Here is a 115,343-nt window from a genome sequence, read left to right as displayed (position 1 = left end):
AGGGGCGCGACAAGGTAGCGGTTACGTCGGAGTGGCATTTTACACAAGTGATATTATTGTGGGCCGAAACGGTAAGTTCATTTACATCGACATGTAATGATACCTGCTGGTTATTAACCGTCATCTGAATGTCGGGGCGTTCATGGCATTTCAGGCAGGTCCGGTCCGAAATGTTCTCTACCAGGTTCTGCATTTCCACTTTATGCGGAGGGTGGCAATCGGTACAGGCAGGAATTGCTCCCGGCTTTTTTTCCCACAATTCCCGGTTAATGATTTTTGTATGAACATCCTCGATCCGGGCATGGCATTTCATACAGGTTGACGCAATATTCTTCTGCGAAATACTTGACCGGCTATTGGTGTGAGGAAGTATCAAATGATTTCCATGGCAGTCGTTACAGGTGGCTGTAACAATCAATCCGGCATTGAATAGTCCCCGCCCGTGAATACCCTGACTGTAGTTTTCGAGGATATTGCGTTCTGAGATGTTGTAAGCCCTGGCAACCGGGGCTCCTTCGCGGTGACATTTACCGCAAAGCACGGGAATATTCATTTTATAGGTTGGCGACTTGGGATTGCTGGCGGGAATAATCTGATGGGTGCCGTGGCATTCCGAACAATTGGGGGCATTTCTGTCGTTTCGGAGGAAAGCCTGCCCGTGTATGCCATCCAGAAAATTGGACATGGCATCGTCGTGACATTCGCCGCAATTCACCGGCTGCAGGGTGTCGGGGTGAGGAAAATCTTCGACAGCTGCATCGGTGTGACACGAGATACATTCGAGATAACTGTGGACCGAGTTGGCCAGTATGTCTCCCGGAATATATCTTGAAACTTCTCTTCCTTTGCGAATAGCAGTTAAGGAAGGATCGTCGTGACACATGGCACAATCTTCATTCGACTGCGCAAAAACAGCCGCCGAAAAGAGTAGTACCGTTGATAGGGCACTTAATTTCCTCTTCAGTTTTAGAAAACGATGCGGAGAGCTGGTCAATGTTATTGAAGCCAACTTCTCCGATAAATCAAAACAAATACTTCTCCTCCGCATAATAATTAGTTTCTGGTTTAACCTAAGTTCTGGTTCTCAGCGGAAAACAGTATGTAATCGCTATGTCTTAATCGTCTCTGCTTCTGAAGTATTTATATAATTGTAATCCTGACTTTTAGCTAATATTTTGTATCAACTATTTTTTCGTAATGTGATGCCATCCGTTAATGATGCTTCTGAAGTTATCCACCGGCGATTTTCCAATCGATGCAATGTATAGGTGAATAAGCAGGAAGATCGAAATAAAGAAGCCCATGGCAGAGTGGGTTACTGCTGTAATAAGTACACCACTTATGTTGTATATTTTATTGAATATCAGCTCCGGAAACATCAATCCAATCCCCGAAACGATAACCATCGGAACAACAAGGTACATTACTGCGATGTACGTGTATTTCTGCAAGGGGTTGAATTTTCTTTTTTCAGAAAGCGGGTAGGGGGCCTGCATTCCGTGAAACATTCCCCAGGCGTAGTAATAAGCTTGCTTCATAGGGCGCTTCAGGAAGTTTTTGGGCTTAACGATATAGAACTTTTTGTTGCTGGTAAAGAGGTTCCCAAATAAGTACACCAGGTAGTTCAACGTAACAATCACTCCGGCATAATTGTGCACCGTAATAATGAGTTTAAAACTGATAAATGACTTTTCGAAACCCGAATTCATACTGATTCCGGTAATGATGAGGAGGATAATTCCCAGCGCATTTATTCCATGCCAAATACGTAACCAAAGTGGGTAGAAATATATTTTGTTTTCTGAGCTCATTGTTATTTCTTTTTGATGATAATTCTAAACGTCAGGTGGATGATAATTCCTGCTAATGCTGCAAAAAAGATGATTAAGCTTAATATTTTTAATGCCGGAATCTGGTGTGACCCGATTACATAATTTTCGTTCGAAAGCATTCCGAGGACGGATCCGTCTTCAGCTCTTTCCTGCAAGTTTTGATATTTGTACAAGGACGCTTTCAACATGGAGTTCGCCGAGTGGCATTCGGCACAACGACGAAGTGCATTTTCTTTTGAAAGAATATTGTGAGATACCATCAAGCTGTCTACTACTACGGTATGACATTCGATACAGCGTACGTGTTGGAAATGTAATTCCTGGTTAGGCAGCCAGTCGTGAATAGCAACGACCGTTGGTTTTGTTTCACCCGAAACCAGGCTGAATCTTTTCATATCGTTATGGCACGACAGGCACATCTTGTTACTGTATTCAACAATCTCAACAACACTGCTGCTGTTACGTGCTGCAGGAGCATAATAATGTTGGTTATGACATTTTGCGCAAGTGAAATTATCTCCGTAAACCTTATAGTGAATACTCTTTTGAAATTCTTCCTGCACTTTTTCGAACTCATATTTTGCATAGGATTCATCGCCGCCATGACAGTCGAGACATGTTGAAAGCGGTTCGAGTTTTAAGGTTGCCGTGTGCGGATAAGTGGTATATTCATACGAATGGCAATCTGTACAATCGAAATTATGGTGAACGCCGTTGCGTAACTGAATGGTGTCGATAATTAAATATGGATTCATGAGACGTTTCTGCTCAGTGTCCATCATGTCGTTATGAAATGAATAGGTTTGCTGGGAATGGCATTTCAAACAATCGTGATTCTTCGGATCGTCATAATACTGAGCCATCGTTCTCGTAGCAAACGTGAAACAGCTGAGAAACAAGAGAATTGACAGGAAGACTTTCATGGGTCTGTATATTTTAAATCGTTGTGTTTATCTTTTTGTGCTAAAAAAACGGTTCGTTTTTATTAAAAAATGGTAATACCGTTTTGTGCGATATTACCATCTTTAACAACCAATTGCATGGTTAGTGCTATGTTAGAACATCCACAATCTGGTGATTGTAAAGCCAATGGCAAAAGTTTTACCTTTTATTGGATTACCATTGTTCATCATCAGTTCCATCGGAAGAATACCGTCAGCCGATCCTACAAACATTTGGAAAGCGTGAGTAAATGTAAAAAACTCAACACCAAAGGCAAGGTTCGGTTCTGCCATATGATCCCAGGTATACTGTTCTGATATGTCTTTAACTTTCAGCGGATGATCGTAGGTAACAATGATTGATCCCTGTGGAGAGAATTTCAGACGAGCGTTGGCATGTAATCCAATTACATCGTGATCATCAGTCCAGTCAACCGTGTTGTAATGCGTGAAGCTGGTACCCACTTGCACTGAAAGTGCGTTGGTAACTTTACGACCAATGATTAACTGTGAGTAATACGACAAACGGTCAGTAAATCCAAAAGATTGCAATGGAGTATCGTTTGCTTTTGAATCAACAGTGTATCCAAGACCGCCTAGTTGGTCAAATGAACGGCCGTCAATTCCGATTGATCCGTAAAGTGCTACTGAAACAGGAACTGTGCTTCTTTCGGTTTGCTTTAAGATGGTCCATTTCGCATTCAGGTCGGTCATCATTTTCCGTTTGGTAATACCGGCGCCGATCTGAAAATTTTTAACGGGAACGTAGTTCAATCCTACTCTAATGTTGGAAGAACCGTAAATCCCCCACAGATCAGACGATCCGTTTTCTATCGAACCAAATTTATGCTGGATAATAAATTCCAGGGTCTTTGCATCAGGGATGACCGTAGTTTGTGCATCGATCAGTATTCCGCTTTCAAACGGATTGCTGACCGGTGTATCCGGCTCTTTCTCTTCCTGGGCAAAAAGGCTGGGAATTATTAATCCTGAAATAAGGAGAGTCAATATGTATTTTTTCATCATTCTCAGATTAAATTTTTAATTATTCTTTGCTCCCTGGTTGATCCACAGCAATACTTTTGCCGCCTCGGCACTTGTGAAAGTTGCAGAATGATTACCCGTTGCTTTGGTATAAATCAAGCTCGATGCTGGCGTACTTTTATTAACATACCGGGAACTATTGAGTGAAGAAAAAGCATTGTCGGATGTCAGATCCGGAAGTTGTTTCCCAGTGGTGTGACAACCCGTACATTTGGATGCGAAAATCGGTACAATTTCAGCCGAAAAAGAAACCTCAGCAGCATTCGGGTCATCCGGATTTACTGTTGGCTCAGGAACGATGAAATTATATGCGCAACCACCAAAAACCAATGCCAATGCTATTGTTGATATTATAATTTTTAGTGTTTTCATAATTATTATGTTTCGTGAAAAAAAAGACTTCTGTACAGAAGTCTTTTTCTGCTCGTATTATTATTAGTTCGAATTTGCGGCTGCGTATTCTTGAACGGCTTGGATGGTATTTAGCAACAGAGCTTTTACATACTTAGGATTGTGTGCACCAAGACTGCGATCTTCTTCCAAACCAATCCAGTTAAAATAAGACTGTGCAAGTACCATTGGATGAGTTCCTACTACTGGTTCGTAGGCTCCGGCTGCATCATCCCAGAATACAACATTAAGAGCAATTAATTCATCTCTCAATTCTTCAAGCAGTCCTTCTACTTCGGTACGAACACCACCGTAGTTGTAATCGTCCAGGTCGGCATCGTGACATTCGTTACAAGCAGCAACGCTGGGAATGAATGAGTGACCGCCTTGTTTGTTTCCAAATTCAGCCATATGACATCCGGTGCACGATGCTTGTTCCAGGTGTTTATTGCTTCCAACTGCTGGATATGGAACATCTCCTGCGATTTCAGCAAATCCAACACCTGCAACTACGTTGCCTTGAGGTCCGTGGTGAGGACCATAGTGTGTATTTGAAATGCGGAAAGTTTCACCCGGGCTGGCAGTATTCGGTTCTGCAGTACGAGTTTGGTGGCAAGTGGCGCAAAGGTTGCTGTGACCCCCAAGATCCATTGTAATGCTGCTAACAGCTTTTGAAACAACCGGAGCGGTTGTGCGCAGTGCATAATCTTTTCCTTCAAACGACTTGTGGATTCCGTGGCAAGTGCTACATTCCCATGCACTTGGATTTGTAATGTCTCCGGCAACACTTCCCAATGTCATCGTTTGTACAAATTGTTCGTGCGAATGGCAAGGTGCACATCGTGCCTGCCCACCGGCATAGTCAACAGCAATGGCACCTACACTGTGCGCTGACATAGCGAATTCTGCCTGTTTTTGATCCATGTTGGTTCCCGAGTGGCACACCAAACAAGTAACGTTACCGTCAACTCCATTAGTACCATCAGAGCCATCAGCTCCGTCAGCACCGGCTGGTCCCATAGGCCCTTCTTTTGTACAAGATGTTGCTAATACTGTACAACAAAAACCCAGGAAAAATAATTTTAAAAGTGATCTGTATTTCATAACGTAATAGATTAGGTAATTGATAAATTTACTCATAACTAATTTGGGATAAAAGTAACAAGCAGGCGTTTACAAAAGGATGGGGGTGATATGATATAAAAGAATAGGCTAGTTGATTATTGCCAATAAAAATGTTGATATATATCAATTATCCGTTCTTGCTGATAGCGACCAGTGAACTTTCGTTTAGAATTTCGATGGTATTGCCATCAACCGCGATTAAATTCGAGTCTTTAAACTGGTGTAAAATCCTAACAAAGCTTTCTTTGGTCATATTCGACATTTCGGCCAGTTCTTGTCGGGTTAAAGGAACCTGGTAGGTTTTCTCAGCAAAGATTTCATTTTTTAGGTAAAGCAGGGTGTCAGCTACCCTGCCCGGCATGTATTTTTGGGTGTGATTAACCAGTTTATTTAACAGGTAATTATTTTGTTTGGTATGGTAGCGAAGTAAACCTACTGCGAATGAATTATTTTCGGAAAACAGGGTGGTAAGTTTGGCAGAGTCGATCAGACAGCACCGAACCGAAGTTAGTGCCGTAATGCTAAAATGCTGTACACTGCCATTAAATAAACCTCCCCCGGTAATGAAGTCTCCTTTTTTGGCAAGACGCACAATAACATTCTTTCCGTTATCACTTTCAACGTATAGTTTTGCTAACCCCTCGCGCACACAAACCACATAGGTAGATGATGTGTTTTGCTTCACAATTGTCTCTCCGGTTTTGTAAATAATTTGCTTTTTATCGTCGATCAGGAATTCAATTTCCTTGTTGGTAAGAGGAGCGAATATATTGTTTTTATGGTCTTCGATACACGTTTTACAGCAACCATTTTCAAGCTTTGTACAATTGGTACATGAGTTTTCAATAGTTTTTGCCATGATAGTATGTTGTATATAAGGTTATTATAGTTCCTGCCGTTTAGTTATATGCTAAATAACAATTACTGGTTTCAGGAGTTTAACTTACTAATTTCTGACGGATATTCAAAAATGGTTTGCAGAATAAAATTGTATTAAACAAATGATCTGAATAAGTGGCAGCGGAAGGTGAATTATCTGAAATATAGTGTTTTGTGACTTATGTCACATACAGGGGAGCGCCTCCTATGTATGCAGTATTTTACCTTTATACCTTTTGTTTTCAAAGAAAGCAAAAGGTGCAATTTATCGCGGTGGTTTTGCACATTTGGGGAGACGGATAAAATCTTTTCCTGCGGAAAAATATCAAACGATCCGCGTTCCTCTGCCGGTAATAATATTTTCCGGATTTGTGATCAGAATTTCCTGCACTCCTTTCATTTTTGCCCTGAAGCTATTCTCAAGTTTTGGAATCATTCCTGCACTGATAATTCCTTCGGCTTTGTATTCGTTAAACTTTTCGAGGTTCAGGTCGTAAATTACACTGTTGTCATCTTCCGGATTTAGCAGAACACCTCTTTTTTCGAAACAGAAAAACAGGTATACTTTGAAGTAATTCGAGAGTTCGGTGGCTAATTCCGAAGCAATGGTGTCGGCGTTGGTATTTAGCAGTTGTCCCTTGGCATCGTGGGTTAACGGTGCTACTACCGGAACTACATTTTCGTTGATCAGCAAACGCAGTTCAGAGACGTTTACATCGTCTACATCGCCCACAAAACCATAGTCGATGTCTTTCACGGGGCGCTTATGGGCTTTTATCAGGTTGAAATCGGCGCCGGTCAGGCCAACCGCATTCATTCCACGGGATTGCAACCCGGCAACAATACGTTTGTTTACCAGGCCACCATAAACCATGGTAACAACTTCCAGTGTTTGGGCATCGGTGATTCTTCTTCCTTCCACCATTTGGGTTTCGATGCCGAGTTTTTCCGCAATCACAGTAGCGGTTCGTCCTCCTCCGTGAACCAGTAATTTGTTTCCTGATATCCGTTGAAACTGATCGAGCAGCGCATTTAACGATTCGGGTTCTTCAACGACTTTTCCGCCGACTTTTATAATTGTTAACCTGTCCATACTTCAATTTACGACTAAATTTTCAAAAAATTCTCTAAAATCTTTGCTCCGATGGTACCGCTTTTTTCAGGGTGAAACTGGGTTGCATAGAAATTATCTTTCTGTAACGCGGCACTAAACGGTTGGATATAATTGCAGGTGGCAATGGTATGTTCACTTTTTTCGGCATAATAGGAGTGCACAAAGTAAACATATTCATTCTCATTCACATCTGTAAAAATATCGCTTTTCAGCTCGCCGATTGCATTCCAGCCCATGTGTGGCACCTTGGTAATGTATTCTCCTCCGGGTTTCGGAATAAAGCGCTTCACTTTTTCTTCGAATATCCCCAGACAATCGGTATTGTTTTCTTCGGAATGTGAACACATTAGCTGGAGTCCCAGACAAATGCCCAGCACGGGCTGTTTCAGTGAAACAATAAGTTCGTCGAGTTTGTGCTCGCGAAGATAAGCCATGGTTGTACTTGCTTCGCCAACTCCGGGAAAGATAACTTTATCCGCTTTTCTAATTTTTTCGGGATCGGCCGTAATTTCAGCACTGACCCCGAGTCGGTTCAATGCATTATTGACCGATTCGATATTCCCGGCATTGTATTTTATAATGACAATGTTCATTTTCAAATGGTTAATTCCAGTTTTCATTCCTGCGTAAGCAGGAATCTTCCTGCGCCTTGTCGTCGTTATTTTACTTTCGCGTTTACTGTTTTAGAAGATAGTCGATCACATCCACCATCTCCCGGAATTCATCTTCTTTGTACAGGCGTGTCATGTAAACGATTTTACCTGTTTTGTCGATGATAACATTCCGGGTAACACCGGCACCTTCTGCCGCAAAAGTGTAGAATATTTTTCCTCCGGGATCAAGCGCCAGCGGATACGTTACTTTTATGTCTTCCTTAAATTTTTTGACCTTATCAATTGGCTCATTCATATCAACGCCAACCAGTACAAAGTCTTTATTATCCTTGTGTTTTTGCCAGATCTGACTTTCGATGTGTGGCATTTCCTTGCGGCAAACGCTGCACCAACTTGCCGTGAACTGAAGCATGACGACCTTTCCCTTTAAATCGGAAGTTGTAATTTTTTTTCCATCGGTAAGTTCCATAGTTACATCGGGCACTTGTTGGCCCAGTTTAACGATGTAGCCGTAATCTTCCGGAATTTCCTTGTTGGGAAGTTTTGAAATCTGCGCATTGGCAAACGTTCCCCCAAGCACCAACAATGTAATAGCAAGTAGTTTCTTCATCACGTTATTTTTAATTAAACACTACGGTACGATTTTTAAAAACGAGAATCTTCCGCTGTAAGTGTTTATAAACCGCCTGCGAAAGTACAATTTTTTCCAAATCTCGTCCTTTTCGAATCAGCTTTTCAACGGTATCCACATGGCTGCAGCGTGTAACGTCCTGTTCAATGATCGGTCCGGCATCTAGTTCCGAAGTTACATAATGGCTGGTTGCCCCGATAATTTTTACGCCGCGCTGGTGTGCTGCATGATAGGGTTTTGCACCCGCAAACGCCGGTAAAAACGAATGGTGAATGTTGATGATTTTATTGGGGAATTGCCTGACAAAATCTTCAGAAAGCACCTGCATGTAACGAGCCAGCACCACAAAATCGATTTTGTGTTTTCGTAGTAGTTCCACCTCTGCAGCTTCCTGTTCCGCTTTGTTTTCTTTGTTGATGGGGAAGTAGTAAAACGGTATCCCAAAACGTTCAGCCACGGGTTTTAAGGTTTCGTGGTTGCTAATGATCATCGGAATATCTACGTCCCACTCACCGGCAGTGTAACGCCCCAGTATATCGAATAAGCAATGCGGCATTTTCGACACAAAAAGCGCCATTCTCGGAACGGTATCGGAGAAGTAAATCCGCCAGTGCATTTGCAGCGGAGCGCCAATCAGCGTATCAAAATATTCACCGATTTTATCCTGTGGGATCGCAAAATTTTCGAGTTCCCATTCCACCCGCATGTAAAAGATTTTTTCCTGTCTGTCAACGTGCTGGTCAAGGTAAATAATGTTCCCTTTGTTCTTATTCAGAAATTCAGTTACAGTTGCCAAAATGCCTTGTTTGTCAGGGCAGTGTATTAAAAGTATCGCTGTGTTTTTTTTCTCGCGTAGCGGCTTTATAGTCTTCATTATATAGCCCCCTTACTCCCCCAAAGGGGGACATTTCCGAGGAGGTACGGTATTTATATTATAAATCTATTTCCATTCTTCGATATTCCTCCCCAATGGGGAGGCTAGGAGGGGCTTAAAGCTTTCCTTTGGTCGATGGCAGTTCAAAGTTGAAAACATCGCGGCGGATAGCCATTTTTATGGCTTTGGCAACAACTTTAAAAATTGCTTCAATCTTGTGATGTTCGTTGTCGCCTTCGGCTTTTATATTCAGATTGCAGGCAGCTGCATCGGAAAACGATTTGAAAAAATGCATAAACATCTCGGTGGGCATGTCGCCTACTTTTTCGCGTTTGAAGTCAGCTTCCCAAATCAACCAAGGCCGACCTCCAAAATCGATGGCAGCCATTGCCAGGCAATCGTCCATCGGCAGGCAGAAGCCGTAGCGTTCCATTCCGAGTTTATTGCCTACCGCTTTTTTGAATGCTTCCCCAAGTGCCAATCCTGTATCTTCGATGGTGTGGTGCTCGTCCACTTCCAAATCTCCTTTTACCTGAATTTTCAGATCAACACCCGAGTGACGTCCGATTTGGTGCAGCATGTGGTCGAAAAAACCCAATCCTGTAGAAATGTCGCAAACGCCTGAGCCATCCATGTTTAACTCCACAAGAATCGCTGTTTCCCTGGTGTTTCGAATGACGGTTGCCGTTCTTTGTGGTGAAGCCACACAGGCATAAATATCATCCCAATCGTCAGAAACCAGGGCACAAGTGTCGGCCAGTCCTTTTGCTTCCAGCTCTTCGGATAAATCGCCGTTATTGATAAAGATGGCTTTGGCGCCCAGGTTTTTGGCCAGTTGTACATCGGTTAAACGGTCGCCGATTACAAAGCTGTTGCCCAGATCGTAATCACCGTTCATGTACTTGGTGAGCATTGCCGTTCCCGGTTTGCGGGTTGGCAGTTTATCTTCCGGGAAACTACGGTCGATGCAGATATCGTCGAAGGTGACACCTTCGTTTTCAAAAGCCTTCAAAATGAAATTCTGAACCGGCCAAAACGTATCTTCCGGAAAAGAATCAGTTCCCAACCCATCCTGATTGGTGACCATTACCAGTTCATAGTCCAGGTTTTTACGAATATTATACATATTTCTGAAAACCCTGGGCAGAAACTCCAGCTTTTCAAATGCATCGATTTGTTCGTCCGCGGTTTCAAAATTCAGCGTTCCGTCGCGGTCAATGAATAATACTTTCTTCATTTTACGATATCAGATTTTTTAATGCTTTTCTTACTATTTTATTTTCCTCTTTCGAACCGATGGTAATCCGGAGACTGTCGTCGCACAAAAACACTTTTGAGCGGTCGCGGACAATAATACCTTCTTCAACCAGGTATTGGTAGATTCCGCGTGCATCGTTCATTTTCACCAGCAAAAAATTGGCGTCGGAAGGAAACACTCTTACAACAAAAGACAAGGCTTTTAGTTTTTCCGCCATTTTCTCGCGTTCGTCGATCAGTAATTTTACCCACTCTTCCACCTGCTCGTTTTGTTCCAGCAATTCCATCGCTTTTTGCTGTGTCAGGATATTCAGGTTGTAGGGATATTTGATCTTATTTAAAACTGAAATGATTTCCACCGATGCAAAGGCCATCCCCAGTCTGATTCCTGCCATTCCCCAGGCTTTTGAAAAGGTTTGAAGAATAACGAGATTTGGATAACCAGCCAGTTCGTTAAGCAGTGTTTTCCCCGGTGCAAAATCGATGTAAGCTTCATCCAGAACAACCAGGCCGTTAAACGATTTCAGCACTTTTACAATGCTCTCCTTGTCCAAAGAGTTGCCTGTTGGGTTATTGGGCGAGCACAGAAAAATCAACTTTGTATTTGAATCGCATGCAGCCAGAAGCGCCTCGACATTCAGTTCATATTCTGCTGTCAACGGAACTTTTTTAAGCGCCACATTCGAAATTTCTGCAGCTACCTGGTACATACCGTAAGTCGGATCGATCGAAACAACGTTGTCAACTTCGGGCTCACAAAAAGCGCGGATGAGCAAATCAATTGGTTCATCGCTGCCATTTCCCAGGAAAATATGCGAAGAGTCGATGTTTTTCAGCTTCGAAATCTTTTCTTTCACTGCACGTTGGAGCGGATCCGGATAGCGGTTGTAAGGCTCGTTAAACGGATTTTCGTTGGCATCGAGAAAAACCATTGCCTCGCCGGTGTATTCGTCACGCGCCGAAGAATAGGGTTTCAGGGTTAAAATATTTTTGCGTAGAAGTTTATTTAGTTCCATGTTGTTTTATTTCCTTCAATCTTATTCTATCTTTCTCAATCTAAGAGTTACTGCGTTTTTGTGGGCTTCAAGTTGCTCTGCTTCTGCCATCAGTTCAATTGCCAGACCGATCTTTTTAAGTCCTTCCTTTGTAATTTCCTGGAAGGTAATTTTTTTCAGAAAACTGTCCAGGTTAACTCCACTGTACGACCGTGCCCAGCCATTGGTCGGTAGCGTGTGATTGGTGCCAGATGCATAATCGCCCGCACTTTCGGGAGTGAGTTCACCCAGAAAAACAGAACCGGCATTGATCACTTGTTCCGAAATTTCGATGTAGTTTTTGGTGCTGATGATCAGGTGCTCCGGTGCATATTCATTGATCAGGGCAATGCGTTGTTGCGGATTGTCAATGGCAATCAGAACGCTGTGCGAAAGCGCTTTTTCGGCCAGCTCTTTTCTCGGCAGAACGGCAACTTGTGCTTCCACTTCCGCTTTTATTTTTTCGATGGTTGAAGGCTGATCGGCCACCAAAATTACCTGGCTATCGGCACCATGTTCTGCCTGCGATAGCAAATCGGATGCTACAAATGCCGGATTGGAACTTTCGTCGGCTACCACCAATACTTCCGACGGACCGGCCGGCATATCGATCGAAACGTCGTTCATGCTTACCAATTGTTTGGCCGCCATTACAAACTGGTTTCCCGGTCCAAATATTTTATCCACTTTGGGTACGGTTTGAGTACCGTAAGCCATGGCGCCGATCGCCTGAACACCGCCAAGTTTGTAAATCTGCGTTACTCCAGCCACTTTTGCAGCATATAAAATAGCCGGGTGAATTTTTCCTTCCTTGTTGGGAGGCGAACAAAGTACAATCTCTTTGCAACCTGCAATCTGCGCAGGAATGGCCAGCATCAGCACTGTGCTGAAGAGTGGTGCGGTTCCCCCCGGAATGTACAAACCTACTTTTTCGATCGCCACTGCTTTTTGCCAGCAGGTTACTCCGGGAACGGTTTCAATTTTTCTGATTTCCGGTTTTTGGGCAGCGTGAAATATTTTGATATTATTCGCTGCAATATCGATCGCTGCTTTTAAGTTGTCACTAATAAGGTCGTCGGCTGCGTATGTTTCTTCCGCTGAAACTTCGAACCGATCAATTTCAGCGCCGTCGAATTTGGCTGTAAATTCTCGAAGCGCCTGATCTCCCTTCTGTCGTATTTCAGTCAAAATCGCCTGTACTTTTCCGTATAAGTCGGAAACGTCGAACAGCGGTCTTTTTAGTATCTCCTGCCAGGTATTTTCAGGCGGATTGATGTACGTTTTCATCTTATTGAAATTGTCTTTTATAAAAAAGTATCAAATGGAACGAGCATTTTGATCAACCGACGGATTGTATTTGCCGGTTGTTTTTCCATTTGCATAGAACCGCTCGTTTCATTACGCTTTTTAAAATATCATTTTCTCGATCGGAACAACCAGAATACCTTCAGCACCTGCTTTTTTCAACTTCCCAATCACTTCCCAGAAATCGTTTTCGTCAATTACAGAATGCATCGAACTCCATCCTTCTTTTGCCAGCGGAACCAAGGTTGGCGCTTTCATACCAGGCAATAAACCGGTGATTTCGGGTATTTTTTCGTTCGGAACATTCAGCAGGATATATTTTTTGCCCTGTGCACGTTGTACCGATTCAATTCTGAAAATCAGCTCATCCAGTATTTCTTTTTTCTCTGCGCTAAGATTTGGATTGGCGATCAGCACTGCTTCCGATTTCATCACCACTTCCACTTCTTTCAGTCGGTTGCTCACCAGTGTAGATCCCGAACTTACAATGTCAAAAATGGCATCGGCCAGTCCAATTCCCGGGGCAATTTCCACAGAGCCGGTGATGACATGAATATCGGCATTGATGTTATTTTCTTTTAAAAACTTCTTTAAGATTCCGGGATAGGAAGTGGCGATTTTTTTACCGTTAAAGAATTCCAGACCCGGGTAATCCAGCGACTTTGGAATGGCCAGTGAAAGACGGCATTTACTAAATCCGAGACGTTTGGCAATAACCACGTTCTCATCTTTTTCGGCTACTTCGTTTTCACCTACAATGCCGATGTCGGAAACCCCGTCAGCAACGGTTTGCGGAATATCGTCGTCGCGCAGGTAAAGCGCATCCATCGGAAAATTTTTAGCTTCCGAAACCAGCGTTCTGCGTCCGATACTTAAACCAATTCCTGCTTCGTTAATCAGGCTCATCGAATCTTCGTTCAGCCTTCCTTTTGTCTGAATGGCAATTTTGATCTTGTTTTCCATCTTAAACTTTTTTGTCATTTCTGCAGCTGTCGTTTTTAGCGGTAGGAGAGTAGTTCTGATGTTTTGTTCTCCCTTGTTTTGAAATGACGGATTTTATATTTACAAATTTCTAATTTTTTAAAACAAAAAAGAGGCTTACCAACCGGCAAGCCTCTTTTCCCTATTATCGTTATGAACAGACAAAACATTTACAGCCTACCAGTTGGTTGGATACTTCCATGATGGCCGTGATGTCCTAATCTGAAATTCATTTTAATTAATTTGTTGCAATTATAGTTATAAAAATTAACACAACAAGTCAAAAGACTGTTAATTTAAAATTAATGTAACCTCGCGGCATGTGGCGGGTTACAGGTTGGTCAGATGGAAATCGTAATCACCTGATTCAACAGATATAACCAGCTGTCCGGAATTTGCTTCAATTTTTGTTATTCCCTTAACTTCGCTTTCAGTCTTGTTGTTTTTCCACACAATTTGTTGATTTTCTGACAATGTAGCATTCTGGTCAACCTTATCCGGAAAGACGATAGTAGCGGTTGTATTGCCCGGTATCGATACTTTGTAGTGAAAACCATCGTCCTTTTTCTCCCAGTTTGAAATAATTTTTCCGCTCATGGTTTCCAACGATGCATTAACAAAGTCGAGTCCATCGGGAGTGTAAGGTTGCAGTTGAATGTGATTGTACCCTTTTGTGGTAAGACCCTCAACCGGCGACTGAATGCCAGCCAGGTATTTGTAAAAATACTCGACTACCGAACCAAACATTTCGTGGTTATGCGAGTCGTTGCCTGACCAGTGCTCAAGCAGTGTTGTTGAATTGTTTTCGAGCCAGAATCCATAGCCCGGATAGGTTTTTTGTGTGGCCACTTTGTAGGCAAGGTCGCTGTAACCTTCCTGTACCAAAATTGGCCACAGGTATTTAGTTCCTATAATTCCCGTATTTAAATGATTTCCCCGCTTTTTAATGTCGTCAACTACTGTTTTTACCACTCCTTCGCGGTATCCGTCCGGAATGATATCTCCCGCCAGCGCCAGTAACTGGTAAGTTTGGAACGTTGAATCGGTTCCGTACAAATAGGTTTCGGTATTGAAAAATTTGTCGTTAAACGCTTGTTTGATCGTATCGCAACGTGACGAAAATTTTTCAGCATCGGCAGTTTTTCCGAGTAATTTGGCGATTTCTGCCATGGTTTTGGTATTGTAATAATAGTAGAACGTATTTACTACCGGGTGATTGGGGCAATCGTTTTGTCCGGGAGCACACCATTCGCCCAAAGAATACCAGTAGCTCAGAAAGTCGTTGATAATATAAGGTTCGTCCGGATTATTATCGGTCTTTGCCAGAGTGCTAAGGTAGTCAGTATATCTTTTCATGGCAGGGTAGTGGTCTTCCAGTATCCGGTTGTCGTTGTAGTAGTGATTCATCCACCAGGGAATTAAAATGTAGGCGCTTCCCCAGGCCACTCCGCCGCCCATTCCGCCGACAAGAACAGGTGATGTATTTGGAATTCGGCCGTTCTCTTCCTGCGAGTCGCGCATGTCGTTCACCCATTTGGTGTAGAGTGAGGCCATCTCAAAATTATGAATTGAAGTTTCCGCAATCACTTGTCCATCGCCGTTATAAGCGCCTTTTTCGCGGTGCGGACAGTCGGTGGGGTAGAAAACCAGGTTGCCTTTTTGCGACCATAATCCTGCCGTGTGGATTTGGTTAAGCAACAAGTCGGACGATTCAAAAGTGCCATTCAATTCCATGGAAGAGCGGACAACGCGTCCGGCAACTTTTATTTCATCCAATGCTTTTTTATCTGATGTGGCCACTTCGATATAACGAAATCCGGAATAGAAAAAGCGCGGTTCATAGGTTTCCAATTCCTCTCCTTTTAGTGTATAGTCGGTCCAAACGTGCGAGTGGAACCTGAATTTGTCGCTGTATTTATCGCCTTCTTCCAGGTTTTTAGGAAAAAGTTCATTGTTGAGCGTTTCAGATCCCCGAATGCGAATCACTTGTCCGGCTTTTCCTTTAACTTCTATTTTCCACCAGCCGGCAATGTTTTGTCCAAGATCGAATAAGTACACGCCTTCTGAAGGTTGGGTTTGCTTTACCGGTTCAAGTGTTTCAGTGACTTTTACCGGAGGATTTAATTGTGAAACCAGCTGTCCGCCCGGTTTTGTGGCGAGTATTGCATTTTTCCAGTTGTTTGCCTGGAAATCTTTGGTGTTCCATCCCGGAATTTCTAGTTGAGCGTTGTAGTCTTCTCCTCCGAACAGATTATTAAAGGTAATCGGTCCGTTGGCGTATTTCCAGGTCGGGTCAGAAACAATAACTTCCTGCGAACCGTCTTCGTAGGTGATGTTTAGTTGTGCAATAAAACTTGGATTACCAAATACATTTCCGCCGCCCCAACTGTATCTGTCGGCAACTTTTCGCATATTGTACGCACCATTGGCCAATATCAACCCGGCAACATTTGTTCCCGGTTTCAGGTTTTCAGTAACGTCGTAAGTTGAATACAGAATCCTTTTCCGGTAATCGGTGATGGAAGGATCCAAAACATGATCGCCTACCTTTTCTCCGTTTAACGAGAATTCATAAAAACCGCCCGCAGTAACATAAGCAAACGCCTGTTTTACTTTTTTAGCGATTTCGAAATCTTTCCGGAAGAAAGGACTTTGATGGATAATTTCCTCGGAAGTTGTGATCCAATCAGCTTTCCAATCCGAAGCCGAAAAAAATGCGGTGTGAAAACGAGCAGGTTTGCTCCATATTTCTTCTCCGTTTTTGGTTTGAATACAAACACGCCAAAAATAATCCCGGTTGCTTTTCAAGGTCGATCCTTCATACGTAATATTTATGGTGTTGGATGATTCCACACGACCGGAATCCCATGAATCTCCCGACTTTCCGAGGACTTCATTTTTTTCTTCGCTGACAATAATTCTAAACGAAGCCTGTAAAATACTTCGTTCGGTAGACGCAATTTTCCACGAAAAACGTGGACTTTGGACATCGATGCCTTTTGGTTGAGTGTTGTATTCACAGGTCATGTCTTCAATTTTGATTTTTTCAGAAGTACACGAAGTGAACAGGAAAATAAAAAGTGTAATAAAAAGACTAAAATGGAAATGTTTTTTTCGGGCAAGCTTGTTGTTCATAATAGTTGTTTTAGGTATGATTAAATCGAACTGGTAGTTGGCTTTTCAGCGTTCCAATATAACATATTTCTTTCAATCGGAGCGAAGCTTGTTTTGGTGCAATGCGAAAACTTGAGAACATTATGTTTTTGAGATTACCCGGAATCTTATAGCTGAAGTTTCATACTTCAATTTTATTTTCAAGAGCAAGTTGTGCTATCGGGTTGAAATAGAATGTTTTTTGTCAAATCGTAATCAAAACACTAAAAATTAAATCAAATAAAATATAAAAAGGTCTTTTGTGCGACAATCTTTTGTCGTAACTTTTCATCAGCAAAAAGTGAAACGTAATGGAAAAAGGATTTAAAAGGATTTGGATTTTACTGATCATAATTTCCATGTGGGGGTTGCAGTCGTGCCAAAAAGATGAAATGATATCTTCTGCTGGTGATGACTTTATGGAGCTGAAAAATGCTTCAATGAACACTTTTTACAGTTCAACAGAACCTGTTGGAAATGGCGTGGTCAGAGCCTTTGTCACACAGAATAAAGCTGGCGATCCGTTGGAAGTCGGGATTAATGTGTCGGCAAAAGCACTGGAAAAATTGCCCAGTGAGATGATGCAATATGTGCTGGAGTTGCCTAAGGGTAAGGGAAATCATTTTTATACACATGTTTTATTTGATTGGAATCCGATGGGGCATGAGCCACCTGGGGTTTACGATTTGCCTCACTTTGATATTCATTTTTATATCATTCCAAATGAAGATAGAATGAATATCCCACCAATGGCACCACCGTATTTGGATCCCGCTCCCGATAGCGCGTATATTCCTCCCATGCATATGGAGCTGGAGGGCTTGGTTCCGGGAATGGGAGCACACTGGGTTGATTTAACTTCTCCCGAATTGAGTGGGGCTACATTTACGCGTACATTTATTTGGGGCTCGTATGGAGGCGAGTTTATATTCTGGGAACCAATGATTACTTTGGATTATTTGAAGACAATGCCCGACGAGATCATTCCAATTCCACAGCCTCAGGCTTATCAGAATGCTGGGTGGTATCCGACAGATTATAAAATTTCTTATTCGTCGGTTAAAAAGCAATACACTATTTCGTTGGTTAACTTAATGTACCACGAAGCAGAATAATAAAGAATTTTTTTCATAGAAACTTTAGTTATTATTAAACAGCTTGGAGCTACGCAGAGGCGTGGCTCCTTTTTTTGATGTGTATAATACAAAGGTAAGGTCGTTCAAAAGCGAGAGTCGTAATATGTTTTACAGATATTAAATTCATGATTGAGCGTGGAGGATTTATGATAATTTTAAGCAACGTTTGATGGAAGTACTTCTTCAGAAATCTGGAAATAAATTCGATTTAATATAAGGTAAAATGAAACATAAAATGATTCACCTGCTGAATGTTGTTGTGCTGTTGTTGTTTTCCGGACTTTTAACAGGACAGAATCGCCCGAACATTGTGTTGATAATGGCCGATGATTTGGGTGGAAGAGATTTACCGGTTTACGGCAACCGGTTTAACGAAGCTCCCGCCATTTCAAAGCTTGCCGACGAAGGAATGGTTTTTACCAACGCTTATGCTGCACCTGTTTGTTCACCCACAAGAGCCAGCATTCAGTCGGGGCAGTATCCGGCAAGGGTAGGTATATTTGATTTTATTCCCGGACATTGGCGTCCCTATGAAAAAGTAATTGTTCCGCAAAATAAGGCAAAACATTTGCCCGATGAAGTTTTTACCCTCGGGCAGGCCATGCAAAAAGCCGGATACAAAACCGGGTATTTTGGAAAATGGCATCTGGGCGAAGATCAGCAGCATTTGCCCGGTTCACGTGGATACGACAAAGCTTACACCTATGTTGGAGGTGGCTTTTATCATCCAAAATTCTTGCCGGAGTATAAGGAGCAAAAGGGAAAGCGGTTAAGTGAGATACTGACCGATATGGGAATTGAATTTATAGAAGAGAATCAGGATGATCCGTTCTTTTTGTTTATTTCCCATTACGATGTTCATGTACAACTCGATGCAGACAGGGAGTTGATCGAAAAGTTCCAAAGGAAAAAGAAAGATCCCGATTATCCGTGTAACGCCGTTTATGCATCAATGATCGAACATGTGGATAACAGCGTCGCAGATGTTCTGAATACAATTGAGCAACTGAACATGGCAGACAATACTATTTTTATTTTCCTTTCAGATAACGGTGGCGTTGACAATCGTTTTGATAACATTCCGCTTTTGGGAGGCGAAAGCAAAGATGCTTACCCCGAAGGCCACCCGTTGTGTTATATTGCCACTTCAAATGCGCCTTTCCGGGCGGGGAAGGGCACTGTGTATGAAGGGGGAGTGAGAGTGCCGCTGATTGTTCGCTGGCCGGGTAAAATCAAGGCCGGATCGACAACAGAAGCAGTGGTGTCAAGTGTCGATTTTTATCCTACCTTTTTAGAATTATCTAATGGTGAGAAGCCAAACGGTCAGGTGCTTGACGGATTTTCGATGGTTCCGGTATGGACAGAAAACCGTTTTGATCCGAAGCGTGAAATATTTACGCATTATCCGGTTTTTCACCACGAACAACCAATGTCGGCACTCAGAAAAGGTGATTGGAAAATTGTACAGAATCTTGTGTCGGGAGAATTTGACCTGTTTAATCTGAAGTACGATGTCAACGAAATGACCGATCTGAAGTTTAGTTATCCCAAAAAACTGGAGGAGATGAGAGATATTCTCCGAAAATGGCAAGAGGACACACAGGCGAAAATGCCAGTTCCCAATCCGGAATTTGATGCAAACCATCGATACGAGTGGGGTAAAATTCCGGAGTAACACGAAAGATGATTATTTACATAACGCTAATGGGGGAAGATTTCTCCATAGTTGCTGATGCTGCAATGTAGTATCGAGTGTAAAATGATAGAGTATAATGTGTGCTTTTGTCTGAAAGGTGATCAAATCGAAATATTGGTATTTCGAAACTGGTTGCACTGCTTTTTTATTTGTTTATTTTTGTTTTGTATTGAATCCGGATAATGGGTGAAGTATACAAATTAATAAATCAATAAAATGCAAGTGAAAAGTATTGTGATGAAAACGGCAATAGCCTTTGCTCTGGTTCAGTTGTTATTGGGGTGTCAGTTTTCAAATAAACCTACAAATGTTGCAGGAGAAACAAAAGCCAGTACTCCTGAATTGAGTGATTATTTCAGGTATAAGGAAGGCGGAGATATTATTGTGAGTGGTCACCGTGGAGGACGCTTGCCCGGTTTACCTGAGAATAGTCTGGAAATCTATCAATATGTAGCCGGGAATATGCCGGTCATCTTCGAAATCGATCCGCGATTGACAAAAGACAGTGTTATCGTTGTACATCACGATGCTACGCTCGATCGCACAACTACCGGTACGGGGAAGCTCAATGGCTATACCTGTCAGGAGCTTCTGGATAGCGTGAAACTAAAGGATCACGAAGGAAATTCTACTTCGTTTAATGTGCCAATGCTGAAAGACGTTATGGTATGGGCAAAAGGAAAAACAGTACTGAATTTGGATAAAAAAGATGTTCCGCCGGCTATGGTTGTTTCTTTGATCAAAGAAATGGGTGCCGAAGATTACATGATGGTTACGGTGCACAATGGTGAGCAGGCTAAGTATTATTACGAACAGCTTCCCGGTGTGATGCAATCGGTTTTTATTCGTAACAATGAAGAGTATGAGAGCTTTGTTGGTTCCGGAGTGCCCTGGCATAACATTATCGCCTATGTGGGAAAAACCATTGATGAAAATAATGCTGAGTTGGTGAAAAAACTGCACGAGCATGGAGTTCGTTGCATGGTTTCGTTTGCCCCAACGCACGATAAACTTCAGGATGAAGACGCCCGCAAGCAAGAGTATCAAAAAGAACTGTTGACAAATCCTGATATCATCGAGTCGGACCTGCCGCTGGAGGTGTGGGCTGTATTGCAATCAAAGTAGCATCTGATTGTGCTGATTGCCACGGAGGTGAAGTGGATTCCATGGTTTCAGGTTTTCGAGCAAGCTTTTGTTTTGCATGGGGTGGTAAATCCTGTCTCTTAGTTGAAGTGTTCATTTGTGGCTTTTGAGAGCGGAATAAGTTGGCAGTGATCCTGGTGGTATTTACCCGAGTCGATAATCGTTAATTATTTTTGTGTTTGACGGTGTTGTTCGACTTGGAATAGGCGGCTATGTGCTTTCTCTTTTTTTGTTTTCATAGAGCTTTTGATGGAAAAATATTAACAAATGCGAAATAAAAGAGTACTAAACGATAGTTTTATTGTTTCGATATTTATATTTGTTATGCAAAACGAAACATCTTTAACTATTTTTATAAGAAAAGGATGATGAGGAGTGGTATAACCGGAATAATGAATGCAAAAATGAAACGAAACAAATTATTGGAGGAACTGAGTAGTCAGAAAGATTATGATATTGTAATTATTGGTGGTGGTGCAACGGGATTAGGCGTCGCGGTGGATGCGGCTTCAAGAGGATATCGTACGATCTTGATTGAACAGCACGATTTTTCAAAAGGAACATCGAGTCGAAGTACAAAACTGGTTCACGGCGGAGTGCGCTATCTTGCACAGGGAGATGTCAGATTGGTTGTGGAGGCTTTGCGCGAAAGAGGAAGGATGCGCAGGAATGCACCGCATCTGGTAAAAGATATGAGATTTATTATCGGTAACTATAAGTGGTGGGAGCGTTCATTTTACACCATAGGTTTGACCTGTTATGATGTTTTGGCCGGAAAAATGGGGCTTGGCAGATCGCTTCCGATGACATCGAAAAGTGTGATCAAAGAAATACCCGGGTTAAAAAAGGAAAAGCTAAAAGGTGGAGTGGTTTATCACGACGGGCAATTTGATGATTCCCGACTGGCCATTTCTTTGGTTCAGACGGCGTTCGATAACGGAGGAACTTGTATTAACTACATGAAGGCAACTGGTCTGATCAAGAATGCAAAAGGTAAGGTTGCGGGAGTTGATGCAGTTGATGCATTAACCGGAACCGAATACCGTATTAATGCAAAGAGCGTGATTAATGCAACCGGTGTTTTTGTTGATGAACTAATGGGGCTTGACGCACCTGAAGGAGAAAAGAAAGTTCGGCCGAGTCAAGGGGTGCATTTGGTCGTTAATAAAGAGTTTTTGGGAGGAAAGTCTGCTATTATGATTCCTAAAACCGATGATGGAAGGGTGTTGTTCGGAGTGCCATGGCACGATAAAGTGGTGTTGGGAACAACCGATACTCCCTTGAATCACGCAGAACTGGAGCCACGTGCACTTGAAGAAGAAGTGGATTTTATTTTGGATCAGGCAGGTAAATATCTGGCAAAGCAACCAAAACGTTCCGATGTGCTGTCGGTTTTTGCAGGACTTCGTCCGCTGGCAGCTCCAACCAAAAACGACGGGCAGAAAACAAAGGAAATCTCGCGCAGTCACAAGCTGTACAAATCCAAGTCGGGATTGATTACCATAACCGGAGGTAAATGGACTACTTATCGCGAAATGGCAGAGGAAGTTGTAAATGAAGCGATTAAAACAAACGGACTTCCTGCTAAAGAATGTGTTACTGCTGATATGAGAATTCACGGATATGCGAAGGACGTGGATGAATCGAAATGGGATTACGTTTACGGTAGTGACATCGAAAAAATAAATAAGCTGATTAAAAAAGAAGGAAAATATGATGCATTGCTGCATCCTGATTATACCTTTAAGGAAGCACATGTAGTATGGGCCGTACGCGAAGAGATGGCGCAAACTGTTGAAGATGTGTTGGCGCGTCGTGTTCGGGCCTTGTTCATCGATGCTCGTGCAGCCATAGAAATGGCGCCGCGTGTGGCTGCTATTTTGGCTGAGGAATTAAATAAGACAGAAGAATGGAAAGAACAACAAATACAGGAATTCAATGAAATAGCAAAAGGATATTTTGTCTCGTAAATAAATCTAAACCAATAAAACATGAATCAAACCAAACCTGTTTTTTTTGAGAGAATTGGGCTTCCCAAGCATCTTTCGTGGGGCTATCTCGGCGTGTTAATTTTTATGATGGGCGATGGCATTGAGCAAGGCTGGCTTAGTCCTTACCTGGTTGGTCGCGGGTTAAGCCTCGAAGCTTCAGCTACATTGTTTACGGTTTACGGAATTACGATTGCGGTATCAGCGTGGTTTTCGGGGGTGTTTGCCGAAACTTTTGGACCTCGCAGAACAATGTTTTCAGGCCTGATTCTTTATTTAATGGGTACTGCAGGATTTGTTGGATTGGGTATTCCCAATATAAATTACCCGGTAATGTTGGGGATGTACGCTTTGAGGGGATTTGGATATCCGCTGTTTGCATACTCGTTCCTCGTATGGATTACCTACAGTACGCCTGCAAAACAACTGGGTAGAGCTGTTGGTTGGTTTTGGTTTGTTTTCACCGGAGGATTGAACGTTTTGGGTGCTTACTATTCAAGTTGGGCCATTATAAAGTTTGGTCACATTAATACGCTTTGGACCTCGGTGCTTTGGGCATTAATTGGCGCATTTTTGGCATTGTGGATCAATAAATTCTATAAAATCGAACGGAAGGGAGCTGAATCGAAGGTAAAAGACTTGCTAAAGGGAATCACAATTATGCGCGACGAACCCAAGGTTTTAATGGGGGGAATTGTTCGCGTGATTAACACCACAGCTCAGTTTGCTTTTCCTGTGTTTTTGCCGATGTACATGGCACAACATGGATTTGACACTCAGCAATGGCTTCAGATATGGGGAACTATTTTTACCGGAAACATCATCTTTAATCTCATTTTCGGTTTTGTAGGCGACCATATCGGATGGAGAAATACGGTAATGTGGTTTGGCGGCGTAGGTTGTGGGATCAGCACACTGCTATTCTTCTATTCTCCGGTGTTTGTAGGGGGGAATTTCTGGCTGGTACTTGTTGCCGGAACTTTGTGGGGAGCGCTGTTGGCCGGATATGTTCCATTGACAGCTCTTGTTCCTTCGCTGGTAAAAGAGGATAAGGGTGCAGCCATGTCTGTACTGAATCTTGGAGCAGGTTTACCCGTTTTTGTTGGGCCGCTTTTGGTGGCATTGTTCCACCGTTTTATCGGCGACGAAGGCGTAATCTGGCTATTGGCCGGACTGTATTTCCTAAGTGCTTTTCTGACTAAATTTATCACCTTACCCAACAATGCAAAAAAGGTTTAGGTACAGTTAAATACAAAACGGCGGAATGCAAATGCTGGCGAACAAAGCAAGTGGATTTCCGTCATAAATGATAGATAAGTAAAAACGAAAGACAAAAATGAAACCGAGTATAGAAAGAGCACTCGCTTCGGCAAGTGATACACGCGCACTCGAAATCGGACAAGATATACTGGATCGTGTGCCGCAGTTGTTTTCCTCTCAGTTTGAAGGGAAAAAAGCCGTTGTGGTATGTGATTTAACCACCTATGAAGTTGCGGGTAAAAAAGTTCAGGAATATCTTGAAAATGCAGGCCTGGCTTATGGTGAGCCGTTTGTATATAACGAAGCACGTCCATATGCCGAGTTTGGCAATGTTGAGCTTTTGGAAAACGCATTGAAAAAACACGATGCGATTCCTGTTGCCGTAGGTTCAGGAACGCTCAACGATATGACAAAGCTGGCTGCTTCAAGAACAAACCGGCAGTATATGTGTGTGGCTACCGCCGCATCGGTGGATGGTTATACAGCGTTTGGTGCATCCATTACATTCGAAGGCGCAAAACAAACGTTTTCTTGTCCGGCGCCACAGGTAGTATTGGCAGATATCGAAGTGATTCGAAAAGCGCCTGCAGAGATGACTGCAGCCGGTTATGCCGATCTTTTTGCAAAAGTTACCGCTGGTGCCGATTGGATTATTTCCGATGCATTGGGAGTGGAAGCCATCGATCCCACTGCCTGGTCAATTGTTCAGGATGAACTAAAAGAAGCATTATCAGATCCCAAAGGAGCGCGTGAGGGAAATGTAGAGGCGATTACTCGTTTGACAGAAGGTCTTATGTTGTGCGGATTTGCCATGCAATGGTCGAAAACAAGCCGGCCAGCCTCAGGTGCAGAACATCAGTTTAGCCATCTTTGGAATATGGAACACCACGTTCACAATGGAGAAACGCCGAGTCATGGATTTCAGGTAGGGATTGCAACTTTGGCAGTAACCCGGCTTTACGAGTATCTGTTAGAGTTTCCAGTTGACCAAATTGACGTAACTGCATGTGTAAATGACTGGCCCGAATGGCCCGAGATGCAGAAACGTGCCGAAGAAAAGTTTAGTGGTACTGATTATTTGGATACGGCTGTAAATCAAACAAAGGCCAAGCATCTTTCAAAAGAAGAGATGAAAGCTCATATTGAGAAACTAAAGGCAGTTTGGCCAAAATTAAAACAAGACCTGCAAAAGCAACTGATTTCATCCAAAGAACTGGAACAGTGTTTAATTGCAGTTGGGGCCCCGGTTGATTCCATGCAAATTGGTATCACTCCGGAGCATTTGAGGGAATCGTATGTGCGTGCACAATTTCTCCGTTCGAGGTTTACTGCGCTGGATTTAGCCTTGCGCATCGGACAACTTTCTCCATTTTTAAATAAAATGTTCAGCTAAATAATGACTACAGAAAAAATACATCTTTCTACGTTCGATACAAAACAGGCGGTATTGGAACGCCTCGGAAAAATAAAGCATGTTGCCCTCGATATGGATGGAACGATCTACAAGGGCAGTACTCTTTTTCCCTTTACTTCAAACTTCCTGAAAAAACTGAAGAACATGGGGATTGGCTACTCCTTTTTAACCAATAATCCATCGAAATGCACAGAAGATTACCTGAAGCATCTCCGCAACATGGGAATTGAAGCCACCCGGGAAGAGTTATATACTACCGCACAGGCTACCATTTCTTACCTGAAATCAAATCACCCCGATAAAAAGCGTCTGTTTATTCTCGGGACAAAAAGCATGATCACCGAATTTGAACGGGCGGGCTTTGAATCCCTTCCCGACGATCCTGCTATTGAACCCGATGCTGTGGTGGTGGCTTTCGACTTGTCGCTTACTTATGCACGTTTGGCAAGGGCTGCGTGGTGGATCAACCAGGGGAAAACCTATGTTGCTACTAATCCCGACTATGTTTGCCCTACCGATGAGCCCATTACGCTGGTAGATTGTGGTTCCATTTGTGCGGCATTGGAAAAAGCAACAGGAAGAACGCCGGTAGTATTGGGAAAACCGCAGCCTGAGATGCTTGACGGGATTCTGACCGCGCACCAACTTGAAGCTTCTGAAGTCGCGATGGTGGGTGACCGGATCTATACCGATATTTTAATGGCACACAATGCAAATGCTTTAGGGGTGCTGGTACTCTCAGGTGAGGCCACCCTTGATGATGCTCGAAATGCAGATCCTCGACCTCATTTAGTAGTGGATAATATTGCTGTATTGGGCGAATTGCTGCAAGAGGCTTTCTCCTGCGCGGAATAACATGGAGAGTAACCGGTTTGCCGGTTCGCATTGCAGCAAAGGCATAGGTTGTAGCTATTGGTTCTGCAATGTTTGTTACTATTGAGCCAAGAGTTTATGCTTGGCTGCAGAAAGCCCGGAATGCAATGGGGCAGGGGCATTTGAGGGGTTATTATCCCAACCAGGAAGTTCGTCTGCGTTATTAGAAGCAATACGAGGCTTGCCTGAAATTAGGGAGTTATGAGAAAGAAGAGGGATTTTTTAGGATGGATAAAAATTTAAGCAATTGCATGACAAGATGTAAGACAAAAGAATATTTTAACGGTACTTGATAGAGAATTGAATACTAAACCGAAAAAACTAAATCTATGACGAAAACGAAACAAAACTATCTGCTAATAATCAGCAGCCTGATACTGGCTGTTGGTAATTTCAGTTGTGTTCAGAAAGAAAAATCAGAGGATCTGCAATCCTTTTTTCAAAAAGCAGAACCGGTTTGGGTCGATAGCCGAAATGTGAAAAATGAAGAAGGAGAGTTCGTGCTGACCGATACAGAAGTAAAGGAATCGAAGCAGAGCGAAGAGAACCTGACCGTAAGTTTCAGAGCAAATTTCAAGCTTAAAAATACGGAAGATGTGGTTTTGAAACTTGCTGCTTCATCACGTTACAGGGTGTTTGTAAACGGCGAATTTCTGGGGCACGGCCCTTGTGTGGCGGGTCACGGTTCTTATCGCGTCGATGAATACAAGCTGGATGACAAGCTCGTTAAAGGAGATAATCTGGTAGCCATCGAGGTCGCGGGCTACAATGTTTACTCTTACTATCAGATTAATCAACCGGCCTTTTTGCAGGCTGAAATTACCCGGGATAACAAGGTGGTCGCCTGCACCGAAATCGGAGACGAAATTGGAGGATTTGAGGGAACTATTTTGGAACAACGCAGGCAGGATATGCCAAAATATAGTTTTCAGCGTGCCAATGCCGAAGCGTACCAATTATCGCCAGACTATCACCAATGGACAAGCGATGCAACGGTTGGTTATTTTAAACCACTGGCATTGGAAAAAACGGAGGATAAAAAATTAATCCGGCGGCGTGTAAAATACCCCGACTATACCATTAGAAAATATCAGGAACAGGTAAACGACAGCATTTACAAATTTCAGTGTAATTCAACCGGTTTTATCGGGGCGCATGTAGTGGTTGAAACACCCGCGAAATTGGTTTTTTATTGGGATGAAATTTTAAACGACACAGGGGAACTTAACCCTTACCGCATGGGCTGTAAAAATGAAATTACCTATGAACTGGAGCCGGGGAGTTACGATTTGGAGTCGTTCGAGCCTTATACTTTGCAGTTCCTTAAAGTACGGATTGAAGCGGGCGATGCAGTAGTAAGCCAACCCTATATTCGTCAGTATGTTAACGGAGACGTGGCCGAAGCAAGTTTTGCCTGCAGTAACGAAGCCATGAATCGCATTTATGCCGCAGCAGTAGAAACGTTTAAGCAGAATGCCGTCGATATTTTTATGGATTGCCCGCACCGCGAACGTGCCGGTTGGTTGTGCGACAGTTATTTCACCTCACGTGTGGCGCATAATCTTTCGGGAAATACCTTGATTGAAACCAACTTCCTGGAAAATTTTCTGCTGCCCGATACCTTTGCCTTTTTGCCCAACGGTATGTTGCCGATGTGTTACCCGGCCGATCATGCCAATGGTAACTACATTCCCAATTGGGCGATGTGGTATGTGCTCGAACTCGAAGAATATGCAAAACGAAGTGGTAACAACGAGTTGGTGACTGCTTCGAAGCAACGGGTTGCCGATTTGCTGGAGTTTTTTAAAGCTTACGAAAACGAAGATGGCCTTCTGGAAAAGCTGGATAAGTGGGTATTTGTGGAGTGGTCGAAGGCGAATCAGTTTGTTCAGGATGTCAACTATCCAACCAATATGTTGTATGCTTCAATGTTGGAATCGGCAGCGCATTTGTATGAATGGCCGGAACTGCTGGAAAAGGCAGAAAGCATTCGGAAGGTAATTCGCGGGCAAGCGTACGACGGTCAGTTTTTTATCGATAATGCAGTTCGCGAAAACGGCAAACTGGTTCTTCAGAAAAATAACCGGACGGAAACCTGTCAGTATTATGCTTTTTTCATGAACGTGGCAACGCCTGAAACCTATCCTGAATTGTGGCAGATTCTGGTTGATGATTTTGGCCCCGAGCGGACAGCGAAGAAACTGTTTGAAGGAATCTACCCGGCCAATGCTTTTATTGGGAATTACCTGCGTTTGGAATTACTTTCCCGTCACGGAGAGATTGCGCAAATGGTGGAAGAAACCGTGAAATATTTTGAGCCAATGGTAGCGCGTACCGGAACCTTATGGGAAAATATACATACACGTGCGAGCCTCAATCATGGTTTTGCATCGCATGTGGCGCATGCCTATTACCGTGATGTATTGGGCGCAAAAGAGATTGATTTGGTGGATAAGAAGATTAACATTGAGTTCAACGAAAATGATCTCGACTGGTGCCAAGGTACCATGCCGCTGGGCGATGGTTTGCTTAAAATGAGCTGGGAAAAGAAAGGAGACAAGCTGATTTACAATTACGATGCACCCGTTCACTACAAGGTTTTTGTGAAGAACAATACCGGTTTGAAATTGGAAGAATCATAATAGAAGAAGCTGTTGCGTAGGATTAGTACCCTGATCGGCTTGTTAAAAGGTTGGTGTTGGTTAAGTTGTGCTGCAGAGTTTGAGATGTTTTAGTTTAAATTGAACACAATAAAAAGGCTAGTCTAAATGAAAACGTTATTCAGGTTTTTACGATTTTCCATCGGGCGGCGGACAACAAGCTATTCGTTGGGGAGATTGGAAAGCAATGCGGAAAAATATTTTCAAAGGAAAGCTTGATGTGTATCTTTTTAATTTGAAGGAAGATATTCAGGAGACAACAGATATCGCATCGGAGCAACCCGAACTGGTAAAAAAGATGGAATCCATTTTTGAGCAGGAACATCGGGTTTCCGAAAACAACCGCTTTAAAATGGAGGCTTTTGGCGATTAAAAGGTCATATCAGAAAACTGAAAGGGCAGAGGTATTTTGTGTTTATGTAAATCCAATTTTTTGGAGTATGTGTTTCTTCATTTTGGTTGAAGGAAAATTTGTTTTTTGAAAATTAAGGAACCAAATAAAACTGTAATCAATATTTCAATCATGAACAAAACTTATTTTTTACGTCTGTTTGTCGTTATTTTTCTGCTGTCTCTTGGAGGACAGAGCTTTTCTCAAGACAACAAATATTCTGTGTATTATTACCGAAGAGCCAGCCTTTTTGAAAAACTGAGAGTGAACAGCAACGACATCGTTTTTCTCGGAAACAGTATCACGGATGGCGCCGAGTGGAACGAACTTTTTGATCATCCGAATATCAAAAACCGCGGGATCAGTGGCGATATCACACAAGGCATATTGGATCGGCTCAATCCGATTGTAAGTGGAAAACCGGCCAAACTTTTCCTGATGATCGGAATAAACGATATGTCGCGGAGCATCGGTCAGGATACGATTGTAGATAATATTGCAAAAATTATTGACGAGTTTCAGACTAAAAGTCCGGATACAAAGATTTACCTGCAAAGTATTCTGCCGGTGAACGATAATTTCACCAATTATAAGAAACACGCTGCCTGCCAGAAGCAGGTTCCCGAAATAAATAAGGAACTGAAAAAGTTAGCGGCTAAAAGAAAAATTACCTACATCGATTTGTTCCCGCATTTTACCAACGAAACGGGTATTCAACTGAATGAGAAGTATACCAACGATGGTTTGCACTTAATGGGTGACGGTTACCTGGTGTGGGTGGATTTGATAAAGGATTACGTGAATGAATAACAGCAACAGGGAATTTTCGCTGTAAGAAAGACCGGCGAATAAAAACATTACGAATTTATGTCATCATTTTTAGTGCCCGATCGAAGGCGTTGGTTTATCGTCGCCATTATTTTTATCATCACGGTTTTTAGTTATGTCGACCGGCAGGTGGTTTCCATATTGAAACCCATTCTGAAAGATGAGTTTTCTCTTGATGATAATGGTTATGCATTAATTATCAATGTTTTTACCGTTTGTTATGCATTGATGTATCCGGTTTCAGGGTGGTTGGTCGATAAATTTGGCGCGCGAAAAATTATGTTCTGGGGGGTGGTAACCTGGTCGTTTAGCTCCATTGGCAGTGGATTGGCCAGAAGTTTGTTTCCTTTCGCTTTTTTCAGAAGTGTTTTAGGATTGGCCGAGCCGACGACTTATCCGGCGCAAATAAAAGTCGTTACGAAATGGTTTTCGGGAAAGTTGCGCGCAACTGCCAACAGTATTTCGGTTGCCGGAGGAACGGTGGGATCGGTTATTGCACCTCCGCTGATTGCCTCAATTGTGCTTGCTTTTTCGTGGCATGCAGCCTTTATTATTCCAGGTGTAGTTGGTATTGTTGTGGCCGTGGTATGGTTGTTACTTTACCGTGAGCCTCCCAAAGGGTATGTAACCGATACGGTGGCATCTGACACGGATACTGAGGCCGGCCCTTCTTTTTCATGGGGACAACTATGGGGAAGAAAAAGTTTGTGGGGAATTGTGCTGATTCGTTTTATTACCGATCCGGTATGGTACTTTATCCTGTTCTGGCTTCCCGGCTTTTTAATGGAGGAATCGGGCTTGTCGCTTTCACAATTGGGCATGGTGGGCTGGATTCCGTTTTTAGTGGCCAGTCTGGGCGCGATAGCTTCTTCGGCCTGGTCCGATTGGATGGTAAGAAAAGGAAAGCCGGCTCTACAGTCACGCAAACTCATGCTGAGTTATATTGCCTTTATGGCTCCTGTAATTCTTATTCCCGATAGTCTGGGAGTGGCGGTCACCATTATCAAATTTAGTGTATTGGCAGCGGTTGCTTTAAGTTGGATCTTTACGGAAAGTGTATTGATTGCCGAAACGTTTCCGCTAAATAATGTCGCCAGTGTACTGGGCATTGCCGGTGGTTTTGGTGCGGCCGGAGCCGTAATCTTTAATTATCTGATTGGTCAGTTTATGGAAAGTGTCGGAACCGGGTGGATTTTTATGGTCATGGCAATACTCCATCCGCTCACCGTTTTGCTCCTTTGGAAATTGATTCGTCCTGAAATACCGGGAAAAGAGATAATAAATTAATCGTATAAAACGTGAAAAAATGAGAAAACTAAGAACGAAGCTTAAAATAGTGACACTATTGCTCGGACTGTTATGGAACGTAAATGTTTTCGGGCAGGCCGATACGCTGTCGGTGTTGCACATTACAGATTTGCATCTGCTTTTAAAAGATAACGAATACATGCCTGAAATTAAGCAGAATCGCGAGAATAAAGGCTACCTAAAAGCGGTGGGGAATTTAAATGAATTTTTGAAAACAGTTCCGAAACAAACTGAGAGCGATTTAGTGGTAGCCACAGGCGATCTGATTGATTTTTATAATGCTGAAGGGACCGATGGTAACATGCAGCCCGATCATGTTAAATTGTTTTCCCGTTTCATAAAAAGCTATAAAAAACCTTTGTTGCTGACCTTGGGAAATCATGATATGTTTTCTTACCGATGGCAAAACGATAAGATGAAGGTAGATCAGTTGGATGCCGGAGAAGCCCGTGCAGCATGGATAAAGGATACACCTTGTTTCAAAGACGGAACCTATTATAGTAAAATTTACGAAGTGGATGGTACGAGCTATCGCTTCATTTTTCTGGATAATTCGTTTTACTGGTATGAGCCTAAACCTAAAAACGAAATCCCCTATATGAGCAAAGCTCAGCTGTATTGGCTGAAAAATGAGTTGGAAGAATCGGACGATGACGTGGAAATTGTTTTTATGCACATTCCACTTACTGAAGAAGCTGCAGAAGAGGGAGCCGAAAACGGTATTTATGAAGTCTTAGCCCGGCACCCTTCATGCAAGCTGATCCTTTCCGGGCACAAGCATCAAAATACTTATCGCGAATATCCCGCAGCAGGCGATAATAAGCTTATTCAGGTGGAGACAGGTGCGCTGGTGCGAAACGTGGAAAACTGGCGGCTTATCCGTTTTACGAAGGACAATATTCTTGTTTCATCTCCAGGAGTGACCAGAACCGAATTGGTGGTGCCTTTAAAGTAAACATGAGTCCATAAGAAACTTTGTATATGATTCTAAAAATAAAAGAATTTCACGGAATTTCAGCTAGACTGTTGAGAAAATTGAATAGAAATAATATCTCAAAAAAGTAAATAAAATGCAGGAAATAGTGGAACAGGGAAGATCACTCCCTGTACGATCTGAAGTTGATGTGCTGGTCGTCGGAGGAGGACCTTCCGGTATTATCGCAGCGCTGGCGGCTGCAGAAGATGGTTTACGGGTAACGCTGATTGAAAGCCGGAGTTTCTTGGGGGGAAATATGACGATCGGGTTACCGATTCTTGGTTTTCTGGGGCAAAAAGGAAATCAAATCATAGAAGGTCTTCCGCAAAAGTTTATTGACAGGTTGAAAGAACTAAACGCTGCAAGCGAGCATCGGCCTTGTCCGTTGCACATGGGTATCACGTTGGTTGAACCCGAGGCAGTGAAGGCGGTGGCGTTTGAAATGCTTGCAGAAAGTGGAGTGGATGTGATGCTTTACACCAGCTTTGCAGACGTGGTTATGGCGGCGAACAAGATACAGGGAGTCATCATCGAAAGCAAAAAGGGAAGAGAAGCCATTTTGGCAAAAGTGGTGATCGATTGTTCGGGCGATGCCGATGTGGCTTATCGGGCAGGCGTTCCCTGTGAAAAAGGGAACGAGCAGGGTGGCATGCAACCGCCAACGCTGATGTTTAGCCTGGGAAATGTGGATACCGATAAACTGCGTTTTTGTATTGCAGAAGAGCCACGGACCTATTTAACCGATTTTATTCCAAACGAATATTTTGGTCAAAACCACCAGTACATTGTTGTAGGATTGCGCAGCTTGGTGCAGAAAGCAAAAGCCGATGGACTCAATCTTCCCACCGACCGGACAATTGTAATTACCGGTTTGGAAAAGGGAGAAGTCTGGATTAATATGACGCGTGTTAACGGAGTGGATGGAACCGATCCCGTTAGTCTGACGAAAGGTGAGTTGGAAGCAAGGCGGCAGATCAGGGATATTTTCAAATATCTGAAAGGTTATGTCCCCGGTTTTGAAAATGCATTCTTGTCAAGAACTGCTCCTTTTCTTGGTATACGTGAGACACGACGTATCATTGGAAAATACATCATGAATCGCGAGGATATTTTAAGTTGTGCCCGATTTGAGGATGCCGTGGCGGTGGCCAGTTATCCACTGGATATTCATCATCCGGTGGGGGGTGATTGTACCCTCGAGTGGAGTGGCGATTGTTACGATATTCCTTATCGTTCGCTGGTGCCTGAAAAGGTGGAAAATCTGCTGGTAGCCGGACGAACCATTTCAACAACACACGAAGCTATGTCGGCTATACGTGTAATGGCGCCATGTATGGCTATGGGTGAAGCTGCCGGTCGTGCGGCAAAAATGGCCGTTCGTAACGGAATGGCACCTTCAGCAATTGATGTACAAGAACTACGAAAAGAGCTTGTTGAGAAAGGAGCGTATTTGAGGCCCTGAATGAAATAAACAACAATGAATAATTAAGACCAAGATCATTGAACAGATAGTCCGTTGCATCGGCAAATGAGCTGTTTCGTTGGCCTAGCAGATTTTTCAATCGAAACGGTAGCCCGGTTATTAACGGCTGCCGTTTTCTCCTACAATGATCAACTCAATTCCCATCTCTTCAATCGTATCTGCCATATGTTTCGGAATGCCCGAATCGGTAATGATCATATCAATCTGATCAAGGTTACAGATTTTTCCAAAGCCTCTTCTTCCAAATTTCGAAGAGTCGGATAAAATAATGGTTCTCAGGGCGGCTTTCATCATGCGTTTATTTAGAACCGACTCCTCAATATTGGAATTGGTAATTCCGTTTTCGATGTCAATACCGTCAACGCCTAAAAACAGTTTCGAACAAGTTAAATCCTCAAAAAGCCTTGAAGCGAAATCGCCGACTACAGAGAACGAATTTTTGCGAACAATTCCCCCCAATTGTATTAGTTCGATATTCGGATTGTTGTTCAGAAGCATCGAGGTTTTTAAAGAGGCACTTACCACCGTCAGGCTGTCTTGTGGGTTAAGTTCCTGGGCGAAAGTGTGTGCCGTAGAACCGGACGCAATAATGATGGAATCGTTGGGTTCGATAAGACTGCAAGCTGCTTTTGCGATAAGCTTTTTCTCCGAAATCGACATTTTCTCCTTCTCCTGTAAATCAATGTCAGCGGTGTGTGGATTTACCGGACTGGCACTGCCGTGGGTGCGGTACAGAAGCTTTTTTTCTTCCAGCGATTTCAGGTCTTTTCTGACGGTAACGGGTGTTACATCCAGTTCGTGGGCAATATCCGATACTTTGATAAAACCATTTTTGTGTAGCTTATCCAAAATGTACTTGTGTCTTTCAGCAATACTCAACATAATTAGTGCGGTTTTGATGTACAAATATAATCTTTTTATTGGCATTCTCACAGTTAGTAAGGCCTCAGAGCCTTTCTTTTAGTAAGTTATTTTGCCCTGATTCTGCTTTTTATGCTAAATAAGGAAAGGAAAAAGATAGTGGAGATTTCATATCGGAAAATAAGCAGAATCACCTGCTAAATCCGGTTTCGTTTATTGTCTTTTCTGTGAGGCTTCCTGTCATACCATGTTCCCGGTAAACGGGCTATCGATAGTAGCCCAATAACGCACTGCTTATTGATGTTTGGCGGGGTGAAATATTCAGTTGTTTAAATCTCGGAATTGATTGAACTGAAAATATCAAACAGAAGCTGTTATCACTAACATAAAAGCAGAATAATGCAGAAACTTACCTGTCTTTTATAAAAATCATTTTACATAAAATTTTTAAACCATAAAAGTAAGCCTTAATTTTAGATCAAAATGTATTTCAACGCATTTGAATTCAATCCAAAAGGTTCATGCCTAAAAACTTAAAGGATGCCATGAATAGAAAAAGTATAATTTATGCCGGTGTTTGTCTCTTGCTTTTGACAATTTCATTTTCGTTTACTCTTCAGAGAACCGTGAAATTTTTTGTTTCACCAGACGGAGACGATGCAAACCCGGGGACCGAAGCCGCGCCTTTTCAAAGTCTCGAAAAAGCTAAGGACTCAATTCGCTTGTTGTTGACAAAAACACCAGGGAGAGCTGTTGTGGTCAATATAAAAGGAGGAATGTATCATCTCGAAGAACCGATCGTGTTTACTTCCGAAGATTCCGGATATGAAGATGCTCCCGTGGTATATAAAGCTGCGGACGGGGAAGTTCCTGTTTTTACGGGAAGCCGTGAAGTAAAGGAGTGGCAGTTGCTGGAGGATGAGGAAAAACTAAAATCGCTGCCGGCTGAAGCGCACGGCAAAATCTATGTTGCCGATTTGCGGGCCGCGGGAATTGGCGATTTTGGTGATCCTACCGATACCGGAAAACGACCCGAGCTTTTCTGTAACGGACAGATGCAAACCCTGGCGCGATGGCCGAACAGCGGTTTTGTTTATGCCGGGCTCGCAAAAGGGAAGACGGACCTGCCACCCACCTACATCGGGAAACACGGAACGGTAGAAGGTGTTTTTGAATACCTCGGTAACCGGCAGGATCGTTGGGCTTCAGAAAAAGACATCCGGCTTGGTGGTTACTGGTATTGGGACTGGAGCGACGAGTTTCAGAAAGTGGAAACGATGGATACGCGTTCCAAAACATTTAAGCTCAGAGAACCTTATCACCACTACGGTTACCGGGACAGTCTCCGCTACTTTGGACTGAACCTGTTTTGTGAAATCGATCAGCCCGGCGAATGGTACCTCGACCGCACTGACGCGTTGTTGTACTGGTTTCCTTCCGAAGGGGCAGATCCCAATCTGGCGAGCGTTACTCTTTCTGTTTTTTCAGCGCCGTTTATGGTCGAAATGAAAAACTGCTCGAATGTAAGGTTCGAAGGACTGACTTTTCAGGAAGGGCGGGGCAGTGCAATTTATATCGGCGAAGGGAAAAACTGCCTGCTGTCGGATTGCCGGATTGAACGTTTCGGGAAAGACGGCATCCACATTGATGGGGGTGAAGCTCATGGTATTTCAGGCTGTATGTTGCAAAATTTCGGATGCCGCGGTATCGATATCAAAGGCGGCGACCGCAAAACCTTGGCTCCGGCCAGGCATTTTGTGGAACATACGGTGGTGGAACATTTCTCGTTGTATAAAAGAACCTACGAACCGGCAGTACACCTCGAAGGCTGCGGAATGAGAATTAATAACAATAGGTTCGCTTATTCCTCTTCCTCTGCCATGCGATTGGAGGGGAACGATTTTGTGATTGAGTATAACGAAATCAGCCATGTGGTAAATGAGTCGGACGACCAGGGCGGAATTGATATGTTTTACAATCCGTCGTACCGCGGAGTGGTGATTCGTTACAACCGCTGGTCGGATATAAAAGGTGGAACGCGCCATGGGGCAGCCGGTGTGCGCCTCGACGATATGATTTCAGGGGTTACGATTACGGGGAATATTTTTGAACGTTGCGGCGCCCTTCATTTTGGCGGTGTGCAAATTCACGGAGGGAAAGACAACCTCGTTGAAAACAACCTGTTTTACAATTGTGATGCAGCAGTCAGTTTTACAAAATGGAGTGAGGAACGTTGGTTGCAGGAACTGGAAAAACCGGCTATGAAAAAGAAACTTTACGAAGATGTGAACATCAATTCTGCCTTGTATCAGATCAGGTATCCTGAACTAAAGAACATGCGCACGGGCATCAATGTAAACACCGTAAAAAATAACCTGTTGGTTGACGGCAATACGTTTTTTATTCGAGGGGAAGAAAACCAGGTAAGGGAAAACAGCAGAATGGTCAGCTCAAACGGGAAAGCGGTTGAAGAATTTTGTTCCGCAGAAATCATGAAAGAATTCGGAATGCAGCCCATTCCTGTTCGCGAAATTGGGCCGAAAAACAATAAATGGATAAAGGAATCCAGGTAAATCAGGAGTACAAATTGAAACAGTAATATTAAATTCAAGCCAATAAACCTAGACTATGAAAGCCAGTAACTTAATCGTATTGCTTGTGTTTTTTCTTTCAAGCTGTTCAACGAACGAGCCCGAAACCGCTTTAGTTGATTATATAAATCCGCTGATTGGAACAGCTCCTGCATCCACGGTTAGCGCTTTGAAACACGGGCACGGCACTGAAAATAATGCCCAGGTGGTGCCTTATGTTACGGTTCCGTTTGGAATGACGAACTGGACCCCGCAAACCAAAACAAAAGAGACCAAATGTATTGCTCCCTATTACTATACCGATTCGATTATAAACGGTTTTCGAGGTAGTCACTGGTTAAGTGGATCCTGTGTTCAGGATTATGGAAGCATGACGGTTATGCCGGTTTCGGGTGAATTAATATGTTTACCCGAAAAGAGAGGTTCACACTTTTCTCATGATTCGGAAATAGCAACTCCCTACCGTTATAAGGTTCATCTAACGGATTACGGCATTCAAACCGAAATGACTGCCAGTAAACGTTGTGGAGTTTTTCGTTTTACCTATGAAAAAGGAGGAGCGGCTCATATTGTTTTGGACCCGAACAGCGACGAGGGGCAGGGATTTGCAATGGTTAATAAGGATCAGAACGAAATTGCTGGATATAATCCGGTACATCGTATCTACCAGGAATGGGGAGAACCGGCCGGATTTAGCGGATATTTTGTGGCACGTTTTAGCCGCGATTTCGACAGTTTTGGGGTGTATCACGACGATAATATTCTAGAGGGGGACACCGTCATACAGGATATGGCTAACCTTGGCGCTTATGCCAGTTTTAAGGTAGAAGCAGGCGAAAGCATCGAAGTAATGATCGGTACCTCGTTTACCAGTATGGAGGAAGCACGAAAGAACCTGGAAGCAGAAGTTGCAAAACGAAGTTTTGAGCAAGTTGAGACAGACTTAAAGGCTACCTGGGAGAAAGTGCTCAACAAGATAAAAGTAGAGGGAGGTAATGACTCAGATAAAGTAAAGTTCTACACCGCTCTTTATCATAGTTTTCTGGCGCCGCGAACCTTTAACGATGCGGACGGTTCCTACCCAAGTTTTGCCGGAGGGGAAAAAGTGCTTCATTCAGGAAATAGGGATTATTATGTGGATTTCTCGATGTGGGATACTTACCGGGCTTCTCATCCGCTATTCAATCTTATTATGCCGGATGAGAATGCCAATATGATGATGAGTCTATTGGACAAAGCAAAGAATGGGGGCTGGTTACCCATATTTCCCTGCTGGAACAGTTACACTTCTGCAATGATTGGAGATCATGTGATTGCGACACTCGCCGATGCCTATCTGAAAAATACGATTGATCTGACCGACGATGAATATGCATATCTTCTTCAAAATGCTTTTGAAACACCCGAAAACTACGAGGATTACAAGAACGGTAAAGGCCGGCGGGCCTTGTCGTCGTATCTTAAATATGGATATGTTCCCCTCGAAGACGAAGTAAAAGAGTCGTTTCATAAAAAAGAACAAGTATCGCGAACACTTGAATATGCCTTCGATGATTTTGCACTAAGCCAGGTGGCACTGAAAAGAAAGGATACGGTGAATGCGCAGCAATTATTACAACGTGCATTGAACTATCAAAATGTCTTTAGTAAGGATGATGCCTGTGTCCGGGGGCGTTTTGCTGACGGAAGTTTTACCTCCGATTTTGACAAAGAACAGCGCATGTCGTACATTACAGAAGGAACTCCATGGCAATACTCCTGGTATGTTCCGCACGATTTTAACGGACTGATGAACCTGATGGGAGGTCATCAAAATTTCTCGGAGAACCTGGATCAGTTTCATGCAAGCGGACAATACTGGCACGGCAATGAACCCGGTCATCAAATTCCTTTTATATACAACTATTGCGGTCAGCCCTGGAAAACCCAGCAACTGGTTTCCCAAATCATGAAGGATGAATATGATGCCGGAGTAGGAGGACTAAGTGGAAACGATGATGCCGGACAAATGTCGGCCTGGTATGTTTTTGCAGCAATGGGATTCTACCCGGTTTGTCCTAGCGTCCCTGAATATGTAATCTCCGGTCCGCATTTCGATCAGATTACGATTGATTTAGGCAACAACGAGCTGGTTATAAAAGCTCCGGGAGCAACTGAAGGAAACATTTACATTCAAGACGTGAAATTTAATGGCGAAACATATTCGAAAAATTACCTCAATCATTTTGACCTGCTGAAAGGAGGTACGCTGGAATTTGAGATGGGAAGTTCTCCAAACAAAGAATGGGGAGCCAACGAAGATTGTCGACCGTTCTCGTTAAGCCGGTAATTGCTTTTGGCGACTAAATTACGACATTGATTCTTAATTGTCGGGATGACAGGATTTTAATACCATTCCGGAGTTTTTTTGTATCAATGATTTACATTGTTGTTGTTGTTGTTTCAGCGGTTCACCGTTTTGTTCAAAGGAGAAAGAACTTTACTATCATGTTTTAAAAATAGAAAATTTTGAGATTAAGATAAAAGTGTCCTCTAAATCATCTCTTAAAATTTAAGTACAATTATTTTGAACTGTATCACAGTCTTGAGCAGAAAAAGAATCTTAATGAAAAAAAGGACAAATAGGTTTTGTTTGAATATGATGATGTGCCCAGAACGGGACGTTTTAATACTTTTTTCGCTTAAAATGAGATGATAGCAACCCGGTTTCCGTGCATAATCAGCGATACGCCTCCCTGGTGCCCTTCCGGATAAATATCATCGAAAGCCATGACTTCAACTCCATGATTTTGAAAATAACCGGATGAAATAAGTTTGAATTCCTGGGCTTTGAGAATGTTGGACGTGAGAAATACGATAAAACCAAAAATGAAAGCACGTTTGTTCATAATTCAGCTTTTAGGTTGTTGGTTTAAAAAAAATGCAAGGAGTTTATGATCTCCTGAAAATCAAAATTATAAAAAGTTGTAGTTTTTACAATAAACTGTTTTTGGGTCTCCGGGATTTATTCTTAAAATTTCATCAGGTTAAAACGTTTTATACTGATTTTTCTTTAACGAATTTGCGCTGCTTTCCCTATGAAAACTGTTTTTTTAATCACATTCTGGTAAAAAAATGAAATAAATAATATCAGTCGCGGTGATTTAATTTTTATCCATTATTCGAAATTGAATATCCGAATTTAAATATCCAACATAAGCTTAGTCTGTAATTTTAACAATTAGTAAAACCTAACTAAAACAAGATGAAACGTAAAATCAATTCTTTTACATTCATTGTTGCAGTTTTTGGTCGCATTGTTTTGCAACCTTTAAGAATTACTTCCAAACAAGTAAGGAACAAAGGTAAATGTCTCTTAATAGTTAAGACAAGCGTTTCTTTTTTCAAATATTTCCCAAACTGCAAGCTTGATATATCTTCCTTAAAATTAAAATATTACGTTTTATTGATAGGGTTAAAATGGAATCTTGATAAAATGAATATAATTAATTCTGATTATAAATATTGTAAGCATAAGTTAAGAATATCCGGTTAGGTTAGACAATATATCCCTTTGTTAAAGATGTACTGGATGATTAATGGAAAAACAGCTAATGAATCAATAATCTCAAAATATAATAATTTATGTAAACTTCATTAAAAACGAGTTCTTAAATAGTTAAGAAGCAGTAAGCCAAAATATTACTGCCTGTGACTAAAAAAATTACTAAATCAAATTAAAACAAAAACTTATGAAAAAAATCAAGTTAGTAAAGGTTGCGCTCTTTATGCTGCCTGTAATGCTATTGTCACTTCTGAGTTTAGGACAGACGATCTCGGTTCAGGGTACAGTAAGTAATGAAAAAGGAGATCCAATTCCTGGTGTTACCATTGTTGTGAAAGGTACCACGCAAGGAACGATTTCAGATGCCGATGGAAGTTACTCTTTTTCAGATATTCCGGATGATGCTACACTTGTTTTTACCTTTATAGGAATGAGCACTCAGGAAATCCTGGTCGATGGAAAAAGCTCGATTAATGTTATCATGAAAGAAGAGGCAATTGGTATCGAAGAAGTTGTTGCAATTGGTTACGGGGTTCAAAAGAAAAAGTTAACCACAGGTGCCAATATTAATGTTGGTTCCGATGAGCTCATTCAACAAAGCACTAGTGAAGCGCTTGAAGCCATCCAAAGCCAGGCAACTGGGGTTAATATTATCCAGAATTCCGGTATGCCCGGAGAAGGATTTAAAGTAAATATTCGTGGTCTGGGTACAATTGGTAACTCTCAGCCATTATATGTAATTGATGGAGTTGCAGGTGGGGATATAAATAATCTGAGTCCTGCCGACATTGAGTCGATCGACATACTTAAAGATGCTGCTTCGGCTGCAATTTACGGTTCACGTGCTGCCAATGGTGTAATTTTGGTTACTACAAAACAGGGTCGCAGAGGCGATATACATGTAAGCTATGACGGTTATTATGGGGTTCAGCAAATAGAGAATATGGAAAAGCCGCTCAATGCGAAGCAATTTATGGAAATTTATAATGAAGAAAGAACTGTTTCCGGTAGAGATGCGATCGACTTTGCAAGTGCAATTCCCGATTTGTATCAAAAAATACAAAGTGGGCAGTGGAATGGTACCAACTGGTTAGACGAGGCATACAATAAAAATGCGCCAATACAGAACCATGCGGTAAATATAGGCGGTGGTTCTGCGCAATCTGTTTTTTCAATGGGGTTCTCCTATGCTTCTCAGGAAGGTGTTTTGGGTAAGCCGGTTGAACCTAACTACGAAAGGTACACTGTGCGGTTAAACAGTGACCATTCAATTTACAAGAAAAATGGTCTTGATATAGTAAAAGTAGGTCAAACCTTCAATTACAGTTACAGCAAAAGAGGTGGTATTGCCATTGGCGGAATGTATTGGAATGATGTGCGTAACTTGTTGGTAGGTAATCCGCTGGTTCCACTTTATAACAATGAGGGAGAATATTACGCTGCTGATGATTTGGCAGCTTCTGGTTTGGCTGGTTTATCATCAAGAATCTATAATCCCATTGCGCAGATGCATATGAACAGGGGGATGAATGAATCCCGGAATTATAACATCAACAGCAATGCATATTTGGAAATTCAGCCGATAAGAGACTTGATATTCAGAAGCAGCTATGGGTACCGGTATAACGGGAATAGTTATCGCAGTTATCAGCCGGCTTACAATCTTGCAGGAGATGTATCCTTAAGTCCCGGTCGCATCACGCAGTCTTCAGGAAACGGACACAGCTGGACTTTTGAAAATACCTTGAATTACAGTTTTAATTCGGGCGCTCACAACTTCGATGTTCTTGTGGGGCAGTCTTTGGAAAAATGGGGCCTGGGAACAGATATGAGTGCAACAAACGCCAATCCAACATTTCTTGGATTTAATCATGCATATCTGGACAATACCGATGGATTAACTACTGGTGTTACCAGTATTTCGGGGGGCCCGCTTGGCAGAGGCCAGCTTGCTTCTTTCTTTGGCAGGGTTAATTACGACTATGCCGAAAAGTATTTGTTAACCCTTGTAATGAGAGCTGATGGTTCTTCTAATTTTGCAAAAGGAAATCGTTGGGGGTACTTTCCATCCGTTTCAGCAGGCTGGGTAATGACAGAGGAAGAATTTCTGCAAAATAATGGTGTTGTAGATTTTCTGAAGTTGAGAGTTAGTTGGGGACAAAACGGTAATTCAGAAATCGACCCATTCCAGTACTTGGCACTCGTTGGATTCGATAAAGACAACAATTACCGCTTTGGCAGCAACAGAGACGTGATGCAGTTGGGGGGCTATCCATCGATATTACCTAATCCAGATGTTAGTTGGGAAACTTCAGAGCAGTTCAATATTGGTGCGGATGCAAATTTCTTGAATTCACGACTTCAACTGGTTGCTGACTATTACAAAAAAACAACAAAAGATTGGTTAGTTCGTCAACCGTTGCCTGCAATTTTGGGGGCACAGGCTCCTTATTATAATGGTGGAGATATTGTGAATAAAGGAGTCGAGTTTGCTTTGCGATGGAATGATCGTATCGGTGAATTTAGCTACGGGGCACATTTTAACATCGCCAAAAATAAAAATGAAGTTACCCGATTGGGTAATGCAAGCGGATTTATACAAAGTAACGGAAGCATAATTTCACAGGGAACGGATCCTGTGTGGCGTGTTGAAACCGGATTTCCTGTAGGTTATTTTTATGGTTACAAAACAGCCGGAATATTCCAAAACCAGGCAGAAATTGATAACTGGACACATGGTTTTCTGCAAGAAAACCCACAACCTGGTGATGTAATTTTCTTAGATACTAATGGTGATAACACTGTAACTCCCGATGATAAAACAATGATTGGTAATCCCCATCCTGATTTTAGAATAGGATTTGGTATCAACTTTGAATACAAAGGGTTTGATTTCGCTGTTACAGCCAAAGGGGCATTCGGTCATCAGATTTTAAAATCGTACCGCTCATTTGCCGACAACGAATTTCATAATTACACCGATCGTATTTTAACAAGGTGGCATGGTGAAGGTACTTCCAATCTTCTGCCACGGCTAACTGCCGGTAATACTACGAACAGAATCAATGTCTCGGAAATTTATATTGAAGACGGAGACTTTGTCAAAATCCAAAACGTAACTCTGGGATATGATTTCAAAAGATTGATGCCGAATGTGCCTTTTGGACAGGCACGTTTATATGTTACCGCGCGTAACCTGTTTACATTTACCAATTATTCAGGCATGGATCCTGAAGTAGGTTACGGCGATGATCAGCCATTTGTATCAGGTATTGATTTAGGTTTTTATCCTTCACCACGTTCATATATGATTGGTGTAAATCTTAAATTTTAAAAACTATTAAATGAGAAATGTTATGAAAAAAATAATATATTATTTGATTGCAGTTTTATTGCTATGGGGGTGTGAAAATTTTCTGGACAGCGATCCTCTTACCGATAAAACCTCAGCCAACTTTCCTCAAACAGCAGCTGATGCTGAACAAATGATGGCTGGAATTTACACTATAATGAACAATTTGCAGAGTCAGGTTGACCGAAGCCCATTCTTTATCTGGGAAGTTGCAAGCGATGAAAAGCTTGGTGGTGGTGGAATGAATGATATTCAGGCACAATCGTATGAAACGTTTCAGTTCTCCGACAATGAAATGTTGTCAAATTCTTGGAGTGTTTTGTATCAGGGCGTACACAGAGCCAACTTTGCCATAGAGAATATGCCGTTACTCGGAGATGAGGTTGTTAGCCCTGAAAAAAAGGCTCAGTTTACCGGAGAAGCAATGTTTTTGCGCGCCTGGTACTATTACCAGCTACATACGGTTTTTAATGAAGTTCCACTGAAAATTACCACAGAAAACGTGAATTTACCCGCTGCTTCAGCTGATGAAATTTACGGACAAATTGCTTCTGACCTGAAAAATGCCATTGAAATGCTTCCGAGCATATCCTACGACCAAACCCAGCAGGGAAGAATTACCAAATGGGCAGCAGAAGCCTTAATGGCCCGGATATTCCTTTTTTATACCGGTTTCTATAACAAAAATGAGATTGCATTACCAGGAGAAGGAAGCGTTTCAAAACAAAACGTTATTTCATGGCTGGAAGATTGCTATAAAAACAGCGGTCATTATTTAGTAGGCGATTTTCATGAACTTTGGGCTTATACCAATTCATTGTCTATAGGTGATTATGGATACATTCAGGATTACATGGCTGAAACAGGTAAGAGTCTCACTTATGCAAGTGACAATGGTGCCAGAAACCCGGAATCTGTTTTTGTTCTTCAGTTCTCGAATTTTGCAGGCTGGGGTATTGACAGAGGTTACTCTAATACCTATATGTTATTTTATGCCTTAAGAGGGCTGCAGAATCTAGAACGCACCTATCCGTTTGCCGGTGGCTGGGGACAAGGCAACTCTATTCCTGCATCTTTGGTTGACCAATGGAAACAAGACGAGCCCAACGATGTGAGACTTTGGGCCTCTGTAATGGATATTGAGAAAGAAGTTGTTCCATTAGGCTATCAAAGAGGACAATGGGACTTTGTTTTGGAAAGCAATTACTGGGGTAAAAAATATAACGGAGTTACTGCCAGAGCGAGTGATGGTAAATTGAAAAATGATTATGGTGTAATTATGTATGGAACATCTGACAACAATCAGTTGTCTCATACCGATGACTTGGTCTATATCCGTTTTGCCGATGTACTTCTTATGTTGTCTGAACTGAAAGAAGATGCAACATACATGAATGAAGTAAGAGAGCGTGCTGATTTGCCTCCTGTTCCCTATTCACTGGAGAATATTCAGAAAGAAAGACAGCACGAATTGGCATTTGAAGGCCTGAGATGGAATGATATGAGGCGCTGGGGCGACAGTTACGCCAAAGCTGCCCTGGAATCACAAGAGGGAGTAGCAGTTTATAACTTTGGAGCACCAGCTATACATTCAGCTTTACATCCTGACGGATATAGTTCGCGCTACGATGCAACAAAAGGTTTCTTCCCAATTCCTCAAAGTCAGATTGACCTTTCCGAAGGCATGCTGGAACAAAATGAGGGATACAGTCTGTCAGGAGAAGGACTGTACAGAGGTTGGCAAAATTAACCGGAGAAAACAATATGATTACTAAAAAAACTGATTATTTTGTTTGGAAAGACTTTTTTATAATTCGTTTGAAGTAGCAATATAGTTTAGTTTGTTAATTAGACAATAAAGCGCCGCCAATTCTTTTGTGTGGCGCTTTTGGTTTCTTTTTTTGTCAGAAAGTCCCTGGATATTTAATCCAGAATAAAGAAATAATACTCAAAATTATCCCGGTTGTGTCTTTTATACAAGCATTCCCTCAATGCATAACGGAAGAAGTAAAATCGGAAATTTGAGTACACCAAGTTTTCATTTTTGTTGGTGTTTTCCGCGAATAATAAATGTTGTATTCATTCAGGCCTCTTGTCTAATACTACAAAGATGAACAATTATAAATACTACAATTGCGGTAATATATCTTTATGGCAAGGTATTAATTCGTCTTTTTTGTTGATTCTTTAAACACTGTATCCAGATTTGAAAATCCAATATCTGAAAATAACAATGAAGTTTTTATTCATTTCCTAAATTCAACCCCGTGAATTATACAAATCAATTTAAACTTAAATGAATGAAACAATTTGTGTTCGTTTTATGCGTTTGCACTTGTATTTTGTCGCATTCAAATGCACAACAGAGCAACTTTCGGGTCGATAGTGAATTCGACCAAATTAGGACAAACATCCCACATGGAAAAATCGACACACTAAACTACTATTCCTCTACAGTCGGTACCGAACGAACCACACTTGTTTATACCCCTCCCGGTTATTCGACCGAAAGAAATTACCCGGTACTTTACCTTTTGCACGGCATTGGAGGCGACGAGTTTGAATGGTTAAACGGCGGGCACCCCGAAATAATTTTAGACAACCTGTATGCCGACGGAAAAGTGGAGCCGATGATTGTGGTTCTGCCTAACGGTCGTGCCATGAAAAACGACAGAGCTGAAGGTAATGTTATGGCTCCTGATAAAGTACAGGCATTTGCCACTTTCGAAAAGGATTTGTTAAACGACCTAATTCCGTTTATTGAAAAATCTTATCCTGTTCTTGACGACCAAAAACACCGGGCTATTGCCGGTTTATCGATGGGAGGCGGGCAATCGCTGAATTTTGGGCTTGGAAACCTCGACAAGTTTGCCTGGGTGGGCGGATTTTCATCGGCCCCAAATACAAAAGCCCCCGAGCAGTTAGTTCCCAATGTTGAAGAAGCAAAAAAACAACTGAAACTGCTCTGGATTTCGTGTGGAGACAAAGATGGCTTATTGAATTTTAGTAAACGCACTCACGATTATCTGACAGAAAAAGGTGTACCGCATGTTTACCATATTATTCCTGAAGGATATCATGATTTTAAAGTGTGGAAAGATAGCCTTTATATGTTTGCCCAGTTGCTTTTCAAATAAAATCCGGAAATGTAATGTTTTTAGGATAAATTCGGATTCCCGAATTTTCGGAAGCCGGTTAAGGTTTTAGTTTTCTCCGTCGCAAAAGAGTAAATCCATAGCCTGGCGTAACGAAGAGTTCAAAATTTAATTAAATAAAAAAATATTATAGAAATGAATTTACAACATCAGAAATTGACATCAATTATGAATTATCGGTTTTTATTACTTTCAATATTATTAACCGTATTGGCTTTTAACCTCTTAGCCGGGAACAATAAGGTAAAGGAAACTCCGGCAAAAAATGCACCCGTTTTTTCTGATTTTGTTTATCAGGGTAATGACAATGTTTACAAGAACTATCCTCTTGAAGCAGATGAGTTTTATAACCCGATCTTACAAGGGTGCTATCCCGATCCGGCAATCACGCGAAAGGGCGACGATTATTACCTGGTTTGTTCATCGTTTGCTATGTTTCCGGGGGTTCCGATTTTTCATTCAACAGATATGGTAAACTGGACTTCGCTTGGAGGCGTGCTCGATAATCCCGAAACATTCGATACCCACGACTGTGGCATTAGTGCAGGCGTTTATGCGCCGGGAATTACTTACAATCCGAATAATGATACTTTTTACATGATTACCACTGCATTTACCGGCGGTTTAAACAACATTATCGTTAAAACGAAAGACCCTAAAAAAGGTTGGGGCGATCCCATTAGGTTGGCTTTTGGAGGTATCGATCCTTCCATTTTTTTCGATGACGATGGTAAAGCATATATCGTTCATAACGATGCTCCTGATCATGGAAAAGAGCTGTACAATGGTCACCGTGTCATCAAAATCTGGGAATACGATACAGAGAAAGATCAGGTTATTGAAGGAACCGACAAAATAATTGTAGACGGAGGTGTTGATTTATCAAAAAAACCGATCTGGATTGAGGCACCACACCTTTACAAAAAAGATGGAAAATACTACTTGATGTGTGCCGAAGGTGGAACCGGAGGATGGCACAGCGAAGTTATTTTTAAAAGTGATAATCCGAAAGGACCATTTATTCCGGCGCCAAGCAATCCGATTTTAACACAGCGATATTTTGCGAAAGAAAGAGATAACAAAGTGGATTGGGCTGGCCATGCCGATATAATTGAGGGTCCGAACGGCAAGTGGTATGGCGTTTTTCTGGCAGTTCGGCCAAACGAAGAACAGCGGGTGAACACCGGGCGCGAGACTTTTATTTTGCCGGTAGACTGGTCAGGAGAATTTCCGGTATTTGAGAATGGTCTTATTCCATTGGAACCCAAACTGAAATTGCCCAAAGGAGTTGAAAACAAAACCGGACAAGATGGTTTTATGCCCAATGGCAATTTTACCTTCGCTGACGATTTTTCAGCAAAGAAACTGGATTACAGCTGGATTGGATTGCGTGGGCCACGTGAGGCTTTTATCGCTCAAACAAAAAATGGATTGCAAATTAATCCTTTCGAAACCAACATAAAAGAAGTGAAACCGACATCGACCCTGTTTTACCGGCAACAGCACAACAGTTTCTCGTACGCTGTTACAATGGATTATCAACCTCAGTCGGAAAAGGACCTTGCAGGAATTGTTGCTTTGCAAAGCGAAAACTCAAATTATGTTTTTGGAATAACCAAAAAAGGAAATGAATACTATTTATTGCTGCAACGAAACGAAAAAAAGAGATGGTCGAGAGAGATGGATTCCAAAATAGTTGGCAGTACAAAAATTGATGTTTCGAAACCCATTCGTTTACAGGTTGCCGCCAACGGAGATAAGTATGAGTTCTCTTATTCAGCTAATGAAACCGATTTCGTAACCGTGGGTGGAACCGTTTCAGGAGATATTTTATCAACCGATGTCGCCGGTGGTTTTACCGGTTGTTTACTGGGACTTTATGCAACGTCAGCAAACGATGCAGAACCAATTTTGGAATAATCAGTAAGCTAATTATTTGTCCATTTCGATTTTTTAGGAGGATGGAACAAGACATTATATAAGCTGAAGTATTCAAACGTTTTTATAACCCAACTATGAATATTTATCGATTAAGTGCCATATTTCTTTTTTTTCTGCTTAATGCGGGAAGCAGTTTCGCACAGCAGGCAACAAATCCTGTTATTTATGCCGATGTCCCTGATCTTTCAATGATTAGGGTGGGGGATACCTATTACATGAGTAGCACCACCATGCACATGAGTCCGGGAGTACCAATAATGAAATCGACCGACCTGGTAAACTGGGAGATGGTGAGTTATGCTTATGATACGCTGGCAGATATTGATCCGATGAACCTCGACAACGAAAAACGTGCCTATGGAAAAGGATCGTGGGCGAGCTGTATCCGTTACCACAACAATAGGTATTATGTGTCAACCTTTTCGAGCACAACCGGTAAAACATATGTTTTCTCAACAAAAGACATTGAAAAAGGCGAATGGGAAAGACATGAATTTTCTCCGAGCTTGCACGACAATACCTTGTTTTTCGACGACGACGGCAAAATTTATATGATTTGGGGAGCCGGAAAATTAATGATGGCCGAACTTGAACCTGATTTTTCGGGGGTTAAGGAAGGAACCGAAAAAGTATTGATTGAAAATGCAAGTGCCCCGGCAGGCGACAATATTATGCTGCCAGCAGAAGGCTCGCAATTGTTTAAAGTAAGAGGAAAATACTACCTTTTTAACATTACCTGGCCGCGTGGCAGCATGCGTTCGGTGGTTATTCACCGGGCCGATAATATTAATGGCCCGTGGGAAGGTCGCCTGGCCTTGCAGGATAAAGGTGTTGCACAGGGCGGACTGATAGACACTCCCGATGGAAGATGGTTTTCTTTTCTGTTTCGCGATTATGGTTCGGTAGGTCGCATTCCGTATCTGGTACCTGTAAAATGGGAAGATGGATGGCCTGTTTTGGGTGTTGATGGAAAAGTTCCCGATACGCTGGATTTACCGGCCAGCAAAGGTTTGATTCCGGGAATTGTGAATTCCGATGAATTTACCCGCAAAAAGAACGACGCTGATTTGCCACTGGTTTGGCAGTGGAACCACAACCCGGTAAATGAGCTTTGGTCGGTACGCGACCGCAAAGGATATTTACGCCTTACTACCGGCCGTGTTGACGAGAGTTTTGTGTATGCAAGAAACACCCTTACTCAGCGAACTTTTGGCCCGGTAAGTTCGGCCAATACCCGAATGGATGCTTCGAACATGAAAGATGGCGATTATGCCGGATTTTGTGCCTTGCAAAGAAAGTACGGTCAGGTAGGCGTAAAAATGACCGGCGGCGAGAAATTTATTTATATGATCAGTAACGAAACCGATACTCCCGTTGAAATGGAAAGTCTGCCGCTAACACAAAACGAAGTATATTTTAAAATCGACTGCGATTTCCGCGACCGAAAAGATATGGCCCGTTTTTATTACAGTCTCGACGGAAAATCCTGGACGGCAATTGGCAGTCCGCTAAAAATGGAATATACCCTGATGGAACATTTCATGGGCTACCGTTTTGGCTTTTTTAATTATGCCACCAAAAGTCCGGGTGGATTTGTCGATTTTGATTACTTCCGCGTTGGCGCTCAATTAACCGAAAAACAATAATTTAAGCTGTTCTTATAAATCCAAATCTAAACCAAATGAAACAAATATCTTATATAAGCACTTTGCTCTTGTTGCTTTCAATGACTTTTTGTTCGCCCAAAGATCCTACCTTGGTAGAAGTAGAAGGTGGAATGATTCAGGGAACAGTGGAAGACAGTTTGCTGGTTTTTAAAGGAATCCCTTTTGCAGCGCCACCTGTGGGCGACCTGCGTTGGAAAGCGCCTCAACCTGTTCAGAAGTGGGATAGCATAAAACAAACCACCGGGTTTGCTCCAGCTCCCATGCAGTGGGGAAATCCTCCTTCGGGGAAAAGTGAAGATTGCTTGTACCTGAACATCTGGACACCCGCAAAATCAAAAGATGAAAAACTACCGGTGCTGGTGTGGATTTATGGAGGAGGGTTTAGCTTTGGTGCTACTTCTGAACCGGGTTACGATGGTGCAAAACTGGCCACAAAAGGTGTTGTACTGGTAAGTGTTGCCTACCGCGTCGGACAGCTTGGATTTTTGGCTCATCCCGAATTAAGTGCCGAAAATCCGGATGGTGTTTCAGGGAATTATGGATTACTTGATCAGATCGCCGGACTTAAATGGATTCAAAACAATATTGCTGCGTTTGGCGGCGATCCAGAGAAAGTAACCATTTTTGGGGAATCGGCAGGTGGCATTTCGGTGAGTATGTTATGTGCTTCACCATTGGCAAAAGGTTTAATTCATGGGGCTATTTCGCAAAGCGGTGGTTCGTTTGGGCCAACACGCCGAATAACTTATCCGGGAGAAAATATGAAAACACTCGGGCATGCCGAAGCTGACGGAGTAGTTTATGCCGAACGGGCAGGTGCAAAATCGATTGACGAGTTACGGGCAATTCCGGCAGAGAAACTGCCTATGGGAATGGGGATGGAAGGCGGATGGCCAATTGTGGATGGTTATGTCATCCCTGACGATCAGTATAAAATGTACGAAGCCGGAAGTTTTAACGATACACCGATACTGGTAGGTTATAATTCAGATGAAGGAGCAAGTTTTACGCGCACCAAAGATCCGAAAGAGTTTGCCGATGCTGTTCGGGAGCGTTATGGCAAATTTGCCGATGCTTTGCTTCAGGCTTATCCTGTAACAGAAACCGCCGTTCCAAAATCGGCGCGCGATCTTTCACGCGATGCGGCTTTTGGTTGGCAAACCTGGAGCTGGGCACGTTTACAATCAAAAATGGGCAAGTCGAAAGCCTATTTATATTATTTCGATCAACATCCGGCTTATCCGGAAGACTCTCCCCTGTATGGCTATGGTTCTCCTCATGGACAGGATGTAGCTTATGTTTTCATGCACCTGAATCCGAACGATGAGCGGACAACAGAATCTGATTTAAAATTGTCGGATGCCATTGGAACTTACTGGACCAACTTTGCCAAATATGGTGATCCAAATGGTGAGGGAGTTCCGGAATGGAATCCATATAGCGAAGAGGATCCCAATGTTATGTACCTCACCGGTCCTGTACCTTTTTCTGGTCCGGTGCCGGGTATTGAATCTCTAAAAGTATTGGATGAATATTTCGTATGGAGAAGAACTTTTGAAGGTGCCGAATGGGCTAATCAAATAAATGATAATTAAATCTCCTATGAATTCTCCCGATTACCCGGTAATTCCCTAAAAATTAAAAATTTAAACCTATGAAACGACCATGACGAAGATTAGCCAAAAAAAAGGATAATTAAAATCATGGGAGTTCCATCGAATACGAACGAAATAGAAAATTTTAATGAGATGAAAATCAAAATAGCTTTTATTTCAACTTTAATCCTTTTAATGGTTGGGATGGATGGTTTTTCTCAGGATAAAAACTTCTACATCTTCCTTTGCCTGGGGCAATCGAATATGGAAGGAAATGCCCCCATTGAGGAACAGGATAAGGAAAATGTTGATCCCCGTTTTCAGGTGATGTCAACCATTGATTGCCCTGATTTGGGGCGCGAAAAAGGACAATGGTACACTGCTGTGCCTCCACTTTGTCGTTGTTATACTGGTTTAACTCCGGCTGATTATTTTGGCCGTACACTGGTTGCAAACTTACCTGAAAAAGTGAGGGTAGGTGTTATTAATGTTGCAGTGGGCGGCTGTAAAATAGAATTGTTCGACAAAGACAATTATCAATCATATGTTGAAACGTCTCCTGATTGGTTGAAGAATATGGTAAAAGAGTACGATGGCGATCCTTATCAGCGTTTGGTGGATATGGCAAAACTGGCTCAGAAAGACGGCGTGATCAAAGGAATTCTATTGCACCAGGGCGAATCAAATACGAACGATACACTTTGGACTCAAAAGGTAAAATTAGTGTACGATAATTTGATGACGGACCTGAACCTGAAACCCAAAAATGTTCCTTTGCTGGCTGGCGAAGTTGTAAGTGCCGATCAGGGTGGGGCATGTGCCAGCATGAATAAAATAATTGCAACCCTGCCCGAAGTAATTCCAAATTCATACGTAATTCCTTCCAATGGATGTCCGCAAAGAGGTGATAATTTGCATTTTACAGCCGAAGGTTACCGAATGCTGGGAAAACGTTATGCCGAAACCATGCTTCCGTTACTTGGTATAAAATAAAGGAATAGACAATAATGTTTTAAGGGTCAGATAGTTTTAAATATCAGCTTATGAAAAAAATAGTATTAATCGTTATTTACCTCATTGGATTTACCGGAATAATTGAGGCGCAAGATCAAAAAGTAACCAGCCCCGATGGTAATCTGGTGGTTGCGGTTACCGTGGATAACGGCTCGCCGGTTTATAGCGTGGTTTTAAACGGGAAGCAGTTTATTGCAAAGTCGCCAATCGGAATGAGAACCAACATCGGCGATTATTCACAGGAACTGACGATGGCAGAAAACATCAACAGAACAGAAATTGATGAAACATACGAACTTCCCAATATCAAAAAAAGTAAGGTTAATTATAAAGCCAGCGAAGCTTTTTTTTCGTTTCTGAAAGACAACAAGCCTGCTTTCGATGTGGTTTTCAGGGTAAGCAACAACGATGTAGCTTTTAAGTACAAGGTGTATCCGAAAAGAGACCGCCGTTCTTGTGTAATAAACGAAGAAACAACGGGTTTTTATTTTCCTGAAGGAACCACCACTTTTCTTTGTCCGCAAAGTAACCCGATGGGTGGTTTTGCCCGCACATCGCCCAGTTACGAAACGCCCTATTCTGTTGATGATCCTATCGGGAAAAATGGCTGGGGAAATGGCTACACTTTTCCATGTTTATTTAAAGTGAACGACAATGGCTGGGTACTCATTTCCGAAACCGGAGTTGATGCCGGTTATTGCGGAAGTCGCCTGATTGGTCATGAAAGCGGATTATACACCATTGGTTTTCCGCAGGAAGGAGAAAACAACGGTAACGGAACTACTTCTCCGGGAATTCCGCTTCCGGGTGAAACGCCCTGGCGAACCATTACTGTTGGCGAAACACTCGCCCCGGTTGTGGAAACTACGGTTCCTTTCGATGTGGTGAAACCCAAATACGAGGCATCTCAAAAATACCATTATACAAAGGGATCGTGGAGCTGGATTATAAAAATGGATGGCGGAACAGTTTACGATGTGCAGAAAGAATACATCGACTTTAGCGCAGCAATGGGTTGGGGAACCATTTTGGTAGATGCGCTTTGGGATACGCAAATTGGTCGCGATAAAATTGCTGAATTGGCAACCTATGGCCAAACAAAAGGCGTAGGCTTGTATCTCTGGTACAACTCAAACGGATATTGGAACGATGCGCCACAGAGTCCAAAGGGAATTATGGACAATCCGATTTCACGCCGCAAAGAAATGGCCTGGATGAAAAGTGTCGGGATAAAAGGAATAAAAGTTGATTTCTTTGGTGGCGACAAGCAGGAAACAATCAAACTGTATGAAGATATTCTATACGATGCCAACGATTACGGACTGATGGTAATTTTTCATGGTTGTACTTTGCCGCGTGGCTGGGAGCGTATGTTCCCCAATTATGCAGCCAGCGAAGCCGTTTTAGCCAGCGAGAATCTTCATTTCGGACAAGGAAGTTGCGATAACGAGGCTTTCAACGGCTGTTTGCATCCCTTTATCCGAAATGCTGTAGGGAGTATGGATTTTGGCGGAAGTGCACTGAATAAATTTTACAATGCCAACAATACACCCAATCGCGGTAGCCGGAGAATTACGTCTGATGTCTATGCACTTGCCACTGCCGTATTGTTTCAAAGCCCGGTTCAGCATTTTGCATTGGCGCCCAATAACCTGACAGACGCTCCGGCCTGGACAATCGATTTTATGAAACAAGTGCCCTCCACCTGGGACGATGTTAAGTTCATCGATGGTTATCCCGGAAGGTACGTGGTACTGGCCCGGCGCCATGGAGACAAATGGTACATCGCCGGAGTAAATGCACAGAAAGAAACTTTGAAACTGACGATTAAACTTCCGATGCTGCAACCCGGCGAAAAATTGCAGTTTTATACTGACGATGCAGGTTTGAAAGGAAATCTATCAACCATAAAACTGAATAAAGCGCGGGAAGTTGAGCTGAATATTCCTTCCAACGGAGGATCATTGCTTGTGAATTAAGCAATGCTAACCAATAAAAACAATCAAGTGAAGCATACTGTATTTTGTATTTTTTTTCTGATTTTTTCAATCGGTTTAAAAGCCGAAGACGGACATCGACTCTGGTTGCGGGCATCGGCTACTTCGCCGGTAATCGTTCAGTGTGCGAGACATTCTGCAACACTTGACATTGCTGTTAACGAACTCAAAAAAGGTTGGCAGGGAAGACCCGGCGAAACGGTTATTTTGAAACTGGTAAAAGACAAGCAATTAAAAAACGACGGGTTTCGTTTGTCAGCGACCGAAATACAGGCAAATTCAGAAACCGGTATTTTATATGGTGTTTATGAATTGTTGCGCCGTCAGCAAACAGGCGAACCTGTGCGTAACGAGTTGATAAACCCATCTTACAATTTGCGCCTGCTTAACCACTGGGATAATTTAAACGGAACCATTGAACGCGGTTATGCAGGTTATTCTATTTTCTGGCACGGTGAAGATTCGCTTGCAGTAAGCGATCGGGATAAAAAATTATGGGCTGAATATGCCCGTGCTAACGCATCGGTTGGAATTAACGGTTCTGTTCTGAACAATGTAAATGCTTCCCCAAAAATGTTGACCAGCGAAATTCTGCAACGCGCAAAAGCAATCGCCGATGTGCTTCGCCCGTATGGAATAAAAACATTCCTTGCAGTAAATTTTGCTTCACCGCAGGTAATCGGCGGACTGGAAACAGCCGATCCTCTCGATCCGGAAGTAAAAAAATGGTGGTACGACAAAGCAAAGGAAATATATAGTTTGATTCCCGATTTTGGTGGTTTTCTGGTAAAAGCCAACAGCGAAGGCCAGCCGGGGCCGCAAAACTTCGGGCGCACCCACGCCGACGGCGCCAATATGATGGCCGATGTACTCTTACCATACGGCGGCATAGTTATGTGGCGGGCTTTTGTTTACGATCCTTCGGATGAAGACCGTGCCAAACAGGCTTACAACGAGTTTATGCCGTTTGACGGACAGTTTCGGGAAAATGTAATCATTCAGGTAAAAAACGGACCCATCGATTTTCAGCCGCGCGAACCATTTAGCCCTTTGTTTGGTGCAATGAAACATACGGCGGTGATGCCCGAACTTCAGATTACCCAGGAATATCTGGGACAATCAACGCATTTGGTGTTTTTATCAACCATGTGGGAAGAATTTCTGCAAAGCGATACTTGGCAGGAAGGCGAGGGCAGCACAGTTGCGCGTTGTACCGACGGAAGCATTTTCGATCAGAAATACAGCGCCATTGCCGGTGTTGCCAACATTGGTTTGGATGCCAACTGGTGCGGACACCATTTTGCACAAGCCAACTGGTACGCTTTTGGCCGCCTTGCCTGGGATAATTCCCTGTCGAGTGCACAAATTGCTGATGAATGGCTGAAACTTACTTTTAAACCGGAGAAGCAGTTTTCTCCCATCGACTGGAACCTGATTTTTCTTCTTCCTGTAAAACAGATGATGCTCGAAAGTCATGAAGCAACTGTAAATTACATGATGCCACTCGGGTTACACCATATTTTTGCGGCCAATCATCATTACGGTCCGGGGCCTTGGTGGGCGCCAAAAGACTGGAGAAAAGACTGGACTCCGCCCTACTATCATCAGGCGGGGGACGATGGAATTGGTTTCGATCGTACAGCAAACGGAAGCAACGCCGTTTCGCAGTATCACGAGCCGCTGACAACACAACTTGGTAACCTGCAAACCTGTCCGGAAGCATATCTTTTGTGGTTTCATCATTTGCCCTGGGATTACAACATGAAGAGCGGACGTACTTTATGGGACGAGCTCTGCTATCATTACGATGAAGGAGTTCAGCAAGTGCGCCAATTTCAGAAAATATGGGATAAGGCAGAACGTTTTGTGGATGCAGAACGTTTCTCGGCAGTTCAGAAAAAATTACGCGAACAAAGCCTGAATGCCGGTGAATGGAAAGATGCTTGTTTACTCTATTTTCAGCAATTCAGTAAAATGCCTGTTCCTTATGAACTGGAACGCCCTGTAAATAATTTGGAAACTTTAATGGAAAAGGATCGGCGAATGCTTCACCGGGGACCTACTAACTAATCTTGGATATTAAAAATTGTTGAAATGAAACCGACTGTAAACTTGAGGAATAGACTTGTAATACTGGTATTGTTCTGCTTTTTCTTCGGAAAGGGTTTGATTGCTCAGGACAAGCTTTATCCGAATACTTTTTCGTTAACCGATGTGCGTTTGCTGGACGGACCATTCAAACATGCCCAGGATTTAAACGTTGAGACACTTTTGAAATATGATACTGATCGGTTTTTAGCGCCGTTCAGAAAGGTAGCCGGATTACCCGAGAAAGCTAAGAATTATGGCAACTGGGAAAGTGATGGTCTTGACGGTCATGTTGGCGGACATTATCTAACGGCAATGGCAATTCATTATGCCGCTACAGGTAATCGCGAATGTTACAAACGAATGAAATACATGGTTGCCGGGCTGAAAGCCTGTCAGGAAGCCAATGCTCAAAAATATCCTGACTGGGGAGTTGGTTACGTGGGCGCCGTTCCAAACAGTGATGTGCTTTGGCCGGAAATTAAGGCGGGAAACATCGGACTTATTTGGAAATACTGGGTGCCCTGGTACAACGTGCATAAAACATTTGCCGGATTACGCGATGCATGGCTGTATGCCGGCGACGAAGAAGCAAAGGATATATTTCTGAAATTTTGCGATTGGGCAGTTAACCTGACATCGGATCTGACGGACAACCAAATGGAAGATATGCTGGCTAACGAACACGGGGGAATGAACGAGGTATTAGCCGATGCGTACCAACTGACAAGTGACGAAAAGTACCTGGTGGCGGCCAAACGCTTTTCACACAAAGAAATTCTCAAGCCTATGTCGGAAGGGATAGATAGCCTGGATAACAAGCACGCCAATACTCAGGTTCCGAAAGCCGTTGGCTTTGAGCGCATAGCCGAAGTTAGCGGCGATGAAAGCTATGACCGGTCAGGTAGCTTTTTCTGGGAAACAGTTACTAAGAACCGCAGTTTAGCGCTGGGAGGAAATAGCCGGCGTGAATTTTTCCCAACTGCTTCGGCATGTAACGAATATGTTAGTGCCATTGAAGGCCCTGAGTCGTGCAATACGAACAATATGCTGAAATTAACAGAGGTATTGTTTCGAATGCATCCGCAGGAAAAATATACCGATTTTTACGAACGTGCCTTGTTCAATCACATCCTTTCCTCTCAGCATCCCGAACATGGCGGTTACGTTTATTTTACCCCCGCGCGTCCGCGTCATTACCGGGTTTATTCGGCGCCAAACGAAGCCATGTGGTGTTGCGTGGGAACCGGAATGGAAAACCATGGAAAATACGGTGAGTTTATTTACACGCATTCAGCTGATTCACTGTTTTTGAACTTGTTTATTGCTTCCGAATTAAACTGGAAAGCAAAAGGCGTGAAACTAAAACAGGAAACCAGATTTCCATACGAAGAAACGACAATGCTGACCATTACAGAAGGCAAATCCAACTTCAAACTGATGGTACGTTATCCGGCATGGGTAGAGCCCGGAAAGCTGGAAGTGAAGATAAACGGCAGCGTGCATAAAATTAGCGCCGAACCAGCCTCGTATTTTGCGATTGACCGCAAATGGAAAAAAGGAGATGTGGTGGAGGTTTCGTTGCCAATGCAAAACAGGATTGAAGAGTTGCCCAACGTGTCCTCGTACATTGCCTTGTTGCACGGGCCAATTTTACTGGGTGCAAAAACCAGAGCCGAAGATTTAAAGGGATTGATTGCAGGTAGTGGCAGATGGGAACACATTGCAGGAGGTAAAATGCTTCCGGTCGACAAGGCTCCGATTATTGTGGAAGACAACCGCGAAAAATTACTTACAAACCTTGACCCTGTTGAAGGGAAACCGCTGCATTTTAAGGCACCTTTGCTAAACATCGTAAATACCAGCATCCCAATTGAGTTTGAACCGTTTTATTCGATTCACGATTCAAGGTACATGATGTATTGGCTGTATTTGTCGAATGCGGAGTACCAGTTGGTGCTTGATTCTCTGGCAAAAGTTGAGGAGGCAAAATTAGCTTTGGAAGAACGTACTACCGATAAAGTTCAGCCTGGTCAGCAACAACCTGAAGCCGACCACTATCTGAAATCAGCCAACTCAACTTCGGGAAACTATCAGAATGAATTTTGGAGAGATGCCCGTAGTGGTGGTTTTTTCAGTTACCAGTTAAATACCGCTGGTGAAACAGATTTGTCGCTTATTGTAAGGTATTGGGGCAATGAAACATCCAACCGTACTTTTGACATTTTAATTGATGATGAAAAGCTGGCTACCGAAAATACCAGAGGCAAATGGAAAGTTCAGGATTTCAGAGAAGTTGAATACTCAATTCCTGCGTCCATGCTTGAAGGTAAGTCTGCCATAACCCTGAAATTTCAGCCACATGAGGGAAGTGTTGCCGGAGGAATCTTCTTTGTACGCCTGGTTAAGAATAGGTAGCATTTGGCTCAGTCTGTAATAAAAGTGAACAAAATTCTTGTAGATACAGGTGTAATGAGAACCCGAAAGCGGGTACCGAAATTGATGATTTTAATAAACCAAGATAACCCATGAAAAGGAAAAGAATCGTTGCTTTTTTGATGGCATCACTATTCGTTGCAGGGACAGCAACTGCGCAGAATCCCGTAATCCGCGATCAGTTTAGTGCCGATCCCACCGCGCGGGTATTTAACGGGAAAGTATATGTTTTCCCTTCGCACGATATTCCAACACCACCCGAAAAACCGGGACGGAAAGACTGGTTTTGTATGGAAGATTATCATGTGTTTTCATCAGAAAATTTAACCGAATGGACCGATCACGGAATGATTGTAAGTCAGAATAAAGTGCCTTGGGTTGATTCGACTTCGTACAGCATGTGGGCACCTGACTGCATTGGACGAAACGGAAAATTTTATTTCTATTTTCCGGCGAATACAAATGTTGCAGGGCCAAACGGACGAAAAGGATTTGGAATTGGGGTGGCAGTGGCCGATAGCCCAGAAGGTCCTTACATCCCGCAGCCAAAACAGATTGAAGGAATCCACGGTATCGATCCCAATGTTTTGATCGACAAAGATGGACAGGTATACATCTACTGGTCGATGGGAAACATTTATGTCGCCAAACTGAAAGATAACATGCTGGAGCTGGATTCGGAGCCGCTGGTTATCGACAATCTGCCGGCAAAAGGTTTAAAAGAAGGCCCGTTTACCTTTGAACGGAACGGAATCTATTACCTCACTTTTCCGCATGTCGAAAATAACACCGAACGTTTGGAATACGCCATCGGCAACAATCCAATGGGACCTTTCAAAATGACGGGTGTAATCATGGATGAATCGCCAACAGATTGCTGGACGAATCATCAATCTATTATCGAATACAACAATCAGTGGTACCTGTTTTATCATCACAACGATTATTCGCCAAACTTCGATAAAAACCGTTCGGTGAGGATCGACAGTTTGTTTTTTAATGCAGATGGTACCATTCAGAAAGTTATGCCAACCTTGCGGGGAGTTGGCCTTACAAAAGCAACTGAGCAAATACAAATCGATCGTTACAGTGCAAAAAGTGAGGGAACTGAGATTGCCTTTCTCGATTCGGCCAATACGTTTGCCGGGTGGAAAACAATTCTTCCTGAAAAAGGAGATTGGATACAATACAACGCTGTTGATTTTGGTTCTCAGAAGTATAAGTTGTTGAAAATTAGGGTTCAATCCATGGCTGAAACACAGCTTCTGGTCAGACTCGGGGAGCAGAACGGGGAAGTTATTGCCAAGATAGACGTCCCGGCAGGAGCGGATTGGACGAAAATCGATTCTCCACTTGTGTCTCAAATTTCAGGTATTAATAAGTTGTTTGTCTCCCTCAACGGTAACAATCCTGCTGAGATAGACTGGATTCAGTTTGAACCGTAAACGAAGGTTAATGGGGATTGCAGCACAATTTCAATCCAATAAGTGTATAATGCACACCTTATGATTAAACTTTTTGTTGAAACAGAGTCAAACCTATAATAGAAATTAAACCCAAAAACTACTTATGAACGCAATCTCGACATCAATCGTAGAATCGGCAAAACTGATTGTAAATTCAATGATGTTTTCTAAAAGACACTCTTTGGAAACCGAGAGTGCATTGTGCATTAAGTGTTTTTTCCTGGCATATTCAAATACATCAGTGTAATACTCTGTCAATAATTTTTCAATTCATATAATTATGAAACTAAAACAACCAAAACCGATTCTTCTGATTTTATTTGCTCTATTGACTTTGGCATTTATTCCGCAAAGCCAAATGGCTAAAAAGCCTATTTATCTGAATACTTCATATTCTTTTAAAGAGCGCGCCATTGATCTGGTTTCGCGAATGACTCCCGAAGAAAAACAAAGTCAGTTGGGAAATACCATGCCACCAATTCCGCGGCTGGGCGTAAACCATTACGATGTGTGGGGCGAGGCGCTGCACGGAATTATGGGCCGAAACAACAATAGCGGAATGACAGCCACTTCGTTTCCAAACAGTGTAGCAGTGGGCTCAACCTGGGACCCGGAGCTGATTAAACGCGAAACAAAAGTAATTTCCGATGAGGCGCGTGGATTTAACCACGACCTGATTTTTACGCTTACCTACTGGTCGCCGGTAATTGAACCGGCCCGTGACCCGCGCTGGGGGCGCACTGCCGAAACTTTTGGTGAAGATCCGTTCCTGGTTTCTGAAATCGGAAAAGGTTTTATTCAGGGTTTAATGGGTGACGACCCCAAATACCTGAAAACGGTACCCTGCGGCAAACATTATTTTGCCAACAATACCGAGTTTAACCGGCATTCGGGCAGTTCTGACATGGACGACCGCGACATGCGCGAGTTTTACCTGCTTCCTTACCGAACACTGATACGTGACTATGATTTGCCGGCAATTATGACGGCTTACGGCGCCGTTAACGGGGTTCCCATGTCGGCCAGTAAATACCTGGTGGATACAGTTGCCCGAAAAACTTATGGCATGGACGGTTATGTGACCGGCGACTGCGGTGCAATCGACGATATCGTTCGCGGCCATCATTTTACTGAAAGTTATGAAGAAGCAGCGGCGTTGGGTTTAAAAGCCGGAGTGGATACCGACTGTGGTGGCGTGTATCAAAACCATGCTTTGAATGCTTTGGAAAAGGGTATGCTTGCTCAAGCCGATATCGATAAAGCGCTGATTAATATTTTTACCATCCGAATGCGTTTGGGCGAGTTCGATCCGTCTGAAATTGTTCCTTATGCCGGAATTAAACCGGAGATTGTAAACGATCCTTCACACAACGATCTGGCGATTGAAGTGGCCACCAAAACACCGGTTTTGCTGAAAAACGAAGTAACGGTTCAACCTGCTGAAAAAGCATTGCCGTTGAATACCAAACACATCAAAAAAATTGCGGTACTGGGGCCAGAGGCCGATAAAGTGGAACTGGGCGACTACTCGGGGCCAATTGAGCCGCATTTAAGCATTTCGCCGCTTTTGGGAATTCAGAATTATATAAAAGAACATAAGCTCGACATTGAAGTGGTTTCTGCATCATCAGGAAATACGGATAGAAACACCGATTTTCTGACAATGAATAGTTTTTCCACCGTGCGTAACGGCGAAGTGGTAGCCGAATTCGATGCTACAAAATATGATGATTCGGCACCCGGATTAATTGTGGCAGCCCGTTTTGGACGAACCTCAATTCGCGGTGTAAAAGATGGCGACTGGACAGCTTACGACAATGTGGATATTACCGACGTCGATTCCATCCGCTTTAACGTGGCAGCCTCCGGCAACGGTGGTTTGCTCGAAGTGCGTGTTAGTTCGGCAACCGGAAATATTCTGGCAACGCAAAAAATTGAGGCCGTTCAGCAAAGCGGTGGATTCCGTGGATTTTCCCGTCCGCAAAATGTGGCGGTAAAAATCAATACGCTGGGAATTTCAGGGCCGCAAACGCTGGTACTGGTTTACCGCGAAGCCGAAAGTCCGGCAACCGATCAGGAAACACTTGAAATGGCTGCTACTGCCGATGTGGTACTGGTTTTTGTGGGAACCGATCAAACTACCGGCCGCGAAGAGTCCGACCGCTTTACCATTACATTACCCGGAAATCAGGATAAACTCATCGAGGCTGTGGCTGCCGAAAATCCAAACACCATTGTGGTAATGCAAACCATGGGGATGGTAGAAGTGGAGCAGTTTAATAACAACCCGAATATTCCCGCAATTGTCTGGACCGGTTACAACGGACAGACACAGGGAACCGCCATGGCGCGCATTTTATTTGGCGATGTAAATCCTGGTGGAAAATTGAATGTTACCTGGCATAAATCGTTAAACGACTTGCCCGGATTTAACGACTACACTTTACGGGGCGATGGCTCGAACGGAAGAACTTACTGGTATTTTGACAAACCGGTTTCGTATGAATTTGGTTATGGTTTGTCGTACACCACTTTTGAGTACAATCGGTTCAGTATCAGCAAAACAAGGCTGACACCGCACGATAAAGTTACCGTAAGTGTTGATGTGAAAAATACTGGTGCGGTTGACGGAGACGAGGTGGTGCAGGTGTATGTAAAAACACCCGACAGTCAGGCAGAATTGGAGCGCCCGATAAAACGACTGAAAGGATTTAAACGCGTAACCATTCCGGCCGGGCAGACAAAACGTGTTTCGATTGATATCGATTGCGACGACCTGTGGTTTTGGGATGCCGAAGCCGGTAAAATTACCTTCGATCAGGGACGTTATATTTTCGAAATCGGGGCATCGTCAAAAGATATAAAAGCCGAACTGGAGACGATTATGAGCGGCGAATACAAACCGGTGTTGACTACAGTTGTTGCCGAAAGCAACAAGGTTATCCTGCGCCCCGGAAATGCAGCACAAACCAGCGTAACCGCTGCTATGTCGGACGATAGTTTTTACGATATTTCGAAAGCTGAAATTGAATACAAAAGCAACAATCCGGCGGTGGTAAGCGTGGATGAAAACGGCAAAATAACCGCTACTGGAGTAGGTGTTGCATCGGTATTTGCTTATGTAACTGTTGACGGGGTAACGGTATCAAACAGCTATCCAGTAAAAGTTATGCCCGACCTCAATCCAAGATCAATTCTGGTAAATGGCAAAGCCATTGAAAGCTTCAATAAAGAAGTAAAAGCATACAGCTATCTGCTGAAAAATAAAACTAAAGTACCAGAACTGGAAGCAACGGCTGCCGGAAACGGAATTACGGTTGATATTCAGCAGGCAAAACAAATTCCCGGAACTGCAGTGGTGAAATTCATCGACAACATCACACTCGAAACCAACACGTACTATTTCAATTTTGATTTGGAAGCAGTTAGCGACGAGTTTAATGGCGCTGTCGGAAGTCAGTGGCAATGGATCAGGGAAAATACTGCAACACACAGTCTTTCGGCAAACGATGGCAGCCTGACCATTACCAGCGAAATTGGCGATGTTTCGGAAGGTACCAACAATGCCAAAAACATTCTGCTGCAAAGCGCCAATAACGACTGGACAGCGGAAACAAAACTGACGGCCTCACGGATGCCTTCTCAGCCTGAAAATGCAGGGATTCTGGCTTACCAGGACGATGATAATTTTGTGAAACTTATGTTCCGTGCGGTAATAAAAACCACACGGCAAAGGGAGCCGCAACCCGGAACCATCGATTTGATGATGGAAGAAAACGGCATTGCAAAATCACTGGCTTCTTTCAACCTGAAAAACGAAATCACCGGCGACCAGTCGTTGATACTTAAACTCGATAAAAAAGGAAGTATTTACACGGCTTACTATTCGCTCGATGGCGTGAATTTTGAAAGACTGGGAACTGCCGACATGCTTCTGAAAGATATCAAAACCGGTTTAATGGTTTGCGACGGAATAATAACCGGGTACATGAAAAGTACCTTCTGGTTCGATTCGGATACCACAAAACCGGAAACGCCTTTTGATGTTTCATTCGATTATTTCCGGATTACAAATAGCGGACTAAAACAATAAATCATAAACAAACAAGCAAACTATGAAGTATCAAATTCTACCTATTTTAATGGCAATTTTATTGACTGCCAGATTTTGTTTTACGGCTTGTACGCCAAAAACAAACAACAATCAGGAATTGCAGGTTAAAACCACACATGGTGATGTATCTGGTAGTATTAACAACAGTGTTTATGCTTTTAAAGGCATTCCCTACGCCAAGGCTGAAAGATTTATGCCTCCGCAGAATCCGGATGCATGGGACGGAATTCGCGAATGCACAGACTTTGGACCCGTAGCCAGGCAAGTAGCACCCTGGTACCCTGATTCCGTTCAAAACGAAAAAGAACTGTTTACTGCAAATGTTTGGACGAAGGGACTTAATGATGGTAAAAAGCGTCCGGTAATGCTCTGGTTACATGGCGGGGGATTTCACATTGGCGCCAGTAACGATCCGATGACCTATGGTGAAGCCCTGGCAAAAAAAGGCGACATTGTATTTGTATCGATTAATCATCGGTTGAACATTCTTGGGTTTCTTGATTTGTCGGCATGTGGTGAAAAGTATGCAAAATCGGCCAATGTGGGTATGCTCGACGTTGTGAAAGCGCTTGAGTGGATTCGGAACAATATTGAAAATTTTGGAGGCAATCCTTTGGATGTAACCATTGTAGGCGAGTCTGGCGGTGGTGGTAAAGTTGGTACGCTAATGTGTATGCCATCGGCAAAAGGATTGTTTCAGAAGGCAATTATTCAAAGTGGAACGTTGCTGAATACAATGACCAAAGAGAAATCACAAAATCTGGGTTTGGCCGTTCTTGAAAAATTGGGACTTACACCAAACGATGTTGAAAAACTGGATACTATCCCATACATGGATCTTGTAAAAGCAGGAAATGATGCTATTGCAGAAATTTCTGGTCCAAGAAAGCCCGGTTCGCCTACCATGTTTGGCTTTGCCCCTTCGGCTGATGGGGATGTATTGCTCCAGCAACCATTCAGCCCGGGTTTTGCCGATATTTCAAATGACATACCCCTTATGATGGGCTCTACCTTAAACGAGCTTATGCGAACATTTTATGGCGAAAAAGACCTGACCCTGGACCAGGCAAAAGAACGCTTGGCAAACCAATATGGCGATAAAACCGATCAATTCGTTGAGTTGTTTGCAAAGGCATATCCTGATTATACACCTCAGGACCTTCTTTCAATTGATAATGTTTTCAGACCCTTTACCATTCGAACCGCTGACGCAAGAGCTGAAGAATCAAGTGCCCCCTTGTATGTTTATTTATTGGCCTGGAAAAGTGCTGTCGATAACGCATCGAAAGGTTCTTTTCATGGTTTGGACATTCCTTTGGCATTCAATACGGTTGATTTGAGAGCAGACTGGACTGGCAATACAGAAGAAGCCTGGGAATTGGCTGCCCAAATGAGCTCTGCATGGATAAACTTTGTAAAAACAGGTAATCCCAATGTGAAAGGTATACTGCCGGAATGGGAACCGTATACTGCAAAAAATGGAGTTACAATGTATTTTGATAATGAATGCAGAATTGTTAACAACCACGACAGGGAGTTGATGAATTTCATTAATCCGATTAATTAGTCGATTAAAACATTAAACCAAATAACATGAAACGAACATGAACTTATTTAATCATAACTAAACAAATAAAGATGATTAAAAAAGTTTATGTGAGAGCGGAGCGGTTCCATCCGTTCTCAAATTTTAAAGTAAACTATTAACAACTTGAAAATTTTAAACGGATGAAAAAGAAAAATCGAATTATTCCATTGATACTATTGATGGTTGGTGGAATTATCTCTTCGCAATTGCAGGCTCAGGTTGTAGAGGATTTCCAACCCTCTTCCGTAAATCAGCCCGGAAAAGAATATCCGCAGGTGAATTCCGAAGGACGGGTACGCGTTCAAATTTCGGCGCCTGAAGCAGAAAGAGTGCAGCTTGATATCAGCGCAGTAAAATACGATTTGGTAAAAGATGAAAACGGAGTGTGGACCGGTGAGTCGGCACCACAAGACGAAGGTTTTCACTACTACCAGCTTTGGGTTGACGGAGCCGCTGTTCCCGATCCAAACAGCCTGTATTTTTACGGAGCCAGCCGCTGGGGCAGCGGTATTGAAATTCCGGCACACGATCAGGAGTTTTATGCCCTGAAAAACGTTCCGCACGGCGAGGTGCGCGAGCTTCAATATTTCTCTGAAAGCAACAATACCATGCGCAGGTGTTTTGTTTACACGCCTCCGGGTTACGACGAAAATCCTGAAAAACGCTATCCGGTGTTGTACCTGCAACATGGTGGTGGCGAAAACGAAACCGGCTGGTCGAGCCAGGGGCATGCAGGTTTGATAATGGACAACCTGATTGCCGAAGGAAAAGCCGTTCCGTTTATCATTGTAATGGACAACGGAACCTGGGCAATGCCCCGGCCACCGCGTAACCGCGAAGGTGGCGAGCGCCCGCGCACATGGCCACCCGAAGGTTGGGCCGATGGTTTTATGAATACTTTGCTGAAAGATATCATTCCGATGATTGACGGGAAATACCGCACGCTGGCAGATCAGGAGCACCGTGCCATGGCCGGCCTTTCGATGGGTGGAATGCAAACACGAGTGATAACACTGGCCAACCCTGATGTGTTTTCGCATGTGGGAATGTTTAGCGGTGGCAGCATCACCATGGAAGACATTGCGCAACATCCCGATTTTAAGGAAAAAGTAAAACTACTTTTCATCAGCTACGGAAGTCGTGAGATTGAGAATCCGCGTCCCGGGCCATGGGGCGACCCAAAGGAAAACACCGAAAAACTGAAGGCTGCCGGTATGAACACCCATTTTTATGTGTCGCCCGAAACTGCCCACGAATGGCAAAGCTGGCGCCGCAGCCTTTATCAGTTTGCACCTTTATTATTTAAAAACTAAAAAGAAACAAGTTCTGACTAACCCGGGGATTTATCCCCGGGAAAACAAGTTGTTAAATGAAATGGCCTTCGCCCAAATTGTCAGAAATTAAGGACTAAAGTCAGGGAATAGTGCAAATCAAAATCACCGGCATAAATGCCGGTGTAAGTCAACTCTTACAAACTTTTTTAGGATAGAGTAACCAGAAAAAATCAATTTGGATATTGACAATTACTTCAATAAAAACTTATTATAACCATTTATGAAATACAAGATATTCAGTTTAATAATTGTGCTGGTAATAACAGGCAGCTTTTGCTTCGCACAAACCAGCCAGGTAGAGATAAAAGAAGATTTTAAACCTTCAGTTTTAAACCAGCCAGGGAAAGAATATCCCATGGTAAACTCGCAGGGTTATGCCCGTTTCCGAATTGAAGCGCCCGAAGCACAAAGTGTGGTGGTGAGCCTTGGTTTGGGCGGAACAAGAGGCGGAACTCCGCTTACAAAAAACGATGATGGCGTTTGGATGGGAACCACTGCCGGACCAATGGACGAAGGTTTTCATTATTACCATGTAACCATCGACGGCGGTGTTTTTAACGATCCCGGTGCATTGAACTACTATGGTTCGGTACGTTGGGAGAGCGGTATTGAAATTCCGGCACACGACCAGGATTTTTATGCCCTGAAAAATGTTCCCCACGGACATGTTCAACAGGTGCTTTTTCCTTCGCCAAGTACAGAAACCTCGCGCAGGGCTTTTGTTTATACACCTCCGGGTTACGATAAAAACCAGTCGGAGAGATACCCTGTATTGTATTTGCAACACGGCTGGGGCGAAGACGAAACAGCCTGGACAAACCAGGGGCACGCCAACTTGATTATGGACAATCTGATTGCTGAAGGCAAAATCGATCCGTTTATTATTGTGAATACCTATGGCATGACCAACGAAATTAAGTTTGGCGGCCTGCGCAATTTCGACATCACTCCGTTTCAAACGGTTTTGGTAGATGAGCTGATTCCTTATGTTGACGAGCATTTTCGCACTATTCCCGATCAGGCTCACCGCGCTATGGCCGGCCTTTCGATGGGAGGTATGGAAACAAAAGATATCACCTTAAACAAACAGGAAGTGTTTTCGCATTATGCCTTGTTAAGTGGTGGTGTTTATGCACCTGAAGATCTTAAAGATCATTCGAACCTGAAACTGGTATTTATCAGCTGCGGAAGTAAAGAGCGTCCGGAGGCGGTAAAAAATGCCGTAGTAGCATTAAAAGATGCCGGTTACAATGCGGTTTCTTATGTTTCTGAAGGTACTGCCCACGAGTTTCAAACCTGGCGCAGAAGTTTGTATCAACTGGCTCCGCTGCTTTTTAAAAAATAAGGTATGAAGAATACATTCTTGTTAATTGCTGCTTTATTTATCAGCGGAATTTGTACTGCTCAAAATGTGGTTGAAGATTTTAAGCCATCATCGGTAAATCAGCCCGGCAAACAATATCCTCAGGTGAATTCCGAAGGGCGGGTTCGCGCCCAGATCTTGGCGCCTGAAGCCAACAATGTCAGGCTCGATATTGGCGGTGTAAAATATGAAATGGCGAAGGACGAAAACGGCGTGTGGACCGGTGAATCGGAACCGCAGGATGTTGGTTTTCACTACTACCAGTTAAATGTTGATGGCGCATCTGTGCCCGATCCGGGGACCAAATATTTTTATGGTGCCGGCCGTTGGGGAAGTGGTATTGAAATTCCTGCAGAAGACCAGGATATTTACGCGCTGAAAGACGTGCCGCACGGTTTGGTTAGCGAGCAAACCTATTTTTCAGAAATTACACAAGCATTTCGTCGTTGTTTTGTTTATACGCCTGCCGAATATGCTGATAATCCTGAAAAACGTTATCCGGTATTGTATCTTCAGCACGGAAGTTTTGAAGACGAAACCGGATGGCCCGGACAAGGTCATGCCAACCGTATTTTGGACAACCTGATTGCCGCGAATAAGGCGGTGCCCATGATTATTGTTATGGACAACGGTTATGCCTATAAACCACAAAGTTCAGGGGGCGGTCGTCCGGCAATGGTTTTCGAAGAAGTGATGATAAATGAGATCATTCCGATGATCGATAAGCGTTTCCGCACGATTGCCGATCGCGAACACCGGGCTATTGCAGGTTTGTCGATGGGCGCCAACCAAACCATGCGGATTTGTATGAATAACCTTGATAAGTTTGCGTATTACGGCGGTTTTAGCGGTACATCCAATTACCCCAGCTCCGACGAAATTAACGTGGAACCCTTTTTAAACGGAGCCTTCAAAAACGGGAAGTCTGTTAATGAACAGATGAAAGTTTTCTGGCTGGGCTTGGGAACCAAAGAACCCGAACCTTTTCCAGGTTCAGTTGGTGCTTTTCGCAACATGCTCGAAAAACAAGGCATTGATTATGTGTATTACGCATCGCCCGGAACTGCCCACGAGTGGCAAACCTGGCGGCGCAGTTTACACCGGTACGCGCAGTTGCTTTTCAAATAATACATATATTAACGGTTAATTTATTTGTACGATTCTGGTTTATACTGGTAAAGCTCTTTGTATTTTTCTGTTTGCCGGCAGTTTTGGCGGAAGTCATTTCATGATGTTGTACGGAGACAGTTTATTGAAGATTAATTGAAGTAAAATGTATATGGTAACGAAGAATTTAAGTAAACAGAAATTTCAGAAATTGATTTTTTTGTGTTTTCTCTTGTCGTCGTTTTGGACGGAGGCACAAACCGACGAAAATTTAAAACTTTGGTACAACGAACCTGCAGGACAATGGGTGGAAGCGCTTCCGGTGGGTAACGGACGATTGGGTGCCATGGTTTTTGGTAATCCACAAAATGAAGTCATTCAGTTAAACGAGAATACCATTTGGGCCGGGCAGCCTAACCGGAACGACAACCCCAATGCAAAGGCCTCGCTCGCCGAAGTTCGAAAACTGATATTCGACGGTAAGTACAAGGAGGCGGAGGATCTGGTCAACCGCGATTTTATTACTAAGAAATCGCATGGAATGCCTTACCAGACAGCTGGTAATTTAAGACTGAATTTTACCGGGAACGAGAATTTCTCCGATTATTACCGCGAACTGGATATTGAAAAGGCAGTGGTATCATCGCGTTACAAATCGGACGGGGTGAATTACAAAACAGAAATGTTTTCTTCTTTTCCTGATCAGGTGATGATAGCCCGTATTTCGGCGGATAAAGCTGGCGCCCTGAATTTTTCTGCAACCATGGACCGGCCCTCAGAAGTTACTGTAAAAACTACGAACAACAACGAATTGGAAATGTCGGGTGTAACCAGCGATCATGAAGGCGTAAAAGGCGCGGTTCAGTTTGTGGTGAAAGTAAAAATTCTGACTGAAGGCGGAACAGTATCTGCATCCTCTGTTTCTGAATTGAGCGTGAACAATGCTACAACTGCAACCATTTACATTTCAATTGCAACTAACTTCAATAATTACAACGATATTAGCGGAGATGCCGATGCCCGGGCAACAGCATATTTGCAAAAAGCGCTTAAAAAGAACTATAAGCAGATTTTGAACGACCATATTGCCGATTACCAAAAATTCTTTAACCGCGTTAGTCTTAACCTGGGCGTAACTGATGCATCAAAAAAACCAACCAATGTTCGAGTGGAAGAATTTGCCACCGGTAACGATCCGCAACTGGTGGAATTGTATTTTCAGTTTGGCCGTTATTTGCTGATTTCTTCATCGCGCCCCGGAGGACAGCCAGCCAATTTACAAGGCATTTGGGCCGATGGCTTAATGCCTCCGTGGGACAGCAAATATACCGTCAACATCAATACTGAAATGAACTACTGGCCGTCGGAGTTGACAAATCTTACCGAGATGAACGGCCCATTGGTACAAATGATAAAAGAACTTTCGGTAACCGGGCAAAAAACCGCACAGGATATGTATGGAGCGCGTGGATGGGTATTGCACCACAATACTGATATTTGGCGCATAAACGGCCCGATAGACGGCGCCCAATGGGGAATGTGGGCAATGGCAGGTGCCTGGTTCTCGCAGCATTTGTTTGATAAATATGCGTTTAATGGAGACAAGGATTATCTGGAGTCTGTTTACCCGGCATTGAAAGGTGCAGCTCAGTTTTTTCTCGATTTTCTGGTGGAAGAACCCGAACATCATTGGTTGGTGGTCAGTCCTTCGGTTTCGCCCGAAAATACTCCGGCCGGACATCCTTCAAATATTTCTGCCGGAACAACTATGGATAATCAGCTGGTGTTTGATTTATTTAGCACGACCATAAAGGCTGCTCAAATACTTAATACAGATAAAGATTTTGTTGAACAGGTTAAAAAGGCTCTTGAAAAACTGCCCCCGATGCAAATTGGCAAATGGGGGCAGTTACAGGAGTGGATGTACGATTGGGACAATTCCAATGACCGTCACCGGCACGTTTCGCATTTGTACGGGCTGTTTCCCTCCAGCCAGATTTCTCCTTACCGCAACCCCGAGCTGTTTTCGGCAGCGAGAACTTCGCTTGTTGCACGTGGCGACGAATCAACCGGTTGGTCTATGGGTTGGAAAGTAAACCTGTGGGCTCGCTTTTTGGATGGCGATCATGCCTATAAATTAATAACCGATCAGTTAAAACCGGTAGCCGGAAGAAGAATGAGTGGCGGAACTTATCCGAACTTGTTTGATGCCCATCCTCCTTTCCAGATTGATGGAAATTTTGGATGCACCGCCGGAATTGCTGAAATGTTGTTGCAAAGTCAGGATGGAGCCGTTCAATTACTTCCTGCGTTGCCATCGGTTTGGGAGAATGGTGAGGTAAAAGGATTGAAAGCGCGCGGAGGTTTTGAGGTAAATATCGAATGGGAAAATGGTGTACTATCCTCAGCATCTGTAAAATCAATTTTGGGGGGCAATTGCCGAATACGTTCGTATGTTCCTTTAAAAGGAAAGGGATTAAAAGAAGCAAAAGGAAGCAATCCAAACCCATTCTTTTCGGTTGCAGAAATTAAAAAGCCGATAATTCATGCCGGGGAATCCATTCAGGCGCTGGAGTTAGAGCCTGTTTTTGAATACGATGTGGTTATTCCGAAAGGAGAAACACTTCAGCTTAAAAAACTATAGAAAATGAATAGGAAAGTAAAAATGTCTGTCGCCAAAGTTTCGTTGGTAATACTTCAGCTATTCGTGATTTTATCGGTTAAAGCGCAGGAAGGGACAGGGGTCAAAGGCGCTTATTATACCGGTACCTATCCGAATGTACTTCTGGAAGCTGGTTATTCGCAGTCAGAGATTGATGCAAAGTTACAAAAGGCTTATATCGATTTGTTCGAGGGACCGAACCGGATTTATTTCGAAGTGGGTGATTCAATGGGGTATGTTTCTGATATCAAAAATCATGATGCCCGCACAGAAGGACTTTCGTATGGAATGATGGTCGCAGTTCAACTGGACAAAAAGGAGGTATTTGACCGCATTTGGCGTTGGTCGAAAAAATACTCGCAGCACCAGTCGGGGCCGCGTGAAGGATATTTTGGCTGGAGTATCAATCCCGAAACCATGAAAATGAACTCACCGGGTTCAGCTTCCGATGGAGAATTGTATTACGTTACCGGTTTATTGTTTGCTTCTAATCGCTGGGGAAACGATACCGGAATTGATTATTACGCCGAAGCCCGCCGGATTTTAGACGCGATGTGGAAAAAAGACGGGACAGCCGGAATTCACCACATTATAAACCTGGAGCATAAACAAATCAGTTTTGTGCCCGAAGGTGGTGGTTACGAGTGGACGGATCCTTCGTATCATGTGCCTGCATTTTTCGAAATATGGGCCGAATTTGCAAAGGATGGTCACGAACAGTTTTACCGCGATTGTGCCGATACGGCGCGAGTATTTCTGCATCGTGCCTGCCACCCGCTAACCGGATTAAATACCGATTATGCCAATTTTGATGGTAGTCTGCATTCAACCCCATGGATGCCGGCTGCTTTCAGATACGATTCGTGGCGCGTTCCGATGAATATTGCCATGGATTATTATTGGTTTGGGAAAGATAAAAACTGGCAGGAAGATTATGCCCGCCGTTTTCAGGGATTTTTGCGTTCGCAGGGAATGGATAATTTTGCAGATCAATATAATCCTGATGGTTCAGAACCTGAGTTTATACTTCAGGCCGGAGGTTTCCGAAAATTACGGCATTCACTGGGTTTAATTTCTACCGCTGCTTCGGCTTCCATTATGAAAAGCGGTGATCCTGATCTCGATTTTGTACATAAACTATGGAATGCCAAACTGGAACCCTATGAGGATGGGTATTTTGATCCGTATTACGACGGGCTTTTATATCTCTTCAGCATAATGCACCTGAGCGGGAATTACCGGATAATACTGCCCGAATAAGTCAAAAAAAAAGAGTGCTGAGATATTTAAACTTCAGCACTCTTTTTATAGAGGGAATTTACTTGTTGCAATATTGTACCAGTTGAACAAGATCCTTTTCTGATTTTGTATTCAGCTTTTCAGCTTTTGCGTATTTCTCAATATCGGCTTTGAATGGCTCTAATTGGCTGAATATATCTTTTTTATTCAGTTTAATTTCCCTTGGTTTTTCATTATCAACGGCAAGAAAATATTCAGCATCCTGGCTTACAAACCGGTCTGGTTGTGCATCCTGAAAGCCAATGGCTTTTGTTGCCGGTTCAAATTTAACCTGGTATCTTTTGTAAAGTTGAACATGACCTCTGACCAAAATCTCTAAAACGCCTCGTTTTGTATTATTTTCATAAATATACTCGGCAGTTTTAAATTGCTTTTGATTGATAAGAAAATAATAGTCCTGGTTTTGGTCGTTTATTTCGAGTACCTGGTCTTTCCTGTCTTTAAATTCGATTTTATCTGTAAAAATATTGTAGCGTAAAGGAACATCTTTAAAGCTTAAGGTGTCATTTACTGAGACAATTCCTTTTTGGAATTCATTGTTTAAAAACGGTGAGCCATCGATATGCTCATAATATTTCCCGTTCAGTGCGTTGTTGTCACCTTTTCTAACGTTTACATGGTCGGATAGTGTCGATAGGTCGCTAATAACAAATGATTGTGAAAATCCTGATAATATAAAAGCAAACGAAAAGGCAAGAAAGAATATAGTTTTCATAGTTTTTAATGATTATTGTTCAGTAAAATAACGCGATTGGATGCTAAAGGATTTTCAATTTTGAACACAAAGTTTTTTAAATTGAATACTTCCTCGTCTAGATGTTCTGTTTGGTTTCTTATGACCTCTTGACTGATACTTATTAATGTATGATGCTCTTATCCTTTTTACAACAGACAATAATATATCTGTTATTCTACATCACCAGAAGCCAACGTTATGTCTAAATATTTAAAACTAATAACTAAAAGTAGAAGTTAGCTTATATGCTTTCATTTATTATTGTGATCTGTTGTGGTTAACCATAGGTTGGCCTAACCATATAAAAACTAATTAATAACTAAATCAGGAAGGAATTCTGACGTGAAACTAAACTTGGCGTTCTTTATTCATGGTGTATTTTTTTTCACCCAATTGAATATAACCCGGTATACATACATGGTAACTGAAGGTAGAGAATGCCGATTTTTTTATTTCGCAAATAATAAGGCATAACAATGAAAATCTACCTTAAAAATTTACTACTGTTTTTTGTTCTTATTCATAGTACCAGCTTGATCCAGGCATGGGAAGGTATGCCAACCCCGAAATTACATGTTGAGGGGAGAGACCTGAAAGACCCGCATGGTAACACAGTTGTTTTGCACGGTTTTGCCCAAACGTACAGCCCGTGGTTTAACGAACGCGGACAATACTGGAACAATTATGATGTAACCGGTTGTTTGAATTATAACCAGGGCTTAATTGATAAGATATTAAATGCTGGCTGGAAAATGAATTTCCTGCGTTTACACATGGACCCATACTGGAGCAATGCACCGGGTTGCACCCCGGATGGTCATGAATTGCCAAATTGCTTCGACGAAGTGCGGTTTAAAAAATACCTTGATGAAGTATTCGTTCCGATGGCAGAATACGCTGTTTCGAAAGGTTTATATGTTGTTATGCGTCCGCCCGGAGTTTCTCCCGAAGTGATTGGTGTGGACGACGAGTACAATTATGCCGAATATTTGCTGAAGGTTTGGGATATTGTATCCAGCCATCCTAAAATTAAAAGCAACAATGCCATAATGTTTGAGCTGGCTAACGAGCCTGTACGAATAAAACTGGCTGATGGCTCGGAAGGTTCGAATACCCAGGCGCATTTTGATGTTCTGAAGGCGATTTTTCAGCCGATTGTGAATAAGATTCGCGAAAACGGGTTTCATAATGTACTCTGGATTCCGGGATCTGGATACCAGTCACAATACAAAGGGTATGCAATTAATCCCATTGAAGGAGAGAATATTGGGTACGCCATTCATGTTTATCCCGGATGGTTTGGCAGTGCCGATGGTTACGAAGTTTTTAAAAAAGAGTGGGACGAAAACATTACTCCTGTTGCAGATTTTGCACCGATAATGGTGACCGAAATGGACTGGGCTCCTGAAGAATACAATTCGTCATGGGGGAAAAGTACTACAGGTGTTGCCGGAGGCGACGGATTTGGGGCCAATTTCAAGAAGATTACCGACGACGCAGGTAACGTGAGCTGGTTACTTTTTACTTCTCCCGATTTACTGGCCCAATTTTCTGATACACCGCCGGCAGAAGGTGAGGAGTACACTTTTCTGAACGATCCGGAAGCTTGTCCGTGGCCCGTTTTTCATTGGTTCCAGGACTATGCCGAGTCACAATATCCGCGGCCTGATTTTGAATACCAGTCAACGAGCGACAATGGCGACGGAACGTATACCAACCCTGTGATTTTTGCTGATTTCCCCGATCCCGATGTTATTCGTGTAGATGATGTTTATTACATGGTTTCCACTACTATGCACATTTTTCCGGGAGCGACAATTCTTAAATCTTACGACCTCGTAAACTGGGAATATTGCAGCAATCCGCTTGAAAAAATTGAATCAACTGAATGTTATAACCTAGATGGTTGCGATCGCTACGGTCGCGGACAGTGGGCCAGCAGTTTAAAATACCACAACGGAACATTTTACCTGCTCTTTACTACGTTGGATGAGGGCAGTTATTTGTTAACAGCTGCACATCCTGAAGGGCCCTGGGAAAAACAAAAGTTAGCCGGTACTTTTTACGATCCCGGACTTTTCTTCGATGAAAATGACCGGATTTATGTCGTTTTCGGAATCAATACGCTGAAAATCGCTGAGTTGGATGAAAACTTTGCTGTACTTCCGGGCACCGAGAAGGAGGTTTATTCATATACGCTAAAAGAAGGTTTGGAAGGAAGTCATCTGTACAAAATAAACGGGTACTACTACATATATGCGACATATGGCGGGTGGCCGGCTTACCAGGTAGCCTTGCGTTCAGCAAATATCTATGGTCCGTACGAAGAAAGGTTGTTGCTGGATGATGAAAACATTCATCAGGGAGCGCTGGTTGAGACACAAACCGGGGAATGGTGGACTGTATTGTTTTATGATAAAGGCGCTTACGGGCGTTTGCCTAATCTGCAACCGGTTAACTGGGTTGATGGATGGCCTGAAATTGGGGTGGAAGGGAAAGGAGTAACCACGTATACGAAACCTGACGTTGGCAAAGAATACGAAAAACGGGTGTTACCTACCAACGATAACTTCATGGATTATAAACTGGGTATGCAATGGGGCTGGAACCATAATCCGGAAAATAGCAAATGGTCGCTGACCGAAAATCCCGGAAATTTGAGACTGTATACTGTATCGGTCGCTGATGGATTTAAAAGCGCACGTAACACACTAACCCAACGCATTTTTGCCTGTCCCGACGATCTTGATCATTCCTACGGAACCATCAAAATGAATATCAAAAATATGTTGGATGGCGATGTTGCCGGCCTGGCTGTATTTCAAGATCCTTATGCATACATTGGAGTAAAGGCAGAAAACAGCGAAAAGAAATTGGTTATGGTAAATAACGGAGTGGAGACAGAAGGGCAGGTAATCAGCGATTCAGTGGTTTATTTGCGAGCCGTTGCCAGCTTCAATGCAAGCAACGCAGGTTTTTATTACAGTTTTGATAATGAAAACTACACAAAGTTGGGTACTGATCTTGCAATGAAATTTGAACTGTCAGTATTTACCGGAAACAAATTCAGCCTGTTTAATTACGCAACTCAACAAACCGGTGGCTATGTTGATATTGATTGGTTTACGACCGAAGAACAGTTTTCGGAGGAGGTGTTTTTCGACGACTCGTTTACCGGTTTCTCTGAAGAAGCTTTAACACTTGCCGATCTTCAATTGCCCGGAGAGCATATCGAACTACTGACAGGTTCTTCCATAACATTTACGGTTAATGCTGTATATCAGAATGGAAGAACGGTTGATGTAACGCTGGGTGCAACTTATGAGAATTCCTCTCCCGATATTGTAAAGATTGTAAATGGAAACTTAGTAGCCCTGGCTGATGGAGAAGCTACAATAAATATTACTTATCAGGGAGAAATGGGTGAACCACTTACCCGCCAGACTCTTGTAACCTCATCAACATTCCCGCTTACCGCTGAGCTTTTTAATCCGTCAATCTATTCTACCGGTACTTTCGACGAATGGTCAAAAACACTAACCACCGGACAGTACGGTTTTGGCGGTTGGAGCTATTCTGCAGGAGTTAATCTTTCAGCATATAAATATTTAGTGGTTAAATTGGCTAATCCCGGTGCCTGCGGTGCATCATTCCGGCTGTTTGATAACAATAATTACTGGGGAGGGGCTGCCAGTTATGATTTGATGAATAAAACGCAGGTAGCTGTACCTTTGGCCAATATGTTTAAAGCAGAATCGAACGAGAAACTTGATCCCTCCCACATTTATATTATCGGTTTTTGGTCGTATGGAAGCTGTCCTATCCAAATTGACGAGGTTTACCTTTCTAATTCTGACGATTACAAGCCTACGGGCATTGGAAGCATTCCCCTTCCTACATTAAATCCGAATGAGATTGTGGATGTATATTCGGTTGCAGGGGTGAAGCTCCGCTCTGATGTGATGCGGAAAAATGCTACAAAAGGGCTGCCTTCAGGTGTTTATGTGGTGGGAAGACAAAAAGTTATTTGCATTGGCGGAGATTATTAAAGCAGAGTTTTATTCAATTACGATATATTATGACACAGGCTTTTCAAACAGTTTTTTTAGCTTGTTACCGGAATTTTTTTAATCCGGAATTTGAGTTTAGGTAGTTTGGTTTATGGTGATTCGGGATGGCTTTGTTTTTACATTAACCAGTCTCTGATCACTTATTTTATGGCTTGATGTGAGATAATCAAAGCTTATTCTGATCAATGACTTTCGGAATTGTATCATTATTTATTCAACTAAAATATTGTATATTGCCTCCTTCGTGTAAAATATACACTTAAGAAAACCGCAATCAGCAGATTGTTATTTATGAGTTTTTCGAGGTTATGTGTATATAGAAATTGGAGATTACCTGGCGCTGTTTTATGAAAAAGATAATATCATATACAAGTCTACTTAGTGTGTTAATTTTTTGCGTATTCACTTCTTCCGCAAAAGATATAGCACAGTTTTATAATTTGAATGAAGAGTATGGCATTTCCATGCGTGAAACCAATCACGTATGTGCGGATGATGATGGTTTTATCTGGATTTCATCAAAGATGGGAATTCTTCGCTATACGCAGGATGAAATCAAAATATATCAACTTCCTTATGAGTCGGAAGACATAATAACCGTAAGGCTCGAATATACCGATGGCAAGCTGTATGCCTACACGAACAACGGCCAGATTTTTTTATACAATACCATTCAGGATGAATTTGAAATTGTCACCAACCTTTCAAAACAGCTTACCGATCCGCATGTAACGGTTAACAGATTGCTGGTTGATCAATGGGGAACAATGTGGGAAGCGTCTTCTTTTGGTTTATTAAAATATAATTCGGGCACAGGACTGGATATTTTGTTTGCAGGCAAAATGATCGATTTTTTGGAACGGATCGATGATACTCATTTCTATTTTATATGCGAAGGACAAATCCTGATTTTTGATATTATCACATCGTCCTGGGAAGAATTCTTTCGCTTCTCTCCAAGCGAGAACAGCTTTGTCTCGTATATGAAATGGGATAAAAAAGAAAATACACTTTGGTTGGGTACACTTGGCGACGGACTGTATTATTTAAAGGTGGGAGAAGGGCAACGTAAACTGGCGGTAGTCAATAATATTCCCAATCAGCCGGTTCAGACAATCGAAGCAATATCTGATTCTACTTTTCTTATTGGTATTGACGGACAAGGAGTATGGGAAATCAACAAATACACCAAACGAATTATTACGGTTTACAAGGAAGATTCGGATAACCAGAACTCGCTAAAGGGAAATGGGGTTTACGACATTTTCTGCGATAAAAACAAAAGGGTATGGATTTGTACATACACCGGAGGAGTTTCATTTTTTGATCAGGCCAGCTCGGTTATTACCAAAATATCGCATGTTGTAAACAATGCCAATTCGCTGGTTAATAATGATGTAAACAGTGTGCTGGAAGATGGGAACGGAAACTTGTGGTTTGCAACTAATAACGGATTGAGTTTCTGGAACACAAAAAATAACCGCTGGAGTACATACTATCGTAATATGGAAGAGCATGCCCAGGTTTTTCTTACCCTATGCGAAGATTCGAAAGGAAGGATATGGGCCGGTAGTTATTCTTCCGGTATATATGTTCTCGACAGAAATACCGGAAGGCAATTAAAACACCTGAGTCAGACACAAATAGAGGGAGATTTTGCAGGAGATTTCGTTTTTGACATTATGGAAGACAGTCAGGGGGATATTTGGATTGGTGGCGTTCGCGGCGATCTGATTCGTTATAATATCGTTACAAACGAGTATCAAGCGTTTGATGATTTTACGGTTTATATTATCAAGGAATATTCATCCGATAAATTATTACTGGGAACCACCTACGGGCTTTTGCTTTTTGATAAAAAGACAGGACAATTTGATGTAATGGTGGAAGGCTTTGTTGTGTCGGATGTTTATATGAAGGACAATGTAATATGGATTGCAACCAGCGGCGATGGCGTGATTCGTTACGATATCTCCAACAAAACACAAGACCGCTACACAATAGATGCCGGCTTGTCTAGCAATTTTGTTAACAGTATCGAATATTGCAATGGCTACTTCTGGTTGGGTACAGAGCAAGGCCTATGCAGGTTGAAGGAAGAAGACCGCAGTATTCTTTCGTTTAACTCGTTACTTTACCTGAATCATGTATCGTTTAACCAGGATGCTCATTTCCTGATGAAAAACGGTAAGCTGCTTTTAGGCTCTAACATCGGTGCACTTATGTTCGAACCCGATGAGCTGAAACTAACGCCTGATAAAGGAAGAATTTTTATTCAGGATATTTTGGTGGCCGGTAGATCGATCCGTGAGATTGACAACCTGAAACCTTCCATTCCGATTAATAATCTCACTGATATTTCTTTGAAATACTATCAGAATACAATCAGTTTGGAGCTGATTCCGATTGGAGTTACCTCTCCGGGATCAAAATTTTCGTGGAAGCTGGACGAGTTGGAAGAAGAGTGGAGCAAGCCTTCCAATAACCGGATTCTTTCTTATTCAAACATTGCCAGTGGTGTTTATACCTTAAAAATAAGAATGTTTGATAGTTCGAGTTCGAGAGTGATTGCCGAACGAACGATCTTGCTAAATATGATTCCTCCGTACTGGGAGACCTGGTGGTTTAGGTTGATTGTTGCTTTATTTATAGTAGGCGTAATTGTTTTTTCGATGTTATATTATGCAGATCGTTTGAAGAAAATCCATTCTGAAGAAAAAATCCGCTTTTTTGCCAACACAGCACATGATATTCGTACTTCATTAACTCTGATAAACGGCCCGATTGAGGAATTGAACAAGGAACCTGGATTAAGCGATAAAGGACTTCATTACCTGCATCTGGCAACCGATCAAACACAGCGTATGCTTAAGGTGGTAACCCAGCTCATGGACTTTCAGAAATCAGATATCGGGAAAGAAAAACTTTCTCTTTCTAAGGTTGATTTGGTTAAAATGATCGAGAACAGGGTAATGATGTTTGAGTCGTATGCAAGAAGTAAAAATATTGAGATCCGGTTTTCATCCAATTTTTCAAAATTTGTTACAGCTATCGATGAAACACTTATCGATAAAGTGATAGACAACCTGATTTCGAACGCAATAAAATACTCTTTTTCGAATACCGAAATACAGGTAAATCTTCAATGTTCTTCTGCAAGATGGATTCTTGAAGTGCAGGATCAGGGAATCGGAATTAGTAAAAAGGCTCAGCGACAGCTTTTTAAAGAATATTACCGCGCAGAGAATGTGGTCAACTCAAAAATTGTAGGTTCCGGAATTGGTCTGCTGCTGGTTAAAAATTATGTTAATCTTCATGATGGGAAGATTAGCTGTTATAGTCAGTTAAACCAGGGCTCTTCTTTTCAGGTTGTTATTCCAACCCGGGACGTAGATGTTCCTGTTACCGAACAAAAAATACCCGATGACAGAAATCTTCAGGCGGTTGTTCAACGGCAGGAGCTCAGTCCGTCTGCCTTAAGTGATAGTGATGAGATCAATGTTCTTAAAATGAAAGTGTTGATTGTGGAGGATAACGAATATCTCCGGGAGTTCCTTAAATCGGCTATGGAACCACAATTTAAGATATACCTGGCAGAAGACGGGGTACAGGCCTGGGAAATGATCCAGAAACAGACTCCCGATATGGTCGTGTCAGATGTTATGATGCCCAATATGGATGGGTTTGAACTATGTCAGAAAATAAAATCAACCTATGAAACCTCGCATCTTCCAATCATTTTGTTAACGGCGCTGGCCGGAAAGGCAGAACTGATACATGGCCTCGGATTAGGTGCCGACGATTATCTGACAAAACCTTTTGATGTTTCCATTCTGCAGCAGCGTATCAGAACGCTTATTCAGAATCGGGAGATTATTCGCGATAAAGCGTTGAAAATTATTCGCCTGGGAGAGGAAACTACCATATTGGATAATGAATTGAACGACAAATTTTTGAAACGAATGATTGAAATAGTGCACGAAAATATTTCAAACGCTCAGTTCTCCAAAAATGATTTTGCCTGGGCAATGAATGTAAGTCCTTCGTTATTATACAAAAAAATAAAAGCATTAACTGACCAATCTCCTACAGATTTTATCAAATCAGTACGGCTAAACCACGCGATAGATTTGCTGAAAGAAAAAAAATACACCATTACCGAGGTTAGTGAGTTGTGTGGCTTTGCAAGTGTCGGGTATTTTAGTACCGTATTCAGAAAACATTTTGGAAAATCGCCAACTCAGGTGCTGGATTAAAATTTGGAATATTCCAGTTCTATTTTCAGATATCTCGCTTTCTTTTTAATTCGGTCTGTTTAGGACCTCCTTGTCTCATTATTCGAATAATGAGATAGTGAAGATGTGCTATACGGTTGTAATTGAGCAATATCTCTAATGATTTTAGATAAGTGTCTCAAATTAAAAATCAAATATCTCAAATTAAAAACCCTCGCTTTCCCGTAATTATATTTTTGACGATGAGGTCCATTAAAATAAAGACCGACAGTATTAACTAACAGTAACTAGTCGCCAAAAATTGAACTTAAAATGAAGCTAAACTCTTTTAGTCAAATTTTTCTTCAAAGACAGCTAGCCGGTGAGTGTAACCGGTTAGGTTCAAAATGGCATTCATTGGTTTTGAATTCAGTATCCTGTTTTTTGCGAAACGTCGATTTGACCATGCTTTTGGTTAAAGGATATGCTTACTGTTCCTCAATGGTTCGATGGCTCCGATTTGCAGCGACAAATACCTGTTTGTGTGCTTCTGACAGAGCATTTGAGTTTGGTTAACAACGAAACCTAAGAAATTAATTCAATAAAACATTATAAACATTAAAACTTAGACCTTATGAATAGAAAAACTATCGGACGTTCTGTTTTCCATTTTATTCTTTTGATGAATCATTTTAATACCTGGTGATTAAAGTGTACGGGTATCGTGAGTGAAAATCAACTTCTAATAAAGTTTAGAACACTTTTGTCAATTAATAAAAGAATATAATGAAATATAGAATTAAATTATCATTTGAAAATGCTGCTTTGTCGGTTCCGATGAAGAGCTATCTGATAAAAACATTAGCACTTATATTTGGGATTCTTATCAACGTATGTGTATTGGCGCAAAATGCCAGACCAATTAAAGGTACCGTAGTTGATGAGCAAAATATTCCGATTGTTGGTGCTACCGTTGTTGTAAAAGATACTCAGATTGGCGTTCCTACTGATGCGGACGGAAAATTTGAATTGGATATCCCGGTTAATCGTAATGTTATTATTATTTCGTTTATTGGGATGGACACTCAGGAAATTGATGTTGCCAATCAACAAACGATTAAAGTTGTATTAAAATCTTCGAGCGTTCAGTTAGAAGAAACCATTGTTATTGGATACGGACAGCAAAAGAAAGAGAGTGTAGTAGGGGCAATTACCCAAACCACGGGTGAAGTACTTCAACGCTCTGCCGGTGTAAATAATATTGGAACTGCCTTAACCGGAAACTTACCCGGTGTTGTTACTCTCAATAGTTCTGGTATGCCAGGCGAAGAAGACCCAAAAATTATTATTCGCTCGGCAAGTTCCTGGAACAATTCCGATCCATTGGTACTGGTCGATGGAGTAGAACGTCCCTTAAGTGGTGTAGATATTAATTCGGTTGCATCGGTTTCTGTACTGAAAGATGCTTCTGCCACAGCAATATTTGGGGTGAAAGGGGCAAACGGTGTTATCCTTATCACAACAAAACGAGGAAAAGAAGGATCGGCCAGAATTGATGTATCTGCTAATATGACGATGAAAGTTCCTTCTAAATTACCGAACAAACTGGATTCTTATGACGCTTTGGTTGCACGCAATTATGCCATTGAACACGAGTTGGGAATATCTCCTGATTCCTGGGAATATGCAATGCCGCAATCAATAATAAATAAATATCGTTATCCGGCTAATCTGGCGGAGGCTGAACGTTATCCAAATGTTGACTGGCAGGATGTTTTATTTAAAAATTATGCCATGTCCTACAATGCAAACATCAATGTTTCAGGAGGTACCGGTTTTGTTAAATATTTTGCTTCGGTTGATTTTGCTCACGAAGGAGACCTTTTTGATCTAATGGATAACGGACGTAATTATGAATCAGGTTATGCATACAATCGCATAAATGCACGTAGTAATCTTGATTTTAAGTTGACAAAAAGCACATTGTTTAAATTGAATCTTGCCGGTTCGAGTGGAGCTCAGAAGACACCCTGGGGTTATACAAACTCGGGAGATTGGGGAATTGCGCAGCAATGGGCAGGGGCATACAACATTGCTCCCGATGTATTTTTACCTCAATACTCAGATGGCTCCTGGGGCTATTATCCCAACATCTCAAACGTATCCAACTCTGCCGAAAACTTAGCGCTTTCGGGTACCATGCTTATTACAACCACCCGAATTAATACAGACTTTATTCTGGAACAGGAACTGGACTTTATCACGAAAGGATTGAAATTCAGAGGCTCCCTGTCTATGGATAATACATTTGTGGAAAGAGATCGGGGAATAAACGACTTATATCATGATGCTCAGCGCAAATGGATTGATCCAGCTACTGGCATTGTGAGTTATAAGAAGGAGTACGAAAGCAACAACTTATTCGACTATCAGCAAGGGGTGTTGTGGAGTACATCTGCAGGATCTGTTGCCAACTGGGCAACACAGCGTAACCGCGAGTATCAGCTTCAGCTAAACTGGGCACAATCATTTGATAAACATAGCGTTTCGGCCATGGGATTGTTTAGCCGCAAAGAAAGGGCAACCGGAAGTCAAATTCCTTTTTTTAGGGAAGATTGGGCCTTCCGTGCAACCTACGACTATGCATCAAAATACTTCATCGAATATAATGGAGCCTATAATGGTTCCGAAAAATTTTCGAAAGATTATCGTTTTGCATTCTTTAATTCGGGGGCAATCGGTTGGATGGTTTCTGAAGAAGCATTTATGAAACCCATTGAATTTTTGGATATGTTAAAGTTACGTGCTTCCTACGGTGAAATTGGAGACGACAGTGGTAGCAGGTGGTTGTATCTTACTCAGTGGGCTTATGGTGGCGCAAGTAAACTTAATACTACCGACGATGCGGATAGCCCCTATAACCGGTATCGTGAGTCGCAGGTAGGTAACCCTGATGTAAAGTGGGAGACAGTCAAGAAATTTAACTTTGGTGTTGACTATGCTTTCCTCGATGGATTGTTCGCGGGTAGCGTTGAGTATTTCAGGGACATTCGTGATGATATACTGGTTAATGGAAACGATCGGGCTGTTCCGCCAATATTTGGAAATACTCCGGCTACTGCCAACCTCGGAAAAGTGCGTACCAACGGATACGAGATACAATTACGGGTTAACAAGAGTTTTGCAAACGGATTAAGATTGTGGGGTGATCTGAGTTTAACACATGCCACAAATGTTGTACTTAGACGAGATGATCCGGCGTTATACGATGCTTACCGAAAACAACAAGGATATAGTATCGGGCAAACAAGGGCATATGTTGATGCTGGTTATTTTAATACTTATGATCAACTCTATGGCAGCCCGATGCACGACACAAACGATCAGTACAAATTACCTGGAGATTATTATATAATCGACTTCAATGCCGACGGTGTTGTTGACAGTAAAGATCAAATTCCGTGGGGTTATTCAGGAACTCCTGAAAATACATACAACACCAGTATCGGTTTCTCCTGGAAAGGTTTTAGCGGTTTTGTTCAGTTTTATGGTGTAACCAATGTTACCCGGAATGTACCACTTACCAGCTTTGGCAGTAAACTGAACACTGTTTACGATTTTGGCTCCTGGTGGTCAGAGTCTGATCCTAATGCCGACGTTACTGTTCCACGCTGGTTGTCAACGCCAAGCTATCATTCAGGAACACAGTATTTGTTTGATGGTTCTTATATCCGCCTGAAGAACGCCGAATTGGCTTACACCATGAACGGCGGGTGGATAAATAAACTCGGAATGAGTACGCTGAAAATATTTGTAAACGGAAATAATTTGTGGGTTTGGTCAAAAATGCCTGATGACCGCGAGTCAAACTTTGCCGGGGCAGGCAACCAGGGAGCTTACCCGACAATGAAGCGTTATAACTTAGGTATTAGATTTACTTTATAAAATTGGAAACAATGAAATATAAATATAAGACTCTGGTATGGGGCAGCTTGCTCTTCATATTCACAATAGGACTATTTTCCTGTCAAGACTATTTAGATAAAGAGCCTGAATCCATCGTTTCAGAAAAGGTGGCTTTTGCAAATTTTACGAATTTTCAGGGCTTTATCGAAGAAATCTACAATTGTATTCCTGATAAGGAAAAGAAATACTGGACTGCTTCCTGGAACTGGGGAGAGGATGAATTGTTTAACCTCGAAGGAAGTTGGCACATGACCAACCAGGTTGATATCGGGAATTTCTGGGCATGGCAAAATGCAGCCGGCACCTGGTTTGATGATGACAATGCTGATCCTACGTCAAATGATAAATTCAGGCATGGGTTATGGGCACACGCCTGGTATTGTATCCGAAAAGCCAACATGGGCTTGAGTAACCTGGATAAATTAGCTTCAGCTACCCAGGAAGAAAAGAACATGATTGCCGGGCAGTTATACTTCTTCAGGGCGTGGTGGCACTTTGAAATGATGCAGTATTTAGGAGGCTTACCTTATGTTGATGAAGTTTTGCCTTCGGTAGGTGAATTCACTTTACCCCGACTAAGCTATCAGGAGTGCGCAGACAAAGCTGCTGCCGATTTTGCAAAAGCAGCTGAGTTATTACCTATTGACTGGGATAACACAACCGTAGGTAAGAAAACGCTGGGTAAAAATGGCTTGCGAATTAACAAAATTATGGCGTTGGGTTACCTGGGTAAGAACTACTTGTGGGCAGCCAGTCCTTTAATGAAAAATGGCGCAGAAACAGGTGGGGCTAATACTTATAATTACGATGAGGCTTACGCCAAAAAAGCTGCTGAAGCTTTCGGCGAGTTACTTGATTTGGTTGAGAGTGGTCAAACTCAATATGCTTTGGTAGAATTTGATTATGATGATATCTACAACCACAAACCAGCAAGTGGAACTGGGTCAAAATTCAGTGATATGTTCTACACCATGGGGCAAAATGCTTTAATGCCCGGATCAACAGAAGCCATTTTCAGAGGGCCTTCTTCCGACTGGAACGGAAGTAACTGGAATACCACAAAAACCTTTGGGCCTAAAGTAAAAGGGATAGTTGAGCACGATAATATTATTCACCATCCAACAGCTAATTATGTTAATTATTATGGAATGGCCAATGGTTTGCCTTTAGATGATCCCGAATCGGGCTTTGATCCCGAGTATCCTTTCAGAGATCGTGATCCTCGTTTTTACCATGATATTATGTTCGATGGTTTTCAGTTTGTAAATGCTGCTATGCCAGCCGATATGGAGTACCTGAGGTATTGTGGTTTATATTCAGACGGGCCGATGAGAAATGCAGCAGATGGCAGTCGTTCTGGTTACTTCATTCAGAAACTTGTGCCACATACAGCAAATAAATACGACAAGGCTTACGATTGGGGTAACAGGCTGCACACGTACCTGCCATATATGAGATTAGGAGACATTTATACAATGTATGCCGAAGCATGTGCTGCATTTGGTGGCGCCAGTGGTAAAGCTGTCAGCTTTTCAAAAACGGCAGAGGAGGCAATTAATACACTTCGCGACCGTTGCGGAGCAGGTCATGTAAATGCAAAATATGTTGCTGATCGTGATCTTTTTATAGATGAAATAAGACGTGAGCGTGCAGTTGAATTGTCGTTTGAAGGATTTCGTTTTAACGATTTGCAACGTTGGTTGTTGCTTACCGAGTACCCTTACAACGTAAAAACCTCTCATGAGTTCGATCGTGTTGAGTCAGATGATTTTTACAAAAACAATGATCCGCGGGATGCCAGAGTAGCCAACTTTAGAGAAGAAGTTGTTTTAACACGTCGGTTTGGAGTAAAACACTACTGGTTTCCGTTGAAAATTGAAGACGTTTCACTGTATCCGGAATTTGGACAGAATCCGGGGTGGTAGGTCAAATTGAGTAAAAGTATTTTGTAATTATTAAATGAATAAACAATGAAATATATACAAAAGAGATTCATTTTATTAGCATTGTTTGCTGTAATACCATTTTTAATGGAAGCACAAACAACTGCGGAAAATGAAACTGATACGATCGTTTCTTCTAATGAGCCGCAGGTACAGGTAGCCTATCGAAAAGTAGCTAAAAGCGACATTCTGGGAGGTGTTTCTGTAATTAACCTGGAAGAGCTGACAAAAAAGAACTATAACACCTATAGTTTGGATAATATGCAAGGGTACATTGGCGGCTATACCGGAAGCAGCTTGTGGGGAATGGGAGAATATCTCGTCCTTGTTGATGGTATTCCGCGTGATGCCAATAATGTATTGCCTACCGAAATTGAGCAGATCTCGTTTTTGAAATCAGCTGCTGCAACAGTTCTTTACGGAAGCCGTGCTGCAAAAGGAGTAATTTACATTTCAACCAAAAGAGGTAAAAACAAGCCTTTGGAAATTGGTGTTCGTGCAAACACCGGGTTACACTTACCTAAAAGCAATCCTAAATATCTCGGATCAGCACAATATATGACTATGTATAACGAAGCCCGGGCTAACGATGAATTGTCTCCTTTATACAGCGATGAAGATATTTATAACTATGCTTCAGGACTTAATCCATATCGTTATCCAAATATTGACTTTTATTCATCCGATTATTTAAAGAAAACCTATAACCGAACCGATGTTACAACCGAAATTGCCGGCGGAAATGAACGGGCACGTTTTTACACTAACATAGGTTACTATCGTCAGGGTGATTTATTAGACTTCGGAGAAGCGAAAGATAATTTTACCGACCGTTTGAACATTCGGGGGAACATTGATTTAAAGTTGAATAAATTTATAGATGCGTATATTAATGCCAATGCAACTTTTTACAATTCAAGAAGCGCCAATGCCACCGATCGGGATGGGAATGACGGTGTTACAGATAATTACTGGACATATGCATCTGTTATGCGTCCGAACAGAGTCGCTCCCCTGGTTCCGCTAAGTTACATTGATCAAAACTCAGTAAATGCATGGAACCTTGTTAATGGAAGCGCCAATATTATAGATAATCAGTATTTTCTTGGGGGCTCGTTATCGGACCAAACCAACGTTTTTGCCGATTATTATGCCACTGGTTATAGCAAATGGACAAGTCGTCAGTTTCAGTTTGATACTGGCTTAGATTTCGACCTGGGTGGGATTACCGAAGGACTTGCTTTTCACACTCAGTTTGCTGTTGATTACTCTACTTCTTATACGCAGTCATACAATAATAAATATGCAGTTTTTGAGCCACAATGGTATAACTACAACGGACAGGATGTAATTGGAGATGTTATAAAGCGTAATAACGATGAACATTCAGGGGTTCAAAATATTAGTGGTAGTACCAACAGGCAAACCATTGCTTTTTCAGGTTATTTTACCTATGATAAAACAATAAATGATGTGCATAATCTTTCTGCTATGCTTGTTGCCGCAGGTTATCAACGTACATTATCAGGCGAATATCACCGGCCAAGTAATGCAAACCTGGGATTGCAGGTAGCATACAATTACAAACAAAAGTATTATGCCGATTTTGGAATGGCTGCCGTTCATTCGGCCAAATTACCGAAAGGCAACCGAAATGCTATGTCGCCGTCGTTAACGCTTGGTTGGAACCTGGCAAAAGAAGATTTTCTTGAAAGCTCTTCTGTTATCGACGATTTAACCTGGAGTGTTTCCGGAAGTATCCTAAATTCCGATTTGGATATCGACGGATACTACCTTTACCTCGAAAGTTACACGCAAGCTGACGGAGCCTGGTGGGGATGGTACGATGGTGCCAACGAGCAATCAACAAATGCTATCCAGGGAGGAAACAAAGATCTGACCTTTGTAAAACGGAAAGAATTATCTACAACTCTAGGGGCATCTTTATGGAATAATTTGTTAAAAATAAACACGTCTTTTTTCATAAACTCAACTGAAGGTTTGATTATTCAGCCAAACACAATTTATCCGAACTATTTCTTTACCTACTGGCCGGATGCATCATTTATTCCAAACGTGAATTTTAATAACGACCGCAGAGCAGGTATCGATTTTAATGTTGAGTTAAACAAAAAAATTGGTGAGGTAGATGTTAAGTTAGGTGTGTCTGGAATGTATTATACTACCAAGGCTACTAAACGCGATGAAAATTACGAATATGCCTATCAGAATCGTCAGGGACAACCAATTGATGGTCGCTGGGGACTTGAGAGCATGGGATTATTCCAAAGTCAGGAAGAAATCGATGCGGCGCCGGAACAAACCACACTTGGTGAAGTAAAACCCGGAGACATCAGATATGTCGATCAAAACAATGATAATATAATTGATAATAAAGACATTGTATTTCTTGGAAAAGCCGGATGGAGTGGAGCACCGCTTACAACAGGACTTAACCTTACTCTGAAATGGAAAAACTTCACATTCTTCGCATTAGGTACCGGACACTTTGGCGCTTATTCGTATAAGAATAGCGAATATTACTGGGCTTTTGGAGAAAGAAAATATTCTGAAGTGGTTCTTGATCGCTGGACAGAAGAAACAAAAGCTACTGCTACCTATCCGCGTTTGACAACCAAAAGCGGTAGTAACAACTTTCGCGACTCTGACTTCTGGATGTATAAAACCAATCGTCTTGATTTGGCAAAAGTTCAGTTAACATATGATTTGCCAAAGAGTTGGCTGAAAAATTCAATCGTTAAGGAGCTTTCTGCTTATATAAATGGATCGAACTTGTTGACAATCTCTAAAGAACGCGAAGTATTGGAGTTGAATACAACAAGTGCTCCGCAAGCGCGATTTTATAGTATTGGGGTAAAAGCCTTGTTCTAGTAGTAAGAAATCTAAAAAGAATTCAATTATGAAAAATATAATAAAATTTGCGGTTCTTATATTCTTGTTTACAAGTTGCGATGATCTGTTTGAACCTGCATTGGAAAATAACAGGGAACTTGATGCAATGTATGGTGAACCTAGTTATGCGCAAGGCGTATTGGCAAATGCTTACATTCTTTTACCTTATTCATCAACGCCTAATAGTGATTTGGCAACAGATGATGCAGTGACTAATGATATTGCAAACAACTACCTGAGAATGGCCACCGGATCATGGTCTGCGGAGAATGATCCGACGTCGCAATGGCAGGGCCGAAGGAATGCGATACAATACATTAACCTTTTTCTTCAAAATGCTGACTCGGTAGTTTGGAGTAATGATAAGGCTATACGCGCTATATATAACGATCGTATAAAAGGGGAAGCTTATGGTTTACGCGCACTTCATATGTACTACCTGTTGATGGCACATGCCGGTTGGACCAACGGAGGTGAGTTGTTGGGGGTTCCTATTATTACCGATCCCGAAACAAAGGACTCCGACTTTAACTTGCCACGTAATACTTTCCAGCAATGTGTCGATCAGATTTTAGCCGATGCCGAAAAAGCAATAGAGCTTTTACCTTTGGATTATAATGATGTATCAGACTCTGAGATTCCCGCTAAATACGTAGCAATGGGAGTAACCCAGGCCAGTAATTATAACAGGGCTAACGGTAAACATATACGTGGCCGGATATCGGGACGGATTGTTGAAGCCGTCCGTGCTCAGGTTGCTTTACTTGCTGCAAGTCCTTCGTATAGTTCGGGGAGTACAGTTAGCTGGGAAGATGCAGCGAATCATGCGGCCTCGGTGCTTGACCGCATTGGAGGGCCTGCCGGCTTAGCCGGAAAAGGCGGTGTTTGGTACGTTAAAAGCGAAGTTGACAATCTTGAATCAGGAACTACTCCGGCTGAAATAATATGGAGAAGTGATATTGGTCAAAGTAATAGTTTGGAAGGAGATAACTTTCCTCCAGAGCAGGATGGAAAAGGAAGGGTAAACCCGACACAAAACCTGGTCGATGCTTTTCCTGCACTTAATGGATATCCGATTACTGATCCTGCAAGTAACTACGATCCTGCCAACCCCTATGAAAACCGCGATCCGCGTTTGGCCAACTACATTGTAGTAAATGGTAGCAAACAAGGTCCTAACAGTGCTGTAGTTATTACTGGTGCATATGGCAATAACAAGGATGCAATTAACCGGGAAAGTGGCAGATCTACACGCACCGGTTATTATTTACGTAAGCTTTTACGAAGCGATTGTAATCCAAATTCACAATACAATACTCAGCAAAAGCATTACACAGCCCGTATTCGTTATACGGAAATATTCCTGGCATATGCTGAAGCTGCAAACGAAGCCTGGGGGCCTACCGGAACTGGAGGAAACTCTTATTCTGCTTATGATGTGATTAAAGCCATTCGCCAAAGGGCCGGTATCGGAATCAGTAACAACGATGCATATCTTGAATCAGTTAAAGGAGATACAGAGAAGATGAGGGAGCTTATTCGGAACGAGCGTAGATTGGAATTGTGTTTCGAAAACAAGCGTTTCTGGGATTTACGTCGCTGGGATGTTAATTTGACAACTTTAAATGAAACCGCAGCCGGGATGAAAATTGAAAGTTCTGGTGGTAATTTAATTTACAACAGAATTGATGTTGAAAGCAGAAATTATAAGGATTACATGTACCATGGGCCGATTCCTTATAATGAAATACAGAAATGGAGCAACCTCGAGCAAAATGCGGGTTGGTAATTTCCTGATTAATAAAATGAAAAATATTGAAAGATATGAAACAGTTTAAATTTTTATTGATATTGTCAGCCGGATTTTTTGCACTTCTTATGTCGTCGTGTGAGAATCAAGAAGTTGATTTTCCTGATTACGATTTTAGTGCAGTTTATTTCCCTTATCAATATCCGGTAAGAACAATTGTATTAGGTGAGGATATCTTCGATAATACATTGGATAATGAGCACAAGTGTATGATATATGCTACTGTGGCGGGATTGTATTCGAATAATAAGGACATAACTATTGATTTCGAGGTAGATAATTCAATCTGTGATAATTTGTATTATGATAGTGAATTTGCTTCTCCGGTGCTAGCAATGCCTTCAAATTACTATTCTATAGATGCTGATCAGATTACCTTGAGCAAATCACTTCAGGGAGGAATAGAGGTTCAGTTGACTGAAGCTTTTTTTGCAGATAATAAATCTCTGAATAATACCTATGTAATTCCTTTAAAGATGACAAATGTGGTCAATGCAGATTCCATTCTTTCAGGAGATCCTTTATTTAATAATGCTCGCAGGGGAGCCAATTCCGACTGGAATGTTCTTCCAAAGGATTATGTATTGTATTGTGTAAAGTTTATTAATCCATATCATGCAAATTATTTGCGTCGAGGCAAAGATGCTATTACGGATGATGGAGAAACTACAACTAATACACGTCATGCTAATTATGTTGAGGATGATGAGCTAAAGAAACTAACTACTCTTTCTTTGTCAGGGGTATCGCTTCCGTTGAACTATAAAAGCCAGATTAATCAGGACTTGGGGATTAAACTAAAGTTGAATTTTAATGACGAGAATGCATGTACTATTTCTCCTTCTGAAACCGAATATAATCTTAGTGATACTTGTCGGATATATAATATAACAGCTACCGGAAGTGGCCAGTATGTGAGCAAAGGAGAGAAGAACAGCTGGGGCAACAAAGATCGCGATGCTTTGTATTTATCTTATCAGATAGGATATGAGGTTGAGATCAACTATAAGCATAAAGACAGCATTGATATTCAAACTGTAAGTGTTACCACTCTTGATACCTTAGTATTGAGAGACAGAGGTGTGACTATGGAAACATTCTCTCCTTCCTACAAATTTGACTAAACGTTTAAATGAAGATGAAAATGAGATATTTAAATAAGTTATGGCTCGGGGCAGTTGCTTTACTTACAATTGTCGCCTGTACTGATGACAGTTTGCTCGATTATAAAGTAAATAAGCCCGAAAGTATTGCCGGGTTGGAATATCTAAATGACTATGATGTATTAAAATCATACATAAATCGTACTAACGATCCCAATTTTAAATTGGGAGCAGGAGTATCGGTCGATGCATATAACAAACAGGGCGCAGTGTATAGCCACATTACATCAAATTTTGATGAAATGACCGCTGGTTGGGAGATGAAACATGGCGCTGTTGTTCAAGATAACGGTAAGCTTGATACCGGAAGGGTAAAGCAGTTTATTGCAACCGCCAAAAACGCCGGAATTACCATATACGGTCATACTCTGGCGTGGCATGCCAACCAAAATGCAACATACCTGAATAGTATTATTGCTGATAAGGAAATTGAAATTGATCCTAATGATGCCAACAACGCTTTGCATGCTACTACACCCGAAGCGAAGACCAACATCTGGGATTGGCAGCTTGAATACGTTCTGCCTACTCCGTTAACACAGGGAGTGGAATATACATTAAAAATGCGTGCAAAAGCCTCAAGCCCATTTACCGTGGGCTTTTGGCGAACTAATGGTTCGTCAACAAATTACGGTCCGGACATAGCGTTTGGCGAAAGCTGGAGCGATGCTAGCGTAACATTTACACCGACTATGGATGCTACCAGATTGCAATTTTGTTTCGGAACATTTGCTGGTGATCTTTATTTTGATGACATGGTTCTTACCGCAAGTGGTTCTGAAGAGAATTTAATTGAAAATGGAGCTTTTGATGACACAAATCTAAGCGGATGGCAAAAACCAGGATGGCATGCTTATACCTTTGCGGTTGAAACACTCGCAGCAGGACCGGCTACGTGGTGGACAAACCTGATAACCAACAGCGATGTAGAAAGTGATGATGTTTCCAGCTTTTTCGCAACAGAGATAAGAGTTGGACCCAATCCCGCTACAATTGGTGCCGATGGTACAGGAGCAGATGGTGTGGGAAGAGCAATTGTGGTTAAATCGGGAGATAGTCCTAATGAATCATGGGATACCCAGTTCTTTGTAAAAGCACCTCAGCAACTCTTGGAAGGTCAGGCTTATAGGTTTAGCATGAAGGTTAAAGCCGATAAACCAGCTACTATCGAATCTCAGTCGCATAATAATCCAGGAGGCTATATACATTGGTCTATGGTTGGTAGTCCGGCAGTTACTACCGAATGGAAGGAATATACAAATTCAGGAATCATTTCAGCTCAACAGGCAGGCGCAAATGGTATGAACACCATAGCTTTTAATCTTGCTGTTTTTAAAGAAGCCAATACGTATTATTTTGATGATATTGTATGGGAGATCGAGGAGTCGGGAAATACAATCCCACTGACACCCGAAGAGAAAGCAGATACCCTTCTCTGGGCATTGGATAACTGGATTGCAGGAATGATGAAGGTTTCAAAAGACTATGTAAAAGCATGGGACGTGGTGAATGAACCAATGGATGATGGCAACCCGTACGAAATAAAAACTGGTGTTGGAAAAACAGATATGGCTGCCGATGAATTTTATTGGCAAGACTACCTTGGCAAAGACTATGCGGTGGTGGCTTTTAAGCTGGCCCGCCAGTACGGAAACGCCGATGACAAACTCTTTATAAACGACTATAACCTGGAGTACAACCTCGATAAATGCAAGGGATTGATTCAGTACGTGGCTTATCTCGAAAGCGAGGGAGCAACCGTTGATGGCATTGGCACACAAATGCACATCTCGACCGGTTCAGATAAAGAAAAGATTGCACAAATGTTTGAATTGCTTGCGGCAACAGGTAAGCTGATTAAAATATCTGAGTTGGATATAGGTATTGGAAAAACAACTTCGGAAGCAACAGAAGAAGACTACCAGGCACAAGCCGAAATGTATAAGTACGTTGTACAGAAATATTTCGAGCTTATTCCGGCAACTCAACGTTATGGCATCACGGTCTGGAGTCCGCTGGATAGTCCGGTAGAGTCTTCATGGAGAGCCGGAGAGCCAATCGGTTTATGGACAGAAGGGTATGACAGGAAGCCCGCATATGCTGGTTTTGCCGATGGCTTGTCTGGTGAAAACAACTGATGCTGGATTTCATAAATTTGTGAGAGGCTGTTTTGAAAAAAACAGTCTCTTTTTCATTCGAAAGAGAAAAAAATAGAGACTTGAACTCCTGTATTTCGACTGACATAACGGGCTTTGTGTTCAAAAATGAAACTCAAATATTCAATATTGGAAGCGATGAAGGTCGGCATCCCTTATTTTTGAATAAACGCATATCAGCAATAATTTACTGATAGGAAAAAAGAATAAATTAATCTAAACCGGTATAAAACAGACTTGTATAAAATCAGTTAATATACACGCCAGATTTTTTCTAAGTAACGATAGAGATTGTTATCTGTTTTCTTTCTTTTTTTTCTGATTTAGAAAAATGCGGTTATTGTATATCATCTCATTGTCTATAGTTTTTACGGATTATTTGTTATTGAGTGAATTTTCTTTTTTATGACATTTAAAACTACATACAAAAAGAAAACCCTGGGTTTAATCTTGTTTCTTATTGCTTTAATCATCGTTTGGGGCAATGCGAGATAAAAAGTAAATAAAAGTGCAATAGATATTTGAATTAGAAATTAGAAAACAACCGAAATCATAATAAACCAAAAAAACTGTGAGATGAAACTAAGAATGAGTGTATTTCTGCTTTTTATAATTATTGCACCGGTTAATCTCTTTGCCCAGAAGGTTCCGCATGTATATGACGTTGAAAACAGAGGTGCCAATTTTGCTGCACCGGTTTTACCAACTTTGGATCAATTACCGGAAATAAAGGAACTGCCCGATCCGTTTGCGTGGTCCGACGGAAGCGGCCGCTCAACAAAATTCAGCGATTGGAGCCGGCGACGCAATGAAATTGCAGCCGAAATTCAGCATTATGAAATCGGGCTAAAACCCGAACGTCCGAATGATATTACTGCCACTTACATAAATGATACGCTCATTGTTAACATCACCGTCAACGGGAAAACGCTGACCCTGACTTCTGCAGTAATTTTGCCCGAAGGCGAAGGTCCGTTCCCCGCTGTAATCGGCGTTGGAAGGGGAAGTGGCAGTCTGCCGTCTGACATTTTCAGCAGCAGAAACATCGCTCAGATACCGTACAACTTTGGTCAGGTGATGGCCTGGCAACAAACGCGTGGAAACGAACCAATTAACCGGCTTTATCCTGAGCTCTGCGATATGGGAGCCTATGCTGCCTGGTCGTGGGGGGTCAGTCGTTTGATCGACGGTTTGGAGCTGGTTCAAGACGAACTGCCCATCGATTTAAAACACATGGCTATAACCGGCTGCTCGTTTGCCGGGAAAATGGCGCTTTATGCCGGCGCTTTCGACGAACGGATTGCCTTGACAATTGCCCAGGAATCGGGAGGAGGAGGAGCTGCTGCGTGGCGTGTTTCGGAAACCCTTGGGAATGTTGAAACACTGGGCAAAACCAGCCATGTTTGGTTTATGGAAAGCCTGTTTCAGTTTGCCAACGATGTGGACAAGCTTCCTTTTGATCATCACGAACTGATGGCGATGGTGGCTCCGCGTGCCTTGCTGTGTCTCGGAAATCCCGATTACGAGTGGCTGGCTGATGAGTCGGGCTACGTTTCGTGCCAGGCAGCAAAACGTGTTTGGGAAACCTTTGGTATTCCCGATCGCTTTGGATTCTCGATTGTGGCCAACCATCCGCACTGTCAGTTACCCGATGTACAGCGTCCCGAGGTGGAGGCATTCGTCGATAAGTTTTTGCTGGGAGATGCTACTGTTAACACCAATGTGGCGGTTCATCCATTCCCGGAAGTTGATTATGCCAAATGGACCGAATCGTGGGGAAACGATAAGTAACAATAACAAAATGTATCCATCAATTCTTAAAATATTGAAGAAAAACCTCCGGCTGTATAACTTGTTGCAGCTGGCCGTTTTTCTACCTTTTCTGGCATCGGCGCAATACGCTGATAAATGTGTTTCTGATGAAAAAGCGGCCGGTAGTTTTCCTGTTTTCGAGAACGGAAAAACAGTACCTGTTGTACTCGATCAGAATGAATTCCCCGGGGTTGCAATGGTTGCTGATTGGTTTGCCGGCGACGTTGAGCGGGTTACTGGGCAGGTTCCGGAAATTTTCCATTCCGAACTGCCCGATTCAAAAGAAGTAATCCTGGTCGGAACAATTGGAAAAAATAAGTGGATTGATCAACTCATCAAAGAAAATAAAATTGATATCTCAGATATTCAGGGACAGTGGGAGAGAAGTTTAACCCAGGTAGTTGACCAACCTTTCCCCGGTGTCGACAAAGCGCTGGTTTTGGCCGGCAGCGATAAACGCGGAACCATTTATGCCATGCTGAACCTGTCTTGCGACATGGGGGTTTCACCCTGGTACTGGTGGGCCGATGTTCCGGTTAAAAAGAAAGAGGCAGTTTATGTAAAATCGGGCCGCTTTGTAACCGAAAGCCCCAAAGTTAAATACCGCGGCATTTTTCTGAACGATGAAGAACCAGCTCTCGGAGGCTGGGCACGCGAAAAATTTGGCGGGATCAATCACCAGTTTTATTCGCACGTGTTCGAATTGATATTAAGGCTGCGAGGTAATTTCCTCTGGCCGGCCATGTGGGGGAAAGCTTTTTACGACGATGATCCTGAAAATGGTTCTCTTGCCGATAAACTGGGAATTGTAATGAGTACTTCGCATCACGAACCGCTGGGACGCGCGCAGGAAGAATGGCGCAGGTACGGTTCCGGACCCTGGAATTACAGCCAAAATGCCGACGTTTTGAAGGATTTCTGGCAAAAGGGAATGGAGCGCAACAAAGATTATGAAACGGTTGTAACCATTGCGATGCGTGGCGACGGCGATGAAGCTATGGAAGAAGGGACCAATATTTTGTTATTGGAAAACATTGTTAACGACCAGCGCGAAATCATTCAGAAAGTAACCGGCAAACCGGCTTCGGAAACGCCGCAGGTTTGGGCGCTGTACAAGGAAGTTCAGGATTATTACGATAAAGGAATGCGTGTTCCGGATGATGTTACTCTGTTGCTTTGCGACGATAACTGGGGCGATGTTCGCAAATTGCCCGATGTGAATGCCCCTGCCCGTGAAGGTGGCTACGGAATCTATTATCATGTGGATTATGTGGGAGGACCGAGGAACTCCAAATGGATCAATGTCAGCCAGATTCAACGGATTTGGGAGCAGCTGAACCTGACCTGGAGTCACGGAGTGGATCGTATCTGGGTTTTGAACGTGGGCGACCTCAAACTGATGGAATTCCCGATCAGCTTTTTCCTCGATATGGCCTGGGATCCAACAAAATTCAACTCGCAAAATCTTTATCAGTATACCGAAGATTGGTGTGCCCAACAGTTTGGCAAGGAATATTCAGCAGAAGCTGCCCGTATTCTCAACCTGTATACCAAATACAATCACCGGGTTACCCCTGAATTGCTGAATGCGCAAACTTATAGCCTGGAGAATTACAATGAATTTGAGCGGGTTCGCAACGATTACCGCGACCTGGCTCTGGATGCTTTGCGCCTGTATAATTTTATTCCGAATGAGTACAAAGACGCTTTCGACCAGTTGGTGCTTTTCCCGACGAACGCGACCTGCAATTTGTATGAAATGTATTATGCGGTGGCTAAAAATCATCAACTGGCAGATAGAAACGATCCCGAAGCCAACTATTGGGCCGGTGTGGTGGAAGCATGCTTCAAACGCGATTCGCTGTTTACGGTGCATTACAACCAGCACATTGCCAACGGGAAATGGAATCACATGATGGACCAGATCCGAATTGGCTACACCTACTGGCAGGAACCGCGGCGTGCGAAAATGCCGGATGTTGCGCGCCTGGTGGTGCCCGAAGTTCCGAATTCTGAGTTGGTTTTTGAAGAAGCCGACGGCTATGTTTCAATTGAAGCTGCCAATTTCCAAATAGCAAACGGTTCGGATGAAATTCACTGGGAAGAGATTCCTGACCTTGGTAAAACCGTTTCGGGAATGACAACTTTTCCACAAAATAAATATCCTGTAGAAAACGATTCGGTTTACCTCGAATACAACATAGAATTTAAAACCACAGGAACTTTTGATGTGGAGGTATTGACTTCACCAACGCTGAATTTCAATGCCAACAAAGGATTACGTTATGCTATTTCGTTTGATGGCGGCGAAGAACAAGTTGTGAATATGAATGGTGCATATAGAGGGGAATTAGGCAAATGGCAGGCTACCCGGATTATAACAACCTCAACGAAACACGAGATAAAAAATGCCGGTTTGCACCGCTTGCGAATTCGGGTGCTCGAACCGGGAATTGTATTGCAAAAAGTACTGATTGACACCGGAGGGTTGCAACCCAGCTACCTGGGAGCGCCTCAGAGTAAACTTAAAAAACAATAGTATGAAACGATATTTTTCATTCATCGGCTTATTCATTTTCCTGCAACTGGCGGCTTTGCCTTTTCGCGCGGAAGCCGAGGTTAAACTGCCTCGTTTGGTGAGCAACGGAATGGTTTTGCAGCGCGATGTGCCTTTAACCATTTGGGGTTGGGCCGATCGATCAGAGAAAGTGAACGTGGAGTTTTTGGGCGAAAGCTATCAAACAAAAGCTGATAAGTCGGGAAACTGGAAGGTAGAAATACCTGCTGTTAAGGCCGGCGGACCCTATACGATGAAAATTAATGACATCGAGCTGACCGATATTCTTGCCGGTGATGTGTGGCTGGCCTCAGGGCAGTCGAACATGGAGCTTCAGATAAGGCGCGTCATGGATCTTTATGCCGATGAGATCCGAAAAATCGACAACGATAAAATTCGCTTTTTCCGCTCTTCTACACGCGAAAATGCTGAAGAAGAACAGACAAATTATCCGGATGGAACCTGGTTGCCCGCAACGCAGGCAAACATCATGGAATTTTCGGCAGTGGCCTGGTTTTTTGCCGATGATATTTACCGGCAGCAGCAGGTTCCTGTGGGCATAATCAGCACCGCCATTGGCGGATCGCCGGCTGAAGCCTGGTTGAGTACAGAAAAAGTAACCCCCTTTCTTGATGAATGGCTGGCCAGGGGCGCCAGGATGGATTCAATGCGGGCCGAACGAATAAAAAAAGAAGGTGAACCCAAGCCTTTTAACTGGAACGAAGAAGTGAATAAGAACGATCCCGGAACGGGTAAGTGGTCGAAAGACGATGTGGATGTTTCCGGATGGCCAACAATTTCGCTTCCTGGTTACTGGTCTGATAAAGGTGTCAACCTGAGAAACGGTTCGCTTTGGTTTTACAAAGAATTTGACTTGCCCGAATCACTGGCCGGGCAAGAAGCCATTTTGCGTTTGGGACGCATTATCGACAGCGATTCGGCTTTTGTAAACGGGACTTTTGTCGGAAATATTACCTACCAGTATCCGCCACGCATTTATACCATTCCGGAAGGTTTGTTAAAACCAGGGAAAAACAAAGTGATGGTTCGGGTATTCAGTAATGGCGGTAGAGGTGGCTTTGTGGAAGAAAAGCCGTATGAAGTAAGAATTGGCCAGAATGTGATCGATCTTACCGGAGACTGGCATTATCATATCGGGGCAGAATTGAATCCTCCGTTTGGTTTTGGAGGTCTTTCGTTCCGTCCCGGTGGTTTATATAATTCACTAATCAATCCAATAAAAAATTATGCCATAAAAGGCGTTATCTGGTACCAGGGAGAAACCAATGCCGGCAGGGGATTTGAATACCGACAGTTGTTCAAAGACCTGATTCAGGATTGGCGTGTTCAATTGAACAAGCCCAAATTACCGTTTTTGTTTGTGCAGTTGGCTAATCTTGGAGTTCCGAATAAACAACCTGTAAATAGTGGATGGGCCGAAACCCGAGATGCACAGCGCAGGGCGCTCGAGTTGCCTAATACCGGGATGGCTGTAGCTTTCGACATTGGCGAGTGGAACGATATTCATCCTATAAATAAAAAAGAAGTTGCCCGGCGTTTGGCATTGGAAGCCGAAAGAGTTGCGTATGGCAATAGTTCGGTTGTCAGTTCAGGCCCGTTATACGAATCAGTGAATATACAGGATGGCAGCATTATTATCTCATTCACCTCAGTAGGGAAAGGCCTGTTTGCCAATAGCTTATTGGAAGGATTTCAGATTGCCGGTGCCGATGGCCGGTTTGTTTGGGCAAAAGCTGTGGTGATGAGCAAAAATACAGTTAAGGTTTGGAGCGACAGTGTGCCCAATCCCAAAAACGTGCGGTATGCCTGGGATGATAATCCCGTGGGAGCCAACCTCAAAAACAAGGAAGGACTGCCGGCATCCCCATTTACAACAGAAGAATAATTGAAATAAAAATAAAGACTACTCACATGAATACTACTTCACAGAAAGTTTCTGTACTGGAAAAAATAGGATATAGCCTGGGAGACCTTGCTGCCAACCTTGTGTTTCAAACCCTGGTTACTTTTCTGGCATTTTTTTACACCGATATTTACGGACTGAAAAATGAGCACGCCTCGGTAATTATGCTTACTGTTGGTCTGGTGGCTGCCTTTTTGTTCAATCCGATTGTTGGAGCTGTTGCCGACAGAACCCGTTCCAAATGGGGAAAATTCCGCCCTTGGATATTGTTTACGGCCATTCCGTTGGGAGTAATTGCCCTGCTGGCTTTTACTACACCCAACTTTTCATACAAAGGAAAGCTGATTTATGCAGCAGGAACTTATACCTTATTGTTATTGGCTTATGCAGCAAGTAATTTACCTTATTCAGCATTAAGCGGAGTGCTTACCGGCGATATGTCGGAACGAAACAGTTTGTCATCGTACCGTTTTGCTGCAGTAATGTTTGCACAGTTTTTTGTGCAGGTGTTTATGCTGCCCATTATTCTATTTGTTGGAAAAGGTGACAAGGCCGCCGGAATCGAATCCGTTATGACCTGGATGGCAATTATCGGATCCATTCTTTTGCTGATTACTTTTGCTACAACACGCGAACGTATTATTCCAAAGCCGGAACAAAAATCGAGTTTAAAGGAAGACTTGAGCGACTTATTTCGAAATCGGCCATGGATAATAATGCTTACACTGACAGTTTTGATTTTTATTACACTGGCCATGAAAGGTGGCTCCTACGTATATTATTTTAATAATTATGTTGACGAAGCTTCGCTGCAGGAATTTATTCAACCCATCTTGAACTTTCTGTCAAAACTCGGATTAAACTTTTTTGAGTCAGATCTGGCCTCGGCAGGTTTTGGATTGTTTAATGCCGCGGGAATTATTTTTTCGATGGTTGGTATTGCCATCTCAAGCAAGCTGGCTGACAAGTTTGGAAAACGCGATATCTTTGGGGTCTCTTTATTTATCGCAACAATGTTTGTTCTGATCTTTATTTTCTTCAAGCCCGAAGACGTCAGGCTAATGTACGGGGCACAAATTCTTCACATGTTTTTCTACGGAATTACCACCCCGATTTTGTGGGCGATGATTGCAGATGTGGCAGATTTTTCAGAATGGAAAAATAACCGCCGCGCTACCGCCATAATTTTCTCAGCAATGATGGTGGGTTTAAAAGCCGGTTTGGCAATCGGAGGTGCCATTGTTACCTGGATTCTGGGTTTATACGGGTATATCGCGAAAGATTCAGTAGATGCCGGGCAAGCAATTGTTCAGCCGGAAAGTGTTGCGCAAGGCGCAAAGCTGCTGGTGAGTATTTACCCCGCCATCCCATTCCTGATAGGAGTGGTACTCTTGTTTTTCTATGAAATCAATAAAAGAAAAGAAGTGCAAATACAAAGAGAACTGGAGCTACGCAGATTGAACTAAAATCAATAAAATCAATAAAAATGAAGAAAAGAAGTACATACCTCGCTATTGCAGCGATTCTTTTTTCTGTAGGAATTTCGTGTACAAACGCCCAACAGGAAAAGAAGGTAACCTTGAAAGATGCTTTTGAAGGCAAGTTTTACATTGGCACGGCAATGAATGCATGGCAAATTACCGGCCGCGATACTGCTGCTGTTCAGGTAATAAAAGATCAGTTTAGTGCAATAGTTGCCGAAAACTGTATGAAAAGCGGCGAAATACAACGAAATGAAGACGAGTTTGATTTTTCGCTGGCTGACCAATTTGTCGAATTTGGTGAGAAAAATGATAAGTTTATTACCGGTCACTGTTTGATATGGCACTCTCAGGCTCCACGCTGGTTTTTTACCGACAGCGAAGGCAACGATGTATCGCGCGAAGTGATGATTGAACGCATGAAAAAACACATTTACACAGTGGTGGGCAGATACAAAGGCCGAATAAAAGGCTGGGATGTGGTGAACGAGGCAATAATGGAAGATGGGAGCTTCAGGAATAGTAAATTCTATCGCATAGTTGGTGAAGACTTTATTAAACTGGCCTTTCAGTTTGCACACGAAGCCGATCCTGATGCCGAGTTGTATTACAACGATTACAACGAATGGTTCCCTGGTAAACGCGACGCTATTGTTCAATTGGTTCGCGATTTAAAAGCCGACGGCATTCGAATTGATGGAATTGGGATGCAGGGACACATCGGAATGGACGGGCCTTCTCTCGATGAATACGAGGCCGCCATTGTTGCTTATGCCAACGAAGGAATGAAAGTCATGGTAACAGAACTTGATATGTCCATTTTACCGAGCGCTCATCGGAACGTTGGTGCAGATATCGGCACCAATTTCGAATACCAGCAAAAGTTAAATCCGTATACCGAAGGAGTTCCGGAAGAAAAAATGGAGGAATGGAATAATCGTATGCTCGATTTCTTCCGGTTATTCCTGAAACATTCTGATGCTGTTTCGCGCGTTACACTTTGGGGTGTGTCAGACGGTACTTCGTGGAAAAATAATTTCCCGGTTCGTGGGCGTACTGATTATCCGCTGCTTTTTGATCGGAAATATCAGCCAAAATCAATCGTGAATAAGTTGATTGAAGAAGCTAAAAAATAAAATCATTGATTTTAAGTAGGATAGGTATCCCGCTACAGGTGATCAATATTTGTATCGCCTGTAGTTGGGATTTAATTTTTGAATTTGATGATGAAAAAGAGATACCTTGTAGAGCATATGTATACCGCTGATCCTGCGGTACATGTATTTAACGGAAAGCTTTTTATATATCCGTCGCATGATGTTGAATCGGGAATTCCGGAGAACGATCTTGGAGATCATTTCGATATGCGCGATTACCATGTTTTCTCGATGGAAGACATTGAAGGGGAGGTTACTGATCACGGCGTTGCTTTGGATGTAAAAGACATCCCGTGGGCGGGGCGCCAGTTGTGGGACTCCGACTGCGCTTGCAAAAACGGAAAGTATTACCTCTATTTTCCGTTAAAAGATAAAACCGACATTTTCCGTATTGGAGTAGCCGTCAGCGATAAGCCTGAAGGACTATTTGTGCCGCAGGACGCTCCGATGAAAGGCAGTTATTCAATCGATCCTTGTGTTTTCGAAGATGAAGATGGGGCATTTTATATGTATTTCGGCGGGTTATGGGGCGGACAATTACAACGTTACCGCAACAATAAAGCAATAGAATGTGGGCATGAACCGAAAGACTATGAACCAGCTTTGCCATCGCGCGTGGTAAAACTAAACGACAACATGCTTGAGTTTGGTGAAGAACCCAAAGAAGTGGTGATACTGGATGAGAATGGTGATGTGCTAAAAGCATCCGATCACGACCGGCGCTTTTTCGAAGCTTCGTGGATGCACAAATACCAGGGAAAATATTATTTCTCTTATTCTACCGGGAATACACATCGGTTGTGCTACGCCGTTGGAGACAATCCCTACGGACCATTTACATACCGTGGTGTGATCCTTACTCCGGTAGTTGGCTGGACAACCCATCATTCAATCGTTGAATTTAAAGGGAAGTGGTATTTATTTCATCACGACAGCGTACCTTCGGGTGGGAAAACCTGGTTACGAAGCATGAAAGTGGTGGAAATGAAGTATGACGAAAGTGGAAACATAATAACCATAGATGGTTCCGACGAATAAATTTAATCAACAGTAGAAATGTTCAGTTTAGAAGGTAAGGTGGCAGTTGTAACCGGCGGTGGCGGTGTTTTGGGAGGAAGCATTGCACGCAGTTTGGTTGAAGCAGGCGTAAAAGTGGCTATACTCGATATTCGGGAAGAGAATGTGAAAACACGGGTTGAAGAACTTCAGAAGCTTGGAGGAGAAGCGTTGGGATTTGTTTCAAGTGTTTTAAGCGTGGATGAATTAAAGCAGACTCGTGATACTATCCTGGAGAAATGGGGGAAAGTGGATATCCTGGTTAACGCTGCCGGGGGAAACCTTCCGGGAGCTACTTTAGCCGAGACTCAAACGGTTTTTGATATGAAAATTGAAGACTTCGAAAAAGTCAATGATTTGAATATGAACGGCACGGTATACCCGAGCCTCGTTTTTGGCGAATCGATGGCAGAAAAAGGCGAGGGGAGTATTATTACTATTTCGTCGATGGCTACTTATTCTGCCATAACAAGAGTTTTAGGTTATTCTACTGCAAAGTCGGCAATTAATATATTTACCCAATGGATGGCCATGGAAATGGCTACAAAGTTCAGCGAAAAGATAAGGGTGAATGCTATTGCTCCCGGATTTTTCATTGGTGATCAGAACCGGAATGTTTTGATAAATCCGGACGGATCTTATACTGAACGAAGCAAAAAAGTTTTGGCCCGAACTCCCATGCGCCGCTTTGGCGACATAAAAGAGCTTAACGGTGCAGTGCAATTTTTGTGTTCTGATGCCGCATCGTTCATTACAGGGGTAATTCTCCCGGTCGACGGGGGATTTAGTTCTTTTAGCGGAGTTTAAAAAGTCGGTTTTTAATCCGGTCAAAAGCATGTTTCTATTGTTACAAAAGTTGTGATTGTAGAAACATGTTCATTATAAATTACTTTTGATTTTCATGAAATTCGTATAACAGAAAATGGCTTTAGAAAAAACTTGGAGATGGTTTGGCGAAAAAGATCCGATAAAGTTGGACGATTTGCGCCAAATGGGAGTGGAAGGGGTTGTAACTGCGTTACATCACATCCCAAACGGAGAGGTTTGGCCGGTTGATGAAATCATGAAAGTTAAAAACTCCATCGAGCAAAAAGGAATGAGATGGAGTGTGGTTGAAAGCCTCCCGGTTTCTGAAGGAATTAAAATTTGTTCAGATGACCGCGGTCGGTTAATTCGCAATTACCAGCAGTCTGTTCGTAACCTGGGCCAATGCGGCATCGATACCATTTGCTACAATTTTATGCCGGTTTTGGACTGGGCGCGCACCAATCTCCATTTCAGGTTAAATAGCGGCGGAGAGTCGATGTATTTCGATTTTCCAACCTTTGTTGCTTTCGATGTTTTTATATTAAAGCGTCCGAATGCTGCCAGCGATTATTCTGCCGAACTGGTTGATAACGCAAAGCGGATTTACGAACGGATGAGCGAGTCGGAAGCTGAAGAGTTAGCCTACAATATCATCGTGGTTACACAAGGTTTTATCGATGGAGTAATCGACGGTTCTGTTTCTGATCCAAAAGGAAAGTTTCTGGAGTTTATCGACCGATACAGAAATATTGGGAAAGCAGAACTGCGCGCTAACCTAAAAGCTTTTCTTGATGATGTTATCCCGGTAGCTGAAGAAGCCGGGGTAAAACTGGCTATTCATCCCGATGACCCTCCGTTCCCAATATTGGGATTGCCACGTATTATTGGTCAGTTAAGCGATTACGAATGGCTGTTCCAAGCCAATGGATCATCCAGCAACGGTATAACCTTTTGTGCGGGGTCACTGTCGGCAAGAAAAGAGAATGATCTCATTGAAATTATTGAAAAGACCCGGGATCGAATTCATTTTGTTCATTTGCGAAATACTCAGTTACTCGAAGATGGCAGTTTTTATGAATCGGGTCATTTATCCGGCTCACAGAATATGATGAAGATAATGTTTGCACTGTTAGGGGAGCAAAAAAGAAGGATTGAAATGGGAAGATCAGATTATAAAATGCCGGTACGACCTGATCACGGTATAAAAATACTGGATGATTACAACCATGCATATAATCCCGGGTACCCTCTGATTGGCCGGTTAAAAGGACTCGCTGAACTAAATGGATTGATGTCCGGAATTGAATTTATGTTATTGAAAGAGAGGACGTAATCTGAGTGAGGCTTTGTAATGGCATAATTTTCAGTTTAATCTTCGCGCCTTAATAATACTTAAGGAATAATATCTGATTAGATAAATTCTGTTCAATTTCGAATGTCCTGTATCTAAAAACTAAAATGAGATTAAACACGACCGAATAAATTTGATGAACGACGTTTAGTAAACATCTAATTAGCGTCAATTTATATGAAATGAGCAAATTCTTCAAAAAACGAAATGACATGAACAAATCTTTATTGTATTCGCGCGAATATAAGAGGGATTGGCATAATAATTTAAAAGATTAAGCAGATGAAAAAGATAATAATTAGCCTTGCATTTTGCGTGTTAACCGGAATCGGTTTTCAGCAAGTATTGTCGGCCCAGGAAGCTGGCACTTCTCAAAAAGTAACAACACGGGTTGTTGAAGACGGCGGCACCGGCGCTTATTCGGCCATTATGTATACCGACACGTCGCTGACCACTCACACCATTTTCCGTCCCAAAGATTTAGATGTATTGGGAATGAAAACCAAGATGCCAATCATCGTCTGGGGGAACGGGGCCTGTGCCAATTCGCCTTGGGAGCACATCAATTTCTTGTCCGAAGTGGCTTCGCACGGTTTTTTGGTCATTGCTATTGGCCCAATGCCTCAGGAAGGCGAACGCGGCGGTGGCCGTTCAGCTTCGTCGCAACTGATTGATGCTATCGACTGGGCCATTGCTCAAAACAGTAACGAAGACAGTCAGCTTTACGGTAAAATCGATGTTTCGAAAATTGCAGTCAGCGGCATGTCGTGCGGCGGTTTGCAAACCCTCGAAGTTGCTCCCGATCCACGCATAACTACCGCAGTGGTTTGCAACAGTGGTATCATTGGTAATGGCGGCGGTTTTCCGGGTATGCCAGCATTGTCGAAAGACCACTTGGGAAAATTGCACACTCCAACACTTTATCTGCTTGGTGGCGAAAAAGATATCGCATACAACAATGGTATGGACGACTTCAAACGCATCAATCACGTTCCCGTATTTGTGGCAAATATGGATGTAGGTCATGGAGGTACTTATGCTCAACCTCATGGCGGCGAATTTGCCAAAGTTGCAACGGCTTGGTACAAATGGCAGTTGAAAGGCGACAAGGAAGCCGGAAAAATGTTTACCGGAAATCCATGCGGGCTTTCTAAATCAACGGTTTGGACGGTTGAAAAGAAGAATTTGGAATAGATTATTGAACTCCATCGGATTTGTTATGGAGCTTATACCTGTTTTTTTAGGATTTATTGTATTGAAATTTCATGTAATCATTTAGTTATAAAGTCAGAATAAAGAGAAAAGTCATGACCATATATCGTAAAATTTCACTGATTGGCGCGGCAGTTTGTGCTGCACTTTCCATAAACGCCCAAAACCCCATCATTCAAACGTATTTTACAGCCGACCCCGCGCCCATGGTATACGACGGCACTGTTTTCCTGTACACTTCGCACGACGAAGATTCTACGGTAAACAACTTTTTTACTATGTATGACTGGCGTTGCTATTCGTCGAAAGATATGGTGAACTGGACTGATCACGGCGCTGTGGCTTCGCTCAAAAACTTTACCTGGATGAGCAAAGCCAACGGTGCCTGGGCGCCACAGTGTATTGAGCGAAACGGTAAGTTTTACTTATATGTGCCTATTCACGGAGAAGGTATTTCGGTATTGGTTGCCGATTCGCCAACCGGACCATTCCATGACCCGATTGGAAAGCGACTGGTTGACAGTGACCATATTTGGCAAGACATTGACCCAACGGTTGCAATCGACGATAACGGACAAGCGTATTTGTATTGGGGAAATCCCGCTTTGTGGTATGTGAAGTTGAACGATGACATGGTTTCGTACGATAAATCTGTTGGCGATAATGAAATCGTTTCAGTCGAGATGACCGCCGAAGCATTTGGGTCTAAGGCGGGCCGAGACGGAAAACCCGGTACAACTTATACGGAAGGGCCTTGGTTTTACAAACGCAACAACCTGTTTTACATGATTTATGCCGCCGAAGGTATTCCGGAGTACATTTCTTATTCGACTGCGCCAACGGCGGAAGGGCCTTGGACCTATCGTGGCCACATCATGAAACGGGCTGATCATCTGGCTTTTACCAACCACGCGGGAATCATCGATTTTAACGGGAATTCATATATTTTCTATCACGACCAGAATTTGTCGAAAGGCCAGGGCTTTAAGCGCTCGGTATGTGTGGAGCAATTCAGCTACAATGCCGATGGCAGCATTCCGCTCATCACCCCAACCAAAGCAGCAGTTACAAAAAGTGTTGTCAATTTGAATCCTTTCAAAAAAGTTGAAGCCGAAACCATTGCCTGGAGCAAAGGTTTGAAAACTGAGGGTAATAGTCAGACCGGTGTTTATGTAACCAAAATTGAGAACGACGACTATCTGACGGTGCGCAGTGTCGATTTTGGAAAAGGTGCTAAAAAATTTGCGGCTAATGTGGCGTCGGGATCACATGGTGGGCAAATCGAAGTTCGGGTGGGCAATCCAAATGGCGAGTTGCTGGGTACCATTGATGTGAAAAACACGGGTGGATGGCAAAAGTGGATAATCGTGAAGGGTAAAGTTAAAACAGTCACTGGCATTCACGATCTCTGCCTGGTATTTAAGGGAGCTGAGGGTGAGTTGTTCAAGTTCGACTGGTGGCAGTTTGAGTAAGAGTTTCTTTTTGCATAAATAGTACCTGCTCGTTACCAGTAAAATTGAAAATTCGGTATATTTTTTTGAAGTATGTTGGGGTATCTTTTTACCGTTCCTCGTTTGATGCGCTAATTAACGGTGACGGTTTCAGTTAGGAGCATGCTCCTAAATCTATCATAAAAATGAGAATGCTGTTTACTCTGTTAGTTTGAATTAATGGTATAAAAAGCTTTAGATTTTTGTGACATTTAGGAGATCAGTACATTTTATAGTTCCGTCAGTACATCAATTACCCTTCTTAATGTAAGATGTTATAAAACATTTTTTTCTCGTTTTGAAAGCCAAATAATAGAATGTAAATTTGCTTGCAAACAGAACAGAACAGATTGGATTAGTTTGTATAATTAGAACCATTATTATGATGCACTTATTAGGATTCGATATTGGAAGCTCATCGGTAAAAGTTTCGCTTATTGAAGGAGAAAAAGGCAACCTGGTTGCCAGCGCTTATTATCCAAAACAGGAAATGAAAATTACGGCCCTCCAATCAGGGTGGGCAGAACAGGCCCCCGAACTTTGGTGGGAAAACCTGAAACTGGCTTTGGCAGAAGTGTTATCTCTCTCAAAAGTTTCTCCTGAAGATATTGAATCAATTGGCATTTCGTACCAAATGCATGGTTTGTTGATGGTCGACAAAAACCTGGAAGTCATCCGGCCTTCCATTATCTGGTGCGACAGCCGCGCCGCTGCCTATGGCGATAAAGCATTTTCTGAAATTGGTGAGCAACGTTGCTTAACCAAGCTGCTGAATTCTCCCGGTAATTTTACCGCATCGAAACTAAAGTGGGTAAAAGAAAACGAACCGGAATTATTTGACAAAGTCTACAAGATCATGTTACCGGGCGATTATATCGCCATGAAATTAACCGGACTGCCACAAACCACAGTCAGCGGTCTTTCCGAGGGGATCATGTGGAATTTCCATGAAAACTCACTTGCCAATCTGCTATTCGAAAACTATGGATTTTCATCTGAAATAATCCCGGAGATTGTCCCCACATTCGCTGTTTCCGGTCAGGTTTCTGAAAAAGCAGCAAAAGAACTGGGGCTTTCAACTAAAACAAAAATAAGCTACCGGGCCGGTGACCAACCCAACAATGCTCTTTCGCTCAACGTGCTGAATCCCGGCGAAATTGCAACCACTGCAGGTACTTCAGGTGTGGTTTACGGAGTAAGCGACGAAATAAAATTCGATCCAAAATCGCGGGTAAATACTTTTGCCCATGTAAATCATACCGGTAAAGATCCGCGTTTGGGTGTTCTGCTCTGCATCAACGGAACCGGTATTTTAAATGCCTGGCTAAAAAGAATGGTCGGAGAAAACCTTTCGTACGAAGAAATGAACGAACTGGCTTCCCAGGTAGCTATTGGCGCCGATGGATTGTCAATTCTCCCGTTTGGGAACGGGGCTGAGCGTGTATTGCAGAACAGAAATATCGGTTCGCAGTTTTCCGGAATTGACTTTAACCGTCACAGCAAAAGCCACCTGTTACGCGCTGCACAGGAAGGCATAGCGTTTTCGTTCAAATATGGAATGGAGATCATGGAGAACATTGGAATTCATGCCTCGGTCATCCGTGCAGGAAAAGCGAATATGTTTTTAAGTCCAATTTTCAGAAATACGCTTGCTGGAATTTCCGGAGCCACTATTGAATTGTATAACACCGACGGATCGGTTGGTGCAGCGCGCGGAGCTGGTATTGGCTCGGGTTACTATAAATCATTTGAAGAAGCTTTCTCCAACCTGAAGCGTTTGGAAGTAGTAGAACCCGACACTTCGAAAATCAACCAATACTCCGAAGCTTACGAAAACTGGAAAACAATATTGACTAAAGCAATCAATTAATTATTCACAATCAAAATATATAAAAATGGAAGTTTTAAAAGGAAACAAAGAGTATTTCAAAGGAATTGACCAAATTAAATACGAAGGGCCGGAATCAAGAAATCCGCTGGCGTTTAAATGGTACGACGAAAACAAAGTAGTGGCCGGAAAA

71 protein-coding genes (1 of these 71 running past the window's edge) are annotated in these 115,343 nt (G+C 42.6%); 52 read left to right on the top strand and 19 right to left on the bottom strand.

Translation table 11 applies throughout. The annotated features are described in order from the left end of the window. The 16 genes from MR764_RS11595 to MR764_RS11520 all read right to left on the bottom strand — a co-directional run. Window positions 1-1,048: the beginning of a cytochrome c3 family protein gene (locus tag MR764_RS11595; protein ID WP_247979583.1), read on the bottom strand. It extends 1,802 nt beyond the left edge of the window; the window shows 1,048 of its 2,850 coding nt (coding positions 1-1,048); the start codon lies at window positions 1,046-1,048; the stop codon falls past the left edge of the window. Window positions 1,049-1,184: 136 nt separating this feature from the next. Further along, entirely contained in the window at window positions 1,185-1,811 is a 627-nt protein-coding gene (locus MR764_RS11590) for a cytochrome b/b6 domain-containing protein (protein WP_247979582.1), read from the bottom strand. A 2-nt stretch (window positions 1,812-1,813) separates the two neighbouring features. Next, window positions 1,814-2,695 carry a cytochrome c3 family protein gene (locus MR764_RS11585; protein ID WP_247979581.1) on the bottom strand — a complete coding sequence of 294 codons (882 nt, stop codon included), beginning with the start codon at window positions 2,693-2,695 and terminating at the stop codon, window positions 1,814-1,816. A 192-nt stretch (window positions 2,696-2,887) separates the two neighbouring features. Continuing rightward, complete coding sequence (locus MR764_RS11580) at window positions 2,888-3,799, bottom strand: DUF5777 family beta-barrel protein (RefSeq protein ID WP_247979580.1); 912 nt, start codon at window positions 3,797-3,799, stop codon at window positions 2,888-2,890. Window positions 3,800-3,814: 15 nt separating this feature from the next. Beyond that, entirely contained in the window at window positions 3,815-4,189 is a 375-nt protein-coding gene (locus MR764_RS11575) for a hypothetical protein (protein WP_247979579.1), read from the bottom strand. Between the two features lie 63 nt (window positions 4,190-4,252). Continuing rightward, window positions 4,253-5,227, bottom strand: a complete 975-nt coding sequence (locus tag MR764_RS11570; protein WP_247979578.1) for a hypothetical protein — start codon at window positions 5,225-5,227, stop codon at window positions 4,253-4,255. 232 nt (window positions 5,228-5,459) lie between these two features. After that, window positions 5,460-6,191, bottom strand: a complete 732-nt coding sequence (locus MR764_RS11565) for a Crp/Fnr family transcriptional regulator (protein ID WP_247979577.1) — start codon at window positions 6,189-6,191, stop codon at window positions 5,460-5,462. 345 nt (window positions 6,192-6,536) lie between these two features. After that, window positions 6,537-7,304 carry an acetylglutamate kinase gene (argB, locus tag MR764_RS11560; RefSeq protein ID WP_247979576.1) on the bottom strand — a complete coding sequence of 256 codons (768 nt, stop codon included), beginning with the start codon at window positions 7,302-7,304 and terminating at the stop codon, window positions 6,537-6,539. A 14-nt stretch (window positions 7,305-7,318) separates the two neighbouring features. Then, window positions 7,319-7,918: an imidazole glycerol phosphate synthase subunit HisH gene (gene hisH / locus MR764_RS11555; protein WP_247979575.1), complete on the bottom strand. Its 600-nt coding sequence runs from the start codon at window positions 7,916-7,918 to the stop codon at window positions 7,319-7,321. An 82-nt stretch (window positions 7,919-8,000) separates the two neighbouring features. Continuing rightward, window positions 8,001-8,549, bottom strand: a complete 549-nt coding sequence (locus MR764_RS11550) for a TlpA disulfide reductase family protein (RefSeq protein ID WP_247979574.1) — start codon at window positions 8,547-8,549, stop codon at window positions 8,001-8,003. Between the two features lie 10 nt (window positions 8,550-8,559). Then, window positions 8,560-9,444 (bottom strand): formyltetrahydrofolate deformylase, encoded by an 885-nt coding sequence (gene purU, locus MR764_RS11545; RefSeq protein WP_282189210.1) that lies wholly within the window; start codon window positions 9,442-9,444, stop codon window positions 8,560-8,562. Between the two features lie 115 nt (window positions 9,445-9,559). After that, window positions 9,560-10,681 (bottom strand): bifunctional histidinol-phosphatase/imidazoleglycerol-phosphate dehydratase HisB, encoded by a 1,122-nt coding sequence (gene hisB / locus MR764_RS11540; RefSeq protein ID WP_247979572.1) that lies wholly within the window; start codon window positions 10,679-10,681, stop codon window positions 9,560-9,562. A 1-nt stretch (window position 10,682) separates the two neighbouring features. Further along, the gene (gene hisC / locus MR764_RS11535) at window positions 10,683-11,717 is read right to left on the bottom strand and encodes a histidinol-phosphate transaminase (RefSeq protein ID WP_247979571.1); all 1,035 of its coding nucleotides are present in this window, start codon (window positions 11,715-11,717) and stop codon (window positions 10,683-10,685) included. Window positions 11,718-11,738: 21 nt separating this feature from the next. After that, a complete protein-coding gene (hisD, locus tag MR764_RS11530; protein WP_247979570.1) occupies window positions 11,739-13,022 on the bottom strand; it encodes a histidinol dehydrogenase in 1,284 nt (427 codons plus the stop codon). Between the two features lie 120 nt (window positions 13,023-13,142). Continuing rightward, window positions 13,143-14,003, bottom strand: a complete 861-nt coding sequence (gene hisG / locus MR764_RS11525; RefSeq protein ID WP_247979569.1) for an ATP phosphoribosyltransferase — start codon at window positions 14,001-14,003, stop codon at window positions 13,143-13,145. Between the two features lie 348 nt (window positions 14,004-14,351). Then, window positions 14,352-17,156: a family 78 glycoside hydrolase catalytic domain gene (locus tag MR764_RS11520; protein WP_247979568.1), complete on the bottom strand. Its 2,805-nt coding sequence runs from the start codon at window positions 17,154-17,156 to the stop codon at window positions 14,352-14,354. A 329-nt stretch (window positions 17,157-17,485) separates the two neighbouring features. On the opposite strand from MR764_RS11520, the gene MR764_RS11515 reads away from it, so the two are divergent. The 13 genes from MR764_RS11515 to MR764_RS11455 all read left to right on the top strand — a co-directional run bounded on the left by MR764_RS11515 (window position 17,486) and on the right by MR764_RS11455 (window position 34,309). Beyond that, window positions 17,486-18,289, top strand: a complete 804-nt coding sequence (locus MR764_RS11515; RefSeq protein WP_247979567.1) for a DUF5602 domain-containing protein — start codon at window positions 17,486-17,488, stop codon at window positions 18,287-18,289. 244 nt (window positions 18,290-18,533) lie between these two features. Continuing rightward, window positions 18,534-19,985 carry a sulfatase gene (locus MR764_RS11510; protein ID WP_247979566.1) on the top strand — a complete coding sequence of 484 codons (1,452 nt, stop codon included), beginning with the start codon at window positions 18,534-18,536 and terminating at the stop codon, window positions 19,983-19,985. A gap of 258 nt (window positions 19,986-20,243) precedes the next feature. Then, window positions 20,244-21,131, top strand: coding sequence for a glycerophosphodiester phosphodiesterase family protein (locus MR764_RS11505; protein ID WP_247979565.1), 888 nt, complete (start codon window positions 20,244-20,246; stop codon window positions 21,129-21,131). 422 nt (window positions 21,132-21,553) lie between these two features. Then, complete coding sequence (locus MR764_RS11500; protein ID WP_247979564.1) at window positions 21,554-23,119, top strand: glycerol-3-phosphate dehydrogenase/oxidase; 1,566 nt, start codon at window positions 21,554-21,556, stop codon at window positions 23,117-23,119. Between the two features lie 21 nt (window positions 23,120-23,140). After that, entirely contained in the window at window positions 23,141-24,376 is a 1,236-nt protein-coding gene (locus tag MR764_RS11495) for an MFS transporter (RefSeq protein WP_247979563.1), read from the top strand. A 97-nt stretch (window positions 24,377-24,473) separates the two neighbouring features. Then, window positions 24,474-25,790, top strand: a complete 1,317-nt coding sequence (locus MR764_RS11490) for a sn-glycerol-1-phosphate dehydrogenase (protein ID WP_247979562.1) — start codon at window positions 24,474-24,476, stop codon at window positions 25,788-25,790. A 3-nt stretch (window positions 25,791-25,793) separates the two neighbouring features. Further along, window positions 25,794-26,666 carry an HAD-IIA family hydrolase gene (locus MR764_RS11485; RefSeq protein ID WP_247979561.1) on the top strand — a complete coding sequence of 291 codons (873 nt, stop codon included), beginning with the start codon at window positions 25,794-25,796 and terminating at the stop codon, window positions 26,664-26,666. A 347-nt stretch (window positions 26,667-27,013) separates the two neighbouring features. Continuing rightward, window positions 27,014-29,326, top strand: coding sequence for a hypothetical protein (locus MR764_RS11480; RefSeq protein ID WP_247979560.1), 2,313 nt, complete (start codon window positions 27,014-27,016; stop codon window positions 29,324-29,326). Window positions 29,327-29,531: 205 nt separating this feature from the next. Then, window positions 29,532-29,717, top strand: coding sequence for a hypothetical protein (locus MR764_RS11475; protein WP_247979559.1), 186 nt, complete (start codon window positions 29,532-29,534; stop codon window positions 29,715-29,717). 150 nt (window positions 29,718-29,867) lie between these two features. Then, the gene (locus MR764_RS11470; protein WP_247979558.1) at window positions 29,868-30,545 is read left to right on the top strand and encodes a GDSL-type esterase/lipase family protein; all 678 of its coding nucleotides are present in this window, start codon (window positions 29,868-29,870) and stop codon (window positions 30,543-30,545) included. Window positions 30,546-30,602: 57 nt separating this feature from the next. Then, the gene (locus MR764_RS11465; protein WP_247979557.1) at window positions 30,603-31,850 is read left to right on the top strand and encodes an MFS transporter; all 1,248 of its coding nucleotides are present in this window, start codon (window positions 30,603-30,605) and stop codon (window positions 31,848-31,850) included. 19 nt (window positions 31,851-31,869) lie between these two features. Next, window positions 31,870-32,826, top strand: coding sequence for a metallophosphoesterase (locus tag MR764_RS11460; protein WP_247979556.1), 957 nt, complete (start codon window positions 31,870-31,872; stop codon window positions 32,824-32,826). 115 nt (window positions 32,827-32,941) lie between these two features. Continuing rightward, window positions 32,942-34,309 (top strand): FAD-dependent oxidoreductase, encoded by a 1,368-nt coding sequence (locus tag MR764_RS11455; RefSeq protein WP_247979555.1) that lies wholly within the window; start codon window positions 32,942-32,944, stop codon window positions 34,307-34,309. A gap of 120 nt (window positions 34,310-34,429) precedes the next feature. Here MR764_RS11455 and MR764_RS11450 read toward each other — a convergent pair whose 3' ends face one another. Then, window positions 34,430-35,212: a DeoR/GlpR family DNA-binding transcription regulator gene (locus tag MR764_RS11450; protein ID WP_247979554.1), complete on the bottom strand. Its 783-nt coding sequence runs from the start codon at window positions 35,210-35,212 to the stop codon at window positions 34,430-34,432. Between the two features lie 524 nt (window positions 35,213-35,736). Here MR764_RS11450 and MR764_RS11445 point away from each other — a divergent pair. Together MR764_RS11445 and MR764_RS11440 are read left to right on the top strand one after the other, a co-directional pair. Further along, on the top strand, window positions 35,737-37,764 hold the full coding sequence (locus MR764_RS11445; RefSeq protein ID WP_247979553.1) for a right-handed parallel beta-helix repeat-containing protein: 2,028 nt from the start codon (window positions 35,737-35,739) through the stop codon (window positions 37,762-37,764). A gap of 55 nt (window positions 37,765-37,819) precedes the next feature. After that, a complete protein-coding gene (locus tag MR764_RS11440) occupies window positions 37,820-40,111 on the top strand; it encodes a GH92 family glycosyl hydrolase (protein WP_247979552.1) in 2,292 nt (763 codons plus the stop codon). Between the two features lie 352 nt (window positions 40,112-40,463). Here MR764_RS11440 and MR764_RS11435 read toward each other — a convergent pair whose 3' ends face one another. Further along, window positions 40,464-40,670: a hypothetical protein gene (locus MR764_RS11435; protein WP_247979551.1), complete on the bottom strand. Its 207-nt coding sequence runs from the start codon at window positions 40,668-40,670 to the stop codon at window positions 40,464-40,466. Between the two features lie 843 nt (window positions 40,671-41,513). Here MR764_RS11435 and MR764_RS11430 point away from each other — a divergent pair. The 18 genes from MR764_RS11430 (at window position 41,514) to MR764_RS11345 (ending at window position 75,465) form a co-directional block, all read left to right on the top strand. Further along, window positions 41,514-44,660 carry a TonB-dependent receptor gene (locus tag MR764_RS11430; protein ID WP_247979550.1) on the top strand — a complete coding sequence of 1,049 codons (3,147 nt, stop codon included), beginning with the start codon at window positions 41,514-41,516 and terminating at the stop codon, window positions 44,658-44,660. A 22-nt stretch (window positions 44,661-44,682) separates the two neighbouring features. After that, window positions 44,683-46,428, top strand: a complete 1,746-nt coding sequence (locus MR764_RS11425; protein ID WP_247979549.1) for a RagB/SusD family nutrient uptake outer membrane protein — start codon at window positions 44,683-44,685, stop codon at window positions 46,426-46,428. Window positions 46,429-46,978: 550 nt separating this feature from the next. After that, a complete protein-coding gene (locus tag MR764_RS11420) occupies window positions 46,979-47,815 on the top strand; it encodes an alpha/beta hydrolase-fold protein (protein ID WP_247979548.1) in 837 nt (278 codons plus the stop codon). 153 nt (window positions 47,816-47,968) lie between these two features. After that, entirely contained in the window at window positions 47,969-49,753 is a 1,785-nt protein-coding gene (locus MR764_RS11415; RefSeq protein ID WP_247979547.1) for a glycoside hydrolase family 43 protein, read from the top strand. 95 nt (window positions 49,754-49,848) lie between these two features. Beyond that, a complete protein-coding gene (locus tag MR764_RS11410; protein WP_247979546.1) occupies window positions 49,849-51,420 on the top strand; it encodes a glycoside hydrolase 43 family protein in 1,572 nt (523 codons plus the stop codon). Between the two features lie 35 nt (window positions 51,421-51,455). Next, on the top strand, window positions 51,456-53,036 hold the full coding sequence (locus MR764_RS11405) for a carboxylesterase family protein (protein WP_247979545.1): 1,581 nt from the start codon (window positions 51,456-51,458) through the stop codon (window positions 53,034-53,036). A gap of 153 nt (window positions 53,037-53,189) precedes the next feature. Next, window positions 53,190-54,029 (top strand): sialate O-acetylesterase, encoded by an 840-nt coding sequence (locus MR764_RS11400; RefSeq protein ID WP_247979544.1) that lies wholly within the window; start codon window positions 53,190-53,192, stop codon window positions 54,027-54,029. 50 nt (window positions 54,030-54,079) lie between these two features. Continuing rightward, complete coding sequence (locus MR764_RS11395) at window positions 54,080-56,029, top strand: glycoside hydrolase family 97 protein (protein ID WP_247979543.1); 1,950 nt, start codon at window positions 54,080-54,082, stop codon at window positions 56,027-56,029. Between the two features lie 27 nt (window positions 56,030-56,056). Further along, on the top strand, window positions 56,057-58,117 hold the full coding sequence (locus tag MR764_RS11390) for an alpha-glucuronidase (RefSeq protein ID WP_247979542.1): 2,061 nt from the start codon (window positions 56,057-56,059) through the stop codon (window positions 58,115-58,117). Window positions 58,118-58,141: 24 nt separating this feature from the next. Then, a complete protein-coding gene (locus MR764_RS11385) occupies window positions 58,142-60,553 on the top strand; it encodes a glycoside hydrolase family 127 protein (RefSeq protein WP_247979541.1) in 2,412 nt (803 codons plus the stop codon). A 110-nt stretch (window positions 60,554-60,663) separates the two neighbouring features. Then, window positions 60,664-62,016, top strand: a complete 1,353-nt coding sequence (locus MR764_RS11380; protein ID WP_247979540.1) for a family 43 glycosylhydrolase — start codon at window positions 60,664-60,666, stop codon at window positions 62,014-62,016. 301 nt (window positions 62,017-62,317) lie between these two features. Beyond that, complete coding sequence (locus MR764_RS11375; protein WP_247979539.1) at window positions 62,318-66,130, top strand: glycoside hydrolase family 3 C-terminal domain-containing protein; 3,813 nt, start codon at window positions 62,318-62,320, stop codon at window positions 66,128-66,130. 22 nt (window positions 66,131-66,152) lie between these two features. Further along, window positions 66,153-67,718 carry a carboxylesterase family protein gene (locus tag MR764_RS11370; protein ID WP_247979538.1) on the top strand — a complete coding sequence of 522 codons (1,566 nt, stop codon included), beginning with the start codon at window positions 66,153-66,155 and terminating at the stop codon, window positions 67,716-67,718. 161 nt (window positions 67,719-67,879) lie between these two features. Next, on the top strand, window positions 67,880-69,052 hold the full coding sequence (locus tag MR764_RS11365) for an alpha/beta hydrolase-fold protein (RefSeq protein WP_247979537.1): 1,173 nt from the start codon (window positions 67,880-67,882) through the stop codon (window positions 69,050-69,052). 241 nt (window positions 69,053-69,293) lie between these two features. Beyond that, window positions 69,294-70,418: an alpha/beta hydrolase-fold protein gene (locus tag MR764_RS11360; RefSeq protein ID WP_247979536.1), complete on the top strand. Its 1,125-nt coding sequence runs from the start codon at window positions 69,294-69,296 to the stop codon at window positions 70,416-70,418. A gap of 3 nt (window positions 70,419-70,421) precedes the next feature. Then, on the top strand, window positions 70,422-71,564 hold the full coding sequence (locus MR764_RS11355) for an alpha/beta hydrolase-fold protein (protein WP_247979535.1): 1,143 nt from the start codon (window positions 70,422-70,424) through the stop codon (window positions 71,562-71,564). 151 nt (window positions 71,565-71,715) lie between these two features. Beyond that, window positions 71,716-74,187 carry a glycoside hydrolase family 95 protein gene (locus MR764_RS11350; protein WP_247979534.1) on the top strand — a complete coding sequence of 824 codons (2,472 nt, stop codon included), beginning with the start codon at window positions 71,716-71,718 and terminating at the stop codon, window positions 74,185-74,187. Between the two features lie 3 nt (window positions 74,188-74,190). Beyond that, the gene (locus tag MR764_RS11345; RefSeq protein WP_247979533.1) at window positions 74,191-75,465 is read left to right on the top strand and encodes a glycosyl hydrolase family 8; all 1,275 of its coding nucleotides are present in this window, start codon (window positions 74,191-74,193) and stop codon (window positions 75,463-75,465) included. Window positions 75,466-75,523: 58 nt separating this feature from the next. Here MR764_RS11345 and MR764_RS11340 read toward each other — a convergent pair whose 3' ends face one another. Then, window positions 75,524-76,219, bottom strand: coding sequence for a hypothetical protein (locus MR764_RS11340; protein ID WP_247979532.1), 696 nt, complete (start codon window positions 76,217-76,219; stop codon window positions 75,524-75,526). A gap of 497 nt (window positions 76,220-76,716) precedes the next feature. Between MR764_RS11340 and MR764_RS11335 the strand changes: the two genes are divergently transcribed. From MR764_RS11335 to MR764_RS11245, 19 genes are all read left to right on the top strand, one after another. After that, window positions 76,717-80,289: a family 43 glycosylhydrolase gene (locus tag MR764_RS11335; protein WP_247979531.1), complete on the top strand. Its 3,573-nt coding sequence runs from the start codon at window positions 76,717-76,719 to the stop codon at window positions 80,287-80,289. A 368-nt stretch (window positions 80,290-80,657) separates the two neighbouring features. Further along, on the top strand, window positions 80,658-84,566 hold the full coding sequence (locus MR764_RS11330; RefSeq protein ID WP_247979530.1) for a response regulator: 3,909 nt from the start codon (window positions 80,658-80,660) through the stop codon (window positions 84,564-84,566). A 744-nt stretch (window positions 84,567-85,310) separates the two neighbouring features. Then, window positions 85,311-88,469: a TonB-dependent receptor gene (locus MR764_RS11325; RefSeq protein WP_247979529.1), complete on the top strand. Its 3,159-nt coding sequence runs from the start codon at window positions 85,311-85,313 to the stop codon at window positions 88,467-88,469. An 11-nt stretch (window positions 88,470-88,480) separates the two neighbouring features. Next, on the top strand, window positions 88,481-90,415 hold the full coding sequence (locus MR764_RS11320) for a RagB/SusD family nutrient uptake outer membrane protein (RefSeq protein ID WP_247979528.1): 1,935 nt from the start codon (window positions 88,481-88,483) through the stop codon (window positions 90,413-90,415). Between the two features lie 105 nt (window positions 90,416-90,520). Further along, window positions 90,521-93,325 carry a SusC/RagA family TonB-linked outer membrane protein gene (locus tag MR764_RS11315; protein ID WP_247979527.1) on the top strand — a complete coding sequence of 935 codons (2,805 nt, stop codon included), beginning with the start codon at window positions 90,521-90,523 and terminating at the stop codon, window positions 93,323-93,325. A 28-nt stretch (window positions 93,326-93,353) separates the two neighbouring features. Then, a complete protein-coding gene (locus MR764_RS11310) occupies window positions 93,354-95,135 on the top strand; it encodes a RagB/SusD family nutrient uptake outer membrane protein (protein ID WP_247979526.1) in 1,782 nt (593 codons plus the stop codon). A gap of 35 nt (window positions 95,136-95,170) precedes the next feature. Further along, window positions 95,171-96,280 (top strand): DUF5627 domain-containing protein, encoded by a 1,110-nt coding sequence (locus MR764_RS11305; protein WP_247979525.1) that lies wholly within the window; start codon window positions 95,171-95,173, stop codon window positions 96,278-96,280. A gap of 20 nt (window positions 96,281-96,300) precedes the next feature. Further along, complete coding sequence (locus MR764_RS11300; RefSeq protein WP_247979524.1) at window positions 96,301-98,457, top strand: endo-1,4-beta-xylanase; 2,157 nt, start codon at window positions 96,301-96,303, stop codon at window positions 98,455-98,457. Between the two features lie 594 nt (window positions 98,458-99,051). Next, complete coding sequence (locus tag MR764_RS11295) at window positions 99,052-100,266, top strand: dockerin-like protein (RefSeq protein WP_247979523.1); 1,215 nt, start codon at window positions 99,052-99,054, stop codon at window positions 100,264-100,266. 34 nt (window positions 100,267-100,300) lie between these two features. Next, window positions 100,301-102,826 carry a glycosyl hydrolase 115 family protein gene (locus tag MR764_RS11290; protein WP_247979522.1) on the top strand — a complete coding sequence of 842 codons (2,526 nt, stop codon included), beginning with the start codon at window positions 100,301-100,303 and terminating at the stop codon, window positions 102,824-102,826. Between the two features lies 1 nt (window position 102,827). Beyond that, the gene (locus MR764_RS11285; RefSeq protein WP_247979521.1) at window positions 102,828-104,750 is read left to right on the top strand and encodes a sialate O-acetylesterase; all 1,923 of its coding nucleotides are present in this window, start codon (window positions 102,828-102,830) and stop codon (window positions 104,748-104,750) included. A 26-nt stretch (window positions 104,751-104,776) separates the two neighbouring features. Next, on the top strand, window positions 104,777-106,234 hold the full coding sequence (locus tag MR764_RS11280; RefSeq protein WP_247979520.1) for a glycoside-pentoside-hexuronide (GPH):cation symporter: 1,458 nt from the start codon (window positions 104,777-104,779) through the stop codon (window positions 106,232-106,234). Window positions 106,235-106,254: 20 nt separating this feature from the next. Beyond that, the gene (locus MR764_RS11275; protein ID WP_247979519.1) at window positions 106,255-107,385 is read left to right on the top strand and encodes an endo-1,4-beta-xylanase; all 1,131 of its coding nucleotides are present in this window, start codon (window positions 106,255-106,257) and stop codon (window positions 107,383-107,385) included. 87 nt (window positions 107,386-107,472) lie between these two features. Next, window positions 107,473-108,444 (top strand): glycoside hydrolase family 43 protein, encoded by a 972-nt coding sequence (locus MR764_RS11270; RefSeq protein ID WP_247979518.1) that lies wholly within the window; start codon window positions 107,473-107,475, stop codon window positions 108,442-108,444. A gap of 18 nt (window positions 108,445-108,462) precedes the next feature. Then, a complete protein-coding gene (locus tag MR764_RS11265) occupies window positions 108,463-109,269 on the top strand; it encodes an SDR family oxidoreductase (RefSeq protein ID WP_247979517.1) in 807 nt (268 codons plus the stop codon). Between the two features lie 115 nt (window positions 109,270-109,384). Next, complete coding sequence (gene uxuA / locus MR764_RS11260; protein WP_247979516.1) at window positions 109,385-110,602, top strand: mannonate dehydratase; 1,218 nt, start codon at window positions 109,385-109,387, stop codon at window positions 110,600-110,602. Between the two features lie 300 nt (window positions 110,603-110,902). After that, on the top strand, window positions 110,903-111,814 hold the full coding sequence (locus tag MR764_RS11255) for a hypothetical protein (RefSeq protein ID WP_247979515.1): 912 nt from the start codon (window positions 110,903-110,905) through the stop codon (window positions 111,812-111,814). Between the two features lie 113 nt (window positions 111,815-111,927). Continuing rightward, window positions 111,928-113,304, top strand: coding sequence for a glycoside hydrolase family 43 protein (locus tag MR764_RS11250; protein WP_247979514.1), 1,377 nt, complete (start codon window positions 111,928-111,930; stop codon window positions 113,302-113,304). A 400-nt stretch (window positions 113,305-113,704) separates the two neighbouring features. Further along, entirely contained in the window at window positions 113,705-115,192 is a 1,488-nt protein-coding gene (locus tag MR764_RS11245) for an FGGY family carbohydrate kinase (RefSeq protein ID WP_247979513.1), read from the top strand. Window positions 115,193-115,343 lie beyond the last annotated feature (151 nt).

Source organism: Maribellus sp. YY47, assembly GCF_023111095.1.
Lineage (GTDB): Bacteria > Bacteroidota > Bacteroidia > Bacteroidales > Prolixibacteraceae > Draconibacterium.
Note: the sequence above shows the minus strand (reverse complement) of the source record. Positions and strands in the feature narration are given on the sequence as shown.

What these genes read in the sequence shown, in the direction of transcription:
- MR764_RS11590 (WP_247979582.1), bottom strand. Translation starts at nt 1,811, where the DNA reads ATGAGCTCAGAAAACAAAATATATTTCTACCCACTTTGGTTACGTATT.
- MR764_RS11585 (WP_247979581.1), bottom strand. Translation starts at nt 2,695, where the DNA reads ATGGCTCAGTATTATGACGATCCGAAGAATCACGATTGTTTGAAATGC.
- MR764_RS11580 (WP_247979580.1), bottom strand. Translation starts at nt 3,799, where the DNA reads ATGATGAAAAAATACATATTGACTCTCCTTATTTCAGGATTAATAATT.
- MR764_RS11575 (WP_247979579.1), bottom strand. Translation starts at nt 4,189, where the DNA reads ATGAAAACACTAAAAATTATAATATCAACAATAGCATTGGCATTGGTT.
- MR764_RS11570 (WP_247979578.1), bottom strand. Translation starts at nt 5,227, where the DNA reads ATGGGACCAGCCGGTGCTGACGGAGCTGATGGCTCTGATGGTACTAAT.
- MR764_RS11565 (WP_247979577.1), bottom strand. Translation starts at nt 6,191, where the DNA reads ATGGCAAAAACTATTGAAAACTCATGTACCAATTGTACAAAGCTTGAA.
- argB (WP_247979576.1), bottom strand. Translation starts at nt 7,304, where the DNA reads ATGGACAGGTTAACAATTATAAAAGTCGGCGGAAAAGTCGTTGAAGAA.
- hisH (WP_247979575.1), bottom strand. Translation starts at nt 7,918, where the DNA reads ATGAACATTGTCATTATAAAATACAATGCCGGGAATATCGAATCGGTC.
- MR764_RS11550 (WP_247979574.1), bottom strand. Translation starts at nt 8,549, where the DNA reads ATGAAGAAACTACTTGCTATTACATTGTTGGTGCTTGGGGGAACGTTT.
- purU (WP_282189210.1), bottom strand. Translation starts at nt 9,444, where the DNA reads ATGAAGACTATAAAGCCGCTACGCGAGAAAAAAAACACAGCGATACTT.
- hisB (WP_247979572.1), bottom strand. Translation starts at nt 10,681, where the DNA reads ATGAAGAAAGTATTATTCATTGACCGCGACGGAACGCTGAATTTTGAA.
- hisC (WP_247979571.1), bottom strand. Translation starts at nt 11,717, where the DNA reads ATGGAACTAAATAAACTTCTACGCAAAAATATTTTAACCCTGAAACCC.
- hisD (WP_247979570.1), bottom strand. Translation starts at nt 13,022, where the DNA reads ATGAAAACGTACATCAATCCGCCTGAAAATACCTGGCAGGAGATACTA.
- hisG (WP_247979569.1), bottom strand. Translation starts at nt 14,003, where the DNA reads ATGGAAAACAAGATCAAAATTGCCATTCAGACAAAAGGAAGGCTGAAC.
- MR764_RS11520 (WP_247979568.1), bottom strand. Translation starts at nt 17,156, where the DNA reads ATGAACAACAAGCTTGCCCGAAAAAAACATTTCCATTTTAGTCTTTTT.
- MR764_RS11515 (WP_247979567.1), top strand. Translation starts at nt 17,486, where the DNA reads ATGGAAAAAGGATTTAAAAGGATTTGGATTTTACTGATCATAATTTCC.
- MR764_RS11510 (WP_247979566.1), top strand. Translation starts at nt 18,534, where the DNA reads ATGAAACATAAAATGATTCACCTGCTGAATGTTGTTGTGCTGTTGTTG.
- MR764_RS11505 (WP_247979565.1), top strand. Translation starts at nt 20,244, where the DNA reads ATGAAAACGGCAATAGCCTTTGCTCTGGTTCAGTTGTTATTGGGGTGT.
- MR764_RS11500 (WP_247979564.1), top strand. Translation starts at nt 21,554, where the DNA reads ATGAAACGAAACAAATTATTGGAGGAACTGAGTAGTCAGAAAGATTAT.
- MR764_RS11495 (WP_247979563.1), top strand. Translation starts at nt 23,141, where the DNA reads ATGAATCAAACCAAACCTGTTTTTTTTGAGAGAATTGGGCTTCCCAAG.
- MR764_RS11490 (WP_247979562.1), top strand. Translation starts at nt 24,474, where the DNA reads ATGAAACCGAGTATAGAAAGAGCACTCGCTTCGGCAAGTGATACACGC.
- MR764_RS11485 (WP_247979561.1), top strand. Translation starts at nt 25,794, where the DNA reads ATGACTACAGAAAAAATACATCTTTCTACGTTCGATACAAAACAGGCG.
- MR764_RS11480 (WP_247979560.1), top strand. Translation starts at nt 27,014, where the DNA reads ATGACGAAAACGAAACAAAACTATCTGCTAATAATCAGCAGCCTGATA.
- MR764_RS11475 (WP_247979559.1), top strand. Translation starts at nt 29,532, where the DNA reads ATGCGGAAAAATATTTTCAAAGGAAAGCTTGATGTGTATCTTTTTAAT.
- MR764_RS11470 (WP_247979558.1), top strand. Translation starts at nt 29,868, where the DNA reads ATGAACAAAACTTATTTTTTACGTCTGTTTGTCGTTATTTTTCTGCTG.
- MR764_RS11465 (WP_247979557.1), top strand. Translation starts at nt 30,603, where the DNA reads ATGTCATCATTTTTAGTGCCCGATCGAAGGCGTTGGTTTATCGTCGCC.
- MR764_RS11460 (WP_247979556.1), top strand. Translation starts at nt 31,870, where the DNA reads ATGAGAAAACTAAGAACGAAGCTTAAAATAGTGACACTATTGCTCGGA.
- MR764_RS11455 (WP_247979555.1), top strand. Translation starts at nt 32,942, where the DNA reads ATGCAGGAAATAGTGGAACAGGGAAGATCACTCCCTGTACGATCTGAA.
- MR764_RS11450 (WP_247979554.1), bottom strand. Translation starts at nt 35,212, where the DNA reads ATGTTGAGTATTGCTGAAAGACACAAGTACATTTTGGATAAGCTACAC.
- MR764_RS11445 (WP_247979553.1), top strand. Translation starts at nt 35,737, where the DNA reads ATGAATAGAAAAAGTATAATTTATGCCGGTGTTTGTCTCTTGCTTTTG.
- MR764_RS11440 (WP_247979552.1), top strand. Translation starts at nt 37,820, where the DNA reads ATGAAAGCCAGTAACTTAATCGTATTGCTTGTGTTTTTTCTTTCAAGC.
- MR764_RS11435 (WP_247979551.1), bottom strand. Translation starts at nt 40,670, where the DNA reads ATGAACAAACGTGCTTTCATTTTTGGTTTTATCGTATTTCTCACGTCC.
- MR764_RS11430 (WP_247979550.1), top strand. Translation starts at nt 41,514, where the DNA reads ATGAAAAAAATCAAGTTAGTAAAGGTTGCGCTCTTTATGCTGCCTGTA.
- MR764_RS11425 (WP_247979549.1), top strand. Translation starts at nt 44,683, where the DNA reads ATGAAAAAAATAATATATTATTTGATTGCAGTTTTATTGCTATGGGGG.
- MR764_RS11420 (WP_247979548.1), top strand. Translation starts at nt 46,979, where the DNA reads ATGAAACAATTTGTGTTCGTTTTATGCGTTTGCACTTGTATTTTGTCG.
- MR764_RS11415 (WP_247979547.1), top strand. Translation starts at nt 47,969, where the DNA reads ATGAATTTACAACATCAGAAATTGACATCAATTATGAATTATCGGTTT.
- MR764_RS11410 (WP_247979546.1), top strand. Translation starts at nt 49,849, where the DNA reads ATGAATATTTATCGATTAAGTGCCATATTTCTTTTTTTTCTGCTTAAT.
- MR764_RS11405 (WP_247979545.1), top strand. Translation starts at nt 51,456, where the DNA reads ATGAAACAAATATCTTATATAAGCACTTTGCTCTTGTTGCTTTCAATG.
- MR764_RS11400 (WP_247979544.1), top strand. Translation starts at nt 53,190, where the DNA reads ATGAAAATCAAAATAGCTTTTATTTCAACTTTAATCCTTTTAATGGTT.
- MR764_RS11395 (WP_247979543.1), top strand. Translation starts at nt 54,080, where the DNA reads ATGAAAAAAATAGTATTAATCGTTATTTACCTCATTGGATTTACCGGA.
- MR764_RS11385 (WP_247979541.1), top strand. Translation starts at nt 58,142, where the DNA reads ATGAAACCGACTGTAAACTTGAGGAATAGACTTGTAATACTGGTATTG.
- MR764_RS11380 (WP_247979540.1), top strand. Translation starts at nt 60,664, where the DNA reads ATGAAAAGGAAAAGAATCGTTGCTTTTTTGATGGCATCACTATTCGTT.
- MR764_RS11375 (WP_247979539.1), top strand. Translation starts at nt 62,318, where the DNA reads ATGAAACTAAAACAACCAAAACCGATTCTTCTGATTTTATTTGCTCTA.
- MR764_RS11370 (WP_247979538.1), top strand. Translation starts at nt 66,153, where the DNA reads ATGAAGTATCAAATTCTACCTATTTTAATGGCAATTTTATTGACTGCC.
- MR764_RS11365 (WP_247979537.1), top strand. Translation starts at nt 67,880, where the DNA reads ATGAAAAAGAAAAATCGAATTATTCCATTGATACTATTGATGGTTGGT.
- MR764_RS11360 (WP_247979536.1), top strand. Translation starts at nt 69,294, where the DNA reads ATGAAATACAAGATATTCAGTTTAATAATTGTGCTGGTAATAACAGGC.
- MR764_RS11355 (WP_247979535.1), top strand. Translation starts at nt 70,422, where the DNA reads ATGAAGAATACATTCTTGTTAATTGCTGCTTTATTTATCAGCGGAATT.
- MR764_RS11350 (WP_247979534.1), top strand. Translation starts at nt 71,716, where the DNA reads ATGGTAACGAAGAATTTAAGTAAACAGAAATTTCAGAAATTGATTTTT.
- MR764_RS11345 (WP_247979533.1), top strand. Translation starts at nt 74,191, where the DNA reads ATGAATAGGAAAGTAAAAATGTCTGTCGCCAAAGTTTCGTTGGTAATA.
- MR764_RS11340 (WP_247979532.1), bottom strand. Translation starts at nt 76,219, where the DNA reads ATGAAAACTATATTCTTTCTTGCCTTTTCGTTTGCTTTTATATTATCA.
- MR764_RS11335 (WP_247979531.1), top strand. Translation starts at nt 76,717, where the DNA reads ATGAAAATCTACCTTAAAAATTTACTACTGTTTTTTGTTCTTATTCAT.
- MR764_RS11330 (WP_247979530.1), top strand. Translation starts at nt 80,658, where the DNA reads ATGAAAAAGATAATATCATATACAAGTCTACTTAGTGTGTTAATTTTT.
- MR764_RS11325 (WP_247979529.1), top strand. Translation starts at nt 85,311, where the DNA reads ATGAAATATAGAATTAAATTATCATTTGAAAATGCTGCTTTGTCGGTT.
- MR764_RS11320 (WP_247979528.1), top strand. Translation starts at nt 88,481, where the DNA reads ATGAAATATAAATATAAGACTCTGGTATGGGGCAGCTTGCTCTTCATA.
- MR764_RS11315 (WP_247979527.1), top strand. Translation starts at nt 90,521, where the DNA reads ATGGAAGCACAAACAACTGCGGAAAATGAAACTGATACGATCGTTTCT.
- MR764_RS11310 (WP_247979526.1), top strand. Translation starts at nt 93,354, where the DNA reads ATGAAAAATATAATAAAATTTGCGGTTCTTATATTCTTGTTTACAAGT.
- MR764_RS11305 (WP_247979525.1), top strand. Translation starts at nt 95,171, where the DNA reads ATGAAACAGTTTAAATTTTTATTGATATTGTCAGCCGGATTTTTTGCA.
- MR764_RS11300 (WP_247979524.1), top strand. Translation starts at nt 96,301, where the DNA reads ATGAGATATTTAAATAAGTTATGGCTCGGGGCAGTTGCTTTACTTACA.
- MR764_RS11295 (WP_247979523.1), top strand. Translation starts at nt 99,052, where the DNA reads ATGAAACTAAGAATGAGTGTATTTCTGCTTTTTATAATTATTGCACCG.
- MR764_RS11285 (WP_247979521.1), top strand. Translation starts at nt 102,828, where the DNA reads ATGAAACGATATTTTTCATTCATCGGCTTATTCATTTTCCTGCAACTG.
- MR764_RS11280 (WP_247979520.1), top strand. Translation starts at nt 104,777, where the DNA reads ATGAATACTACTTCACAGAAAGTTTCTGTACTGGAAAAAATAGGATAT.
- MR764_RS11275 (WP_247979519.1), top strand. Translation starts at nt 106,255, where the DNA reads ATGAAGAAAAGAAGTACATACCTCGCTATTGCAGCGATTCTTTTTTCT.
- MR764_RS11270 (WP_247979518.1), top strand. Translation starts at nt 107,473, where the DNA reads ATGATGAAAAAGAGATACCTTGTAGAGCATATGTATACCGCTGATCCT.
- MR764_RS11265 (WP_247979517.1), top strand. Translation starts at nt 108,463, where the DNA reads ATGTTCAGTTTAGAAGGTAAGGTGGCAGTTGTAACCGGCGGTGGCGGT.
- uxuA (WP_247979516.1), top strand. Translation starts at nt 109,385, where the DNA reads ATGGCTTTAGAAAAAACTTGGAGATGGTTTGGCGAAAAAGATCCGATA.
- MR764_RS11255 (WP_247979515.1), top strand. Translation starts at nt 110,903, where the DNA reads ATGAAAAAGATAATAATTAGCCTTGCATTTTGCGTGTTAACCGGAATC.
- MR764_RS11250 (WP_247979514.1), top strand. Translation starts at nt 111,928, where the DNA reads ATGACCATATATCGTAAAATTTCACTGATTGGCGCGGCAGTTTGTGCT.
- MR764_RS11245 (WP_247979513.1), top strand. Translation starts at nt 113,705, where the DNA reads ATGATGCACTTATTAGGATTCGATATTGGAAGCTCATCGGTAAAAGTT.